Below are 90,616 nucleotides of genomic sequence, written 5' to 3' on the forward strand. Positions count from 1 at the left end.
GGAGCCATTTTTGACCTGATGGAAAAATTTGCGGAATATGGTTTCAACAAATCCCATTCTGCCGCCTACGCTCTGGTTTCCTATCAGACAGCTTATCTCATTGCACGCTGGGCGGGGCAATGCGCAGTCCCATGCGCTGACATTCGGTAATCATCGCCACGACCTTGTCGGTATGGTCCATATCCGCAGTCAGTACTGCCGCCATGAAAAACTGGGGATAATGGGCCTTGAGATAAGCTGTCTGATAGGAAACCAGAGCGTAGGCGGCAGAATGGGATTTGTTGAAACCATATTCCGCAAATTTTTCCATCAGGTCAAAAATGGCTCCTGCCTGATCGGGTTGCAGGCCATTTTTATGGGCGCCCTCCAGAAAAATACTGCGTTGTTTGGCCATTTCTTCGGGTTTTTTCTTGCCCATGGCGCGGCGCAGCAAATCGGCACCCCCCAGGGAATAGCCCGCCAGAACCTGCGCCGATTGCATGACCTGCTCCTGATAAACAATGACGCCGTAGGTTTCCTTGAGGATGGGTTCGAGATTGGCGTGCAAATAACTGACCTGGGCCTTGCCATGCTTGCGGGCAATAAAGTCGTCCACCATGCCCGACTGCAAAGGACCAGGACGAAACAGGGCGACCAGGGCGACAATATCCTCAAAAGTATCGGGTTGCAGCCGCCGCACCAGATCACGCATGCCCGATGATTCCAGCTGAAACACGGCCACGGTTTCCGTGGATTTCAGCAGAGCAAAAGTCTCTGGATCATCAAGTGGGAGTTGCTGAATATCGAGAGGCGCAACGCCCTCCGTGATGGCAGCGGCATTAATCAGTTTCACCGCCATGTCAATAATGGTCAGAGTGCGCAAACCCAAAAAGTCGAATTTTACCAGACCCATTTTTTCGACATCATCCTTGTCCAGCTGGGTCACATTACCACCGCCACCGGAACTGTCCGTAAATAGCGGCAAACGATCCGCCAGCGGCTCTGGAGAAATGACAACCCCCCCCGCATGGGTGGAAGCATGGCGAGGCAATCCCTCCAGACGTAAGGCAATATCCAGAAGATCACGCACATCGTCTTCTTCGGTCTGGCGGCGCCGCAACTCTTCGGACTCTTCCAGGGCTTTGGCCAGGGTCATGCCCAAATCACCGGGCACCAGCTTGGCGAGCTGATCCACAAACCCGTAGGGCAGTCCCAGCACCCGGCCAACGTCCCGGACTACCGCCCGCGCCTTCATGGTTCCAAAGGTAATGATCTGACCAACCCGTTCGCGGCCATATTTTTCAGCGACATACTGAATGACCCGGTCGCGCTGATCCATACAGAAATCCACGTCAAAATCGGGCATGGAAACCCGTTCAGGATTCAGAAAGCGTTCAAAAAGCAGGCCATTGCTGATCGGATCGAGGTCGGTAATCCCCAGGGCATAGGCCACCAGAGAACCGGCGCCCGAACCACGTCCGGGTCCGACTGGAACCCCGTTATTCTTGGCCCATTGGATAAAATCCGCCACAATCAGAAAATAACCGGGGAAACCCATTTGCTGGATCACCCCCACTTCACGCAGCAGGCGTTCATGGTAAGGCAAGCTGCCTTCAGCCCGAATCCCCAAGGCATTCAGACGCGCCTGCAACCCTTTCTGAGCCGCTTCATGCAGATATTCATCCACAGACTGACCCTCAGGAATGGGATAATCCGGCAAGGCGTATTGGCCCAGCACCAACTCCAGATTACAGCGTTTGGCAATTTCTACCGTGTTGTCACAAGCTTCGGGTAAATCCGCAAAAAGTGTCCGCATTTCCTCTGGATCCGGTAAACGGTGTTCGGCGGTAAATCGTCGCGGCCGACGTGGATCATCCAGGGTCAGCCCTGCAGAAATGCATTGACGGGCATCAAAAGCGGCAAAATCGGCGGCATCCAGAAAATGGGCATTATTGGTAGCCACCACCGGCAAATCCAGCTTTTCGGCCAGCCCGAGGGTTGCTTGCAGCAGACTTTCCTGATCTTTTTCGCCATTCCGTTGCAGTTCCAGATAAAAGCGTTCGGGAAACCAGTCTGCATAGCGTTTTGCCAACAGTTCAGCCTGCGCATGATCGCGGCGCAGCAAAGCCCGACCGATTTCACCCTGCCCCGCTGCGGAAAGGGCAATTAATCCATCACTGGCCTGCTGCAACCATTCGGCGGCAATTTGCGGGCGGCCCTGCTGATGTCCCTCCAGATAGGCGCGACTCAACAGACGGCTGAGATTGGCGTAACCGGTTTTGTTCATGCACAACAAGATCAGGCTGGCGGGGCGGTCTGCATCGCCCTCATCGTGGACCCAGATTTCACTCCCGATCAGTGGTTTCACGCCCTGACTGCGGGCGGCGTTATAAAACTTCACCAGAGCAAAAAGATTACCGTGATCCGTAATCGCCACTGCCGGCATATTTTTTTCGGCACAGCGCTTGGCCAGCGCCTTGACCGGAATAATGCCATCCTCCAGCGAATATTCGGAATGCACATGAAGATGGACAAAAGTCGGTTCACTCACTGCTTTGCCTCCCAGGCTTGATCCACCGGACCAAAACCACGTCGATGCAGCGGACAAGGTCCATATCGCTGTAATGCCTGCATATGGACTGCGGTTCCATAACCCATGTGCCGGGCCAAGCCATAATGCGGATAATAAGCATCCAATACCTGCATGGTCTGATCTCTCGCCACCTTGGCGAGAATACTGGCCGCTGCAATAGCATCTACCCGACCATCACCGCCCACCAGAGTCTCAACCTGCCAGCACGGCGGTGACTGGTTACCATCCACAGCTATACGCTCAGGACGCACTGGCAGAGCAGCAATAGCCCGGGACATGGCTAGTAAAGAGGCCTGTAAAATATTGTAGCGCTCAATTTCCCACACTGCCGCCCAGCTCAACGACCAGGCCCGCGCCTCCTGCCGAATTCTGACAGCCCATTGCAGGCGGGCCTTGGCGGTCATTTTCTTGGAGTCGTTCAGGCCGTACAGAGGTTCACGCAAAATCACCGCCGCCGCAATGACCGGACCGGCCAGTGGACCACGACCGGCTTCATCCACACCCGCGCACGAGGGGCCCCAGTGTTCCAAAACCGGAGATCTTCTGGCTGTACTCATTCTCAATTATTCATGCCACTGGCCATTTTTGGATTTACCAGTCATAAAAGCATTTTCCGCAAAACCTGTTGCAACGCCTCTGCGGAATCCCCCTGCAACAAGTCACGTATCTGCTTCAGGCGCTGAACTTGTTTATGACCGGCATCGGTAAACAAGGGTAACAGAGCTGCAGCGACTTGTCCGGGTTTAAAGGCATCCTGCAAAAACTCCGGATAAACAGACTCCTTGAGTAAAATATTGGGCATGGCCACAAAAGGGGTTTTAACCAGGCGCCGCGCAAAAGCGTAGGTCAGCGCATTCAGGGCATAAACCACTACCGCCGGACGTTCCATCAGTGCGGTTTCCAGGGTCGCCGTTCCGGAAGCCACCAGTACCACATTGGCGGCTGACAGTACCGTGCGGGTTTGGGCAATAACCACCAGAGCATCACAGGGGCCTGCTCCATGTTCCCACTGACGCTTCCAGGCCGACGCCAGTTCATCACGAGCCAGAGCCACGACAATTTTCAACCGGGGCATCTGCTCGCGCAGCAAACTTGCGGTTTGCGCATAACGGCGGGAAAGTTTTTCCAGCTCACCACGCCGGCTGCCGGGCAGCAAGGCGAGCACCTGATCCTCCGCCGCGAGCCCCAGAGCCGCCCGAGCAGTCAAACGATCGGGTGCAGCAGTAGTCTGTGCCAGCAAAGGATGGGCCAGAACCTGCACCGGAACACCGGCTTCGGCATAAATGGGCACTTCGAAGGGAAAAAGCACCAGCATTTGATCAACAATCTGCTTGATTTGATGAATGCGCTGCCCGCGCCAGGCCCAAATCTGCGGCCCCACCACATAAAGAACGCGAATGCCCAGTGCCTTGGCAGCTTTGGCAATGCGCATATTGAATGCTGGGTGATCAATCAGAATGACACAAGTGGGCCTTTCTTTTTTCAGATGCGATACAACCTGATGATACAGTCGGCGTAGCGCCCCATAATGGCGCAGAACCTCAACCAGACCGATGATGGCAAGTGGTTCCCCGTCGGCAATATTTTCAACGCCGGCGGCCTGCAAACGTGAACCCACTACTCCTGACCAATGTAAATCCAGACCAGCAGCAGTCGCATTTTCCATGATTTCCAGTCCGAGATTTTCTCCGGAACGCTCTACAGCAAGGATAAACACCTTGCCCAACGCTTTAATCCTTCAGCGTGCGGCGAATCACCTCTGCCACCCGGGCAACCTGCGCCTCTTGCAGCTCGGGAAACATGGGCAAGGACAAAACCCGCTCGGCCAGATTGTCCGCTACCGGACAATGGCCTTGAGGCTGATCACCAAACATTTTCTGGCGATGGCCGGGAATGGGGTAGTAAATGGCGCTGGCAATCTGCTCAGCCTGCAAGGCGGCTTTTACCGCATCCCGACCTTCCAGCTGAATCGTATATTGGTGGTATACATGCTGATAAGCTTCTGGTGCATGGGGTAACTGCAGATCCAGGCCCGCCAGATGCTCGGCATACCAGGCAGCCGCCTGCTGACGACCCGCATTAAAAGTAGAAAGATGCGGAAATTCCGTGCGCAAAATCAATGCCTGCATTTCATCCAGACGACTGTTATAACCCAACACATCATGATGATAAGTCTGCCATGAACCATGATTGCGCAAGCCCCGTAATTGTTTTTCCAGTTCCGGATCATTGGTCACCACCATGCCGCCATCACCAGCACCGCCAAGATTTTTGCTGGGGAAAAAGGAAAAACAGCCGATATCACCAAAGCTTCCCACCGCACGCCCATGAATACTGGCCCCGATAGCCTGGGCACAATCTTCAATGACCTTCAGATGATACTGTTGCGCCAAAGACATGATAGCGGGCATATCGGCAGGCAGGCCATAAAGATGCACTGGAATAATGGCTTTTGTGCGGTCGGTGATGGCCGCTTCAACAAGTGACGCGGTCAGCACATAATTTTGCGGGTCCACGTCTACAAAGACCGGCTTTGCCCCCACGTAAAGGACCGCTTCTGCCGTAGCAATAAAGGTGAAGGTAGGCACAATGACTTCATCCCCCGGCCCAATCCCCAAAGCACGCAGAGCCAGCAACAATGCATCTGTTCCCGACGCACAGCCTACCCCATGGGCTACGCCACAAAGTTGGGCCACATCCTGTTCCAGAGCACGACCGTGTTCACCGAGAATAAAACCCGCCTGATCCAGAATTTTTCCCAATCCGGCAAGAATTTCTTCACGCAGTGGCTGAAAATGCGCGCGCAAATCGACCATGGGAATGGCTGTACTATAACTCATGTATTGATATCCTGTTTAGAAATTCATTCACTGGGTCTGGCCCATCCCTCATCGGGAAAGAAAACCATCCACCGCCTTGCGTACTTGCAGTGCTGCCGCCAATACCCGGCGACCCGCCATACCATCACAAAATACCGGAGATTGACGCAGCACCGCACCCAGAAAATCTTCAATTTCTGCGGCCAGGGCATCGGTTTTAGCCAAATTGACGGCTTCATCCCGAACACCGGGAATACCTGGCACGGCGCCTTCTCCGCGATGGTAAATGTGCAGGGTATTCTGGATAAAATCCACAGAAGCGTAACGGTCCTGCCAGAAAATCCGCAAGCGCCGGGCCGGTTCGCGAACCACCCGGGAGGCCGCAAGGTTCGCCACGGTACCGTTACTGAGAGTAATCCAGGCATTGGCCATGTCGGCCTTGTCGGTCACCGCAGCAACGCCTACCGCGCGCACATCAACAGGTTCGGCCTCGGTCAACAATAAAGTCAGATCAAGATCATGAATCATGAGATCCATGATGACATCAATATCCAGAGAACGGGGCTTGAACGGTGCCAGACGCTCTGCCTCCAGGTAACGCGGGGCGCCATAACCCGCCTGACGCAAATAGCGAATGGCTGGATGCACTCTTTTGATATGCCCCACAGCCAGAACCAGTTGACGTTCCTGAGCCAGGGCAATCAGGGCGTCTGCTTCCGGAATATCCAGCGTGAACGGCTTTTCAACCAGGCAATGCACTCCCGCACGCAGTGCTTCTTCAGCAACCTCATGATGGGTTGAAGTTGGGGTCGCTATGGATATGGCTTCTACTGAAGCCAGCAGCTCAGGAATACTGGCAAAAGCCCGACAGCCCAGTTCCCGGGCCACTTCAGCAGCACGATCGGGATTGGCGTCATAAATGCCTTGCAGATCGGACACATTGGCATATTTCTGGGCATGAAAACGACCCAGATGACCCACACCGATCACGGCTGTTTTGAGATTTTTCATGGTCGGGTAATTCCGCGCTTGCTGTTCTGGATGAAGTCCAGCAAATGGGCGATTTCCGGGGCATCAAGACCGCGCTGGCGCACCTCTTCCATAGCATCATCCAGTCGTTGCCCGGAACGGAACAAAATCCTGTAAGCGCGTTTGATTTGCAAAATGGTCTCGCGGGAAATGCCACGCCGAGCCAGACCACGCACATTAATACCATGAAGACTGGCATGGTTCCCGGCAGCCATCATATAAGGTGGAATATCCAAAGGTGCCATGGTACCCCCACCCAAAATGGCATGTGAACCTATGCGTGCAAATTGATGTACGGCAGAAAGGCCACCCAGAATGGCATGATCTTCAATGCAGACATGTCCGGCCAGAGTCGCCGCATTGGCCATCACCACCTGATCGCCGATGCGGCAGTCATGCGCCACATGACAATAGGCCATGAGCAGATTATGGCTACCAATCCGCGTAACACCGCCCCCCTTTACCGTGCCGCGATTCACCGTCACAAATTCCCGCAAGGTATTGTGCGAACCAATTTCCAGTGCCGTAGGCTCGCCCTGGTAACCTAGATCCTGAGGAGCTGTCCCCACTGAAGCAAACTGAAAAATATGATTATGGCTGCCTATCCTGGTCGGACCTTCCAGTACCGCATGCGCACCGATCTGACAATGAGCGCCCAGCTCGACGTGAGCACCAATCACTGCGTAAGGACCAATTTTACAATCGGCACCCACAATAGCACCTGAATCAACAATGGCCGTAGGGTGAATATCCCTAGTCATGGAGCGGTTTCCCGAAGTGTCGCCATCAACAGGGCCGAAGCCACCTCATGACCATCCACCAATGCCTGGGTTTCCATTTGCCACATTCCCGAGCGACGCCGGCTGACGTTAGCCAGCAGTTCCAGGCGATCGCCTGGAGTGACCGGTTTGCGGAAGCGGGCTTTATCAATACCGGCAAAATACACAGCAGCATTTTCACCATATTTATCTTCCGAAACAAAAGCCAGTAGAGCAGCAGCCTGGGCCAGGGCTTCAATAATCAAAACCCCTGGCATGACGGGCATAGCCGGAAAATGTCCCTGAAAAAAGGGCTCATTTATAGTGACATTTTTGATCGCACGCAATGATTTCCCTACTTCCACATGCAGCACACGGTCCACCAGCAAAAAAGGATAGCGATGCGGTAATCGCTTCATAATATCCTGAATATTCAGTTCACTCTCCATGAAATGGCTCTCCGTCAGTTGATGCTTGGTGCGCAGAATTTTTTTCCAGATTTTTTACCCGCCGAAATAAGGTATCTAGCCCGTCAAAGCGGGCAACAATGCGCCGCCATCGCGTAATTTCATGGGCAGGGACCACTCCCGAATAAACCCCCGGGCTGCGTAACGAATGGGTAATAGCACTTTGTCCGGCAATCACGCAGTTATCCGCTATTTCAACATGGCCGGTAATGCCAACCTGCCCGCCAATCCGGCAATGGCTGCCAATACGGGTACTGCCTGCTATTCCCGTTTGGCCGGCAATAACGGTATGCGCGCCTATTTGTACATTATGGCCGATTTGTACCAGATTATCGATCTTGACCCCGTCGGCAAGGATCGTATCGTTCAGAACACCACGATCAATACAGGTATTGGCACCTATCTCCACATCATTGCCAATCAGTACCCCGCCTATCTGGGGAATTTTCAGATATTTTCCGTTTTCTTCCGCAAACCCAAAACCATCGGCACCAATGACCGCACCCGCGTGGACAACACACCGTTCGCCAATGCGGCAACCAGAGTAGATTTTCGCACCCGGATAAACATGGGTGCCCGCCCCTATCTGAACGTCAGCGCCCACAAATACCCCTGCCTCAAGCCAAACTCGGGCCGCGATCTGTGCCCCCGCCTCCACCTTGACGAAAGCATCCATGCGTACCTCAGGATGGATCTGTACATTCCGATCCAGTTGAGCGCTGTGATGAATACCCGGTTCAGATCGGGCCACAGGAAACAGGTACTGCATGGTTTTAGCAAAAGCCGCATAGGGGTTTTTGACAACAATGCAGTGCCCAGAAAAATCATCAGCAAATTCAGAACTGAGGATAACAGCACCAGCCTTACTGGACTGCAAACAGCTGCGCAGGCTGCTCGCCTGGAAAAAAGTAATATCCCCAGCCTCGGCAGTATCCAGAGGTGCCATGCCGGTAATCAGATATTCCGCATCACCGCGTACTTCTCCAGCAATGTGTTGTGCCAGATCCTGAAGACGATGTACGCTGGCTGCCCTCATTATTTTTTACCTGTGGACTTTGCCGCACTCATCGTGCTGTTCATCGCTGCCACCACCTGCCCGGTTAAATCAATGGCACCACTGACATATAACACCGACTTGTCATTGAGAATGACCGTATAATGCCCGGCACGGCCAATTTGACTGACCACTTTGACCAGTTGGGTCTGAATATTCTTGAGGATCTGATTGCGTTGATAGTTGAGCGTATCCTGAGCCTGGCGCTGAAATTGCTGAAGACTGAGAATCATGCTTTGCAATTGAGCTTCGCGATCCTGTCGCTGGGCATTACTCAAATGTGGAAAATCTTTTTCCAGCGATTTCTGAAAAGCATCTATCTGTTGGCGCTTTGCTTCTATTTCCTTTTGCTTCGCCTCCACCTGCTTATTGAGGTTCGCCGCGCCAACCTGCGCTTCCGGAAGCTCGCGCAGGGCTTTATCAAGATCGACAAAGCCAATTTTCATGGGATCCGCCAAGGCTATCCCGGCAAACAGCAACAAACCCAGACCCAGAAGTAACTGACGCATCATACCCATCTCACCGGGGCATCAGAAGTTATTACCCACAGTGAACTGCAGGGGTTGGGTAAGATCTCCCGGCTTTTTGTCCAGAGGAATTGCCAGAGACAAACGCAGAGGCCCGAGAGGACTGATCCACAGAAAGCCTACGCCAGCTGTTGTCCGCATCTCACCCAGACTGGGGAAATAACTCGTACTGTTCGCACCGCCGAGATAAGACTGCACCCCATAAACCCAACCGCTGGCGGCAAACAGAGACATCCGGAAATTATGGTTATCTTCCAGACCTGGTAACGGAAAGTACAAACTGGCGTTAAACAATAATTCTCGTGTGCCTCCGACGGGATAACCATCAATTTGTTCGCCCAGGGAATATGTCTGGTAACCCGGCAAGGTCGTGGGGCCACCCAAATAGTAGTTATTAAAGAAAGGAACTGGTTTGCCACCATAACCGTTTATGAAACCATATCGCCCGCTGAGCCCGCCGGTTAACCAGGAGGTAATGGGATGATAATAGTCAGCCTTGACTTCGGCCTTATACCACTTCAGTTTTCCCGGAGGAACAGCCGCTTTCAGATCCAGGCTGCCATAAAACCCCTTGGTCGGAAATATGGGCGAGTTGCGGCTGTCATAAACGAGGCTATTACCTACAGTGACAGCGCTGGCCGTATTCCCGAAAGTATTTACGTAAGAATTATAAATTTGCGTGCTGTCTGAAGTCAGATTAATAGTTGTATTACTGTAGCCCAAGGACATATAGTCATAGACATACTGCATGATGGGTATGCCCAGCGTACCCGTAGCGCCGTAGTCAATTTCCTGATACGGCGCAACAGCAAGGCTGGAAAGATTGGTATCATTCCGATAAAGATTAACACCCAGACTGATACCATCCGGAGTAAAATAAGGATCAGTATAAGATAGGTTGAATGCTGTGCCCAAACCGCCCACGTTGGCCGAAAAAGAGAGCGCATTTCCAGTACCCATGAAATTGTTCTGGCTGATGGAACCATTGAACAAAATACCCTGCGCATTGGAGTAACCCACACCCAGGCTAAAACTGCCAGTTGGCCGCTCACTGACATGCACATCCAGATTCATCTGATCAGGATGACCGGGAACCGGAACCGTTTTAGTTTCGATTTTATCGTAAAAACCGGTCTGCTGGAGCCGCTCCTTGGAACGCCTGATCTGCGCACCATTATAAAGAGATCCTTCCATCTGCCTGAACTGACGCCGGACTACATAGTCACGACTGCGATCATTGCCGGTAATTTCAATGCGGCGAATGTATACTTTGCGCCCTGGGTCCACTTCAAAATTCAGTGCTACCTCGCGGGTTTTTTCATCTACCGTCGGCACCGGTGTGGTATTGGCAAAAGCATAGCCCAGATCACCCAGCTTGTTGGCAATGGCACTGTTGGTGTCGTTGATTTTTGCCCGGGAAAACACTTCGCCGGGATGGATTTCAACCAGTTTTTCCAGCTCTGGCTTGGGAATCACCAGATTCCCCGTCAAATTCACCGACTTCACATGATAAACCGGTCCTTCATGCACATTGACCGTAATATAGACAAAACGACGATCTGGTGTGACCTGTACCTGATTGGATTCAATATCAAAATTCAGATAGCCGCGATCCAGATAGAAATTGTGCAGGGCTTCCAGGCCCTTCATCAATTTTTCCTGAGAGTAACGATCATTTTTAGTAAAAAATGAAAAGGCGTCAGGGGCACCAATATCGAAAAGTCCACGCAGACGGCTTTCACTGAAAGCGTGATTACCGACTATGGTCACCTGCTTGATAGTAGCCTGTTCTCCCTCATTGGCATCCAGATAAATAGCTACGCGGTTACGTGGGAGTTTATCCACCTTGGCATGAATTTTCGCATTGTAATAACCCATGCCCTCATACTGCTGCTGAAGCCCATGTACGACCTCGTCAAGCAGGGACTGATTGAAAATATGGCGGTCCACCAGACCGATGCCTTTCAGGGTTCCTTCCACTTCTTTTTTGGAAAAGGCCTTGATGCCGTGCGTCTTGATGCTGGCAATGATCGGACGTTCCTGGACGACCACCAGCAAATTGTCATCCGAGCGGGCGATAGTTACGTCCTTGAAAAAACCAGTAGAGTACAGATCTTTAATCGCCTGCTGCGCTTTCTGGTCATCTACTTCTTCCCCGATATGGATGGGCAGGTAGTTATAGACCGTTCCAGGAGCAATGTGCTGCAATCCTCTTATCTCTATGTTTTTCACAGTGAAGGGTGTAAATGCCCAGGCTGGAGCCGTCCAAACGGCCGCCAAACAGGCAATACCCGAGGCAAGAACCAGAGGCGAAGGTGAAGTCAGGCTGAATTTTTTCACGGAGTCATCAATCTCGTAATATCGTTGTAGAAAGCGAAGGACATCAGCATCAGAAGCAGCACTATACCGATCTGTTGGGCTTTTTGCACCACCGCCGGCGAAAGCGGCTTACCCCGTACCATTTCCAGGGCGTAAAACACCAGATGACCACCATCGAGTATGGGAATAGGGAGCAAATTCAGGACCCCCAAACTGATGCTAACCAAAGCCAGAAAGGACAGAAAGGGCGCCACGCCCGCCTGAGCCGACTGCCCCGCATATTCGGCAATGCTAATAGGCCCGCTGATATTATTCGGCGAAACAAAACCCTGCACCATCCGAACCATCATCTCCACCGTCATCCAGGACATCTGCCAGGTACTGTGCGCACCATAGATCAATCCCTCAAGTGGCCCCCGCTGGCGTATAACGATGAGATCCTTGGGCAGGGGCGCCATGACAATACCGATCCTGCCAATCGCTTTACCCGCCTTGTCGAGAAACATTTGTGGTTTGATCTGAATGGTTTTACTGATCCCCGCAGCCGTCCGGTAAGTCATCTCCACCGTTTTGTCTGGATGCGATTCAATGTGACGGGCCAGACTCTCCCAGCTCGGGACAGGATGATGATCAATGCCGGTAATACGATCACCGGCAACCAGTCCTGCCTGAGCGGCCGGACTTTTGGCTTCGACCGCTCCCACAGTTGCTGGCAGGTAAGGCTCCATTCCGATGATCTTGCCAACAAAGTCCGGCCCCACCGAATCTGCCTTCAGGCTTTGCAAAGGCAGAGTATGTGTTGACAACCTGCCCTGCTCGGTAGTCTCAAGGTGTGCGGGCACCCGGGCAATGGCCGCCGACAACAAACCCATACGCATTTCTTCCCAGGTATATACCTGCTGCCCGTTCAGGGAGGTAATGCGTTGACCCGGCTGCAAATGGGCCTGAGCGGCCAGAGAATGATCATTCACCAGACCAACAATGGGAGCCAGCCCGGGAATGCCAATCCAGGCAACTCCGGCATAAGCAATGATGGCGAAAAGGAGATTGGCAGCAGGGCCAGCCAGGGCAATGAGAAAGCGTTTGCCGGGAGCCAGCCGCTCAAAAGCCCGGGAACGCTCTTCAGGCATTACTTCTTCACCGGCCTGTTCACCGAGCATTTTGACGTAACCACCCAAAGGTAACGCAGCGATGACATATTCGGTGCGATCCTTGCCCCAGCGCCGACTGATCAAAGCAGGACCAAAGCCGATGCTGAATTTCAGCACCTTCACGCCCATGAATTTGGCGACCCAGAAATGTCCGGATTCATGAATCAGCACCAGAATGCCAATTGCGAGAATAAAAGCGCCTATGGTTTCGAGTATGTGCACAGTAGCCCGAAATCAGGCCAAAGCAGATTCAGCGTAACGGCGCAGATGCTTGCCAGCTATCACTCTGGCCTGCTGATCAATCGCCAGAACGGCTTCCAGTTCATCCGGTGCGGCAGGTTGCAAATCGGCCAGGGTACTTTCCACAACAGCAGCAATCCGGGCAAAAGGTAAAGCCTCGTCCAGAAAAGCCTGAACAGCTACTTCATTGGCAGCATTGAGGACAGTAGCTGCAGCACCACCCGCTTTAAGGGCAGAAAAAGCCAAAGCCAGACAAGGGAAGCGTTGCAGGTCAGGGGCTTCAAATTGCAAATCTGCGGTCTTGGCCAGATCCAGTGAGGACACCCCACTTTCGATGCGCTCCGGGTAAGCCAGGGCATGAGCAATGGGCGTACGCATGTCCGGATTGCCCAGCTGGGCCAACACCGACCCGTCTACGTACTCTACCATGGAATGGATAATACTTTGGGGGTGGATGAGTACATCAATTTGTTCTGCCGGAAGATTAAACAACCAATGGGCTTCAATCACTTCGAGCCCCTTGTTCATCATCGTCGCCGAATCTACAGAAATTTTCCGGCCCATCACCCAGTTAGGGTGCGCACAGGCCTGATCTGGAGTCACTCCCGCGAGACGCTCCAAAGGCCAGGTCCGGAAAGGACCGCCAGAAGCCGTCAAGAGGATGCGGCGCACCCCTCGGCCATCGGCAAAGCACTGGAAAACGGCATTATGCTCACTATCAATAGGCAGCAGGGTCACCTGACACGCCCGCACCCGGTCCATAAACAGCTTGCCCGCCATCACCAGACATTCCTTGTTGGCCAGATATACCTTTTTGCCGGCTTCCACCGCAGCCAGAGTAGGCAAAAGACCAGCTGCTCCGACTATTGCGGCCATTACCTCGTCAACACCGTCCATACGGGCAACGGCTGCCAATGCCTCGGGACCACTTTCCACATTTATTTGTTTTAGACCGGCATCACGTAACAGCACCCGGAGTTCTTGCGCTGCTTCGGGTGCTGCCATGACGATCTGCTCAGGTTGATGGATTTTGCAGAGTGCCAGCATCTCCGCAACACGATGATTACCCGTTAAGGCCACCACCCGGAATACATCGGAATGGCGTGAAAGCACGTCCAGGGTGCTTTTCCCAATGGAGCCCGTGGCTCCGAGTATGCAGATGCCTCTTGTCATTTCCACCAACCCAGATAGTAAATCCCGGCTACAAAAACCGGGATACCCGCGCTGATACTGTCCAGACGGTCAAGCAAACCACCGTGCCCCGGCAGTAATTGACCGCTATCCTTACGATCTGCGCGGCGTTTGAGATAACTTTCTGCCAGGTCACCAATGACTGCAAATATTGCTGTCACCACTCCCAGCAAAGCCCCTGAGCATAATACGAGAGGGTGAGCCCCCAGCCAGATCCATGCACCCAGTGTGCCCACAATGGCGCTGGCAAGCAAGCCACCCAGGAGGCCTTCCCAGGTTTTGCCCGGACTGACCCGTGGGATCAGCCGCCGCCGGCCCCATAGTTTCCCAAAAGTCATGGCACCTACATCTCCTGCGCTGATTATCAAAATCACCCACAAAAGTTGATGGGGGGACTGACGCTGAAGTTGCAAGGCAAACCAGAAAGCTGGCAAAAAAGCTGGCAAAAGCATAAAACCCGTAAACGGACGCTGCCAAATTGAAGCTCTATCTAGCATGCTGGGTGACACAGCAAGCATCAGCACCGCCCATAATAACCATGCGGCTACCGAAATATCTGCCAACATGGGGCCGATCAGATTATTCAACCAGAGCGGCAACAGCAAAAGAACCGCCAGTACCAGCCCCAGCAGTAAGGCAAATGGCCTGGAGAACAGGCTGAGACGACCCCATTCCTGTCCGGCAAACAGGGCGAGCAGCATTAAAAAAACCAGAAAAACCGGAGAGGAAGCCTGAAAAATCAGGACAAAAACCAGCAGCAACAAAAAGGCGGCGGTGATCAGTCGCTGACGGAGCAATCGCCCTCCAGAACCTGATCACCAGTACGTCCAAAACGTCTTTGCCGATGTGCAAAAGAATGTAGTGCATGTTCCAGGGAAGCGCGATCGAAATCCGGCCAGAGCGTATCAGTAAAATAGAATTCTGTGTACGCCAGTTGCCAGATCAGAAAATTACTGATGCGTTCTTCCCCACCCGTACGAATCAACAAATCCGGCTCGGGGCCATCGGCAAGACTTAAATGCCGGGCAATATCCTGCTCGTCAAGTTCTTGCAGATTCAAATCTGCAGACTGAAGCGCAGCAATTGCCGCGCGTGTAGCCTGGGCAATATCCCAACGTCCACCGTAATTCACTGCGAGGTTGAGTTGCAAACGGGTATTATTTTGGGTGAGACTTTCTGCTTCTTCAATGAGCTGAAGAATATCCCGCTCCAACGCGCTGCGATCACCGATAATTCGTAAACGCACCCCGTTTTCATGCAACTTGCGGGCTTCCCGCTTCAGGAGCAAGCGGAACAGATTCATGAGCAGACGCACCTCCAAAGGAGGCCGCCGCCAATTTTCAGTGCTAAACGCAAAGAGAGTAAGATGGGGAATATTCAAGTCTACACACGACTGAACCATCTCCCGGACGACTTCCGCTCCTCGTCGATGACCGGCTACACGGGGTAAATGTTGCCGATACGCCCAGCGGCCATTGCCATCCATAATGACTGCGACATGCTGCGGAAGCGAACGCGCTCCTGATCCAGATGCTGCCATCATCCTGCTCAGACCTCCATGAGGTCAGCTTCTTTGGCCTCCACCACGGCATCGACTTCATCCACAAAGCGATCAGTCAGCTTCTGAAAAGCCTCTTCTGCCTGACGTTCTTCGTCTTCGGAAATGACTTTTTGCTTATGGAGGTCCTTGACCTGAGAAATACTGTCACGACGGATATTACGAATGGCTACTCGGGCACCTTCGCCTTCCTGTCTGACCACTTTCACCATTTCCTTGCGCCGCTCTTCTGAAAGTGCCGGCAGAGGTACACGAATATTGTCCGAACCAGCCACCGGATTAAGTCCCAGCCCGGCATCGCGAATGGCTTTATCAATTTTTGGGATCAGATTTTTTTCCCAGGGTGTCACCACCAAAGAGCGGGCATCGGCTACGGAAACCGAGGCCACCTGGGCCAATGGAGTGGGAGCATTGTAATAATCAATCATCACATGATCCAGCAAGCCAGCACTGGCGCGACCGGTACGCAGACGCGTCAACTCCCCCTTAAGGGATTCGATGCTTTTTTTCATCCGGGTTTCGGCGTCTTTTTTGATTTCCTGAATACTCATGGAACCTCTCTACGCACCGAGGTGCCTTCTTCTTCACCCAGCATTACCCGCATCAATGCGCCGGATTTGTTGATGGAAAAAACGATGATGGGCATGTCATTATCACGACAGAGGGTAATTGCTGTCGCATCCATCACCTGAAGATTCTGCTCCAGAACCTGATTGTAAGACAGTTCACGGTAACGCATAGCCTCGGGGTGAGTGACTGGATCATCCGTATATACGCCATCCACCTTGGTTCCTTTCAGAACCAGCTCGGCATTGATTTCTACAGCCCGCAAACTGGCGGCTGTATCCGTGGTAAAAAAAGGATTACCTGTGCCAGCACCAAAAATCACTACCCGACCTTTTTCCAGATGACGAATGGCACGCCTACGGATATAGGGTTCAGCGACCTGCTCTATATGCAGGGCAGAAAGTACCCGCGTCGGCAGGCCTAAATGCTCCAGGGCATCCTGAACCGCAAGAGCATTCATTACTGTCGCCAGCATTCCCATATAATCAGCAGTAGCACGGTCCATACCCTCGGCTGCCTTGGCCATCCCCCGGAAAATATTGCCACCACCAATGACAATGGCGACCTGCACACCAGACGAGACCACATCCTTGATTTCACGAGCCATACGGCGTACGACCTCGCGGTCGACGCCATACTGCCCATCCCCCATCAATGCCTCCCCACTGAGTTTCAGGAGAACACGTGAGTACCGGGGAGCGGTCATTCAGGACCCCCGGACTTGCGCCATTACTTCGCTGGCGAAGTCTGCCGTGGGTGCTTTTTCGATACCTTCACCCACCTCAAAACGGATGAATTCGACGACTTCCACTCCCGAAAAACCCTTGACCAACTGCCCTACGCTTTTATCCGGATCTTTCACAAAAGGCTGCCCGGTCAGCGCAATTTCGTTGACCAGCTTGTTAAGCCGGCCGGATATCATTTTTTCGACGATATCAGCAGGCTTTCCACTATCAGCGGCCTGTGCGACCAGAATATCCTTTTCCCGGGCCAGACGTTCTGCAGAGACCTGATCAGGACGAACCACTTCCGGCCGGGCTGCAGCCACATGCATGGCCACATCCTTACCGAGTTCTTCTGTAGCCGCCTGACCTTCCAGCGCCACTATCACCCCGATGCGGCTGCCATGTATATAGGCTCCAACCACGCCTTCCTTAACCTGCAAGTGCTGCAAACGCCGCAAACTGATGTTTTCACCCAGCTTGCTGACCAGGGTCTTGCGCCGCTCTTCAATGGACGCATCCGCCACCAGCGCCTCTATTTGTTTCAGACCCTGTTGCAGAGCCTGCCCGGCACAATCCTTGGCCAAGGCCAGAAAATCCTCATTCTTGGCCACAAAATCGGTCTCGCAGTTCACTTCCAGCACCACGCCCTGCTTCTGGTCTGCACTCAGCGCAGTAACAATGACGCCCTCCGCCGCTACCCGGCTGGCCTTCTTGTCGGCCTTGGCCAGACCACGGGTGCGCAGCAGATCAATGGCCGCTTCCATATCTCCGTCCGCTTCCGTCAGAACGGTTTTGCATTCCATCATGCCAGCGCCGGTGCGCTCACGCAGTTCTTTAACCTGTTGTGCACTGATAGCCATGTAAACTCCTTGGTTATGTGGTGAATGCGTTAATCGGCGTCAATTTCAATGGTTTCTTCGTCCACTTCGACGAATTCATCCAGCAAATCCGCTGCACCACCCTGCCGACCGGCCAAAATGGCATCGGCCACCAGCGAAGCATAAAGTCGGATAGCACGGGTAGCATCGTCATTACCCGGAATAGGATAATCAATCAGCAATGGATCACAATTACTATCGACCACACCAATAACCGGAATGCCCAACTTGCGCGCTTCCAGCACCGCAATATTTTCATGACCCACATCAATCACAAAAATAGCATCGGGCAGACCATTCATTTCCTTGATGCCACCAAGACTGCGCTCCAGTTTGTCACGCTCACGCGACAGAGTCAGACCTTCTTTTTTGGTCAGCTTTTCGAGAGTGCCATCGGCTGTCATCTGGTCCAACTCGTCCAGACGACGAATAGACTGACGAATGGTTTTAAAGTTGGTCAGGGTCCCACCAAGCCAGCGTTGATTGACAAAAAAAGCGCCACAACGACGGGCTTCCTGCTCTACAGCTTCACGCGCCTGGCGTTTGGTTCCCACAAAAAGAACCCGACCGTGTTTGCGCGACACCTGCTCAATAAAAGCCAGCGCGCTACGCAGCATGGGTAAAGTATGTTCAAGATTGATAATGTGAATGCGGTTGCGCTCACCAAACAGGTAAGGGGCCATTTTGGGATGCCAGTAACGGGCTTGATGACCAAAGTGCACGCCGGCTTCCAGCAGGGCACGCATGCTTACATTGCTGCTCATAGAGATTTCTCCAGTTTTCATAGGGTTAAGATCCACCACGCGGCCGAGAATTCCATCCTTGCGGACACCCGGAAATCCTCTCAGGCTACGTGTGCGTATTAGGGCAAAGCCCAGCGCGTTTTACCACAGGTTACCCCACTAGAGCAAGACTGGAACGCGCACTGGGGCCAGGTCGGCTGCAAGCAGTCGTGCTAAGTACCGGTTTTGGATTTATTCCCACGATGCCAAAACCAGTAAAGCAAAGCACCCACAAACAGCAGCAGCAACAAAATGATTTGCACTTGACGTACACCATTCAGCAGGCCTTGCAATGAAGCCCCGAGAACATAACCGATACCGGCGATGACGCCGGCCCAGACAGCAGCAGCCAGTGGATTCATGACTAGATAGCGCCGGGGTGGATAATGATGCACACCCAGGAGTATCGGGGTAATGGTTCGGGTCCCATAAATAAAGCGAAACAGCAGCGTCACCCAATCGCCGAAGCGCCTAATCAATCCCTCTGCCTGAGCAACATGGCGCTTGAGAAAATTGGGAAGCCAGTCGAGAATCCGTTCTCCATAGCGCGAACCTACCTGATACAGAACCTGATCATTAATCGTGCTACCCAGCCAGGAAACGGCAATGACCACGGGTAAATCCAGCACGCCGGCATGGGCAAGGGCCCCGGCAACAATGACTACCGCCTCACCTTCCAGCAGGGTCCCGATAAACAGTATCCAGTACCCATACTGGCGGAGAAATTCCTTGATAACGCTCAGAGTAACCGGTTGCAGATGCAGCCAGTGCAACAACGGATTCAGAAATTCGATGGGAACGCCCTCTTACCAATGGAGATGAAAATCAGGAGCCGTATTTTCCTGTTCCTGCTCAAGATCCGCAAAAAGCAGGGGCATTTTATCCTTGTAATGATCAGGCAGTGACAGATGCAGGACTTTGTCCTCCACTTGCAAGGCGGGTGCAGTACCCGAAATTTGTGCGCCGCGATGGAAAACAATAGCAAGTCGCAGTAGCACAGCCAAACGCTGAACAGCGAGCAAATCTTCAGCCGCAATACCCAAGGTAGAATAGAACTGCAGATGCGGAAGCCGTTTGCGCTGGGTGCGCAGCAATGCTGCCACAACGCCCTGCTCCCTGCGGGAAAATCCCGCCAAATCGGCATTGCGCCAGATATATTCGCCATGCTTGTGAAAGCCGGAATGGGCAATATCCAGCCCAATATCATGGGTTAACGCCGCCCACTGCAGCCATTGCCGATGAGCACCATGCAAAGACCAGTTGGCCATCGCTGCCGTAAAAAACTGATCCGCCCAGGCTGCCACCCCACGATTGCGCCTGGTTTGACTGTGAAAGCGTTCCTGGAGACTGTGAATACTGAGTTCGCGGGTATCTTCCTGGTGAATCCGGCCGAGCAGGTCATAAATGGCACCTTCCCGCAACGCCCCCTCTGAAAAACGCATTTCCTGAATATTCAAGGCTTCGAACAAGGCGTAAAGAATCATGAATCCACCCGCAAATACAGCGGCACGATCCGACTTCAAACCTTTCAGACGGGACAAGGCCCGCACCGATCCCAACTGCAGGATTTGCTCCCGCAACCAGTACATCCCGTTGCGGGTAATACGACTACCCTGACCATTCTCGACCAGAATCCGGTTTATGGCTTTGACTGTCCCTGAAGAACCTACTGCCTGATCCCAGCCATGGCCGGTAAATTCATCCAGCATTGGCTCTACCGCCATGCGCACTTTTTTTTCAAGCCGTTCGCAGGACTCAGTGGTGATCAGATCATCCGGGAAAAAGGCGCGGCTGGAACCTACGCATCCAAAGTGAAGGCTCTCACGATTATTCGGTACAAATCCCTGACCCACAATAAGTTCGGTACTGCCACCCCCAATATCAATCACCAGGCGGCGTTCATCCGCATCTACCGCCAGGCTGTGGGCGACCCCCAGATAGACCAGTCGCGCTTCTTCCCGACCGGCAACAATTTCCAGAGGAAAACCCAGAGTGGATTCAATAGCCTGCACAAACCCCTCGGCGGCACTCGCCTGGCGCAACGTGTTGGTACCAATAATGCGGACCCGCTCAGGACGAATACCACGAAGGCGCTGACCAAAACGTGCCAGACAATCCAGTGCACGCTTCTCGACGGCCGGATCCAGAGTGGCATCCTCGCGCAAACCTTCGGCAAGACGCACGCCTTCTCGCAGGCGGTCGAGCAAGCGAATTTCTGAACCCAGCTCTTCCGCCACTACCATATGAAAAGAATTGGAACCCAGATCCACTGCTGCCAAATAATTTTCCAATACTGCAGTGGTCACGGGTTCCGACATGATTATTTCCCCTGGAGGCTTTGCTCTACCTGATCCAGGGGAAGATGCCGGACATTTTTGCCCTTGGCAAGATAAATCACATACTCACAAATATTGCGGGCATGGTCGCCAATACGCTCTATGGCTTTAGCAATAAACAGGGCATCAATGGCTGGAGTGATGGTGCGTGGATCTTCCATCATGTAGGTAATCAGACGACGCAGGGCAGACCGGTACTCCTGATTGAGAATCTCGTCCCCCTTGGCAATGGCAATGGCCTGTTCAGCGTCTGCCCGAGCCAGGGCATCCATGGCGCGCCGCAGCATATTCAGCGCATAGTCTGCCATGACGCCCACATCACGTAAAAAGGCCGGGTTGGAATTACGCGTCCCATGCCCCATGGCCAACACCATATCCGCAATCTTGCTGGCCTTGTCACCCATGCGCTCGAGATCGGCAATACTTTTGATGAGCGTCATGACCAGACGTAAGTCCGAGGCCGCCGGCTGGCGCATTGCGAGGATATTGATACATTCCTCTTCAATCCGTACTTCATAACCATTGACTTCATGATCCCGGGCTACCACTTCGCGGGCCAGGTCATTGTCACCAGTCTGCAGCGCGCGAATGGCATTGCTGATTTGTTCTTCAACCACCCCACCCATCGCCAGAACCAGCTCATGAACTTCGTTCAAATCATCATTGAAGCGCTGGGAAATATGCTGATCTTTATCCATGTTCAGTTCTCCTTAACCATAACGACCCGTGATGTAATCTTCCGTCTGCTTCTTGGCCGGATTGGTAAACAATTGGTTGGTCTGACCAAATTCTACCATTTCACCAATATACATAAAGGCGGTGTAATCAGACACGCGCGCGGCCTGTTGCATATTGTGGGTCACAATGAGAATGGTGAACTGATTGCGCAATTCGCTGACCAGTTCCTCAATTTTCAGGGTAGCTATCGGGTCGAGAGCAGAAGTCGGTTCGTCCAGCAAAATCACTTCGGGTTTTACCGCAACGGCGCGGGCAATACACAAACGTTGCTGTTGTCCTCCGGAAAGACCCAAACCACTGGTCTTGAGTTTATCTTTGACCTCATCCCAGAGAGCGGCCTGACGCAGGGCTTCTTCCACGCGCTCATCCATTTCCACCTTGCGAAGTTTTTCATAGAGCTTGATGCCAAAGGCGATATTATCGTATATCGACATCGGGAAAGGCGTCGGCTTTTGAAACACCATGCCAATTTTGGCACGCAACATATTGACGTCCATATTGGGGGAAAGAATATTTTCGCCATCCAGCAACACCTCACCGGTAGCGCGTTGCCCGGGATAAAGTGAATACATGCGGTTAAATACCCGTAGCAAGGTCGACTTGCCACAACCCGAAGGGCCGATAAACGCGGTGACCTGTTTCTCCGGCATCTCCAGATTGATATCCTTGAGGGATTTATTGCTGCCATAGTAAAAATCCAGGTGGCGAACAGCAATTTTGGTATTATGAAGTTCCGACATTAACGCGGGCTCCTTTCTTTAATAAGAAAACGTGATCCAAGGCTCAAAACCAACACGGCTAGGGTCGCCATTAACGCACCCGCCGGGGCAAGATTTTGCCACTCATGATAAGGCCTCATGGCAAACTTAAATATTTTCGGCAGCACACTGAGCCGACGTGTCTTGTATGCATTTTTAATTTTCATATTGGTGCGCAACCTTCCGGTATGAAGCCTACAGCATAGACAACCTACAATAGCAGAGTTTTATTACCGTTTTATGACACATTTTCACCGATGACAGCACTACGCGCTAGAGACAAGGGAAACAGTGCGGTAAATACCGCTCCCTGACCAATTTCGCTATGTACTTCCAAATGTCCCTGATAGCGTTCTACTGCATGGCGAACAATGGCAAGTCCCAGACCCGTACCTCCCATCCTCCGGGATCTTCCCTTATCCACCCGATAAAAACGTTCCGTAATTCTTTGCAGATGTTCGGTAGCAATCCCATCTCCGGTATCCTGCACCGTCAGCCTGAGACCATCGGGACCACGGCCCCAGCTTATGCTGATGCTGCGCCCGGCGGGGGTGTACTTGATAGCATTTTCTAGGAGATTACGGACGATACTGGTCAAGTCTACCTGCTCCGCAAAAATACCCAGAGTCTCGTCCAGGTGCTTGTGAATTTTCAGTCTTTTTTCGGATATATTGGGCTTGAGCGTGTCCAGCACGCCCTCGATCAATGCACTGAAAATGATCGTATCACAGCGCTCTGGTTCGGCTTCGGCCGCCTCCATACGCGCCAGAGAGAGCAAATCCTCCACCAGGGATTGCATCCGCAGGGTTTGCTGCTCCATCAAATGCAACTGGCTGCCTACTTCTTCGTCTTCGGCCAGCGGACCATCCAGCAGGTTTTCCAGGAAGCCCCGCACAACAGTCAACGGACTGCGCAGCTCGTGGGAGACGTTGGCCACAAAATCCTGGCGTACCTGCTCCAGTTGGCGAATACGGGTCACATCCCGAAAAATCACCAAGGCTCCGGCATCAGCCAAAGGATAACGCACGCCCTCCAAAAACAACTGGGCATCTGATGGAGCAGCCAGTTGCAAACTTGAAGGGCCCTCACCGCTTAAAAATGCCCGCAGATTGGGGGTACGCAACCAGAAGGCCAGGGGTTTGCCAACATCATCCGGCCATTGCAGTTGCAAGAGGCGAATACCTGAAGGATTCACCCAGACCAACTGACCGCGCTCATCCATGAGCACTACCACGTCTGGCATTGCCTGGAGCGCATCGCGCAGCTGAAGAATCTGGGCACTTAACTGACGTTGTCGGGCCTCCTGGTCCCGCCGCCAGTGATAACCGTCGGCAAACGTTTCCTCCCAGAGCCCTCCAGCGAGGGGGGGAAGATGAGTATCGGGATTACGGAACCAGGCACTGAAACTTTGGGATTGTTGCCGATGCCAGGCAACCCAGATCGCCAGAATCAAGGCGATGATCACGGGAGGTAAATAAGACCAGGCACGTAAACTGTCTGCGGCCAGAAAAAGGGGTATCAGGGCCCATACGGCGAGCGGATAAAACCAGGCGCGTAAGGTTTTCACAAAAATAAAAATATATTCTTCAAAAATTTAGGCGATGCCATGTTCATACGTCACCGACCACTGCACTACATCTGTAACCTTCACCACGAACCGTCTCAATCAAGGGCGCGTGACCGTATTCGTCAAGAACCCGCCGTAAACGGCGGATATGGACATCGACCGTGCGTTCTTCGATAAAACTTTGTCGGCCCCAAATCTGATCCAGCAACATATCGCGAGAAAAAACCCGATCTGGATTGGTCACAAACAGGCGCAGCAAACGGAATTCTGTGGGTCCCAGATGCAACTGGACATCTTTGACATAAACCCGATGCGCGCGCAGGTCTACATGCAACTCACCCAGCTTCACCACACCGGCAGAATTATTACCATAACTGCGGCGCAACAAGGCATTGACGCGGGCTACCAGCTCACGTGGTGAAAAGGGCTTGGCCAGATAATCATCTGCCCCCGATTCCAGGCCATGCACCCTATCCCCTTCCTCACCCCGGGCAGTCAGAAGAATGATCGGCAGTTTTTGGGTTTCTTCACAACGCCGCAAGGCCCGACACCAGGCGAGACCATTTTCACCCGGTAGCATCCAGTCCAGAATAACAAGCTGAGGTGCCCAACTCTGTAGTGCCGGCTCAGCGGATTCCACACTGCTTTCACAACGCACCTCAAAACCCTGACGCTTCAGGGCAACCCGCAACAATTCCTGAATACCCTCTTCATCCTCAACAACCAGAATGCGTGCAGATGAAATCTTCTCTTCTTCCATGTCTGCCTTTTCTCGGATTGACGCCCCTTCACGCAGCATTGTGACTGATCAGCGGGGGGTCTGCCAAGCCAAAAACCAGACAAATAATGTCCAGCAAAAATTATAAGCGGATTTTATCGATCCCGAAACCGATTCCCGCCACCAGTCGAACGTGAAGGCGCCCGGCGCTGAGCGCCGGGAGCGGTCTGACGACGCGTATGCGGCGCATGCGGCTGGCTGGAAAAGCTTTGCTTGGGCTCGAAACCCACAATGATTTCCTTGGTAAAAGAACGTTTCAAAAGCTTTTCCACGTCCGATAACTGTTTACGTTCATCGACGCTGACCAGAGAAACCGCATGACCATTATTACCGGCGCGGCCGGTACGCCCAATACGGTGCACATAGTCCTCCGGCACATGCGGCAGTTCATAGTTCACCACATGAGGTAATTCATTGATATCAATGCCTCGTGCTGCAATGTCCGTAGCCACCAACACCCGCACCTTACCTTCCTTGAATTCAGCCAGCGCACGGGTACGGGCACCCTGGCTTTTATCACCGTGAATGGCCATGGCCTGCATGCCCCCCTGGGAGAGATGTTTCGCCAGTCGATCCGCACCATGCTTGGTACGCGTAAACACCAGCACCTGATGCCATTGCTGTTCACCAATAAGATGGGTCAGGAGTTCTCTTTTACGATCCTGATCTACCGCCAAAAAACGCTGGGAAACCGTATCGGCAGTGGCGTTACGACTGGCCACTTCGACACTGACCGGATTATTCAGGAGGCCGTCTGCCAGTGTTCTGATTTCCGGAGAAAAAGTTGCAGAAAACAACAAGTTCTGACGTTTTTTAGGCAACACTGCCAGAATCCGGCGAATATCCCGGATAAACCCCATATCCAGCATACGATCCGCTTCATCCAGGACCAGAATTTCAACATGCGACAAATCCACACTGCGTTGCTGAATATGATCCAGAAGGCGCCCTGGCGTCGCCACCAGCACATCCACACTGCGTCGCAGCTTCTGCATTTGGGGATTGATTTTGACGCCACCGATCAGAATCAGGGAGCGCAAAGACAAATTCTTTCCGTAAAGCTGCACGCTTTCTTCTACCTGGGCAGCCAGTTCCCGGGTAGGGACCAACACCAGGGCGCGCACGCTGGAAGGACCATGAAACGCAGTTTCCGACGTGGCGGCCAGTTTGTGGAGAATCGGCATGGCAAAAGCAGCCGTTTTGCCCGTTCCGGTTTGCGCACCAGCCAGCAAATCCACGCCTGACATGACCACCGGTATGGCTTGTTCCTGAATAGGTGTGGGGGTGGTATAACCGCGTTCCGCTGCAGCACGCCAAATGGGCTCGGAAAGACCGAGAGATGCAAAATCAGACGACATGGGATTTACTCCAAAAAAACACCGGCCTCGCCGCTAGGGCGTCAGTCTGGGCAGACGCTTCTCAAGGTGGGGACCAATGCAAAGGGCCATCATATAGACTGTATCATGTTGGCGAACGGACTTTATCAGAATATAAACATAAATACGAGAATAAAATGAGTTAATCGGCAAATTTCGCCGTCAAACCTTCAATCTTATCCACCGTTTCCGGATTCAGCTTCTTCAGAACATCCAACGCAGCAAGATTTTCTTGTAATTGTTCAGGACGAGATGCTCCAAGAATAACTGTACTGACTCTGGGATTATGAGCCACCCAGGCTAAAGCCAATTGTGCGACACTACAATCCAATGAGTGCGCAATTTCCTGCAATTGAGCTACAGCATGATTTTTTTGCTGATCCAGTAATTCTTCCTGTAAAAATGCCATATTTTGCATGGCACCACGACTACCATCAGGAATTCCTTCAACATATTTACCCGTCAAAAGTCCTGAGGCCAGCGGACTCCAGGTGGTCAAACCAAGACCTATGTCGTTGTACAATCTGGCATATTCCTTTTCTACACGCTGACGATGGAACAAATGGTACTGTGGCTGCTCCATCACCGGTTTATGCAAATGATGACGCTCGGCAACTTCCCAGGCAGCACGAATTTCATCAGCACTCCACTCACTGGTTCCCCAGTAAAGTGCCTTGCCCTGTTCGATAATGTTATGCATCGCCCAAACCGTTTCCTCAACAGGGGTATGAGGATCAGCGCGATGACAGAATATAAGATCCAGATAATCCAGTTTCAGACGCTGCAGACTGCCATCAATAGCCTGCATTAAATATTTCCGGTTGAGCGTATTTTGACTGTTGATCCTGGACTGTTTTCCACCAACCGGCTTCAACCCCCAAAAAAACTTACTGGAAATCACAAAATCAAGACGATTCCAGGCTAGTTCTTTCAAAGCCTTACCCATTAACAGCTCACTTTCACCGTTGGCATATACTTCTGCGTTATCGAAAAAATTGACCCCGGCATCCCAGGCCATAGCCATCATTTCGCGAACGCCTGAAGCATCTACCTGGTTATGGAAGGTGACCCAGGAGCCCAAAGAAAACAGACTAACCTGTAAACCGCTGCGGCCGAGATGACGATAAATCATCGAATTGCTTTTTGAATCTGCAGACATCTATTGACTCTCCTTATCAATCAAACACCATGGGCGCTACTGATCCAGCCACCACCAATCAGACGCTCGCCCTGATAACACACCGCCGCCTGACCGGGAGTAATGGCCCGTTGTGCTTCATGAAAGCGGATTTCGGCACGACCATCTTCCTTCAGGAGCAACAGCCCCGGCTCCGGGCGCGAGCGATACCGCAACTTGACGGTCACAGGGTGTTCATCAGAAGCAGAGAGGGGCGTCAGCCAGTTGCAGTCCTGCAAATAGGCCTGAGGCTGATACAACTCATTTTCACTACCGACTCGCACCTGATTACGAACCGGGTCCAGGGCCAGCACGTAGCGCGGCTGGCCATTGCCGCCACCCAGACCTTTGCGCTGTCCTACGGTAAAATTCAGGGTTCCGGAATGATGCCCGATGACTTGACCGCTGCTATCGACCATCTCCCCTTCCTGCTCCATATCAAGGCCGGCATAATCCGCCAGGAAACGCCGATAGTCCCCGTCCGGAACAAAGCAGATATCCTGAGAGTCCTGTTTGGCTGCCACCGGCAAACCGTGCCGCCGGGCGATGGCCCGAACCGCGTCCTTATTCATTTCACCCACCGGAAAACACAACTGTGGCAGCAGACCAGCATTCAGAGCAAACAGAAAATAGGACTGATCTTTGGCTGCGTCCTCACCCCGCAGCAAAGACATCCCGGAAGGGGTTTCCTGAAGACGGGCATAATGACCCGTACCGAGAATCGTCGCACCCAGCTTTTTCCCTTCTTCCAACAGGGCATCGAACTTGAGAAACTGATTGCAGCGGGCACAGGGATTGGGCGTTCGCCCCGCCTGATATTCTGCCACAAACACGTCCACAACCTGCTGGCGAAAAGCTTCGCGGTAATCCAGAACCTGATAAGGGATTTTGAGCCGGACACAGACTTCGGCTGCGTCTTCAATATCTTTCTCGTCGCAACAACGACTTTTCGGCCAGAGACGCATGGTAACGCCGATCAGGTCATAGCCCTGTTCCTGCATGAGAATCGCAGCTACCGCTGAATCCACACCGCCGGAAAGTGCCACCAATGCCTTGGGCGCCGCCATGTTAATCTGTCCTTAGTCCCGCTCTGCCAGCCAGGCCATCTGGATGGCTTCGAGAACCCCTTCGCTGGACTTTTCAGGATCGTCATCAAAATCTGCAAGCTCCACAATCCAGCGATGCAAATCCGTGAACCGGAGTAACTGCACATCTGCATCGGGGTGTGCTTCATCCAGTGCGAAAACAATGTCCATGGTATCGCCCCAATGCATCAGTGCCGCTCCTTTTCCAGATTGATGGTGTACTTGGGTATTTCAATGACGAGAGGGGTTTCCGCTACTTTGGCCTGACAACTCAGGCGCGAAGTGGGCTCCAGACCCCAGGCCTTGTCAAGAAGATCCTCCTCTTTTTCTTCGGCTGCTTCGAGGCTGTCAAAACCTTTACGCAAAATGACATGACAGGTCGTACAGGCACAGGACATTTCACAGGCATGTTCAATCGCTATATGGTTGCGCATGGCCGCAGCAATGATGGTTTCCCCCGGCTCCGCCTCAAACTCCGCCCCTTCGGGGCAAAGTTCAGCATTGGGTAGTACTTGTATTTTAGTCATTCACTCTCCCAGATCATCTATGGAACGGCCGGCAATAGCCCGCCGCAAGGCACTATCCATGCGTCGCTGCACCAGAGGTTCGGCTGCAGCTTCCACAGCCTCGGCGGCTTTACTGATGGCATCTGCATCACTGCCTGCCAGACACTGCTCTAAATGCTGACTGGCGGCATCCAATCGGGCTTTTTCGTCCGCTTGCAGCAAGGCAGCATCTGTCGATAAGGCACCTTGCAAGGCTTCGCGCACCCGTTCCCCTTCTACCCGTGCTTCAGAAAGACGCCGATGCGCTATGTCTTCAGCCCCATGCGCAAAAGAATCCTGGAGCATGCGGGCAATTTCTTCGTCATTGAGGCCAAAACTGGGTTTGACCAGCACCTCAGAACGCACACCTGTACTCGTTTCTTCTGCAGATACCGTTAACAGTCCATCAGCATCCACTTGAAAAGTCACGCGGATGCGGGCAGCTCCGGCTACCATTGGGGGAATCCCGCGCAAGCTGAAACGCGCCAGAGAACGACAATCCTGCACCAGGTCCCGCTCCCCCTGGAGCACATGAATACTCATAGCCGTCTGGCCGTCCTTGAAAGTCGTGAACTCCTGGGCCTTGGCAGCGGGGATAGGGGTATTCCGGGAAATAATTTTTTCCACCAGCCCGCCCATGGTCTCCAGACCCAAAGAAAGGGGCAGAACATCCATCAACAGTAAATCTTCGCGCTGATTGCCCACCAACGCATCGGCCTGAATGGCCGCACCCAAAGCCACCACCTGATCAGGATCAATATCAGTCAATACGGGCTGCTGAAAAAATTCGGCCACCAGACGACGCAGGGCCGGAACCCGGGTTGCCCCTCCTACCAGCACCACCCCATCCACATCCGCCACTTTCAGACCTGCATCACGCAGGGCGCGCCGGCAGGCTGGAAGGGTGCGCTGTAAAACAGGCTGAATGAGGGTTTCAAGCTGCTTTCGCGTCAATTGGATGACGCGGGGAGCACCCTGCCCGGAGTCCAGAGTTAGCTGAACCTGCTCCTGATCTGTTAAGGCTTCCTTGGCCTGCCGCGCCTGTTGCAGAACTTGACGACGCCAGAGTGGATCATCCAGATGGATACCACTCTCCGCCATCAACCATTCAGCGATGACATGGTCCATGTCATCGCCACCCAGGGCCGTATCGCCGGCAGTTGCCAGCACTTCAAACACTCCCGCCTGCAGGCGTAAAATGGAGATATCAAAAGTGCCGCCGCCGAGGTCATAAATGGCAAAAAGACCTTCACTTTTTTTATCCAGTCCATACGCCACTGCCGCTGCCGTTGGCTCGGCCAGCAGGCGCAAAACATTCAAGCCAGCAAGACGGGCAGCATCTTTGGTCGCCTGCCGCTGCGCCTCATCAAAATAGGCGGGCACGGTAATCACGACACCCTCGGGCTCAGACCCCAACGTTTCCTCTGCGAGATTTTTCAGAACCTTAAGAATTTCTGCAGAAACCTCAACGGGAGACTTTTCACCCGCACGCGTACGCAGGCGAATCATGCCTTCAGCGGGCACCAGATCGTAGGGTAAGTGCCCGGCCAAAAGCTGGACGTCTTCATGACCACGACCCATAAAACGCTTGACCGAAGCAATAGTGTTATGGGGATCCTGTCCCGCTGCCGCCTGTGCCGGATAACCCACAACCACCTTGTCGTCTTCGCAGTAACGCACCACCGAGGGTAACAAATATTGCCCGTCATGGTTGCGCATGACCGTCGGCAGCGCAGACATCACGGAAGCTACCAGAGAATGGGTAGTTCCCAGATCAATCCCGATAGCCAGCCGCCGCTGATGCGGATCAGCAGTCATGCCCGGTTCTGCAATTTGCATTAAAGCCATGCTATAGCACCTTGTTTATTCATGATAAAAAAGCTCTGGGTATGGTTCCTGCAAAGCAACTACGCCAGGCTTTATCTTAAAAGTTCGTGTGATGCATCCAAAAAACTACAGGTTTTGCAAGGACTCTTCGCCACGCTCAATTTCACCCAGGAGTTTGTCCAGAAACTGTAACTCACGCAGCACAGATCCAGCCTCGTCAACCTGTTCGCAGGGCAGATTTTTCAAGAGGATGTGAAGCTTATTTACCGCTTTGGATGAAGCGTCTTCCACTTCTCCACGCAATTGATCCAACCCGTTCTGGTCCCTGGCTGCAAGCAGATCTTCCAGACGCTCACGATACACCATCTGGGTCATCAGCAGTGACGGATCAGCCACCTTGACCTGTTCACCCAGGGCATCAATTCCCTGACGTTGCAACAAATAGTCCGCACGCTTCAGGGGATCACGCAGTACCGCCAGCGCTTCATTCAGCCGGGTACTCCACTCCAGGGAAAAGCGCCGGGTTGCCGCTTCTGCCCGGGCAAAGCGGTCGGGATGCAGGACTTTCTGCAACTGCAATACCTGACTCCGTAATGCCTGCAGATTCAGATCATAGCTTTCCGGCAACCCGACCACATCGAACAGGGACAACTCCGCACGAAAGGGCTGAATAGCTCCACAAGAATGACAAAGTGCGGGGGGAGCATTGAGCTCCACCCCGCACTGAATGCATACATCTGCCATCAGGTCGTGAAGCTCTCGCCGCAGCCGCAGGAGTCCTTCACATTGGGGTTGTTGAAGCGAAACCCTTCATTCAGGCCTTCACGGGTAAAATCCAGCTCCGTCCCGTCCAGATAAATAAGGCTTTTCGGATCCACGAACAGACTCACGTCGTCATGGGGAAAAACCATATCCTCGGGGTTGGGCGTATCGACAAATTCCATTACATAGGACAGCCCGGAACAACCGCTGGTTTTGACCCCGATACGGATTCCCAAGCCCTTGCCACGCTTGGCAATACTCTTGCGTACCTGCTGGACCGCGCTTTCCGATAAAGTCAAAGCCATGACCGTATCCTTAATGTGCCACCTGGGCGGCAGCCACTTCAGTTTGACTGGCCTGCCCGGCACCTTGCTTGCTGCGATAGTCTTCCACAGCCGCCTTGATGGCATCTTCCGCCAACACGGAGCAATGGATTTTGACGGGCGGCAGTTCCAGCTCTTCGGCAATATGACTGTTTTTGATCGTCATGGCCTCGTCCAGAGTTTTACCCTTGACCCACTCGGTAACCAGTGAGCTGGAGGCAATGGCCGAACCGCAACCATAGGTCTTGAACTTGGCATCTTCGATAATGCCCTGCTCGTTCACCTTGATCTGCAGACGCATGACGTCTCCACATGCGGGCGCGCCTACCATGCCGGTGCCAACCCCACTATCATCCTTGTCCATCGCCCCGACATTCCGGGGATTTTCATAATGATCAATCACTTTTTCGCTGTATGCCATGACTATTCTCCTTGCTTGAGGGCCTTAATGTGCGGCCCACTGAATACTGTTAAGATCTATGCCTTCCAGATGCATTTCCCAAAGCGGTGACAACTCCCGCAATTTGCCCACTTTGCCAGCTATCAACTCGATGGTGGCATCAATTTCTGCCTCGGTCGTAAAGCGCCCAATACCGAAACGAATGGAACTATGGGCTAATTCGTCGGATTTACCCAATGCCCGAAGCACGTAAGACGGCTCCAGACTGGCTGAAGTACAGGCTGAACCGCTGGAAACCGCAATTTCCTTCAGGGCCATGATCAAAGATTCGCCTTCGACAAAGGCAAAACTGATGTTCAGGTTATGCGGAACCCGATGTTCCATGCTGCCATTAATATAGGTTTCCTCAATACGATCCTGGATGCCTTTGAGCAGACGATCGCGCAATTTACCAATTCTTTGGGCATCAGCATCCATCAACTGAACGGCCAGTTCCGCAGCTGCTCCCATACCGACAATCTGGTGCGTGGGCAAAGTACCTGAACGCATACCCCGTTCGTGACCACCACCATGCACCTGAGCTTCCACGCGCACCCGGGGCTTACGCCGGACATATAGTGCACCGATGCCTTTAGGGCCATAAATCTTGTGTCCGGACAGGCTCATCATGTCCGCCTGAATGGCTTCTACATCTACTGGTATCTTACCCAGCGCCTGCACCGCATCCACATGAAAAAGGACCTTGTGCGTCCGCAAAATCCGGCCAATTTCTTCCATGGGCTGGATGACGCCGATTTCATTATTTACGAACAGCACCGAGGCGATGATGGTGTCCGGACGAATGGCGGCTTCGAAAGCCTTCAGATCGACCAGACCATCTTCCTGAACCTCCAGATAAGTGACCTCAAAACCTTCCCGCTCCAACTGACGGCAGGTGTCCAGAGTTGCCTTATGCTCGGTGCGCAGGGTGATAATGTGCTTGCCTTTACCGGAATAAAAATGCGCCGCACCTTTCAAGGCCAGATTAGTGGCCTCTGTTGCGCCGGAGGTCCAGACAATTTCCCGGGGATCCGCATGAAGCGCATCCGCCACCTGCTGACGGGCTTTTTCGACGGCTTTTTCTGCTGTCCAGCCATAAGCATGGGAACGGCTCGCTGCATTGCCAAAATCATGGGTCAAATAAGGCAGCATCTGTTCCAACACCTGTGGGTCTACCGGCGTAGTCGCCTGATAATCCAGATAAATGGGACGATCCGGGTTAATCAGCAAGGGTTTCTTGCTTTCCAGGTCGATAATTTGGGGTTGATTCATTTTCTGCACCTCACGGTATCAAGCGGTATCATGTGTTGCCGCATGCAACGCATGGCGATTTTGCATACGAATCGGCACACCCTGCGCCGATTCTTTTTGTAAATGTCGGGCAACCAGATCACCCAAGGTGATATTCCCGAGAAAACTGGCGATGCGCTCGCCCAATTCTTCCCACAAATCATGAGTCAGGCATTGCTGGCCATCACCCTTGCAGCAGTTTTGCGGTTCGCCACCGCACTGGGTTGTACTGATGGACTCATTAACCGCCTCGACAATCCTGGTCAGGGGAATTTCTGAATCCGGTACAGCCAGCCGATAACCTCCACCTGGCCCACGTACACTTTCAATCAGTCCGAAGCGCCGCATACGTCCAAACAACTGCTCCAGATAAGCCACAGATATTTGCTGACGTTGGCAAACATCCGCCACCGTCACCACGCCATCACTCTGGTGCAGGGCCAAATCCAGCATGGCTGTTACGGCATAGCGGCCTTTCGTCGTCAATTTCATATCAGGTAACCTCTGCTGCACATCCTACTATCTGTACTAATTTAGTCAAGTATTCTGTTTTGGAGTTCCCTGTTCGGCAGAATCCTGCTCTGCTTCCAGAGAACAAGCGATTTCCTCGACCGGCATCAAGGCTTCACGCGGTTGTAATTGTTGTAATCCGGATCTGATCTGGGTGATCTCGGCATCCTGGCGATGCATGTGTTCAAGCATGCATTCTATCGCTCGCGCTACCGGGTCAGGCATCTGCCCAGTCAGTCCATAGGCTTCAAAATTATCCGGGTGTTGTTCCCCTTTATTTACGACCCGGCCGGGAATACCCACCACTGTCGCCCCTGCCGGAACCGATTTGACCACGACCGCATTGGAACCAACCCGAGCCTGATCGCCAACCATAATGGGTCCCAGCACTTTGGCCCCCGCGCCGACAATCACGCCATTACCCAATGTGGGATGACGCTTGCCCGGTTGCCAGGACGTTCCACCCAGTGTGACACCATGATAAAGCGTACAATCGTCACCAATTTCTGCCGTCTCACCGATCACTACACCCATGCCATGATCAATAAAAAAGCGCTGCCCAATGCAGGCACCAGGATGAATTTCAATGCCCGTCCAAAAACGGGAAAAAGCCGCAAGACTGCGGGCCAGCAAGCGCCAGCGCCGTTTCCATAGCCCATGGGCAAGACGGTGCATAAACAGGGCATGCACACCGGGATAGGTCAGCAAAACCTCAAGACGATTGCGGGCGGCAGGATCACGGGCAAATACGGCATCCAGGTCAGCACGCCAATGACCAGCCATTCGTTATGTTCCTCCAGGTTTTACGGGCCCTTGTCAGACCGCATTAAAGACTATCCCGATCCTTTTTGTCTACTATTCGTCGCCCAGCGCTGTATTTCGGTAAGTATGCCACGCAGAATGTTGACTTCATTAACCGTAGGCCGGGCCCGGTCATAGAGACGACGCAATCGACGCATCATCCGGATGGCACGAATTTCCTGTAAAAAACCACTTTGCCGCAAAACCTGCTCCAGATGATCATAAAAACCTTCCATGTCCTCCATAGGCGCTGTCAGTTCTACGCTGGTTACATCGGGATCAGGGTGCGGCTCCAGATTTGCCTGAAGAGTCGCCATGTGCAGTTCGTAAGCCAGAACCTGCACCGCCTGACCCAGATTCAGGGAATGATATAATTCCGCCGTGGGAATATTCACCAGAACCTGACAGTGATCCAGCTCCTCATTGCTGAGCCCCGTGCGCTCACGGCCAAAAACCAGCGCACAATTTCCGTCAGCAAGTTCCGCAACCATTTCCACAGCCGCCTCGCGGGCATCCAATACGGGCCACTGAATGCGGCGATCCCGGGCACTGGTTCCATAGACCTTGTGGCAGCCCTTCAAGGCTGCAGCCAGATCTGCTGTGACTTGCGCCTGTTCAAGAATATCCTCGGCACCTGATGCCAGTGCTGTCGCTTCAGGATGAGGAAAAAAACGTGGATTCACCAGGACCAGATGTTGCAGTCCCATCACTTTCATGGCGCGGGCAGTAGCGCCAATATTGCCCGGATGGCTGGTTTCCACCAGAACCACCCGCAGCCTCTCCAGAAATTTTGTACTCAAGCTAGCTTGCTCCTGATCACGCGCTGTTTAGTTTGATGCGCAGCGCTATTCGTGCGCTCATTGCCGTTCTCCCTTATACTGTGTCCAATTTGTTTTGCCAAAGGGTTCCCATGCAGCATCCCATACTTGTTACCGCTATCCGGGCCGCCCGTAAAGCCGGCGATATCATCAATCGCAGTTTTGCCCGGGTCAATGAAATCACCATCACCAGCAAAGCGCACAATGATTTTGTGACCGACGTGGATCAACGCGCTGAGGCAGCCATTGTCGAAATCATCCGCCGCGCCTACCCGGATCATGGCATTCTGGCCGAAGAAGGCAACCGGATTCCCGACAAGGATTTTGAATGGATTATCGATCCTCTCGACGGCACCACCAATTTCATTCATGGCATGCCACAGCTCTGTGTTTCCATTGGCATTAAACATTTTGACCGGCTGGAACATGCAGTTATTTACAATCCCATCCACGATGAGCTGTTTACCGCTACGCGCGGCGGCGGCGCCCATCTCAATGATCGCCGCCTGCGCATTGCCCAACGCAAAGATCTGGATGGTGCCCTTCTGGGTACAGGGTTTCCTTTTCGGGATTTTTCCTATCTGGATACCTATCTCGCCACCTTCAAGGCCTTCATGCTGAAAACTGCAGGCATTCGGCGCCCGGGTTCTGCTGCTCTGGATCTGGCGTATGTGGCTGCCGGCCGTTATGACGGATTCTGGGAATTCAACCTCAAACCCTGGGATCTGGCAGCGGGAGCACTGCTGGTTCAGGAGGCCGGTGGGGTCGCCACCGACTTTACGGGGGACCAGGGATTTCTGGAAAATGGCAACATCGTGGCGGGCAATCTGCGTATACATGCGCAGATGCTCCACATCATCAGCCAGGAAATCAACAAGCCCAAGGCCTGAAACCCGCAGCCCGGGCGCGGCGTTTTACTGTCCTGCCAGTGACTTTGATCCGGCCCAGTGCCGGGCAAACTGGCGGGCTACCCGCCCGCTGCGGGAGCCACGCTGCAGTGCCCAGCGCAAGGCTTCCTCCTGCCATTGTTCAGGATCCGCCGGCATATTCAGACGCCGCAAATGGATGGCACAAATATCCAGATACATGGTCTGATCAAAGGGATAAAAACCCAGCCACAATCCGAAGCGCTCAGATAAACTGATTTTTTCCTCCGCTGTTTCGCCCGCAATAATCTCATCACCATGACGGTGATATTCTTCATTGTCGGAAAAATGCCGGGGCATGAGATGGCGCCTGTTACTGGTGGCATACAAAAGCACATTATCGGGCCGCGCCTCCACACCGCCATCGAGCAGTGATTTGAGGGCCTTGTAGCCAGGATCGTCAGAACCAAAAGACAAATCATCACAAAACAGGGCAAAGTGATAACGTTGTTCGGGATCAGCAGCCTGCAGGGCGGCCAGTATTTCCGGCAAATCGAGAATGCCATCCGCGTCTATTTCAATCAGACGCAAGCCCTGATCCGCATAACGACGTAGCAAGGCTTTGACCAGGGAAGACTTTCCCGTTCCCCTTCCGCCCCAGAGCAGGGCGTCATTGGCCGGGAATCCGGCCACAAACTGCCGGGTATTCAGTTCCAGGGCCACCTTGGTTTCGTCAATACCCAACAACTCATCCATATCCGGCAAATCCACCCGGCTGACGGCCTCCAGACGCCCACCCAGTGGCAAATGTCGCCAACGCGCAGCCTTGATGCTGGCGAAATCCGGCAAGGGATGATCACTGCTATCCCCCAGCAGCGCTGCTAAACTTTGAAGCAAATGCTGACGTTCCACTGTCCATGAACTCCTTTCTGTGATTAGATAGCCAGGTTCCACTCTATATTACTGCGTCCCGTCATGAAACTGCTTACCGACTTTCTGCCCATTATCCTCTTTTTTGTAGCGTATAAGATTCATGGTATTTATACGGCTACAGAAGTGCTGATTGTTGCCGCCATTGTGCTCATGGCCTGGCAGTGGTGGCGCCGTGGTCGTATTGAGACAATGACCTGGGTCTCTACGCTGTTGATTCTGATTTTCGGTGGCCTGACTCTCTATTTTCATAATGACACCTTCATCAAGGTCAAACCCAGCATCCTCTATCTGCTTTTTGCCGGAGTCCTGTTGTTTACCCATTGGCGGGAACAGCCTCTGCTCGAGCGCCTGATGGGTAGTCAACTGCCGGCTACCCTACCGCAGTCTTTCTGGAAACGCCTCAATATCTACTGGATCACGTTTTTTATTTTTGGCGCGGTCCTGAATCTGGTGGTGGCCTACAGTTTTTCGACGGGTATCTGGGTAGACTTCAAGCTTTTCGGTATGCTCGGCATTACCATCATTTTTGTGCTGTTCCAGGCCGTGGTCATTTCCCGGGCACTTCCCCAGGAAATTAAAGACAGTGACTCGTGAACGCCGATGCCGGAAACACCGATACCGCTCATTCATTGACAGGACAAGCTTATGTATTACTGCATCATTGGCACCGATAATCCGAATTCCCTGAGCAAGCGCCAAAACGCCCGGGGTGATCATCTGGCGCGCCTGCATCAGTTGCAATCCGAAGGGCGACTGCTGACGGCGGGCCCTTTCCCGGCTGCTGATACGGAAGAACCCGGCGAAGCGGGATTTACTGGCAGTCTGATTATCGCCCGTTTTAATTCTCTGGAAGAAGCGCATGCCTGGGCGGCCGCCGAACCCTATCTCAGTGCTGGCGTCTACGCAGATGTCAGTGTTCGCCCCTATAAAGGAGTGTTTTTACCATGAACCAGCAAGTGCTTGAACAACTCATTGAAGATGCCCTTCATCCCGAATTTCTGGAAATCAAGGATCGTAGTAAGGCCCACAGTTCCCACGAGCAGTCCGACGGTGGCGGTCACTACGAGTTGCGTATTGTCTGCCATCAGTTCGAAGGTATGGCGCCCCTCGCCCGTCACCGGCTGGTCAACGCGGCAACAGAGTCAGTACGGGAAAAAATTCATGCCCTGGCCGTCAAGGCTTATACCCCCGAAGAATTTGCCGCGCTGAACAAACCCAGAACCCGGCGCCCGACCATCTCGCTGAATACCCAGTAACGTACGGGCAGCCATCATTGCTGACTGACAATAATTGCTTTGCGCTGGATATTGCAGGGACAAAACATGCCTGCTGATAGTTTCGTCCGCAGTTTTCGCGAATCTTCTCCCTATATCCACCGCTTCCGGGGGCAGACTTTCGTCATCAACTTCGGTGGTAATGCCATTGCCGATGGCAGTATTCGCGGTCTGGCCCATGACATTGCTCTGCTCAACAGCCTGGGGATTAACGTGGTGCTGGTTCATGGCGCCGGACCGCAAATTGATGCGGCTCTGCAGGTTCATGGCTTACAAACGCAACGCGTCAATGGTAAGCGCATTACCAGCCCTGAAGCCATGCAGGTACTGCGGGAAGCGGTAGGCGGCGCACGCCTGGTGGTGGAAGCAGCTTTGTCTGAAGGACAAATGGGCTCACCCATGGCACATGCCGGACTTCAGGTGGTCAGCGGTAATTTCATCATTGCCCAGCCTTTGGGTATTCTCGACGGGGTGGATTACCAAAGTACCGGGCAAGTACGGCGGGTGGCCAATGAGGCCATGGAACGGCATCTGGCTGCTGATGAAATTGTCCTGCTTTCACCCATCGGTGTTTCTCCTACTGGAACCCTGTTCAATATCCGTGCTGAAGAAGTAGCCGTAGCTGCAGCCATTGCTTTGGGTGCGGCAAAACTGGTTTTTTACATGGACGAGGACGGCATTCTGGATGGAGATGGAGAACTTCTGCGGCAACTGACCTCTTCGGAAATTCCGGGCTTGCTGGACCGTCAAAATATTTCGGCCGATGCCCGCGAGCATCTGCTGAGTGCCGGAGCAGCCTGTGCCCGGGGCGTAGAACGTGTTCATCTGATTTCCCGGCATGTGGATGGTGCCCTGCTCCGCGAACTGTTTACCCGTGATGGCCTGGGCACGCTGATATCCAGGGATTCCTTTGAACATATGCGGATGGCCACGGTCGCCGACATTCCCGGCATTCTCGCTTTGATCCGGCCTCTGGAAGAAAAAGGGATTCTGGTCAAACGCAGTCGTGAGCGCCTGGAAATGGAAGCAGATCATTTTGTGGTGATGGAACGGGACGGCAAGATTATTGGCTGCGCGGCCGTGTATCCTTATCCCGATCAGGGCATGGCGGAGGTCGCCTGTCTGGCGGTGGACAGCCGTTATCGTCGCCAGGGACGCGGTGAGCGGCTGATGGCGTTTTGTGAGAACTGGGCCAGAGAACGGCAATTGTCACAGATTTTTGTGTTGAGCACCCAAACTACCCACTGGTTTCTGGAGCGTAAATTCCGCCAGGGAAGCCTGGAGGAACTTCCTGTTCCACGACAGCAACTCTATAATTTTCAACGTCGTAGTCAGGTTTTTTTTCAGATTCTCTGAGAAAACTGATTTAAGGCGTGGTCTCCTCCAGAACTTCTGGTTCGACTGCTTCCTCCGCTTCCCGAGTCTCTGCAAAATGCAGTTCTTCGCCGCGATCCAGGCTGTGTCGTTCGGGTTGTTTGCTCATGCCGCCACTACGTCCATCATAGCGATTGACCACCGTACAGCGTCGGGCAATAAATCCACCTTTTTCAGTTTCACTGGGCTCAATGTCAAATTCCAGAATAATATCCCGACTGGGGAGTTCGTCCGTATCCAGCTCGCGGGGCAAGTCGGAAATATGCACAAAAGCCGATTCGTAGGGAGAGTCCTCATGACGCGTATCGGTCACCCAGAGTCGGGCGGAGATATTGGTCAGAAAACGGATAAAACCAAAACCGCGCTCGGCTTCCCAACGAATACAAATACCACGAATACGCGAGCCCATTTCTCCCCATGGGACGCGCACATCGCCCCGGGTCGGGAGCAAACCAGGCACCAGATAACCTGAATAAAAAGCATCAGCCTCGTGCTGCAATTCTCTGGAAACATTGCGAAATGCCAACACTTCCACGCGGCAACCCTTGTTTTGCAGCGCCCTGACTACCTGTAGAAAATCACCATCTCCGGTCACCAGCAACAGCTGATCCAGTCGTTCGGACTGAAGCATGACATCCACCGCCAGATCCAGGTCGGCATTAGCTTTTGAAACCCGATTACCCTCATCATCCACAAACCAGCGCACGGGCTTTTCAATGATTTTCCAACCCAGATCACGAACCGCCTGTTGGTAACTGCGGATACCTTCCCGGTACTCACGGTCACTTTTCATGCGTTCCCCATCCACGGCCATATAGGTATTCAGGCGCAGCAGGCGCGCCTGATCTTCACGCGCAGCGAAACGCCGCAATACGTCATAACGCATGGAATAGCCACCGTTATAGCGCACATTTTCCGCATCTACATAAACACCAATATGTAATTCACCAGTACTCATGAATAATCAGGACTCCAGAATGGCACCATTGGCCGCATTGGTAACCAGCTTGCGATAGCGCCGCAACCAGGAAGACGATAAAGGTTTCTCAACGGGCACCCAATGCTTGCGCCGCTCGGCAAGCTCTTCATCACTCAAATCGACATGAATTTTACCATTGTCCAGGTCCAGCGAGATGATATCACCGGCTTTCAGCAAACCAATCGGCCCGCCTTCAGCCGCTTCAGGAGAAATATGACCAATACAGGCACCACGAGTGGCCCCGCTGAAACGACCATCAGTAATCAGGGCCACGCTTTCACCCAGTCCCATGCCCATGATATTGGCGGTTGGCGTCAGCATTTCCGGCATGCCGGGACCACCTTTGGGTCCTTCATAGCGGATAACCACCACATCGCCCGCCTGCACCTCGCCCGCCAGGATCCCTTCGGCAGCACTATCCATACTTTCAAAAATCTTGGCAGGGCCTGAAAAACGGCGCATTTCCGGAATAACCGCACCAATTTTGACAATGCCGCCCTCGGGTGCGAGATTACCGAAAACCACCCGCAGCCCCCCCGTTGGAGAAATAGGATTATCAGCCAAGCGAATGATTTTACTGTCCTTGACGCTCGCTTCCGAAACAATTTCACGAAGACTCTGACCGCTGACCGTCGGCTTGTCCAGATGCAGTACATCGGGATTACGCTTGTGTACTTCATGGAGGATGGCGGGAATACCCCCTGCCCGGCCAATATCCTCAATATGCACGGTGGATAGTGCCGGGGAGACCTTTGCCAAATAAGCTACTTTCTGCGCCAGGTCATTGAGGCGGGAAAGCGGATACTGGATGCCTGCCTCGCGGGCAATAGCAAGGGTATGCAAAACCGTATTGGTAGAACCGCCCATGGCCATATCCAGAATAAAAGCATTATCGATGGCGTCAAAGTCCACCAGCTGACGCATGGTCGGTCCGCCCGCCATGGCTAAAGCGACTACCCGGTCAGCCGCCTGACGCACCAGATCTCGCCGTCCTGCCGCCGTCGCCAGAATCGTACCATTACCCGGCAACGCAATACCCAACACTTCCATCAGACAGTTCATGCTGTTGGCCGTAAACATGCCGGAGCAGGAACCGCAGGTCGGACAGGCCTTATCTTCAATTTCCTTGAGGCGGATTTCGGTAATCTGCCCGCGTTTGAACTGGCCCACAGCTTCAAATGCCGTCACCAAATCAATGGAAGTCCCATCGGAAAGTTTTCCGGCCTCCATCGGGCCACCGGACACGAACACTGTCGGCACATCGCAGCGCAGCGCGCCCATGATCATGCCCGGTACAATTTTGTCACAGTTGGGAATACAGATCAGAGCATCCAGATGATGCGCCTGCACCACGGTTTCAATGGAGTCCGCAATCAACTCCCGGCTCGGCAATGAATAACGCATGCCATCATGCCCCATAATGATGCCATCATCCACGCCTATAGTATTGAATTCAAAAGGAATACCGCCTGCCGCCCGAATATTTTCCTTGACGATGCGCCCGAACTCCTGCAAATGCACATGGCCGGGAATGATATCAATATAGGAGTTCGCCACACCGATGAAGGGCTTATCCATGTCACTGTCCGTGACCCCGCAAGCCTTCAGGAGGGAACGATGAGGGGTCCGTTCAAAACCTTTTTTGATCATATCTGAGCGCATGTAAACCTCGTGCTGTATTCAGGAGGCCGACGTTTTAACGTGGCCGGAAAGCGGAGCGGCAGCCGGAAAGCATAGTGGCCGACCGTCTGGTTGGTCTGAGGAGTATAGAACCAAGCGCCCGACAGGCCAAGCTGTCCCACCTCAGAAATTCAGGTTTCAGCAGACGGTGGGGGTTGCAACCATTCCCGCCAGATGGCGAGCAGGACGGCGAGGATGACCGGCCCCAGAAATAATCCAAGCAGACCAAATGTCAGAATGCCTCCCAGCACCCCAAACAGGACGAGCAGAAAAGGAATATGCACTGCGCTGGAAATCACCAGTGGCCGGATCAGATTATCAATCCAGCTCACCACCAGAGCCCCCCAAAGTGCCAGCCCCACACCCGCAGCGATTTGTCCATGGACCAGCAGCCAGATACTGGCAGCCCCCCACACCAAGGGCGTACCAAATGGTAAAAAAGAAAATAACAGCGTTATTACGGCAAGCAACACCGGGGCAGGTAATCCTGCTGCCCAATAGCCCAATCCCGCAAGGGCACCCTGAGCCAGGGCCGTCGCCAGAATTCCGTAAATGACAGCGCGAATGGTGTTGGCCACGGTTTGCAGATAGTTATCCCCCCGCTGACCCAGAACCTGATGGACCATACGCCGCAGCTGATCAAGCAGTTCCAGTCCGTAACGGTAAAAGAAAAACGCCGTAATGAGGACCAACACCAGCAGGGCGGCAAAGCGACCAATCCCGCCTGCCAGCATTCCGATACGCCCCGCCCAGGCGGACAAATCTGGAGACAAAGCCCCCGGCCGAAACTGCGCTTTCCAGGAAGACGGTATTTGTTCAAGCAGGTTCTTTATCAAGCCGTTATGAGTCCATTGAGTGCTTATCAGTATATGGGCATCCTGCTGACTGAGTTCTGTCAGCACATGATGCAACTCTGTGCCCAGAGTCATGCTAAGAAACAGAACAGGGACAATGAAAATCTGCGCCAGCATGAATGTCGCCCCGCAAGCGGCCAGCAGAGGTGGCCAGTGACGGCGCATGGGCTTTGCCAAAGGCCAGGTTGCGTAAACCAGAATAGCGGCCCAGACAATGGCGGGCAGAAAAGGTGCGAGGATTTCCCAGACTAATGCAAAAAAAAACAATCGCTGCGAGAAGTTGCCCTAAGGCCAGTCGCAATTCGCGAACTGTCAGATCCGCGAGGCGCATGTTTACTTAGAGCCGGGAGACGCCGCTTTTGCGCGCGGCTGCACTCACTGCACCTGCCACCCACTGCCGCAGGCGCGGGTCGAGGGGCTTGGGAATAAAATATTCAGGCCCAAAGCTCAGTCCGCCAGCCCCTGAAAAACCATAGGCTTGTTGAACTTCTTCAGGAACGGGCTCCCGGGCCAATCGCGCCAGCGCATCGACAGCGGCCAGCAGCATTTCCTGATTAATCTGCCGTGCGCGACAATCCAGGGCACCCCGAAATAAAAAGGGAAAACCCAGGACATTATTCACCTGATTGGGCATATCCGAACGCCCGGTCGCCATGATGGCATCTGGACGAAAGCGTTTTACGGCAACGGGATCAATTTCCGGGTCAGGGTTCGCCAGGGCAAATATCACCGGCTTTGCAGCCAGTCCGGACAAAGCCGCTTCGGGAATGGCACCGCGTACTGAAACGCCGATGACCGCATCGGCATCCGCCAGCATATCCATCAGGGTCCAATGCGCAGGTGCCGTAGCAAAGGGCTGGTGCCAGTGCGTCAGGTCGCTGCGGCCTGCATGCAGCACGCCATGCACATCACTCAAATACAACGCCTCAACACCAAGAGCGCGCAGCATCTTTGCAATGGCCAGACCCGCCGCACCGGCTCCAACAATGGCCACTTTAACGCCCTTAAAGACCTTACCCTGCAATTCCAGTGCATTTTGCAAAGCAGCGGCGACAATAACGGCAGTGCCATGCTGATCATCGTGAAAAACCGGAATGTCCAACATTTTTTGCAGGGCTTCTTCCACCTGAAAACACATGGGCGCCGCAATATCTTCCAGGTTGATGCCGCCAAAACCCGGAGCAATCGCCGCCACAACGTCAATCAGATGTTCCGCATCGCGGGCCTGTACTTCAATATCAAAGGCATTGATGTCCGCAAAATGCTTGAAAAGCAAAGCCTTGCCTTCCATGACCGGCTTACCCGCCAGTGTCCCGACATTACCCAGTCCAAGCACCGCCGAACCATTGCTGACCACGGCAACCAGATTACCTTTGCACGTGTAGTCATATGCTTTTTCCGGGTCAGCAGCAATTTCCCGTACCGGTGCCGCAACCCCAGGGGTATAGGCAAGAGATAAATCATCCTGACTTTTACAGGGCTTGCTAGGTATGACTGAAAGTTTACCGGCAGGACTTTGGGCGTGGTAATCCAGCGCCCGCCGTCGCAATTCTGCCTGGGCTTCAGCCTGTTCCATGGATACTTACTGACCGCCGCCGTAACGCTTGCGGAACTTCTCAACCTGACCCGCAGCAGAAACATTGCGCTGCTTGCCGGTATAGAAAGGATGGCATTCGGAACAAAGATCAATGTGAAGATCACGATTGGCCGTAGAACGGGTTTTAAACACATTTCCACAACTGCAGGTCACAGTGATTTCTTCGTACTTGGGATGGATTTCGGATTTCATAGTTGAGCTACTCTCGGGCCTGAATACAAAGTGGCGAATTATAGGGATAGAGGGGGCAAACGTCCAGCCAATCCTCAGCGATTCATGGAATCAAAAAATTCCGCATTGTTTTTGGTGGCTCGCACCTTGTCGAGCAGAAACTCCATGGACTCCAAAGAATCCATAGGTGCCAGCAATTTGCGCAATACCCACATTTTGCTGAGCAAATCGGCAGGTACCAGCAATTCTTCCCGACGGGTTCCGGATTTGTTGAGATTGATGGCCGGATAAGTGCGCTTCTCGGCCAGACGGCGATCCAGATGGACTTCCATATTACCGGTGCCCTTGAACTCCTCAAAAATCACTTCGTCCATTTTCGAGCCGGTTTCCACCAAAGCCGTAGCGATAATAGTCAGACTACCACCCTCTTCAATATTTCGGGCGGCGCCAAAAAAGCGTTTGGGCTTCTGCAGGGCATTGGCATCCACACCACCTGTCAACACCTTGCCGGAAGATGGAACAACCGTATTGAAGGCTCTGGCCAAGCGTGTAATTGAATCGAGCAGAATTACCACATCGTGCTTGTGCTCTACCAGCCGCTTGGCTTTTTCAAGAACAATTTCAGCAACCTGGGTATGCCGGGTTGCGGGTTCATCAAAAGTTGAAGAAACCACCTCGCCTTTCACCGAGCGTTGCATATCGGTCACTTCTTCCGGGCGTTCATCAATCAGCAGCACAATCAAATAGCATTCAGGATGATTGGCAGTAATGGCGTGAGCAATTTGCTGGAGTAATACGGTTTTACCGGTTTTGGGCGGCGCCACAATCAAACCACGCTGCCCCTTACCAATGGGCGAAACCAGGTCAATAATGCGTGGTGCCACTTCACCGTAAGCCACAGCATCATATTCCAGACGCAAAGGTTCATCGGGAAACAAGGGAGTCAAATCATCAAAATTGACCTTGTTGCGGGTCGCTTCAGGCGATTCAAAATTAATGCTCTCCACTTTAAGGAGGGCAAAATAGCGCTCCCCTTCCTTGGGAGGACGAATTTGCCCGGACACCGTATCACCCGTCTGCAGGTGAAAACGCCGAATTTGCGAAGGAGAAACATAAATATCATCGGGTCCGGCCATGTATGAGCCGGAAGCTGCACGCAGAAAACCAAAGCCATCCTGCAAAATTTCCAGCACGCCCTCACCATAAATAGCATCGCCATTACGGGCATGCGCCTTCAGGATATTGAAAATAATTTCCTGCTTTTTCTGGCGAGCGGTACCGTCCAACCCCATTTCCTGACAGATAACGGCCAACTCAGCAGCAGTTTTCCTTTTTAAATCTGTCAGGTTCATGGCTGTAGCGCCAGGATTTGGCGTCAGCAGAATCTCTTCTTCTTCAAGAAGAATATCTTCGTTGGGAAAAGACTTGGGTGTACGGGGTGATTTACGGCGAGGACGTGGTGTATTCAAAGTTGGCTATCCAGAAATGCCGTCAGTTGGGCTTTACTCAAGGCTCCGACTTTCGTTGCTTCCAGCTTTCCATTTTTGAACAGCAACAAGGTGGGAATACCACGAATACCATACTGAGGGGGGGTGTTGGGATTTTCGTCGATATTGAATTTGGCAATTTGTAATTTGTCAGCATATTCAACGGCAACTTCTTCAAGAATGGGTGCAATCATTTTGCAAGGGCCGCACCACTCAGCCCAAAAATCAACCAGAACCGGCTTGGAACATTGCAGCACATCGGTTTCAAAACTGTCATCAGACACATACGTAATAGCATCGCTCATGGGAGATAGCTCCTCTGTCTCAGATTGTTACAGCGCTTTGGGTGGAGGTCATTTAGTGTGTTTCATATGGGATAATCCCAAACTCTAGGCACCGGACGGCGCTGGCAGGTTTGATCTTCTTTCAAATTGAAGGTGTGTGAAAGGATAGCACGATATAAACGGTATGCAAGTAGCAAGTTTCTGGACATCTGCATTACAAAGGATTGTAATCAACGATACTGCAGTAGAATCAAGTTATGGTCAAGCCATAGTCATGAATTGCCATCAAAATTCATTTCCCGATTACCGACACTTTCCCGCAGACCAGCAAAAAAGGAGCACCATCATGTTTGGATTCCATACTGTCAGACACCCATGCAGGATATGGGAGCGCATGGCATTCGTATGGGGGGTTTAACGGGTCTGGGTGGTGCCGCTTTGGGCATGATCGCCGGGCAGATGGCCGACGATGGTGAAGATGCCTTCGAGAAAAGGCTGAAGGTGCAGGTCGCTGTCTGCCCACAGTGTAGTGATCTGTCATTCAAGTATCATGGTGGGCTTTCTGTGATTTTACTTCCAGCACCACCATGCCACTACCAAGATGGCAGCGCTACTCAATGTTATAGCACCACTGATCAAAAGAAGTTTGAGTAATGCCCGTGCTTCGGCATAATGCGAATCTTCGCTCATAATATATCTGCTGCTTTCCAGGTTGAACCCATTGGCACGATTGGTAGAAAAACGGTAACTTCCCGTCCTCTTAGTGGACAATTCTTTGCGGTTTCCGTTCAATGAAGAATTCGGCACTGGGGCTTTGATTTGCCTGTTTGCCAGTTGCAGCACCATATCAATGCGCCGAACACCCAAAGTAAGACGAAAAGAAAGACGCGGCCAAGCTGGAAAAATTAAAGCCCCTAAAAATCAGGGGCTTATTAGCAATGTGTGGCGGAGAGAGAGGGATTCGAACCCTCGATGGAGTGTTTAGCCCCATACTCCCTTAGCAGGGGAGCGCCTTCAGCCGCTCGGCCATCTCTCCGGTAGGCGGATGATACCCTGTTGTCTGGTCTGAGGTCAAAGTCTAGTCTACCGACAAACGAATTTTCCCGGATTTTGAGCGTCTGACAATTATTCCACAGCTTGTGGTAACTTATTAGTCCCTGACAATGGAGAAATTTCCAGTGACCGCACTTCTGGTCTTGAAGGATTTAGCCAAACGACTCCCCGGCAATAATGACAAATGGTTGTTCCGGGAAGCTAATTTGGAGGTGAGTGCGGGAGATTTTGTGGCCATCATGGGAGAAAGCGGCGTCGGTAAAAGCACCCTTCTGCACATTATCGCCGGCCTGGAACGACCGGATGGCGGACAAATGCATTTTCGGAATCAGGCACTCAACGCCATGGATGATGACAGCCGTACCCTACTCCGCCGCCGTCATATGGGTTTTGTGTTTCAGGCCTTTCACCTGATTCCGCAATTGAATGTTACCGAAAACATCGCCCTGCCCTGGCGTCTAAACGGTCTGCCACGCAAGGACCTTCCCCAGCGTATTCAGCATCTTGCCGAACAGTTGGGCATTGACGGAAAGCTGCAGGCCTGGCCCAGGGAGCTTTCTGGCGGCGAAATGCAAAGAGTCGCCGTTGCCCGGGCGATTGTGCATCGTCCTTCCCTGATTCTGGCTGATGAACCAACGGGCAGCCTGGATGCAGAATCTGCCGAATCGGTCATGAATTTGCTCTACACCGCACTGGAAGCGGAGGGACCGGCTGTACTGCTGGTCACCCATTCCGAGGCTGCAGCCAACCAGGCGCAGCGCAAACTGCACTTTGATGCCCAGGGATTCCACGCCCTGTGATGATGCGAATTCCTTGGCGGGCTGCAGTCTGGCGCCCCCTGCGACAACGTCCGGGTGCTACCGTTCTGGCCATGATCGGCATTGCCTTGGGGGTGGCTTTGGGGTTGGCCATTGCGCTCATCAATGTGCAGGCGGTCAGTGATTTTTCGGCGGGACTTCGCCATATGGCGGGTCAGGCAGATCTGACCCTCAGCGCTCCGGGTCCAGGTTTTAATAACGCCTGGTATGCACGCCTGAGCATGGCGCCAAATGTAGCGATAGCGGCGCCCGAAATCCATTTGCAGGCGATCCTCATTCAACCCGCACACCAACAACCCCTTCAGATTCTGGGAATCGATGCCTTTCAGGCCGCCAGGATGGGGCAACCCCTGATCCCCCTGAATCTGCGCAGCCCGCTGGCCCTGCTGGACCCGCTGAATATTGCCCTGAGTTCCCCGGCTATGCAGAAGTTGAATGTTCACACAGGCGATTTCATTACTGTCAATGCGGACGGAATACCGCGCCGCCTCAAGGTGATCGGCACCCTTCCTGATGTTCCGGGCGTAGGAGTAATGGGTGTCATGGATATTGCTGCGGTGCAATGGTTATGGGGCCGTGGAAATGAAATCAATCAGGTCGATTTGCGCCTGCAACCCGGAATCAGCAATCAGGCTTTTGAAAAGCAGTGGCGGCCACTACTGCCCCCCGGAGCGCTTCTCGAAAGTCCCGCCCAGCAGGGTCGGGTAGCGGCTGATGCTTCAAGAGCCTATCGCGTCAATCTGCTGGTACTCTCTCTGGTGGCGTTATTTACCGGGGCGTTTCTGGTGTATGCCACACTCGCCATGGGGGTCGTGCGCCAGCGCCAGCAACTGGCACTTTTGCGGGTATTGGGTTTGCGTCGGCGCGAAATCATTATGGCAGTCATGCTGCAGGGCGTGGTGCTCGGCGTGCCCGGTGCGCTGCTAGGATTACCACTGGGGGTTATGACTGCCGGATTGGCTCTGATGCATCTCGGCGGAGACCTGGGCGCAGGATATTTCAGCAGCGCTGCCCTGCAATTACATTGGCATCCATTACTCATGAGTATATTTTTTGGGGCGGGGATGGGTGCCGCACTGATAGGGGCCTTTTTACCCGCCTGGGAAACCAGTCGTGCCATTCCGGCCCAGGCTCTGCGTGCCGGTGCAGAAGAACAAAGTCATCTTCATCGCCAACATCCACGCATCGGCTTTCTGCTGTTGATTATGGCGCTGGCAGGGGCCATGGCCCCTGCCATTCATGGCATTCCCTATCCGGCTTATGGCGCTATTGCCTGTCTGCTGTTTGCCCTGCTCTTCCTGCTGGCTCCATTGCTGCGCCTTATCGTCCAGTTAATCCCCTTACCTGAAAGCAGTCTCTGGCGCTTGGCCCTGCTGCAATTACGGGGCGCTCCGGGGCGTGCTGCGCAAAGCCTGGCCGCCGTCGTGGTAGCCTTCAGTCTGGTGGTAGCCATGGCCATTATGGTCGGCTCGTTTCGTGATTCAGTGGCCAACTGGCTGAGTGACATCCTGCGGGCTGATTTGTATGTGCAGGCGGGAAGCAATCAGGACGCATTACTCCCTTCCGGAACCGCTCAATCCCTGTGCACGCTTCCAGATGTTCGCCATTGTTCACCGCTGCGCCGGATTCCATTGAATTTATTACCGGGTCATCCTCCCATCATGTTGCTGGCGCGCGGTATGGACCTGCAAGATCCCGGCCGTGAACTGCAAATAATCCGGTCAGTTCCTCTCCATACACTGAACGCACCGCCCATATGGATTTCGGATATTCTGGCCGGTATCAGTGCCTGGCATCCTGGCCAGGACATCCGGATTCCTCTGGGCGGACAACTGCAGACCGTCAGCATTGCCGGTATTTATCGCGACTACGCCTATCAGCAAGGATCCATTTCCATCCCCCTGCAGGAATATCAACACTGGTCCCATGATAAAGGCATCAACGGCGTGGCACTCTGGTTACGACCGCATGTGTCAGTCTCAGCCGCAATCGCACAGTTGCATCAAAGCATCGCGAAAAGTCGGCAACTGCTGATTGCCACACCCCGGGAAATTCGCCACCGTAGTCTGCTGATTTTTAATCAGAGTTTTGCTGCAACTTATGCACTGGAGGCCGTAGCCATGATTATTGGCCTGCTGGGAGTAAGCAGTGGTTTTGGTGCACAGACCCTGATGCGCCGCAACGAATTTGCCATGCTCCGGCATCTGGGGCTGCGCCATCGTGACCTGCTGGCCCTGCTTTTTGCCGAGGGCAGCATGCTTTCATTCGCCGGTATTATCATCGGTGGCAGCCTGGGCATTGCCATCAGCGTGATTTTGATTGCGGTGGTCAATCCGCAATCTTTTCACTGGCACATGGGGTTTCAGCCTCCCTGGTTATTATTGGGAATAATCAGCGTGATTTTATGGATAGCAAGTACCGCTACCATGATCCTTGCGGGACATCGCGCCCTGCGCAACAGCCCGGCGGTGTTACGTGATGACTAAGCGACGGTTCCCTACAACATGCCGGGGCCTGGTCAGCTTATGGGGGCTTTGGGTCGTGATCCTGCTGATCGCTTTACGCAGTACTTCAGTAGCTGCAGCGATCCTGCCACCCCGTGTACTCCCCCTGCAAAGCCCGCCCCATGTTGCGGTGTCTGCACAAAATCCTCTGCATTTTCCCAATGCCTACGGCAGTCACCCTGATTTTCCGATCGAATGGTGGTATATCACCGGCTGGCTCAAGAATGCTTCAGGACATCCTTTGGGTTTTCAGTTGACCTTTTTTCGCGTACGCCCCGCCAAGGTCTGGGCAAACCCCAGTGCATTCAATGCGCGTCAGCTGATATTTGCCGAAGCCGCCATCAGCGATCCAGCCGTCAGGCACTTACTGACTGCACAACGTATCGCCCGCTCCGGTCTGGGCTTGGCGGGCGCAGATCAAAACCATACCCAGGTCTGGATTCGTCACTGGTTTCTGCAACAAACCTCATCCGGCTATCAAGCAGTCATTCAAGGTAAAAACATGGGCTATCGGCTTCATTTTCAGATAACCCAAGCGCCCCTGCTGGAAGGCCCCAAAGGCATCAGCCAAAAGGGTCCTGACCCTAAAAATGCCAGTTATTACTACAGTATTCCGCATCTGCAGGTCAGTGGTGACGTAAGCATCAAAGGACATAGTCAGGCGGTTCAGGGCGAGGCCTGGCTCGATCATGAATGGTCTGCCGCATACTTACCGAAAGCTGCCGTAGGCTGGGACTGGCTTGGACTGAACCTGCACAATGGCGCTTCGCTCATGCTGTTCATGATGCGCCGTGCTGATGGTACTCCGCTTTGGCTGTCGGCCACCGAACGCAGCGCAGATGGACGGGTGCACTATTTCCATGCGGGGCAGATTCATATGCAGGCCACGGGCTGGTGGAAATCCAGCCGGACGGGCATCCGTTATCCAGTACGTTGGCAGATTCAGGTCGGGAAACAGAAATTTTCCATTGTGCCCCTGATGGACAACCAGGAATTTGATGCCAGCCACAGCAGCGGCACCATTTACTGGGAAGGGGCCGTGCGCGCCATCAGCCTGGGAAAAACACTGGGTCATGGCTATCTGGAAATGACCGGCTACGGTGGTCGCCTGGCCCTCGGAGCCTCCTCTGAGTCTGAAGGACGCCAGACTGCGCCGAAACAACAGTGACATCCGGATTGAGGCTGAGAATTGCAGCAGGCCTGGGGGCTTTTTGCTCCAACGTCCCTTGCCTGTTGTTCTACGGCTCATCCTGCTGTCAGGAGAGAACTCGCCCTGCAGGCTCAGACAGCTCTCCTGACGGGCGCAGGATTTCACCAAGAACAACAACGGCGCGGGCCAAAGTCGCTGCAAAGCCCCCAGGCCTGCTGCAATTCTCAGCTTGGATACTTAACGACTTGACCTAACAGTTTTTTGTGTACACAATTTCGCCTGTCAATTCCAATATTGAGGACACATAATATGGAAGTTTCCATTCGTGAGTTCAGGGCACATCTTGCGCAGTACCTCTCTGAAGCACAGCAGGGACAGACCCTTGATATTACCTCTCATCACAAACCGGTAGCCCGAGTTATCGGGATTCCGTCTGTGACGAATAGTGGCATCACCCGTCTTCTGGCCAGCGGTATGGCCCAATGGCAAGGCGGCAAACCCTTGGGTGCAAGCATTTGTCTTTCATCCACTGCACGCAGCGTGTCAGAAATAATACTGGAAGATCGCGGTTGATTTTATTTTGTGACACCTCCGCATTGGTCAAGCTTTACCTGACGGAAGCGCACAGTGATGCTGTCAAAACCTTGCTTGCACAGGCCGACGTAGTTGCTGGCTGTCGTATTGCCTGGGCTGAAGCCTGCGCGGCCCTTTCCAGACGCGGACGGGAATCACCCACAGACATGCCCCTTATTGAGCAAGCCAAGCAGTATCTGGCCAAAGACTGGCCGCATTACCTGATCATCGAAGTGACTCAACACATTGTTGAACAGGCCGGTGATTATGCCGACGCTTTTGCCCTGCGCGGATATGACAGCGTACAACTGGCAGCCGCACATCAAGCCCAACAGATTTCCGGAATGTCCGTCATGTTTGCCTGTTTTGATTTGCGCCTCAACAAGGCCGCACAGTTGCTGGGTATGGAAGTACCCTTCCTGCAAAAAAGTGGCCGATAATGCCTTCCGTTGCTACACTGAAAGCATGCCAAATTCCATTCCGCATCTACTCCTGCAAGAACAATTTCTGAACCGTTTTAATGGGCGCACCCTCATCGTCCATCGCGGTTTTCCTGATCAATATTTCAAGGAACTGCTGGAACAGCCTGGCGGCGGCGGGCATTTCCGGATAGATGTGCGGATTCCTCCCGGCACGCCGCCGACACCCATTGAATGGGTTGTTCATCAACACGTCATCCCTCTGGATTTACCCATGCCGCTGCTGGTCAAGGTCGATCCGGACCGTCTGTATTTGCGCCATTTGCTGCATGGTGAGCATGTCGGGCATCCCAGCGAGATTCTCTGGATGCTAGATGCCATCCGTGAGCGTTATCACATGCGTCTGGAGCGCCAGCAGGGTTATTACCAGCCCGTGCCGGGGATGCCTGTAGAAGAAAATGACATTGACTATGACTTCAACAATGACTGACTCTCTGGATGATGCCGCCCTAATGCGTTACTCCCGACAGATTCTTCTGCCGGAAATTGACCTCGAAGGACAGAAACGTCTCCAGCTAAGCCGGGTACTGATCATCGGCATGGGTGGACTGGGTTGTCCGGCATCACAATATCTGGCTGCAGCAGGAATAGGACAACTGACCCTTTGCGATGGGGACGTTGTAGAAATCAGTAATCTGCAACGTCAGATTCTTTATACCGAAGCGGACCTGGGACGGCCCAAGGCCAGCGCCGCCCGTGAGCGACTGCTGGCCATGAATCCCCATATCCGGGTGAGTGCCTGGACCGAAAACGCCAGCAGTGAATCGCTGGGCAGCGCCCTGGAAACCCATGATCTGGTTCTGGATTGCAGCGACAATTTTCACAGCCGCCACGCCATCAACCGCGCCTGCCGCGAGGCTCGCGTACCGCTGGTCAGTGCTGCCGCCATTCGCTGGGAGGGGCAGCTCAGTGTGTTTGATTTCCGCGACCAAGACACAGCCTGCTATGCCTGCCTGTATCCAGAACAAGGCGAAGAAAGTAGCGAAGACACCTGCTCCCGCAACGGGGTGCTGGGGCCTCTGCTGGGTATTCTCGGCAGCATGCAGGCCGTTGAGGCTATTCGTCTGCTCAGCGGTCACAACTCCCCGCTGAGCGGACAACTCCTGCTGGTCGACGCCCGCCACTGGCAATGGCGTCAGGTACAACTGCGCCGCGACCCAGCCTGTGGGGTTTGCGGCGGGGTCTGCGCATGAACTCTTTGATTTTACCCCGCACTCTGGCCAACGCCCTGCTCGGTGATCTGCAGTCCGGCGCGGGACAAGGGCTGGTCGGCGCTTTGCAAGAACGCCCCTGCTCCGTTTACCCGGTCAGTGCCGAACAACGCGGCATGGCGCTGGATCTGCTGACCAGCCGGGGCGAAACGCTTTTTGCCTGCTATGCGGCGGCTCCGCAGGAACCTTACAGCACTTTGCCCGAAAAGCCCCTGAGCCCCTTTGATCCACCCTACCAAATCCGTCTGGCAACCGACATCCTTGGGGTGATCGTACTACGCGCCTATGCCCGGACAGCCGGACAAGGCTGGCAGGAAAAAATCATCGAGCTGGAAAATGACTGAAGACCATGGATTTTCGGTCATGTCCTTCAATATTCAGGTGGGTATTGGCTCTCATCGTGCCCGGCACATGCTGCTCCATGGCTGGAAATATGTAATGCCGCACGGCCAGAGCCTGCGCAATCTGGAACGCATTGCCGAAATTCTTTCGGAAGCGGATATTGTCGGCCTGAATGAAGTAGATGCCGGGTCATTTCGCAGCCAGTATGTCAATCAGGCCGGTTTTTTGGCAGAACGGGCGCACTTTCCTTACTGGGCGCAGCAACGCACCCGTGATTTTGGCGAGCTGGCCCAGCACAGTAACAGCATACTCTCGCGCTGGCCCATTGCCCGCAGTGAACCGCACACTCTGCCGAGCTTCATGAAAGGTCGGGGCATGCTGGAAACCAGCACCGAAATCAATGGTAGGCCTCTGACTGTCGTCATCACCCATCTGGGCCTCAGTCGTCACGCCCGTTTCAGTCAAATCCGCGATCTCGCGCAACGTCTGCGCCAGCGCCGCCATCTCATTCTCATGGGCGACCTCAACTGCACCGCCCGCTCTCCAGAAATCCGCCTGCTCCTGGCCGAAAGCGGGCTACAGGCGCCGCCCTGGAACCCGCCTACCTTTCCGAGCTGGTCTCCGCGCTTTTCCTTTGACCACATTTTCTGTAGCCCGGACCTGGAATTCACCGAAATTGAAAGTATTGGCGAACCCCTGTCCGATCATCTGGCTCTCAAGGCGCGATTGCGCTGGAACTCGAAGCCAGAGGAAAATGTAAAGACCCGGTCACCGTAAACGGAATCCGGCTGTCAAAAGGTCCTGTTACCAGATAACCCTTGACGGCATAGGGCAGGCCCTTCTGACTGTCGACACTGCCCAGTTCACCCAACACAGAGAGCAAATTACCCGTAACCGGGATGGAAACCACGCTACTTCCATACGCCGGAACCTGTACGGGCTTATTCAGCAGGCCATAAGCCACCTGCCGGTTTTGCACCAACAAACGCGCCTCCCCGGCCTTAGCGCGCAAGGCACTGCTGTTGGGATTACTGATTTTCAGGTCCAGGGTAAAAGTCTGCGACACAAAACCTACCGACTGGGGATGAATGCCTTCCAGTTGCACCTGCGGCGAATGGGCCGGAAAAGCGCTGCAAGCCGTCAACGGCAAAGCGGCCATCATCAGCAAAGGCCAACGCCAAAAACTTTGGGAGAAGCCAGCACTTCGTGTAACAATACTCATCAGTCCACTCCAGCAGATCCAAGCGACTGAGTATAACCCAAGGAATATCCGATAAAAGCCCATATCGCGCATGACCGACCATAATCCCCAAGAGCCTCGCTGGCAGCTTCAGGAGCAGACCATTACCCTGAGCGGTCGCTGGACCTTACGCCGCCTGGGCGGCAGTTTTGCCCGACAGCAAAAAATGCTGAGCAACATTCACGCCGATCTGCTCTGGGATTTACGCAATCTGGAAGCTCTGGACAGTGCCGGTGCGCTACTGCTCTGGCAGGTCTGGGGAAACCGTTTCCCCGAAAAAATACAGTTGAACGATCTGCATCGGGCCATATTCACCCGACTGGCCGATTTACAACCTTTGACGCATCCCCCGCGCCGTCCCTTTCAGATTCTGGACGCTCTCGGTGCTTTTCTTGTCGAAACCGGCGGTGATCTTTGGGGGATTTTTTTGTTGATGGGTGCGCTACTGCTGGAATTCGGGCGCGGCCTGCGGCATCCCCGCAGCTTTCCCTGGCGGGAAATATCCGCCACCATTGTCAGCACCGGCCCAAGTTCCCTGCCTATTTTGACGCTCATCGGTTTTTTGATCGGAGTGGTAATTTCCTTTCAGTCGGCTTCCACTCTGGCCCAATATGGAGCCAACATCTACATCGTCAATATTGCCGGTCTGAGTATTTTGCGGGAGTTTGGCCCGTTGATCACGGCGATCATTCTTTCCGGCCGTTCGGGTTCGGCGTTTACCGCCCAGATCGGGGCCATGCGCGTTACCGAAGAACTCGATGCCCTGCGCACCTTTGGTATCCCCCCCATCCGCCGTCTGGTGCTACCCAAAGTCATCGCCCTGGCTCTGGTGGTTCCATTGCTGGTGTTGTGGACGGACATGGTGGGGATTCTCGGCGCCATGCTGGTCGCCAAGGCCAACCTGGGCATCAGCTATCACTTTTTCATTCAGGAAATGCCCGTTGCCGTTCCCAGTTTCAATTTATGGCTGGGTATTATCAAAGGCGCCGTTTTCGGCATACTGATTGCCTGGATTGCCGGTTTTCATGGCCTGAAAGTCAAGCCCAACACCACCAGCCTGAGTCGGGAAACCACCAATTCCGTGGTGTTCTCCATCACCCTGGTGATTCTCATTGACGCCATCCTCGCGCTGGTATTTGCCAATACGGGGATTAGCTGATGGAACGGCCTGATGCCATCATCATGGAAAATATTGGTACCCGCTTCGGAGACTACTGGATTCACCGCAATCTGGACCTAACAGTCCACTGCGGTGAAATCCTCGCCATTGTCGGTGGTAGTGGCACCGGCAAAACCACCCTGTTGCGGGCCATGATGGGCCTGGTCCCCATTGCCGATGGCAAGCTGACCATACTCGGCAAAAATCCGCAAACCCTGACCCTGCGCGAACAAATTGCCCTGCGCCAGCGCTGGGGCGTACTTTTCCAGCAAGGTGCCCTGTTCAGCGCCCTGACCGTTTTCGAAAATATTGCCTTTCCCCTGCGCGAATGGGGACACCTGACCCGCAGCGAAATCAATGATCTGGTGGCCCTGAAATTACAGATGGTCGGGCTTCAGCCCAAAGATGCGTGGAAGCTGCCTGCCGAGCTTTCGGGCGGCATGATCAAGCGCGTGGCCCTGGCGCGGGCGCTGGCCATGGAAGCGGAAATTCTCTTTCTGGACGAGCCCACCTCGGGACTGGATCCGATTGCCGCCTCGGATTTTGATGCACTGCTGCGGCAGGTACATGCGGATATCGGCTTTACCGTGGTGATGGTCAGTCATGATCTGGACAGTCTCGCGGCCACGGCCAGCCGGGTGGCGGTACTGGCCGACCACAAGGTACTGACCGTGGGTCCCCTCAATGCAGTGCAGGCCGTGGATCATCCCTATATTCAGGCATTTTTTCATGGGGAGCGCGGTGAAAGGCTGCTCAACAGCCTCCGCGCCACCGGCAAGCTGCCTACTCTCCCCAGCGACGACCAATCTGGTTGGGCACGCCAATCTGATCCAGCACCCGCGCGACCATAAAATCCACCAAATCTTCAATGCGCTGGGGACGATGGTAAAAACCCGGACTGGCCGGCAAAATCCGCACCCCCATGCGCGCCAGACTCAGCATATTTTCCAGATGAATGGTCGAAACCGGACTTTCCCGGGGCACCAGCACCAACTTGCGGCCTTCCTTGAGCATGACGTCTGCCGCGCGTTCGGTCAGATTATCGGACAAACCATGGGCAATAGCCGCGAGAGTGCCTCCCGAGCAAGGGCAAATCACCATGGCGCGAGGCGCATTGGAACCCGAAGCGACGGGGGAATACCAGTCATGCGGGGCATAAACAGACAACAGACCAGGCTCGGTCCCAAAATGGATATTGAGAAAGCGGGTGACACCCTCGGGCTTTTCCGGCAAATCCAGCCCCAGCTCTTCCTTGCAGACCACCCGCGCCGCGTCGGAAATCAGCAGATAAACCTGAATCCCGGCGGTGAGCAGGACCTCCACGAGACGCATACCGTAAGCTGCCCCCGAAGCACCCGTCATCGCCACACAAATACGGTCCTGCGGACTCTGTTCTGCCATTATTTTTCTCCTGTTGTGACGGTATTTCTGCGCGCCAGTTCCGCCAACAAGCGCCCATGAATGCCCGCAAAAGCCCCGTTACTCATCACCAGAACCTGATCTCCGGCCTGTAATTCGTCAAGAATCTGCTGCAGCAGCTCATCTATGTCCGGGGAAACTTGCGCCGTTCCCGCCAGGGCAGCGCGAACATCCCAGCCTATATCGGCGGGGGCAAAAACAAAAGCACGATCAGCCCCCTGCAGGCTGGCAGCCAAAGTCTGCTGATGTATTCCCAGCTTCATGGTATTGGAACGCGGCTCCAGTACGACAATCAAGCGACCGGAAGCGCCCATCTGCCCGCGCAAGGCGGCAATGGTCGCTGCAATGGCGGTGGGATGATGGGCAAAATCATCATACACCGACACCCCGGCAGCGCTGCCCCGCAATTCCAGACGCCGACGCACCCCCCGAAAACTGCGCAAGGCGGCTATGCCCACGTCCAGGGGGACTCCAGCATGCCGCGCAGCCAGCAAGGCTGCCAGGGCATTTTCGGCATTAAACACCCCCGCCGTATCCCACTCAGCCTGCCCACGCAGCTGCCCCTGCTCCACAATACTGAAGCGCCGGCCATCGGGACTATCCAGTTGCACCTGCCAATCGCCATCGCCAGAAAAACGCTGCACCGGCGTCCAGCAGCCCTTATCCAGCACCTGCTGCAAAGCGGGTGCCGCCGCGTTGACGATCACCGCACCCATACCAGGCACTATCCGCAGCAAATGATGGAACTGGGTGATGATGGCCGCGAGATCCGGAAAAATATCGGCATGATCATATTCCAGATTATTCAGTATCAGCGTACGCGGATGATAATGCACAAATTTGGAACGCTTATCGAAAAAGGCTGTATCGTACTCGTCGGCTTCAATCACAAAAAACGGACTATCGGTAAGCCGCGCCGAAATCCCGAAATTCAGCGCTTCGCCGCCAATCAAAAAGCCCGGATTAAGTCCCGCTTCCTGCAATATCCAGGTCAATATGGAAGTTGTGGTGGTTTTTCCGTGTGTGCCCGCCACTGCAAGTACCCAGCGACTGGCCAGAATCTCCCGCGACAGCCAGGCAGGGCCGGATTCATAGGGAATCTGCCGATCCAGCACCGCCTCTACACAAGGATTTCCCCGGGACAGGGCATTACCAATAATGACCAGATCAGGCGCGGGGTTAAGCTGTGCGGGGTCATACCCTTCATGCACCACAACCCCCTCGCGGGCCAGCAGGTCACTCATGGGTGGATAAGTATGAGTATCAGAACCCGTTACCTGATGTCCGGCGGCACGCGCCAACAAGGCCACTCCACCCATGAAAGTCCCGCAAATACCGAGGACGTGAATATGCATGCGGAATTAGTGCATGGTACTGCGGGATGGCGCGCCCAGACGCTGATCGAGCATCTGATTGGCCAGTTCAAAAAGTGCGGAGAATTTCTCCAGCAACTCCTGATAACGGGTCATCAAATCTTCTTCTTCGGCCAACACCGGATGATCGTCCAGAGAACGGGCGAGCATGTCACGGGCCATGCCCAAACGCTCCACCACCTCAAAATACGCCCAACCATCGGGAGGCTGGGCACTGGCTGCGGCCATTTCCTGCTGGTAATACCAAACCAGAGCACCCCGGGTAACAGCCCGGGCAGCGGTGGGTTCTTCCACTTCCGTCAACTGCCACTCGTGACTGGTGGGTTCCTGCCAGTCCATATACACATGCCAGCGCTGGCCGTTTTCGTCGGACATAAACTCCAGACGCACCCCCACCCCCTGGTCGCCAAGGCGGGCAATCAGGCGCTCTGCCTCTTCCCAATCATCGGCATAATCCGGAATGGGACTGCCGGGGACAGAACCCATGACCAGCAGCTCCACCTGCTCCAGATAATGGTCGTCCAGCGCGGCGCTACGGGCGATTTCCAGCGCGTCATTGCTACTCAAAGAAGGTTCCTTCCAACGGACTGCTGGCGCTGGCATAGAGCTTGCGCGGCATCCGGCCAGCCAAAAATGCCTTGCGCCCGGCATCCACACCCAGACGCATGGCTTCCGCCATCAATATCGGATCCTTGGCAGCGGCAATGGCCGTATTCAGGAGTACCCCATCACAACCCAGTTCCATGGCTACCGCCACATCCGAAGCCGTACCCACCCCTGCATCCACCAGAATCGGCACCGTCGCCTGTTCAAGAATAATGCGCAGATTGTACGGATTACGGATCCCCAACCCCGAACCAATGGGCGCAGCCAGCGGCATCACCGCCACACAGCCCATTTCCGCAAAGGCCTTGCAGGCTACCGGATCATCCATGCTGTACACCATCACCTCAAAACCATCGGCAACCAGGGTTTTGGCCGCTTCATAGGTTTGCCGCATATCTGGATATAGGGTCTGAGGATCGCCGATGACTTCCAGCTTGACCAGTTTCCAGTCGCCCAGTTCACGGGCCAGACGACAGGTGCGCACCGCGTCTTCAGCAGTATAACAGCCCGCCGTATTGGGAAGAATGGTAAATTGATCCGGAGGCAAAGCCTCCAGCAAATTGGGGGCGTCGCGATCCTGGCCAAGATTCACCCGACGCAGCGCCACGGTAATGATTTCCGCGCCCGCCGCATCCACGGCCGCCCGGGTTTCCGCAAAATCCTTGTACTTGCCCGTACCGACCAATAATCTGGACTGATACGCACGCCCCGCGATCACCAGGGGATCTTTATGTATGGTCATTATCTCACCTCAAAATAGGGATTGATGCCGCAGCGCCAACCATTAACCGCCGCCCACCGCCTGAATAATTTCCAGACGATCACCCGCAGCAACCATAACCTCGCCATGGGTGCTGCGCGGCACAATTTCGCCATTGCGCTCTACCGCCACCCGCCGCTCCGCCCAACCCAAATCGGCCAGTAGCTCCAGCACCGTCATTTGCTCCGGCACCTCACGGGGCACACCATTTACCTGTATCAGCATGCCTGCGATGCTAGAACCTCCCCGCAGGGGCGTCAATCCCGCAACTCTTGCAAAAGATCCGCACTCCGTTTACGCCATCGCGGCATTTCTGCGCGAAATGCCGCAAGTCTTTCGAACGGGAGCGCGCTCGTGCCATTCTCCACACTCTCAACGCGCGCCACAGGACGCCCATGACGCGTAATGATAACCGTCTCACCATTTTCGACCTGATGAAGAATTTCACTCAGATGCGTTTTTTTATGCGCCAGCGTATAAGTTCCCATCATTTTCTCCCAAGATGGCTATATTTATGGCCAAAATAAAGGACCTAAACATCAAGATCAACAATTTTGGGGGTGATGCCTTGTATATAAACCAAAGCCCGCCTAGGATAACGAGATTATGCCCACCATCGATCACATAGACGCAGCGCGGGTAGTGATCTACCTCAACGATCATCGTCCTGCTCATGTGCACGTGGTAAAAGGGGATGGTAAGGCAGTATTCATATTGCATTGCCCGAAAGGGCCACCGGAGCTACGGGAGAGCACTGGCTTTTCCAGGACGGAGATACGTCACATACTGGAAGAAAGCATATCCCGATTGGCATTATTCTGTGGAGAGTGGGAGAGGTACCATGGACCAGATAGACAAAATTCTTGAGCGCGACTGGGACGCTGCAAATCAGCGTGGACAGGAGACGCTTGCTGCTGGCCCACTGGCGGAGTCCGCCTACTATGACCAACCTACGGGAAAGGTCGTGATAGAGCTGAACAACGGTGTTGGTCTACACATCCCACCAGCATTGATTCAAGGCATAGAGAATGCCACCCCCGCAGATATGGCAGAGATCGTCATTCAGGGACGTGGCCTTGGACTACACTTCCCGCGATTGGACGCTGATCTGTACGTCCCTGCATTGGCGCGGGGCGTTCTCGGTACATCGGCATGGATGCGCAGCCTTGGGCAGAAGGGAGGCGTATCAAAAAGCCCCGCCAAGGCAGCGGCAGCCCGAAGAAACGGACGGCTTGGCGGGCGACCACCATCCACAGAAAAGAAGGCTGTATCGTAATGTCTCATGTTAGGCAGAGAGAGGCCCACAAGACACAAGGACGCATTCTGTCTAACAAGATGAGCGTTGATGAATATCTAGCCGGCGAGCAGGACGGTGAGTTCCGGCACGAATATATTGATGGCATGGTCTATGCCATGGCCGGTGCCAGTCGCCGTCACGCGCTGATCGTCACCTCCCTCACCCTCTTGTTGGGTCCCAAAGCACGGCAGCAAGGCTGCCAACTTTTCGCCAATGACATGAAAGTGCGTATCCAGCAGGCCGGAGAGGAGAGCTTTTATTACCCTGACCTGATACTCGGCTGTGATCCCAACGATCGGGAAACTTACTTCAGTACCCGCCCCTGCCTGATTATCGAAGTGCTTTCTGAAAGCACCGAACGCATCGACAGGCGCGAAAAACTTTATGCCTATACCGGCGGACTGCCCAGCCTGCACGAATACCTGCTGCTCGCTCAGGACTGTCGTCAGGCTGATCTATATCGCCGCAGGTCAGAAGGCTGGCAGCATGAAAAGCTTGTCGAAGGCAGTATCCATCTGCAATGTCTGGATATGGAGGTGACCATCGATGATATCTACCAGGATGCCGAGCGTACGTAACAGCCCCATGCCTCGCCCAACGCCTTGACAGCATTCAGTCCCGCCCCCTACTCTCATCACTATGACCGCCGCTCCACGCCCTGCGCGCTATGAAGATCTTTTTGACCTGCCTGAAAACATGGTGGGCGAGATCATTGCTTGCCAAATGCACACACAACCCCGACCGGCACCTGCTCATGCCCTTGCCACATCAAACCTTGGGGTTGAACTTGGACAACCTTTCGGACGTGGGCGCGGTGGCCCCGGCGGCTGGTGGATTCTGGATGAGCCAGAACTACATTTGAATGCAGACATTCTCGTACCCGACCTCGCTGGCTGGCGCCGCGAACGCATGCCAGTGCTACCTAAAACCGCCTGGTTTGAAATGGCCCCGGACTGGGTTTGTGAAGTGCTCTCCCCCGCCACGGCGCGTACAGATCGCATTCTCAAACTCCCCCGCTATGCCGCTGCTGGCATCGCCCATTGCTGGTTAATTGATCCCGAAGTCCGCACTCTGGAAGCTTTCGCCAATCAGGACGGTCATTGGCTGCTGCTCGGAACCTGGGGCGGCGATGATAAAGCCAGCATTGATCCGTTTGCGGCGGTTCCCTTGTCGCTGGATGGTCTTTGGGTGGATTGAAGATATGCGCCTCAGCCCCCTGCAAATCGCCCAGATCCGCCAGAGCGCTGCCGAAAGCTTCGGCCCCGAAGCCCGTGTCTGGCTCTTCGGTTCGCGCGTGGATGACCGCAAGCGGGGCGGCGACATTGATCTGCTCGTTCAGACGCGCGCGCTGTCGTCTGACGTTGCATTGCGGTGCAAAATATGCATGCTTGGCCTGCTAGAATCCCGCCTTGGCGAGCAAAAAATCGACCTTGTCATCGAACAGCCTAACGATGATAGCCCCATTGTGCGCGTCGCCCACGAAACCGGGCTTGCTTTGTGAAACAGACGCCAGAACGACTCGCCTTGGCTCATGCCTATTCGACATGCCTTGGTCACGCGGAAGCCCTGCAGGAGGCGCTCGTTGATCTCCATCAGCGGGATCTGCACGAACTCGAGTGGAATAAGCTTGCCAAGGAAGATCGCCGTCTGCTCGATCAGTTCGCCTACCGATATACGCGCATTCAAGACGATATGGGTACACGACTGATGCCTGCCATTCTGTGCGCATTGGAGGAGGATATCGCCGCCATGCCTGTCGTGGATCGCCTCAATCGTCTGGAACAACTGGGCTGGCTACCCTCTGCGGCGGAGTGGTCGGAACTTCGCCGTATCCGCAACGCATTTGCCCATGACTACCCGGAAACGCCAGCGGAACGCCACGCGCAGTGGCGCTTGGCTATAGCTGCCGCTGAACAGGTATTTGACCATACTGGATGGATTTGCCACCCGTATGCACACAGTGCTGCCGGGCTGAACCCTATGCGCCTCAGCCCGGAACAAATCGCCCAACTCTGCCAGAATGCTGCGGAAAACCTCGGCCAGGAAACAGGCAGCCCATGTGGCCATATATTATGACCACCGTATGGTTTGAAATGGCCCCGGACTGGGTTTGCGAAGTACTCTCCCCCACCACGGCGCGCACAGATCGCATTCTCAAACTTCCCCGCTATGCCGCCGCTGGAATCGCCCACTGCTGGTTAATTGACCCCGAAGTCCGCACTCTGGAAGCTTTCGCCAATCAGGACGGTCATTGGCTGCTGCTCGGCACCTGGGGCGGCCATGATGAAGCCAGCATTGATCCTTTTGCGGCGGTGCCTTTGTCGCTGGCCGGGCTATGGGTGGGTTGATGAGTATCGGGGGGCGCAGAAAAAATAGCCAGAGGTAATGCTCAGTTAACTGTACGCACAATCGATCGAAGGTTTGTGCGATATTGTTACCCCCTGTTTTTACTGGTTTCCAACATTACAAATGTTTACTGGTAGAGTGTAAGCTATTGGCAATAGGAAACTGCGTTGTAGTCAACCTTTACTGCACCGAAATACATTTTTTACTTTTTCTCAAGGAATCTTATCCATGATATTCTCTGAAGCTGTTTTGCTCAAAAAAGACCAATAATGATTAAGAAGGTCAAGCCTATTTTTGTTACTCAGCCCCATCTCCCTCCGCTGGAAGAAGTCATTCCATATCTTGAGCAAATCTGGGTCAGCCACCAGTTGACAAACGGCGGCCCCTTCCATGTTCAACTGGAACAAGCCCTCTGTGATTACCTTGGGGTGGCGCACCTATCCCTGTTCGCCAACGGCACACTCGCCCTGGTCACTGCGCTTCAAGCATTGCGCATTACGGGGGAAGTTATCACCACGCCCTACAGCTTCGTCGCCACCGCGCACTCATTGCTCTGGAACGGCATCAAACCCGTATTTGTGGATATTGACCCGGTCTCACTCAATCTTGATCCAGACCAGATCGAAGCGGCCATCACCCCGCAAACTACCGCCATTTTGCCCGTACATGTCTATGGCCGCCCCTGCGACACCACGCGCATTCAGCAAATCGCCGACATCTACGGCCTCAAAGTGATTTACGATGCCGCGCATGCCTTCGCCGTCGAAGACGAAGGCGGCAGCATCCTGCGTCACGGCGATCTATCCATTCTCAGCTTCCACGCCACCAAGGTATTCACCACCTTCGAGGGTGGCGCCATCATCAGCCCAGACGAAAAAACCAAAAAACGCATCGACTATCTGAAAAACTTCGGTTTCGCCGATGAAGTCACCGTGGTCGCCCCCGGCATCAACGGCAAAATGAACGAGTTTCAGGCGGTGGTGGGTTTGGCGCAGCTAAAGCATATCGACCATGCACTGGAAGCCCGTCGCGCTATCGATGCACGGTACCGCGAGCAACTGCAAGGCATCCCCGGTATAAGCTGCCTGCCCCCGCCAGATTCAAAACGACATAATTATTCCTATTTCCCGATACTTGTAGACACGGAGTATCGGGTGAGTCGAGATGATTTGTACAACAAGTTAAGAGAAGAAGGGATTTACGCTCGCCGATATTTTTATCCATTGATCTCTGAATTTCCGATGTATCGCGGAATAACCTCTGCCCGGCGAGAGAATCTTACAGTCGCAATGCATGCCTCAGCGCAGGTACTCTGTTTACCTATTTATCCAGATCTGTCCATGGAATTAGTCGACAGAACTTGTAATTTTATCATTGAGCTGCAGCAATGAATAGCTGCAGCTCAACCAATCTCTATGAAGAGGGATCTGCATGAAACTGGCTATCGTGCAACCATATTCCCTGCTCTACATTGGTAAAGATCTGCTTGTAGTAACCGCCGACGCCCTCATCATTTACGACAAACTTAATGGTTATTATGTACGTCGATGTTATTACCCACTGATTTCCGATTTTCCAATGTATAGTGGACTAATATAAGTGGGAAGGGCCAACCTGTCCATGGCAGCAAAAATTTACCAAGAAGTTGTGTGATCGCCTATCTACACATAACTTCAACAAAATACAGTAAGATGCCAAACAATCTTATTAGAGATTCATTGATTAAAGGAGCTGAAAATGCTTAGTCGAGTAGAGGTAGAGGCAATAGGTTTTGCTGAACTCGGTGAAAATATTCAACTTTCTGAACATGCGAGATTTTATGGGGTTAATAGAATCTCGATTGGCAATCACGTCCGTATTGATGATTATTGTATATTGTCAGCTGGCTCAGGTGGGATTCGGATTGGAAACCATGTGCATATCGCTGTATTCAGCTCCTTGATCGGACAGGGCGAGATAATTCTATCTGACTTTTCCAATATATCTTCCCGTGTTTCGATTTATAGCAGTAGCGATGATTATTCAGGTGCAAGCCTTACAAACCCTACCATTCCAAGTGCGTTTAAAAACGTTGTTCATGATAAGGTAAGAGTAGGTAGACATGCCATTATTGGCAGCGGTAGCGTTATTCTACCCGGTGTTAATATAGATGATGGCGCTGCAGTTGGTGCCCTTTCTCTGATAAAACATGATTGCAGCCCATTTACTATTTACGCAGGTTGTCCTGCCAGAATCATCAAAAAACGCAGCCGTGCCCTGCTAGAATTTGAAAAAAACTTTCCTGATTAGCACGATGTTTAAGCTGTATTTTCATACAGCAATCTATCCTGATATAATCCACTGATTCTTATGACAGTGAGGTGTCCCATAGCGATGAACCGCCTGCAGTTTCAGAAAGGATTATCTCACCCCGATTTTCTGCAGCGTTTTGGCACTGAGGAGCAATGCGCAACCGCTTTGGAGTCGACGCGTTGGCCAGACGGGTCTCATTGCCCCCCGTATGACGGTACCCGGCATTCTGTTCTGAAATGCGGCTCGTGCAAGACCTTTCAGTGCAGCCATTGTTGCCATCAGACTTCCTTGATTGCTGGAACCCCTTTTCAAGGAACGCGTTTGCCTTTGACCCTTTGGTTTCTGGCCATTTGCCTGATCAGTCAGGCGAACACCGGGTTGTCCGCATTGGCGCTGAGTCGCCTGCTCGGCGTGAGCTACCCTACGGCCTGGCGCATACACCACAAGCTCATGCAGTCCATGCTGGAACGTGAAGCACTCTACACATTCCAAGGCTCCGTACAAGCTGATGACGCCTATTTGGGCGGGGAACGATCCGGTGGCCAGCCGAGGCACAGCTCCGAAAACAAGGTGCCTTTTGTCGTAGCGGTATCTGTCGCTGCACAGGGGCACCCTATCTTCGCACACTTGACGGCCAGTAAGGGATTTACCGGTCCTGCCATAGAAAACTGGGCGCGCACGACGCTGGATACCGAATGCCAGGTCATCACGGATGGCCTACCTTCCGCCGTCACCACTGGACCGTGGCCCGAGCACTGGTTCCGATCAGCGGAACCAGTGTGCTAATCATGAACTATTTAAGACCCCTAGGACGACATGAAGCAGCCTAATCTGAACGTAACATGCTGGGCTATCACGGATGATCTTATCCAGTTTCTTCTCGCGGAATATGCGGAACTGAAGTCAAGGGTAACTTGGGCAGCATCAAGAACGAGATGGTCCATCATCAGAGCTTCGAGAGACGAGCGTGGGCGGAATCCGCTGTTGGCGAATATATTGAAATCTAGTACAGACTCCAACGCCAGCATTCACGGACTGGTTATCGGGCAACAGCTATGTTCGTACAAACGTTCACAGGGACTGTCGCTTGAATTGGATCTATCCACTATTGCCAGCACACCTCAAAACCCAGCGCACTGGTCAGGCCGCACACGCAATCGGACACCAACCGGTGCAGTAGATCTGAACTCGCAGCGACAGGATAAATACGCGATAACTACCCTAAAAAACGCTAGGGCACCGGGTACAGCTATAGGAACACCGATTCACCTCCCGCTACCCCCTCACATACAAGCAACTTACGTCGGTCTTTACCTATCCAAAGATAGCTCTACAACCGCCGAGCATTTGAAATGCCAAGCGCTAGGTGTACCAATGGGGTCACAGCTGACCATAGCAATTACTACGGAAAGTTTTGAAGCTATCAAGGAAGGATTTGAGTGAGCAGGTCGTCTTACCGAAGTATCCTGCGTTCTTCCTCGATCATGGGTGGGTCACAGATCATTAACATTGCTACTCGCCTTGTAAAAATGAAGGTCGTTGCGGTTCTGCTGGGGCCAGCGGGTATTGGCTTTATCGGGCTCTACCAAAACCTCATTCAGACGGCTTCATCCGTCGCTTCTTTGGGATTGAATAGTGCTGGCACACGTCAGATCGCAAAAGCGCAGGCCGAAGGAGGAGATACTGCTGTCAGCCGTACTCGCCAAGCCCTGCTCTGGGGAACGAGTATCTTGGCTTTGATCGGCTCTGTGATCTTCTGGTTGGCAAGCGACTGGATCGCACGTCACATCCTAGCAGATGAGCACCGCGCAAATGATGTGGCATGGCTATCGATTGGTGTTGCGCTAACTGTTGCAGTCGGATCGCAGGAGGCATTACTGGTCGGTCTGCGCCAAATAGGCGATATCGCCCGAATTAATGTTGGAGCTGGCGTCCTCGGCACCATACTTGGGATCCCTGTCCTCTGGCTTTGGGGTATTCATGGTTTAGTAGCGATGGTTTTAATTGTGCCAGCGGTGACCTTTCTGTTCGGCCATTTTTATGTTAAGCGTTTGGTTGCACACGCAGCCCCTCCGTTTCGTCTGTCTGAAATAGCGCATGAATGGCGCGAGCTGTTTACTTTGGGTTCTGCCCTCATGGTAAGTGGGCTTGTCATGACTTCAGGACTGCTGTTAGTGCGAACGCTGGTCCAGCAGGACTTGGGTGTCGTAGCCTTGGGACAGTTTCAGGCTTCATGGATCATCGGAATGACTTACCTTGGCTTTGTGCTGGGTGCAATGGGGACAGACTATTACCCTCGTTTGACTGCCGTAATTCATGACGCGAACGCAGCGAACCGACTTATCAACGAACAGACCGAAGTGGCGCTACTGCTCTGTGCGCCGATCTTGTTGGCGATGCTGGGTCTTGCGCCTTGGGTAATCTATCTTCTCTATTCAGCCGATTTTGCACCAGCCGCTGAGATCTTGCGATGGCAGCTTTTAGGAGACATATTCAAAGTGATGAGCTGGCCGCTTGGTTACGTGATTCTCGCCAAAGGTGCAGGGAAGACTTTTGTTACCACCGAAACAATTTATATCGGCGTTTTCGTGCTTGCATCACTGATCGGCCTACCGTTGTTCGGTGTCACAGCAACGGGTATAGCCTATGTTATGTTCAACGCTGTCGGACTTCCTATCGTGTGGATACTTGCTCGACGCAGCATCGGTTTCCGCTGGATTCGCGCAGTTAAGGTGCAGGCACTTGCGGTGTTCTTAGCGGCAGTGGCAGTTGACATAGTTGCACGATGGTCAGAGCCAATGGGTGCCATACTCGGCACAGTTCTGGCGACTGTATCAGGTATCTGGGCATTGATGCGTTTATCGACGATGGCTGGCCTACCCGGCGACCAGATTGGCCGCATCGGGTATATTGGGTCACGTTTCAAAGATAAGGTGAAGGAATGGATGGACAAAATACTATGAGCATCTATGGTAATAAAAACTTGCCCGAGGGCACGCCTGTTCGGCCCTTAGTCACTTTTGCCTTGTTCGCCTACAACCAAGAAAAGTATATCCGCGAGGCGGTGGTGGGTGCACTTTCACAGACATATTCACCACTCGAGATCATCCTCTCAGACGATTGCTCAAGCGATCGGACCTTCGAGATCATGGATGAAATGGCGCGCGCTTATGATGGGCCACACCTCGTTCGAGTAGTCAAAACAGACAGAAATCTCGGTGGGATTAAGCACTACTTGCTGCGAGGCACCCAAGCAATGGGCGAAATTGTTATTGAGGCCGATGGTGATGACATATCAAAACCAGACCGTTGCGCGGCACATGTCCCATTTTACGAGGATCCGAGCGTAATGGCAGTAACTGGGGCCTATGATCTTATTGATGAAGACGGTAACATTCTAATGATCGGTGTAAAAAGCTCTTCGTTTGTCGAGGAATTCCGAAGACAACGAGCTCTCTTTAAAAAAACTCGATTTCCTTATGTACTCATTCATGGCGCTACCACATCTTATCGCAAGAAAGCTTATTCCTTTCCAATGCCACCTTTGGAAGAAATTGATTTTCCAGTAGATATTTTTCTTAGCTTTCTGATCCATGCAAATGGTTATCGCGTTGGGATAATGCCCTCTTCTTTCGTGATGTATCGTATGAACACTGGTTCTTTAACTAATTTTGGAGGAAAATTTATTAATTCGCAGGACGTTGAAATAAAAAATCGTCGTAATGCAATTTGGGACATTCAAAAAGTTGGGTTACTAGAGTGGCTCGCAACTGAATTGGGTGATGACTCTTTTCTCAATCGGGATGAACTTGCTAAGAACAAATTGAGATCAGAAACGATCAGAGACTGGACGAACTACAACCTGCTAACTAGGTTCAAATCGCTCGTAAAGAGCGTTATTATCGGAGACCGTGCAATGACGAAGTGGAAATTTGTACGCTTACTCGGAAGGTTTCCCTTATATCAACCGAAAAGTTTCACTTTCATATTCCGAGGGCGTTAGAAACATATTAAAAAACTATATGATGAGGTCGACCCCACCATCACCTATTGCAATAGAAAACAGACTATTCGTCAAATTAAGCGGATAAGGTTAGAATGCAGTGAAGCCGCTGTACCCGAATGAGTGAGGTATCAGATGGCCCAACAAGAACTGTTTTATCGGATATTAGGATTTGTACCACCATTGTGGGTAAACGATGTAGCCTTCCATGTAGAGGAGAAAAGCCAGAATCTGCAAATCAACTTTCCCAAAGTACAGTCGTGGTGCTTGCCCCGCCTGTGGTAGTGTCCAAAACACTGACCTCAATGAAACTAGCAACCGGCGCAGTCACGATGGCATCCCACTCTTTGATGATCTAGAGACTTTGTAATGACGATGATTCATAAAATTTCATTATGTATTGTTATAGTATCATACGGCGATCGCGCTGCTTTACTCTATAAGGTACTAAAAAGTCTAAATTACGACAACTCTAACCGTATTGTGGTTGTTAACAATGGTGCTGCGTGGTCACTTAAAAAAGAACTTACTTCCGCATATGGCAATTGGGTTGATATCGTGGAGCTTGGAAACAACACTGGCTCATCCCAAGGGTTTGCTGCAGGTATAAAACGTGCTATAGAACTTGGTGCTGAGTATATTTGTCTGCTAGACGATGACAATTGTCCGAAAATCAACACATTTGAAAAATTATTGAACGCCTTTATAGAAGCAGTTCACGTCGTCCCGCGTGACAAATTATCTGTCCTGGCTTTTCGCCCAGAACATCAAGCTGATGTGGCAATGGGTGTACCATTGAAGCGTATTAATCCCCACCCCAATAGCTTTCAATGGTTTCATATAGCAGATATACCCTACAAAATATGGCGGAGAACCCCTTGGGGAAAGCCTCGACTTTATGGAACATTACCAACAATAGTACCATTAGAAATGGCACCTTATAGCGGTCTTTTGTTTCACCGTGATCTCATCAAGGCAAATGGTCTTCCTAACCCTGATTTTATTCTTTATGCAGATGATATCGACTTCACGCATCGTATCATTGAAAGGGGGGGGAAGATTTTGCTTGTAACAGATGCTATAATTGAAGATTTAGAATCATCATGGAATGTCAAAAGCCATTATAGCAATAGCTTTGTCGGCCTACTAAAAGGAGATGGTGACTTTCGCGCTTACTATACAATGCGAAATACTTCTTATTTTTTTTCAAGAAAAATAAAAACAAATAATTTTGTTTTTCATATAAATCTTTATATATATTTAATTATACTTTTTATATATGCTATAAAATTAAGAAAACTTCACCGCTTTAGACTAATCAAGAAGGCAATCGATGAAGGTCTTTCAGGCCATCTTGGACTAAACGAGAGATTCCCCCTATGAAAATTTTATTCTTACACAATTTGGCTGAACCAGCGAAAGGTGGTGGCGGGGAAGTCATAGTCTGGGAACAAATGCGCGCTCTCAAAGATAAGGGGCATGAGTGCATTCTACTCACCACATCAGAAAAACCAGGCCTTGAACGGATAGAGAAAGAGGGAATCACGATCTGGCAAGCGGGGATTAAAAATATTTATTGGCCATTTCATAAAAAAAGACCATCTACGCCGCTTCGCCTGGTATGGCACACTCTTGATATTTACAATCCATGGATGCAGGATTTTTTACGCAAAATAGTTGCTGTTGAAAAGCCTGATATAACCTCCATACATGCACTCCAAGGTTGGTCTTCTGCAAGCTGGAAAATGTTATCTCGTTTGGGTGTACCCTCTGTCCAGATTTTGCATGGTTATGAATCCATTTGTGTCAACTCTTCAATGTACAAAAATGGTCATAACTGCACTGCTCAGTGCGCTCGCTGCCACACCTTTCGTCTTCCACATCGTAAGTTGAGTCAGCATCTGCAAGCTGTGGTCGGTGTCAGCAGATATATCCTAGAAAAGCATCTTTCTTTGGGGTACTTCAAGAATGTACCAATTCAAAGAGTGATTCATAATGCACGGTCACCTAAATCACTTAATATCGATATAGCTCAATCACCCACTCCACATCAAGGAACACGCTTCGGCTTTATAGGCAGGTTGCATCCGACTAAAGGTATTTCGCTTCTGATCGAGGCTTTTCTCGCAGTAGACTTGTCTGATACTGAACTCTTAATTGCCGGATCGGGAAAAGAGCAATATGAAGTGCAATTACATTCACAAGTACATAGTGCGCGTATTCAATTGCTCGGGCGCGTCACACCCCGTGATTTCTATCCACAGGTGGATGTAGTAGTAGTGCCGTCGCTTTGGAATGACAACTTGCCAGGGGTCGTGTTCGAAGCACTCGCCTTCGGCAAACCGGTAATCGCTTCACGCCGTGGTGGTATTCCAGAAATGATCCGTCATGGCGAAAACGGGTTGCTGTTTGAGCCTGACTCACCTGGAGAACTGGAATCTGCACTCATAGCCATGCATGACGATAATCTGCGTGCGAAACTAACTGCCAAGGCGCGGCCTAGTAGTTTGCCATTTACGGATATCGATCGCTGGGTAAGTACCTATGAAGCGCTGTATCAGGAAGTTATTGCAGCCAACAAACGCGGCTAAGGCTAGCTTTTCAATTTCGGCCAAAAACACATTATAAAGTCAGAACGCACAATAAAAACTATCGATATATATATTATTTTTGCATAATAAATACAACAAATTATCAAATAATTTATCGTTTTATCAGACCAATTAGCCATCAAATAAAACTCTCACTCCCCCAGGGTCGCATGATTCTCTGTTTTCGGATAAAGCGGTTTATAAAAAATAATATTTGCCGTACAAGGAAGAATTTTCTGTAAAAATGGAAAGAATTTTAATACTGCGTAATATACTTTCTCAAATCTCCCCCTTCTTATTGTTGATGGATAATATTCACACTTAAATTCTAGACCATATTTTTTAGATAAAGAATCGAGTTCAGATACGATAAGCACATCCTCAGGAACTTCAGGACGCTTCCTATTGACCCTCCAATAGGCTAGCTTATAGAGATATCTTGGCGTAGTTGGCTCATAATAGTAGATTGCGCGGCCACCTTTCTTAAGAATTCTTGATAATTCTTCAATGGTTTTCCTATGTTCTAGAAAATGATGAGCGGCAGCAAATGTGAACAAAAAATCAATAGATTCGTCTTTTTCATTGGTTGAATAGCTTTTGCATGAATATGATCTATCAATATTTACATCAAAAAGCTTTTCCCATTTCGGCAGTTCTGACACAGCATATTTACTTATATCTGTTGTTGTTATCGTTATTCCGTCATACATTCTTTTGTAAACACACGCTCCCCATCCTTGACCACCACCGAGTTCCAAGACATTTCCACCATCACAAATTGGGGCATGCGTTTTTATGCAATCAATAAGTATTTCCGCTTCGGCCACTTTATTAATGATATTGTTTAGTGACAACTTTTCTAGCTCACAAGATTCATTTTTAGATTTTTTCCAAAATTCAATTTCAATTTCATTTTTATCTTTTATACCCACTTAGTAGATCCTTTTTTAAAATCACATAAACCGCTCAGCCCGATAAGGCTCCGGATCCGTAAACGGCGTTTCGTCCCCCATCATTTCTGCCAGCAGGCGTCCGGTTGTGGGGCCGAGGGTCAGGCCCTGGTGACAGTGGCCAAAGGCGTACCAGAGGCCTTTCTGGCCGGGGGCTGGGCCGATAATGGGAAGCATATCGGGGGTGCAGGGGCGTGAACCCAGCCAGGCTTCCGGGTCCAGGCGTTCACCGAGGCTGGGCAGGAGTCGCCGGGCCTGGGCTTCGGCGCGAGTCAGGGGGATAGACGAACGTGGCGCGTCGCGGTCGGCGAATTCTGCGCCGGTCGTCAGGCGAATACCCCTTTGCATGGGGGCCAGTACATAACCCTGATCGGCGTCCAGAACCGGGTGGCAGAGCGATGTGGCGGGCTGGCGGTAATGCATGTGGTAGCCGCGCTTCACGAAAAGCGGCGGATGAAAACCCAGTGCGCGGGTAATATCCGGTGACCAGGCTCCCAGGGCAATCACCAGTTCGGCAGCTTCTATGGGACCGTGTGCACTTTGTACGCGCCAACCCGTTTGTTCTTTTTGCACTTTTTCAGCATTACCCGTGCGAAACTCGCCGCCCAGTTGGATAAAGTAATTCAAATAGGCGCGAGTCAGGGCGTGGGGGTCGGTGACGGCCAGCGGTTGGGTCCAGTGAATACCACCCGCAAGACCGGGACGCAAAGTCGTTTCCATCTGCGCCACTTGTGCCGTATTCAGTGCCTCATAAGTGACTCCAAAGTGCTCAGCCTTGTAGGCGGCCTCCTGCAGGGCATGATCCAGGGATTCTGCATGGGCATGAACCTGCAGCCAGCCACCGGCACGAAACAGGTTTGTCGCTCCGGCCAGACCGGCCAGGGCCAGATGATCATCCAGGCAATGGGTGATCAGGGCGGCATAGTGGCGGGCAATGGCCCGGTGCCGTTCTTCCTGGGAGTTGTACCAGTATTGCATAAAGGGAATAGCCAGACGGGGCAGCATGGTGCCGCGATAATAGGCTTCCGTCGAGCGATTGCGGGCGTAACTCAGCATCTGCGCCAGGGCACGCGGAAAGGGGTGCGGCATGACCGCCTCGCGCTGAATCAGGCCGGCGTTGCCAAATGATGTCCCCTCCCCCGGACCCTGGCGGTCGAGCAGCAGGGTTTGCCGACCGCGTAGTTGCAACTGCAGGGCAATAGATACACCGACAATGCCGGCTCCCAGGACGATGACAGCGTGTTGATTGGCCATCAGTATGCCTCCACCCGTCCACGAGGAGGGCAACCAAGCTCCATAACTTCCACGTTCTCTGCCATGACGGTCCCCCCTGAATGGCTTTAAAGCAAGATTCTGCCCCAATCACCCGCATTATGCTAATACAGCCTCCAGACGAAGCGAATGCGCAGCAGGCCGCACTTCTTTTTTTCGTCCATGACCCGGCAATGGTTTTTCCTCGACAATGACCAACCCGGAATCCGCCAGCACGTCTATATCCCGCTTCACAGCACTACGATCACGCCCGAGACGTTCCGCAATCTCGGTAATGGAAAGCGGTCTTTCCAAAACCACTTGCATTAGAGCAAGTCGGGCTGTAGTCAGCAGATGCAGCAAGTCTGAGGGGTCTTCAAAACTGATGATTTTTTCTTCGGAAATGGGTTGTCCGGCATCTGCTGTACGGGCAATTTTCTTGCCGCGTTCAAAGAACGTTTTTTCATGGGCTACCTGCAGTAACATTTTATTGCCTCCTTAAGGCCATCCAATCCTCTTCAAAACGTGCTTCGATATCCTCAAAACTGATAAAATCTATCGGGTGCATATCCCCCAAATAATGACGATGGTGGTATCCGTGCTGGTTGTCATATCCCACAACGCGACCGTTATCCACGGCGCATATCGCATGATTGATATACGCCAGGTTGTACCGTGTTACTTCGCCCCTTTCATCCACCCACACTTCCCGGCGCAGCTGCCCGTTCCCTCGCTTTCTGGAAATATGATGAACCTCATCAACCAGTTTCTTGTCAGCCATGATTAAATATATCACTTCTGATACCAAACAAGCCACTTATCTTCGCGATCACCTCACATTTTATTTTGGTGGCTTGAGCAACTTGACAGAAGGCAGTGGCTCGGCCATGGTTGCGGGAAATTGTGAGGACACCCATGCTGCATTTTCCTGATATCAATACCGTTGGTTTTCCCCTGGGCCCAATTACCATTCACTGGTATGGATTGCTTGAAATCATCAGCTTTGTCATTGCGACCCTGTGGTTGATCCGGCGTGGCAAAATGTCGCACTGGAACTGGCGCAAGGAGCAGGTCGTCGATCTGGAATTTTATGTGGCAGTCGGGGCCATACTGGGCGGTCGGGTAGGCTACATTATCTGGTATAACCTGCCCTATTATCTCAGTGAACCCATCAAAATGCTGTATATATGGGATGGTGGCATGTCCTTTCATGGCGGATTGCTTGGCGTGGTGCTGGCCTGCTGGGCGTTTGCCAAGTCTCATCAAGATCACAGTTTTCTGCCTACCCTCGATTTTATTGCGCCGGCCGTACCCATTGGGTTGGGGCTGGGGCGTTTGGCGAATTTCATCAACGATCAGTTGTTTGGCCGGGTCAGTCACCTGCCCTGGGCCATGGTGTTTCCTGCCGGTGGACCGCAACCGCGCCAGCCTTCGCAAATTTACGAATTTCTGCTGGAGGGGGTGTTGTTGTTTCTGATTCTGGCTATTTACAGCCGCAAACCCCGTCCAGCCGGGTCTATTGGCGGGATGTTCGTCCTGTTCTACGGGATTTTCCGTTTTGTGGCTGAGTTTGCCCGCCAACCCGATATTCAGTTGGGTTTTGTGTTTGGCCCGTTCACTATGGGACAGGTCTTGTCCGTACCGATGATTATTCTTGGCCCGGTGATTATCTGGTGGGCGTATAAGGGAGGCTTTGCCGAGTCACCGCCGGCAACAAAACCTGCAGCCTCCAGCAAAACCGTCAGCGAACACTGATTTTCCATATTTTCGGGGGCTACTGAGCAGTGGCTGATGAACTCAATGCACCGCAATTGGAGGCCGTCCACCACGTTCATGGCCCTCTGCTGGTTCTGGCTGGCGCGGGTTCCGGCAAAACCCGGGTCATCACCCGTAAAATTGTGCACCTGATTCGTGATCAACAGGTGGCCCCCAAACATATTTGTGCGGTGACTTTTACCAACAAGGCCGCCCGCGAAATGAAAAGCCGGGTCAGCCAATCCCTGCAGGGCCATAACAGCCGGGGCCTGATGGTATCCACCTTCCATCGTCTGGGCCTGGATATTTTACGCAAGGACATTGAACGCCTGGGTTATCGCAACAATTTCAGTGTCATTGATCCGGGAGACAGTCTCAGCATGGTGCGCAACCTGCTGCGCGATGCCAATGGTCCCAGTGATCTGGCAGAGGCCATTCAGGCGCGCATTTCGCGCTTTAAAAATGACGGATTTCTGCCTCAGGAGGCGCAGGGGAAAGATCGTTTGGGGGAAGAAGCAGCGGTCATCTACAAACCCTATCAACGTGCCCTGAGTGCCTGTAATGCGGTGGATCTGGATGATCTGATTCTGCTCCCTACCCGCCTGCTGCAGGAAAACGAGGAAGCCCGCACAGCCTGGCAGGATCGTATCCGTTATTTACTGGTAGACGAGTATCAGGACAGTAATGGTGCCCAGTATCGCCTGATCCGCAATTTGCTGGGACTGCGCCACAATCTGACCGCTGTAGGGGATGATGATCAGAGTATTTATTCCTGGCGAGGGGCTGCAGCCGACAATTTGCATCGTCTGGCCCAGGATTATCCGGCCCTGAAAGTCATCAAGCTGGAGCAGAATTATCGTTCTACCGGCCGTATTCTCCAGTCCGCCAACGCGGTGATTGCGCAAAATCCCCATCTTTTTGAAAAGCGTCTGTGGAGCAATCTGGGCGATGGTCATCCCATCCGGGTGTTGAACTGCGCCGATGAAAGTGATGAAGCCGAACAGGTGGTCAACGCCATTCTCCGCGACCGTTTTCAGCGCCAGGGAGAGTATCGGGATTATGCGATTCTTTATCGCAGTAACCATCAGTCCCGACCTTTTGAGGCGGCTTTGCGCAATGCTCGCATTCCTTACCAGATTTCCGGCGGGTTGTCATTTTTTGAGCGCAGCGAAATCAAGGATTTTCTGGCTTATTTGCGTTTGCTGAGCAATCCCGATGATGATCCGGCCTTTTTGCGCGCGGTCAACACCCCGCGTCGCGGCATTGGCAGCAGCACTCTCGAAAAGCTGGGCGAGTTTGCCAAGGCCCAGAATTTATCTCTGTTTGCTGCGGTTTGGGAAGATGGGCTGGAACTGCCGGAAAAAGGCCGCAACGCCCTGCGCAGTTTTGCCGGATGGGTCAACCTGAAAGCCGATGAAGTCGAGAAGGCGGAGCTGATGCCGGCCCTGCAAAGCCTGCCCGATGACATTGGCTATTTGCCCTATCTGCATAATGAAGGGGATGAAAAAGATGCAGCCCGGCGCTGGGAGAATATTCAGGAACTACTGGCCTGGATGCAGCGCCTGCAAGAGCAGGAAGATGGCCCGCAAAGCCTGGTGGAAATTCTCAACCGGCTGATGCTGTTTAATGTGCTGGAGCGGGAAGAGGACGATGACCGGGATGTGCTGCGCCTTTCGACCCTGCATGCTGCCAAGGGGCTCGAGTTTCCCCAGGTGTTTCTGGTGGGCGCGGAAGAGGAATTACTGCCGCATCGTAACAGTGAAACCCCGGAACAAATCGCCGAAGAGCGGCGCCTGTTTTATGTGGGAATGACTCGCGCCCGTTTCCGCCTGACCCTCAGCCGCTGCCGCAAACGGCGGCGCTATGGTCAGGACGTCAATCCCAAGGCCTCCCGCTTCTTGCAGGAAATCCCCAAGGAACATCTGGACTGGCAGGGTGCAGACAGCGAGGCAGAGACCATGGACCCCGCCGTGGCTTTTGCCCGCCTGCGGGAAATGCTGGGTAAAAACTGAATGCCGGGTAAAAACTGATCTGATTCTGCATCTGTCAGCAGTGCTTCATGGATGCTTTGCAGCAACCCGACCGCAATACGCCAGACATCAAAATCATCTTGCACACATGGAGGCAACCATATAAGCAACCCTGACCGCATCGCAGGGACAAAAAGCATTCAAGACACCCGCCAGATTATGCTCACACAAAAAGGGACCATCCACAGACAGCCCCTTTTAGTGACAACAGCGCGCTGCAATCAGTGTGCGGCGACGCTACCCATCGCCTTGACGCGTGCAGAAAGACGGCTCTTGGTACGTGCAGCAGCGTTAGGGTGAACGATTCCCTTACCGGCAGTCTTGTCGATGACCGATTCTGCGGCATGCAGGGCCACGCGGGCTTCTTCCTGGTTACCAGCGTGGACGGCCTTGAGCACCTTCTTCACGTAGGTACGCAGGCGTGAACGCATGCTGGCATTGCGCAAGCGGTGGTTTTCGTTTTGTAACACGCGCTTGCGCGCCTGAGCTGTATTCGCCAAGTTTTACTCTCCGTGTCTTTGCGTAGCTGATTACTGCTGAAATTTGAAGCTGAGGATTTTGACCCTTTCCTGCAGCATTGTCAACGGATTATCTGCAGATGCCGGGGTGGCAGGCGCAGCGTAGTCGCGACTGGGAAGACCTTGGCATTCGCTGTTCAGGTGTAATAAGGTAACACCTATTACTGATAGCAGGAGGTAAACTATGCCAGCCACTGCAGCAAAAACCGTATCTGTGAAACTGGATAACGATACACGCGATCGCATCCGGCATCTTGCCGATGTCCGACACCGCACAACGCATTGGATAATGCGACAGGCCATTGAGGAATATGTAGAGCGCGAGGAAAAGCGTGAGGCGTTCCGGCAGGGTACGCTCAAGGCATGGGAGGAATATCAGGAAACCGGCCTGCACGTCACTGGAGACGAAGTAATCGCCTGGCTGGAAACGTGGGGCGACGACAATGAGCAGACTGCACCGGCATGCCACAAGTAAAGTTCGCGCCCGCTGCCTTGCGAGACTTGGAGCGGTTGCGTGAATTTTTGCGTCCGAAGAACCCGGCAGCCGCTAAACGGGCTGCTGCAGCCATCGTGCAATCCCTGCAAGTTCTTGGACATCAGCCGCATATTGGGCGCACGGTTGAGGGTTTGTCGGAAGAATTCAGGGAATGGCTGATCGAGTTTGGCGACAGCGGATATGCGGCCCGCTATCGCTATGACGGTGCTGCGCTGGTGACGATCCTGGCCATTTGGCACCAGAAGGAGGCCGGGCTTTAACTTTTGTCAAAAACGCTGAATCATTCTGCCGTCATTACCTGCACATGCCGGGGTTGCACGCAGACCTTGAGGAAGTTTCCCACGGTGACCTGTGCGTCTTCGGCCTGCTGGCGGGATAGCAGCATTTCCAGTGAGGCGGGTCCTTCCAGATAAAGGCGCATGCTCAGACCTTCCTTTCGGCAAGCCTTGACCTGCACCGACAAGGGATTGGGACAACAATGCGCTGCCCCATCCTCTTGCAGGTAGATGTCTTCTGCGCGCATGGCCAGTTGCACGGGCATTCCTACCGACAGAGCTGGTTGCCACCCGGCCTGCATCTGCCATCCGGAGCCCGCTACCTGTAGGCGGGAGTTGTGCTCAGAACCGGCAATCTGACCTGAGAGAAAATTACGGAAACCCAGCAATCGGGCTGAAGCAACATGACGCGGCCGTGCAAACACTTCGCCGGGGGCGCCTTCCTGGACAATGCGGCCATCGCGCAAAATAGCCATATGGTCCGCCAGCATCGCCAGATGCGGATCGTGACTGACCGCCAGTACAGGAATCCCGAATTCGTGAACCTCCCTTACCAGTTCATCCAGCACCTCGTCCCGGGTCGCCATATCCAGCGCTGAAGTGGGCTCATCCAGCAATAATAACTGCGGTTTTCGTGCCAGCGCCCGCGCCAGAGCCACCCGCTGTTTCTGGCCACCGGAAAGTTCAGACGGAAAACGATTCGCCAAATCTTCAAGACCAACCCGTTGGAGCAAGGCCAGGGCATCCATATGGCGATGGGCAGAGCGCGACAGGGGAAATGCGACATTTTCCCAGGCCCGCAAGTGCGGAAATAGTGCATAGCCCTGAGGCAAATAAGCAATGGGTCGTTGCTCTACGGCCAGATCTCCGTAAGGATTGACCTGGGCCGGGAGCAAACCGGCAATGGCCTTCAGCAGCGATGATTTACCTACACCGGAGACGCCCAACAGTACGGTGAAGCCGTGTACCTGCAAGCTGATATCCAGGGCAAGAGGCTGCTGCATCTGGCAATGAATGTGCAGGGCGGGAGCCGATGGCTTCAAAACATGGCCTGCGTCTGCCGCCGGGCGCGCAAACCAATCCAGAGCGGCAAGGGGACAGCCACCAGAAAAAATATCCACAGCAAGGGGTAAACTGCACTGAGACCAATATCTTGCAAATTGACCCACAATTTGACCGGGATTCCCTCAGGGAAATAAGCCACAATCAACACAATGCCAAACTCACCCATGGCCCGTACCCAGGCCAGGGCCACCCCGGCTGACAAACCAATGCGCGCCAACGGTAAGGTGACCCGCCAAAAAGTCTGAAACCGGTTGCGCCCCAATGTCCGGCTGATTTGCTCCAGTTCGCGGGGAACACCTTCAAAAGCTGCCCGCGCTGCGATGATATAATAAGGCATGGCCCCATAAATCTGGGCGAGGATAAACGCCGGAGCCGTATTGGTGAGATAGATGCCGGCGTGGCTGAATAGACTCCCTACCGGTGAATAGGGACCATAAAAACTGCTCAGCAAAATACCCAGAGCCAGGGGCGGCGTCAGCAGGGGCAACATCAGCAGGGCATCCAAAAACCACTTGCCACGGCCCTGCCCGCGCGCCAGCCACCAGGCCAGCGGCGTTCCGGCCAGCACGGAAATAATCAGGGCCAACGCGCTGTAAAGTAAGGAAGTCCGGATTGCACCAAGATCGCCATCGGCAAAATGAAAATCAGGCCAGTCCGTCGCAAATAGCAGCGCTGCAAAGGGGGCCAGCAAAAAGACAAATACCAGGCCAGCCAAAGCAGGCCCCATCCAGCGAAAACGGTCAAAACCCGTTGTCATCCGATAGGCTGGAAAGCCTGGGCCATGATCCGCGCTTTGCAATACCCCTCCCCATAAAAGGTGTGTCAGGGAAATCCTTACGTTATTCCCAGATAAACATATCCGCAAGGTTATAGCGCTGCGGCACTAACCAGTCAAGCCTGCAGCAACAGCCCGGCGCAGCAACGGTCTACAGAGCAAGCTCAGGCCAAGGTCGAATAGTACATACATTATACCGGCTTCTTTATGCTATGCTTATGGAACAAATAGCGTTAACTATCCATTAAAGAGTCAGACATAATGCACTGGACCATCCTCCTCAAATCCGACCCCGAAGCAAAGGGTAATCCTGTTCTGCACGGCCTGCGCATGGCGGCGTCGGCTGTGGCGGATGGGGTTGAGGTGAGCGTTTTTCTTGCTCAGGAAGCCTGCCCCCTGGCTTTTCTGGATGAGCAAACCGGGGCAAAACAGTTGGTTCATCAGGATCTTATTCATGAACTTCAGGAACTGGGTGCGAAGATATATGTGGTCGGCCTGGAATGGCTGCATCAGTCTGAAAAAACCCTGCTCAACTCCAGCATTGAGGTTGCCAGCATGAAAACACTGGTCCGCTAGATGAAAATCTCCGATCAGGTCATCACCCTTTAAAACCATGGGTGCTACTTACGCTTTAGGAGATCTGCAGGGTTGTTGTGCCCCTTTCAACGAACTACTGCAAAAAGTCGACTTTGATGTGCAGCATGACCACCTCTGGTTGGCAGGTGACCTGCTGAATCGTGGTCCCGATAGTCGTCCATTACTGAAAAAGCTTTTCAACTGGCAGGATCGCCTCCACATTGTGCTGGGTAATCATGATTTATATGCGCTTTCGCGCTGGGCGGGTATTGTTCCTGCCAAAAAAAGTGACACCCTTGCGGTACTGCTCGCTGACAAAAATGCCGGTGACTGGCTGGAATGGCTAAGGCAGCAACCCCTGCTCCATCATGACGAAGCGCTGGGCTGGACGATGGTCCATGCCGCCATCCATCCCGACTGGGACATTTCCAGCGCTGCAGAGCATGCTTTGCAGGTGCAGGAGGCACTATGCGGCCCGCACTGGAAACGCTTTTTGAAATCATTGTGGGCTGCGCCCGCTCCGGATCGCTGGGAAGGTTGCCGCAACGAAGTAGACGCTCAGCGTTTTCGGGTGGCGGTATTTACCCGCGCCCGTTATGCCACCGCAGATGGTCTTTTCAACTGGCCCAGCACCCTACCCAAAGACCTTGCGCATATGTATGCGCCGTGGCATCGATGGTTTTTTGAACGGCAGAGCAGTGGTTCTATTATCTGCGGGCATTGGGCGACTCAGGGTCTGCTGGTGCATGAACGCTTGCTGGCCCTGGACAGCGGCTGCGTCTGGGGTCGGCAGTTGAGCGCAGCTCGCATTGATCTCGCCGAGCCACTGATTCAGCAGATCAATTGCCCCGCCTATGCTCAACCCGGCAACTAAGGAATAACATCAGCTCAGCAGACATGCCCACCATTACGCCCTCTCTCGAAATCCTGCGCCACACTTTCGGCTATGAACAGTTTCGAGCCCCTCAAGAGGAAGTCATCGCCACACTCATGAGCGGCCAGGACGCACTGGTGTTGATGCCTACCGGGGGCGGCAAGTCATTGTGTTATCAGATTCCTGCGATCGCCCGTCCTGGTGCTGGTGTAGTCATATCACCACTCATCGCGCTGATGGAAGATCAGGTGAATGCCTTGCGGCAGGCGGGGGTTGCAGCGGCGGCTCTTAATTCCAGCATTCAGCCCCGGGAAATCCGCGAAACCGAAGAAGCCCTGCGCAGCGGCCAACTGGATTTACTATACATTGCCCCCGAACGTCTGCTGCAGGATCGTACCCTGCGCCTGCTGCAACAATGTCAGGTCAATCTTTTCGCGATTGATGAGGCCCATTGCGTATCACAGTGGGGACATGATTTTCGCCCGGAATATTTGCAACTGAAGGTTCTTCACGAACGCTTCCCGGCCATACCGCGCATTGCCCTGACCGCCACCGCCGACCCCAAAACCCGTCTGGAAATCATCGAACGACTGGGACTGCAACGCGCACGCATTTTTACCCGGTCTTTTGATCGTCCCAATATCCGCTACCACATCCACAGCAGCAGCCAGGGTGCGCGCAACGCCCTGCTGCATTTTATTCGCGACCACCATGATGGTGAAGCAGGCATTGTTTACTGCCTTTCCCGTAAACGCGTCGAAGAAATAGCTACATGGCTTCAGGCTGAAGGATTGGACGCCCTGCCCTATCACGCTGGTCTTTCTGCAGATGAACGGCGTCGCCATCAACAGCGTTTTCAACGCGATGAGGGTGTCATTATTGTAGCAACTATTGCTTTTGGTATGGGTATCGACAAGCCCAATGTGCGTTTTGTGGCCCATCTCAATTTGCCCAAAAGTATCGAAGCCTATTATCAGGAAACCGGTCGGGCGGGGCGTGACGGTTTGCCGGCTGAAGCCTGGATGCATTATGGCCTGCAGGATGTGGTGCAACTGCGGCAGATGATCCAGCAATCTGAAGCCGACCAGCAACGCAAGCAAATGGAAGGCCAAAAACTGGATGCCATGCTCGCTCTTTGTGAAACGACGCAATGCCGGCGCCAGACCCTGCTCAGCTATTTTGGCGAAACCCTCGCCCAGCCCTGCGGAAATTGTGACAACTGCCTGACCCCTCCGGCCACCTGGGATGCCACCGTCGCTGCACAAAAAGCCCTCTCTGCGGTACACCGCACGGGTCAGCGTTTTGGAGTTCAGTATCTGGTCGATGTCTTGCTTGCCCGCGATGATCCCCGTATTCAGCAATGGGGCCATCATCAACTCCGGGTCTATGGCATTGGCAAGGAATTATCTGCCAACGCCTGGCGCGCCTTGTTCCGCCATCTGTTACTCCGGGGCCTGGTTGAAGTAGATAGCGAAGGACATGGTGGCTTGCGTCTGAGTCCGCTGAGTCGTCCCATTTTGCGCGGCGAACAAACCCTCACCCTGCGCCAGCACGACAACGCCCAGCCCCGAAAAAAAGAGAAGGTCCAGGAAATTCCCTCCAGCGACAAAGCACTATGGGAAGATTTACGTCAGCATCGCCGCGCCCTGGCACAAACCCAGGGAGTACCTCCCTACGTGATCTTTCATGATGCGACGCTGATGGAAATGCTGCGCCTGCGCCCGCTGAGCCTGGCCAGTCTCGCCACGGTGCCCGGCGTTGGTGAACGCAAACTCGCCGCTTATGGGGAATCGTTTCTGGCCATATTACTGAATCACGCAGGCCGGTCCTGATGGATCAAAACTTGCCCTGCAACAGGTCAGGTCGCATCATAGGACCAAACTTGAGGAAACCCGAATGAACGAAAAAAGCTTTGCCGTCGCCGTTGAAAACACTCTGACAGAATTGCTGACCCGCATTGAGGAACGCACTGCGGATGTGGAATGTGATCTGGTGGACAGCGTGCTCACCCTGCTCCTGCCCGATGGCAGCCAGATTATCATCAATCGTCAGGAGGCCGTTCAGCAAATCTGGCTGGCCTGCAGTGATGGTCCCGCCCGCTTTTCGGCCAAAGATGATCAATGGCTGGACAGCCAGACGGGAGAAAACCTGACGACCGCCCTGGGCCGGCTACTCAGCCATCGTTTACATGACCACATCGTCCTGGACTGAAATAATGGCCTACTGGTTAATGAAAACTGAACCTGAAGCCTTTTCTCTGGATGATCTCAAGGCGCGCGGCCAGGAACCCTGGGACGGTATCCGTAATTACCAGGCACGGAATTTTATGCGCAGCATGCAGCTGGGGGATGGCATTTTTATTTATCATTCCCGGGTCGCGGTGCCGGGTATTGTCGGGATGGCCGAAGTCGTCAGCAGCGCCCGACCCGACCCCACCCAGTTTGATCCGCACAGTCATTATTACGATTCCGGCTCAAGCCTTGATAAACCCCGCTGGGATCTTGTGGACGTTGCCTATCGGCGTAGTTTTAGGCAATGCATTTCCCTGGATAGCCTGCGCAACATGCCGGAATTTGCGGATAGCCCCCTGGTACGCAAAGGCAACCGCCTGTCCATTCTGCCCATCACCCAAAGCCAATGGCAGCATGTGCTGAGCCTTGTTGAAGATGGTCGCCGATGAGCGATTCTGCCCGCGAAATCCACCTGTATCACCGTTGGTCATCGACTGCCGGGCAGATGCTGCGGATGGTGTTGAGCGCCAAAAAACTGCACTGGCAAGATCATCCCTGTGCCCTGCGCGACCAGGAAACCGCTTTTGATCTGGACTATGCGGACTTGCCGGTACTGGTCCATGCCAATGGCAAGAAACAGCAGGCGACGCTGTCCGAATTGGCGGAACTGGATCGGCTCTATCCCGAAAGTCTACCTATGCAGCAGAATATTGCCGAGCCGGAATGGGCGGCTTTTTGTCAGTGGCGCAACAGCCTGACACCGCTGCTGGAAAGACTGATCGCTCCGGTTTTGCCGGCTTATGATGAAATCAGTCATGATGAAGAAGACATGAATTTTTATCGGAACGAATGTGAACGCCGTTTCCAGCAATCCGTCGAGGCTTTGGCCAATGATCGCTACGGCGCGTACCAGCAACTTGAGAGTCGGGGTCGATTACGCGAATTGGGCAAAATCCTGGCTCGCCAGCGCTTTTACACAGGTGATTTGTCACTGGTGGATATTATCCTGACCGCCGACCTGCATTTACTCAGATTGCTGGATGGCGTGACCATTCCTTTGGATCTGCAATATTATTTTCAACGTGTCGCTGATGCCTGTAATATCTCGCTGAATGACGGCATGACCCAGTCCCTTTGATTTTCTGGAGTAAGTAATGACTTATCAAGAGTTGGTGGAATTTTTGAATCATCACCTGGGATATCCTCTGCTCGGTGAGCTGAGCCCCGCAGAAGCCTTACAGGCTGCCCAAAACAACACGCTGGAAGACCCCCTGACGGCGGAAGTGCTTATCGCCATTTACCAGGGAAACCAATGTCAGGCTTTGGGTGATCCGGTAGACCGTGCCCACAGTTTTGACGGACTGGCTCGCCTGCGGCTGCGCGCCCAGGCCGACGATGCCGACCCTTTCATTTTTCGCAAGGTGCTCAAGTTGTCCCAGGAACTGGATAACGCGTTTGATCAGGAACTCATCCGGCAGCGGCAGTAAGAGCTGCAATTTCCTGAATCAGGTGCCGCTCGCTAATCTTTTTTTTCAGCCGCCAGAATATCCAGATAACTTACCCAGTACCGGGGGCGGCTTTGTTTGTTACGTTTGGCAACATAAAGGGCTTCATCCGCATGGCGCAACAAACCGTCTGAATTGGCTGAATCTTCAGGATACAAGGTCAGACCGGCACTGCAGCCTACCGATACCTTAATTTCAGCCTCTAGCACGAAAGGCGTAACTACGGCTTTGTATATATTATCCATGACCGGCGGCAGATCATCCGCCTTATGCAAATCTTCCAGTAAAATAACAAATTCGTCCCCCCCGAGGCGTACCAGAAAATCGGTACTACGCGTTACGCTCTTCAAGGCCTCAGACACTTTGATCAGTAGTCGATCACCCGCTTCATGACCATAGCTGTCATTAATGGGTTTAAAATCATCCAAATCAATAATCAAAATAGCCAGCAGGGTATTATTGCGCTGCGCCCGCAATATGGCATGGGTGAAATAGGTATCCAAACCTCGCCGATTATTCAATCCTGTTAATGCGTCATGATTGGCTAACCAGCTTTGCCGATTTTGCTCATCCGCCAGTTGCTTTTTCAGGTCCATTTCATCCAGACCGCGACCCAGCAATGATGCAACTCTATGCAAGAGCTCGTTCACATCCGCACTGATGAGATGTTCGACCAGACAACATCTCACCACCAGAACACTCCACAACTTAGCGTTGCGAATAATCGGCAAGAGCGCAACCGGGAGCTCCGTACTATTTGCGCTGCCAGCTTCTGAGGGAAATAGCGCCTGTCCGGTTTTCCATACATGCAGCACCCTATCGCGCAGCAAATCGGCGGTAATTTGCTCCATCAAACTATTAGCATCCTCGGTTACCGACGAAACAAAAGCCAAGGTCTCCAGAGATAGATTCTCAGCAGGACGAGTCAGCCAGGCCGACTCAAACAAGGTGCTGCCTACCAGACGTCTGCATATTTCTTCTAACAAAGGTTGTTCTGCATTCATTTTAAGAACAGCATCGGCCTCATCCAGTAATGCCTGATACAGCAAATTGCGGCGGAGAATTTCTGCCTTGTTGCTGATCTGCTGATCGGCAACATGTAAAATCTCTGTGAGCTGATGCAGAAAAATCTGGAGATTATTACTGAAATATTCGGGATCCGTGCTACTGACAAATAAAACCGCATGCACACCTGAATCATCCCACAAAGGCCATCCACCGATCACCGCAACATTTTTCATTCCGGGTTCAGTATCTCCCCAGGTTTGCAAAGCTGAATTTAAACGCAGCTCATCCACAAAAGGACGTTCTTTTTCGCGGACACGCTCCATGACCGTATCTAGCCATCGCCGGCTTACACTGTCATTTTCCAAACCCATCCTGAGTAAAGTCTCAGGTATCTGCCCTCGAGAAGCCACTAATAAATTGGAAGTGTTCGTCTGTTTCTTATCGGGGTAGGCAACAATCCAGGCACTGAGGGCGTCAGCACGCGTAGTGAGCACGGAAAGGGCCAGGTTATAGGCCGCCGACAATTCCCTTACCTCAAGAATATCCTTAAGAAAATCGACAACCGCTAACTGATATCCTGAAATACGACTGACACTGACGGCATTCTTGCGCCTTTCCAGAAAAACAACAAAATCATCTGCTAGTCGAGTCCATAAAGTATGACTTAATGAAACGGTATTTATCGATTTTGGCAGAAAGAAGGTTCCTCGCTGTTTTAAGTGGGTAGCTTGAGATCCAGCTTACCCAGTACGAGGTAAGCCATGTTAATAAAATTCTTGTGGGTGCGATAGCCCCGTGCCCTGGATTTGGCGGACTGGAGCAGAC

General features: G+C 53.1%; 101 protein-coding genes, 1 tRNA gene and 1 pseudogene. 42 read left to right on the forward strand and 61 right to left on the reverse strand.

Going from position 1 to position 90,616, the window contains the following annotated elements:
• Positions 1 to 97 precede the first annotated feature (97 nt).
• From dnaE to H7F08_RS02740, 37 genes are all read right to left on the reverse strand, one after another.
• A complete protein-coding gene (gene dnaE / locus H7F08_RS02560; protein ID WP_319803958.1) occupies positions 98 to 2,530 on the reverse strand; it encodes a DNA polymerase III subunit alpha in 2,433 nt (810 codons plus the stop codon).
• Positions 2,527 to 3,129, reverse strand: coding sequence for a ribonuclease HII (locus H7F08_RS02565; RefSeq protein WP_193639760.1), 603 nt, complete (start codon positions 3,127 to 3,129; stop codon positions 2,527 to 2,529). Before H7F08_RS02565 ends, dnaE begins: the two co-directional genes overlap by 4 nt.
• 41 nt (positions 3,130 to 3,170) lie before the next feature.
• Positions 3,171 to 4,289: a lipid-A-disaccharide synthase gene (lpxB, locus tag H7F08_RS02570; RefSeq protein WP_319026050.1), complete on the reverse strand. Its 1,119-nt coding sequence runs from the start codon at positions 4,287 to 4,289 to the stop codon at positions 3,171 to 3,173.
• Positions 4,290 to 4,302: 13 nt separating this feature from the next.
• Entirely contained in the window at positions 4,303 to 5,412 is a 1,110-nt protein-coding gene (locus tag H7F08_RS02575; RefSeq protein ID WP_193639762.1) for a DegT/DnrJ/EryC1/StrS family aminotransferase, read from the reverse strand.
• Positions 5,413 to 5,460: 48 nt separating this feature from the next.
• Entirely contained in the window at positions 5,461 to 6,402 is a 942-nt protein-coding gene (locus H7F08_RS02580) for a Gfo/Idh/MocA family protein (RefSeq protein ID WP_193639763.1), read from the reverse strand.
• Positions 6,399 to 7,181 (reverse strand): acyl-ACP--UDP-N-acetylglucosamine O-acyltransferase, encoded by a 783-nt coding sequence (lpxA, locus tag H7F08_RS02585; RefSeq protein ID WP_024893488.1) that lies wholly within the window; start codon positions 7,179 to 7,181, stop codon positions 6,399 to 6,401. The genes H7F08_RS02580 and lpxA overlap by 4 nt, the downstream gene beginning before the upstream one ends.
• Complete coding sequence (gene fabZ / locus H7F08_RS02590; protein WP_024893489.1) at positions 7,178 to 7,627, reverse strand: 3-hydroxyacyl-ACP dehydratase FabZ; 450 nt, start codon at positions 7,625 to 7,627, stop codon at positions 7,178 to 7,180. Before fabZ ends, lpxA begins: the two co-directional genes overlap by 4 nt.
• Positions 7,617 to 8,681 carry a UDP-3-O-(3-hydroxymyristoyl)glucosamine N-acyltransferase gene (gene lpxD / locus H7F08_RS02595; protein ID WP_193639764.1) on the reverse strand — a complete coding sequence of 355 codons (1,065 nt, stop codon included), beginning with the start codon at positions 8,679 to 8,681 and terminating at the stop codon, positions 7,617 to 7,619. The genes fabZ and lpxD overlap by 11 nt, the downstream gene beginning before the upstream one ends.
• On the reverse strand, positions 8,681 to 9,211 hold the full coding sequence (locus H7F08_RS02600; protein WP_010638804.1) for an OmpH family outer membrane protein: 531 nt from the start codon (positions 9,209 to 9,211) through the stop codon (positions 8,681 to 8,683). The genes lpxD and H7F08_RS02600 overlap by 1 nt, the downstream gene beginning before the upstream one ends.
• A gap of 18 nt (positions 9,212 to 9,229) precedes the next feature.
• Positions 9,230 to 11,566, reverse strand: coding sequence for an outer membrane protein assembly factor BamA (gene bamA / locus H7F08_RS02605; RefSeq protein ID WP_193639765.1), 2,337 nt, complete (start codon positions 11,564 to 11,566; stop codon positions 9,230 to 9,232).
• Entirely contained in the window at positions 11,563 to 12,918 is a 1,356-nt protein-coding gene (gene rseP / locus H7F08_RS02610; protein ID WP_193639766.1) for an RIP metalloprotease RseP, read from the reverse strand. The genes bamA and rseP overlap by 4 nt, the downstream gene beginning before the upstream one ends.
• 12 nt (positions 12,919 to 12,930) lie before the next feature.
• Positions 12,931 to 14,109 (reverse strand): 1-deoxy-D-xylulose-5-phosphate reductoisomerase, encoded by a 1,179-nt coding sequence (gene ispC / locus H7F08_RS02615; protein WP_075322842.1) that lies wholly within the window; start codon positions 14,107 to 14,109, stop codon positions 12,931 to 12,933.
• Positions 14,106 to 14,924, reverse strand: a complete 819-nt coding sequence (locus tag H7F08_RS02620; RefSeq protein ID WP_010638795.1) for a phosphatidate cytidylyltransferase — start codon at positions 14,922 to 14,924, stop codon at positions 14,106 to 14,108. Before H7F08_RS02620 ends, ispC begins: the two co-directional genes overlap by 4 nt.
• On the reverse strand, positions 14,906 to 15,670 hold the full coding sequence (gene uppS / locus H7F08_RS02625; protein WP_010638793.1) for a polyprenyl diphosphate synthase: 765 nt from the start codon (positions 15,668 to 15,670) through the stop codon (positions 14,906 to 14,908). Before uppS ends, H7F08_RS02620 begins: the two co-directional genes overlap by 19 nt.
• A gap of 5 nt (positions 15,671 to 15,675) precedes the next feature.
• Complete coding sequence (frr, locus tag H7F08_RS02630) at positions 15,676 to 16,236, reverse strand: ribosome recycling factor (RefSeq protein WP_010638790.1); 561 nt, start codon at positions 16,234 to 16,236, stop codon at positions 15,676 to 15,678.
• A complete protein-coding gene (gene pyrH / locus H7F08_RS02635) occupies positions 16,233 to 16,958 on the reverse strand; it encodes a UMP kinase (RefSeq protein WP_010638788.1) in 726 nt (241 codons plus the stop codon). Before pyrH ends, frr begins: the two co-directional genes overlap by 4 nt.
• Complete coding sequence (tsf, locus tag H7F08_RS02640; protein ID WP_024893496.1) at positions 16,959 to 17,837, reverse strand: translation elongation factor Ts; 879 nt, start codon at positions 17,835 to 17,837, stop codon at positions 16,959 to 16,961.
• Positions 17,838 to 17,866: 29 nt separating this feature from the next.
• On the reverse strand, positions 17,867 to 18,619 hold the full coding sequence (gene rpsB / locus H7F08_RS02645) for a 30S ribosomal protein S2 (RefSeq protein ID WP_010638784.1): 753 nt from the start codon (positions 18,617 to 18,619) through the stop codon (positions 17,867 to 17,869).
• Positions 18,620 to 18,810: 191 nt separating this feature from the next.
• Complete coding sequence (locus H7F08_RS02650; RefSeq protein ID WP_010638782.1) at positions 18,811 to 19,410, reverse strand: DedA family protein; 600 nt, start codon at positions 19,408 to 19,410, stop codon at positions 18,811 to 18,813.
• Positions 19,411 to 19,443: 33 nt separating this feature from the next.
• The gene (locus H7F08_RS02655; protein WP_193639767.1) at positions 19,444 to 20,955 is read right to left on the reverse strand and encodes a Ppx/GppA phosphatase family protein; all 1,512 of its coding nucleotides are present in this window, start codon (positions 20,953 to 20,955) and stop codon (positions 19,444 to 19,446) included.
• A gap of 2 nt (positions 20,956 to 20,957) precedes the next feature.
• Positions 20,958 to 21,671, reverse strand: a complete 714-nt coding sequence (phoU, locus tag H7F08_RS02660; protein ID WP_010638778.1) for a phosphate signaling complex protein PhoU — start codon at positions 21,669 to 21,671, stop codon at positions 20,958 to 20,960.
• Between the two features lie 12 nt (positions 21,672 to 21,683).
• Positions 21,684 to 22,451: a phosphate ABC transporter ATP-binding protein PstB gene (gene pstB / locus H7F08_RS02665; protein ID WP_024893499.1), complete on the reverse strand. Its 768-nt coding sequence runs from the start codon at positions 22,449 to 22,451 to the stop codon at positions 21,684 to 21,686.
• A gap of 256 nt (positions 22,452 to 22,707) precedes the next feature.
• On the reverse strand, positions 22,708 to 24,036 hold the full coding sequence (gene phoR / locus H7F08_RS02670) for a phosphate regulon sensor histidine kinase PhoR (RefSeq protein ID WP_193639768.1): 1,329 nt from the start codon (positions 24,034 to 24,036) through the stop codon (positions 22,708 to 22,710).
• Positions 24,037 to 24,079: 43 nt separating this feature from the next.
• Complete coding sequence (gene phoB, locus H7F08_RS02675; protein WP_010638767.1) at positions 24,080 to 24,796, reverse strand: phosphate regulon transcriptional regulator PhoB; 717 nt, start codon at positions 24,794 to 24,796, stop codon at positions 24,080 to 24,082.
• A gap of 113 nt (positions 24,797 to 24,909) precedes the next feature.
• Positions 24,910 to 26,172, reverse strand: coding sequence for a DEAD/DEAH box helicase (locus tag H7F08_RS02680; protein WP_193639769.1), 1,263 nt, complete (start codon positions 26,170 to 26,172; stop codon positions 24,910 to 24,912).
• Positions 26,173 to 26,332: 160 nt separating this feature from the next.
• Positions 26,333 to 27,349, reverse strand: coding sequence for a potassium channel beta subunit family protein (locus H7F08_RS02685; RefSeq protein ID WP_226831243.1), 1,017 nt, complete (start codon positions 27,347 to 27,349; stop codon positions 26,333 to 26,335).
• 20 nt (positions 27,350 to 27,369) lie between these two features.
• Complete coding sequence (mnmA, locus tag H7F08_RS02690) at positions 27,370 to 28,434, reverse strand: tRNA 2-thiouridine(34) synthase MnmA (RefSeq protein WP_193639770.1); 1,065 nt, start codon at positions 28,432 to 28,434, stop codon at positions 27,370 to 27,372.
• A 12-nt stretch (positions 28,435 to 28,446) separates the two neighbouring features.
• Complete coding sequence (gene iscX, locus H7F08_RS02695; RefSeq protein WP_010638760.1) at positions 28,447 to 28,641, reverse strand: Fe-S cluster assembly protein IscX; 195 nt, start codon at positions 28,639 to 28,641, stop codon at positions 28,447 to 28,449.
• A complete protein-coding gene (gene fdx, locus H7F08_RS02700) occupies positions 28,641 to 28,979 on the reverse strand; it encodes an ISC system 2Fe-2S type ferredoxin (RefSeq protein WP_010638758.1) in 339 nt (112 codons plus the stop codon). Before fdx ends, iscX begins: the two co-directional genes overlap by 1 nt.
• Complete coding sequence (gene hscA, locus H7F08_RS02705; protein ID WP_193639771.1) at positions 28,980 to 30,845, reverse strand: Fe-S protein assembly chaperone HscA; 1,866 nt, start codon at positions 30,843 to 30,845, stop codon at positions 28,980 to 28,982. It lies immediately after the preceding gene.
• A 105-nt stretch (positions 30,846 to 30,950) separates the two neighbouring features.
• Positions 30,951 to 31,568, reverse strand: coding sequence for a Fe-S protein assembly co-chaperone HscB (gene hscB, locus H7F08_RS02710; RefSeq protein WP_193639772.1), 618 nt, complete (start codon positions 31,566 to 31,568; stop codon positions 30,951 to 30,953).
• On the reverse strand, positions 31,568 to 31,891 hold the full coding sequence (gene iscA, locus H7F08_RS02715) for an iron-sulfur cluster assembly protein IscA (protein ID WP_010638753.1): 324 nt from the start codon (positions 31,889 to 31,891) through the stop codon (positions 31,568 to 31,570). Before iscA ends, hscB begins: the two co-directional genes overlap by 1 nt.
• A 10-nt stretch (positions 31,892 to 31,901) precedes the next feature.
• Entirely contained in the window at positions 31,902 to 32,330 is a 429-nt protein-coding gene (iscU, locus tag H7F08_RS02720) for a Fe-S cluster assembly scaffold IscU (RefSeq protein ID WP_193639773.1), read from the reverse strand.
• 24 nt (positions 32,331 to 32,354) lie between these two features.
• Positions 32,355 to 33,620, reverse strand: coding sequence for an IscS subfamily cysteine desulfurase (locus H7F08_RS02725; protein WP_226831241.1), 1,266 nt, complete (start codon positions 33,618 to 33,620; stop codon positions 32,355 to 32,357).
• A gap of 18 nt (positions 33,621 to 33,638) precedes the next feature.
• Positions 33,639 to 34,130: an Rrf2 family transcriptional regulator gene (locus H7F08_RS02730; RefSeq protein ID WP_010638749.1), complete on the reverse strand. Its 492-nt coding sequence runs from the start codon at positions 34,128 to 34,130 to the stop codon at positions 33,639 to 33,641.
• A 45-nt stretch (positions 34,131 to 34,175) separates the two neighbouring features.
• A complete protein-coding gene (gene cysE, locus H7F08_RS02735) occupies positions 34,176 to 34,931 on the reverse strand; it encodes a serine O-acetyltransferase (RefSeq protein ID WP_193639774.1) in 756 nt (251 codons plus the stop codon).
• Positions 34,932 to 34,981: 50 nt separating this feature from the next.
• Positions 34,982 to 35,749, reverse strand: coding sequence for an RNA methyltransferase (locus tag H7F08_RS02740; RefSeq protein WP_193639775.1), 768 nt, complete (start codon positions 35,747 to 35,749; stop codon positions 34,982 to 34,984).
• 110 nt (positions 35,750 to 35,859) lie between these two features.
• On the opposite strand from H7F08_RS02740, the gene H7F08_RS02745 reads away from it, so the two are divergent.
• On the forward strand, positions 35,860 to 36,657 hold the full coding sequence (locus tag H7F08_RS02745; RefSeq protein ID WP_193639776.1) for an inositol monophosphatase family protein: 798 nt from the start codon (positions 35,860 to 35,862) through the stop codon (positions 36,655 to 36,657).
• Between the two features lie 24 nt (positions 36,658 to 36,681).
• Here the strand turns inward: H7F08_RS02745 and H7F08_RS02750 are convergent, their stop codons facing one another.
• The gene (locus H7F08_RS02750) at positions 36,682 to 37,545 is read right to left on the reverse strand and encodes an ATP-binding protein (RefSeq protein WP_193639777.1); all 864 of its coding nucleotides are present in this window, start codon (positions 37,543 to 37,545) and stop codon (positions 36,682 to 36,684) included.
• 63 nt (positions 37,546 to 37,608) lie between these two features.
• On the opposite strand from H7F08_RS02750, the gene H7F08_RS02755 reads away from it, so the two are divergent.
• From H7F08_RS02755 to argA, 4 genes are all read left to right on the forward strand, one after another.
• Entirely contained in the window at positions 37,609 to 38,160 is a 552-nt protein-coding gene (locus H7F08_RS02755) for a septation protein A (RefSeq protein ID WP_010638742.1), read from the forward strand.
• A gap of 51 nt (positions 38,161 to 38,211) precedes the next feature.
• Complete coding sequence (locus H7F08_RS02760) at positions 38,212 to 38,514, forward strand: YciI family protein (RefSeq protein ID WP_024893514.1); 303 nt, start codon at positions 38,212 to 38,214, stop codon at positions 38,512 to 38,514.
• Positions 38,511 to 38,822 (forward strand): BolA family protein, encoded by a 312-nt coding sequence (locus H7F08_RS02765; protein WP_193639778.1) that lies wholly within the window; start codon positions 38,511 to 38,513, stop codon positions 38,820 to 38,822. Before H7F08_RS02760 ends, H7F08_RS02765 begins: the two co-directional genes overlap by 4 nt.
• A gap of 66 nt (positions 38,823 to 38,888) precedes the next feature.
• Positions 38,889 to 40,196 (forward strand): amino-acid N-acetyltransferase, encoded by a 1,308-nt coding sequence (argA, locus tag H7F08_RS02770; protein ID WP_024893516.1) that lies wholly within the window; start codon positions 38,889 to 38,891, stop codon positions 40,194 to 40,196.
• Positions 40,197 to 40,206: 10 nt separating this feature from the next.
• On the opposite strand, the gene H7F08_RS02775 is transcribed toward argA, so the two are convergent.
• The 7 genes from H7F08_RS02775 to trxA all read right to left on the reverse strand — a co-directional run bounded on the left by H7F08_RS02775 (position 40,207) and on the right by trxA (position 47,287).
• Positions 40,207 to 41,172 carry an NYN domain-containing protein gene (locus H7F08_RS02775; RefSeq protein ID WP_075322856.1) on the reverse strand — a complete coding sequence of 322 codons (966 nt, stop codon included), beginning with the start codon at positions 41,170 to 41,172 and terminating at the stop codon, positions 40,207 to 40,209.
• A 6-nt stretch (positions 41,173 to 41,178) separates the two neighbouring features.
• Positions 41,179 to 42,855, reverse strand: coding sequence for a dihydroxy-acid dehydratase (gene ilvD / locus H7F08_RS02780; RefSeq protein WP_010638733.1), 1,677 nt, complete (start codon positions 42,853 to 42,855; stop codon positions 41,179 to 41,181).
• Positions 42,856 to 43,004: 149 nt separating this feature from the next.
• Entirely contained in the window at positions 43,005 to 43,994 is a 990-nt protein-coding gene (locus H7F08_RS02785) for an AI-2E family transporter (RefSeq protein ID WP_226831567.1), read from the reverse strand.
• 70 nt (positions 43,995 to 44,064) lie between these two features.
• Positions 44,065 to 45,303 (reverse strand): malic enzyme-like NAD(P)-binding protein, encoded by a 1,239-nt coding sequence (locus tag H7F08_RS02790; RefSeq protein WP_193639779.1) that lies wholly within the window; start codon positions 45,301 to 45,303, stop codon positions 44,065 to 44,067.
• Between the two features lie 6 nt (positions 45,304 to 45,309).
• The gene (rpmE, locus tag H7F08_RS02795; protein ID WP_010639220.1) at positions 45,310 to 45,516 is read right to left on the reverse strand and encodes a 50S ribosomal protein L31; all 207 of its coding nucleotides are present in this window, start codon (positions 45,514 to 45,516) and stop codon (positions 45,310 to 45,312) included.
• A 74-nt stretch (positions 45,517 to 45,590) separates the two neighbouring features.
• Entirely contained in the window at positions 45,591 to 46,847 is a 1,257-nt protein-coding gene (gene rho, locus H7F08_RS02800) for a transcription termination factor Rho (protein ID WP_010639222.1), read from the reverse strand.
• 113 nt (positions 46,848 to 46,960) lie between these two features.
• The gene (gene trxA / locus H7F08_RS02805) at positions 46,961 to 47,287 is read right to left on the reverse strand and encodes a thioredoxin TrxA (RefSeq protein WP_010639224.1); all 327 of its coding nucleotides are present in this window, start codon (positions 47,285 to 47,287) and stop codon (positions 46,961 to 46,963) included.
• A gap of 354 nt (positions 47,288 to 47,641) precedes the next feature.
• Between trxA and H7F08_RS02810 the strand changes: the two genes are divergently transcribed.
• Complete coding sequence (locus H7F08_RS02810) at positions 47,642 to 47,920, forward strand: hypothetical protein (RefSeq protein WP_226831565.1); 279 nt, start codon at positions 47,642 to 47,644, stop codon at positions 47,918 to 47,920.
• A gap of 289 nt (positions 47,921 to 48,209) precedes the next feature.
• Here the strand turns inward: H7F08_RS02810 and H7F08_RS02815 are convergent.
• Positions 48,210 to 48,302: transfer RNA gene (locus tag H7F08_RS02815), tRNA-Ser, on the reverse strand.
• 142 nt (positions 48,303 to 48,444) lie between these two features.
• On the opposite strand from H7F08_RS02815, the gene H7F08_RS02820 reads away from it, so the two are divergent.
• The 9 genes from H7F08_RS02820 to H7F08_RS02860 all read left to right on the forward strand — a co-directional run bounded on the left by H7F08_RS02820 (position 48,445) and on the right by H7F08_RS02860 (position 56,173).
• Positions 48,445 to 49,119 (forward strand): ABC transporter ATP-binding protein, encoded by a 675-nt coding sequence (locus H7F08_RS02820; protein WP_215866293.1) that lies wholly within the window; start codon positions 48,445 to 48,447, stop codon positions 49,117 to 49,119.
• Positions 49,119 to 51,623: an ABC transporter permease gene (locus H7F08_RS02825; RefSeq protein WP_193639781.1), complete on the forward strand. Its 2,505-nt coding sequence runs from the start codon at positions 49,119 to 49,121 to the stop codon at positions 51,621 to 51,623. Before H7F08_RS02820 ends, H7F08_RS02825 begins: the two co-directional genes overlap by 1 nt.
• On the forward strand, positions 51,616 to 52,809 hold the full coding sequence (locus H7F08_RS02830) for a lipocalin-like domain-containing protein (protein WP_226831563.1): 1,194 nt from the start codon (positions 51,616 to 51,618) through the stop codon (positions 52,807 to 52,809). Before H7F08_RS02825 ends, H7F08_RS02830 begins: the two co-directional genes overlap by 8 nt.
• A 291-nt stretch (positions 52,810 to 53,100) precedes the next feature.
• A complete protein-coding gene (locus H7F08_RS02835) occupies positions 53,101 to 53,364 on the forward strand; it encodes a type II toxin-antitoxin system Phd/YefM family antitoxin (protein ID WP_193639782.1) in 264 nt (87 codons plus the stop codon).
• Complete coding sequence (locus tag H7F08_RS02840; RefSeq protein WP_193639783.1) at positions 53,361 to 53,804, forward strand: type II toxin-antitoxin system VapC family toxin; 444 nt, start codon at positions 53,361 to 53,363, stop codon at positions 53,802 to 53,804. Before H7F08_RS02835 ends, H7F08_RS02840 begins: the two co-directional genes overlap by 4 nt.
• A gap of 25 nt (positions 53,805 to 53,829) precedes the next feature.
• On the forward strand, positions 53,830 to 54,273 hold the full coding sequence (locus tag H7F08_RS02845) for a hypothetical protein (protein ID WP_193639784.1): 444 nt from the start codon (positions 53,830 to 53,832) through the stop codon (positions 54,271 to 54,273).
• The gene (locus tag H7F08_RS02850) at positions 54,254 to 55,036 is read left to right on the forward strand and encodes a HesA/MoeB/ThiF family protein (RefSeq protein WP_227487793.1); all 783 of its coding nucleotides are present in this window, start codon (positions 54,254 to 54,256) and stop codon (positions 55,034 to 55,036) included. The genes H7F08_RS02845 and H7F08_RS02850 overlap by 20 nt, the downstream gene beginning before the upstream one ends.
• Positions 55,033 to 55,398 (forward strand): hypothetical protein, encoded by a 366-nt coding sequence (locus H7F08_RS02855; RefSeq protein ID WP_193639785.1) that lies wholly within the window; start codon positions 55,033 to 55,035, stop codon positions 55,396 to 55,398. Before H7F08_RS02850 ends, H7F08_RS02855 begins: the two co-directional genes overlap by 4 nt.
• The gene (locus H7F08_RS02860; protein ID WP_193639786.1) at positions 55,391 to 56,173 is read left to right on the forward strand and encodes an endonuclease/exonuclease/phosphatase family protein; all 783 of its coding nucleotides are present in this window, start codon (positions 55,391 to 55,393) and stop codon (positions 56,171 to 56,173) included. The genes H7F08_RS02855 and H7F08_RS02860 overlap by 8 nt, the downstream gene beginning before the upstream one ends.
• On the opposite strand, the gene H7F08_RS02865 is transcribed toward H7F08_RS02860, so the two are convergent.
• Positions 56,112 to 56,618 carry an LEA type 2 family protein gene (locus tag H7F08_RS02865; protein ID WP_193639787.1) on the reverse strand — a complete coding sequence of 169 codons (507 nt, stop codon included), beginning with the start codon at positions 56,616 to 56,618 and terminating at the stop codon, positions 56,112 to 56,114. The genes H7F08_RS02860 and H7F08_RS02865 overlap by 62 nt on opposite strands.
• A 70-nt stretch (positions 56,619 to 56,688) precedes the next feature.
• Between H7F08_RS02865 and H7F08_RS02870 the strand changes: the two genes are divergently transcribed.
• The gene (locus H7F08_RS02870; RefSeq protein ID WP_193639788.1) at positions 56,689 to 57,795 is read left to right on the forward strand and encodes an ABC transporter permease; all 1,107 of its coding nucleotides are present in this window, start codon (positions 56,689 to 56,691) and stop codon (positions 57,793 to 57,795) included.
• Complete coding sequence (locus H7F08_RS02875) at positions 57,795 to 58,646, forward strand: ABC transporter ATP-binding protein (RefSeq protein ID WP_193639789.1); 852 nt, start codon at positions 57,795 to 57,797, stop codon at positions 58,644 to 58,646. The genes H7F08_RS02870 and H7F08_RS02875 overlap by 1 nt, the downstream gene beginning before the upstream one ends.
• Here H7F08_RS02875 and H7F08_RS02880 read toward each other — a convergent pair.
• The 6 genes from H7F08_RS02880 to H7F08_RS02900 are packed head-to-tail and all read right to left on the reverse strand — an operon-like array spanning position 58,579 to position 62,444.
• A complete protein-coding gene (locus H7F08_RS02880; RefSeq protein WP_024893534.1) occupies positions 58,579 to 59,196 on the reverse strand; it encodes a flavin prenyltransferase UbiX in 618 nt (205 codons plus the stop codon). The two genes, H7F08_RS02875 and H7F08_RS02880, sit on opposite strands and share 68 nt — an antisense overlap.
• Positions 59,196 to 60,569 carry a UDP-N-acetylmuramate:L-alanyl-gamma-D-glutamyl-meso-diaminopimelate ligase gene (mpl, locus tag H7F08_RS02885; RefSeq protein ID WP_193639790.1) on the reverse strand — a complete coding sequence of 458 codons (1,374 nt, stop codon included), beginning with the start codon at positions 60,567 to 60,569 and terminating at the stop codon, positions 59,196 to 59,198. The genes H7F08_RS02880 and mpl overlap by 1 nt, the downstream gene beginning before the upstream one ends.
• 6 nt (positions 60,570 to 60,575) lie before the next feature.
• A complete protein-coding gene (locus H7F08_RS02890; protein WP_142086432.1) occupies positions 60,576 to 61,154 on the reverse strand; it encodes a hypothetical protein in 579 nt (192 codons plus the stop codon).
• Complete coding sequence (locus H7F08_RS02895; protein ID WP_031572141.1) at positions 61,147 to 61,929, reverse strand: thiazole synthase; 783 nt, start codon at positions 61,927 to 61,929, stop codon at positions 61,147 to 61,149. Before H7F08_RS02895 ends, H7F08_RS02890 begins: the two co-directional genes overlap by 8 nt.
• 48 nt (positions 61,930 to 61,977) lie before the next feature.
• A complete protein-coding gene (gene thiS / locus H7F08_RS15365) occupies positions 61,978 to 62,178 on the reverse strand; it encodes a sulfur carrier protein ThiS (protein ID WP_010638690.1) in 201 nt (66 codons plus the stop codon).
• Positions 62,179 to 62,210: 32 nt separating this feature from the next.
• Complete coding sequence (locus tag H7F08_RS02900) at positions 62,211 to 62,444, reverse strand: type II toxin-antitoxin system Phd/YefM family antitoxin (protein ID WP_077273114.1); 234 nt, start codon at positions 62,442 to 62,444, stop codon at positions 62,211 to 62,213.
• A gap of 115 nt (positions 62,445 to 62,559) precedes the next feature.
• Here H7F08_RS02900 and H7F08_RS15820 point away from each other — a divergent pair, with 115 nt between their 5' ends.
• The 14 genes and pseudogenes from H7F08_RS15820 to H7F08_RS02970 all read left to right on the forward strand — a co-directional run bounded on the left by H7F08_RS15820 (position 62,560) and on the right by H7F08_RS02970 (position 74,482).
• Positions 62,560 to 62,820: a DUF4160 domain-containing protein gene (locus H7F08_RS15820; RefSeq protein ID WP_010638686.1), complete on the forward strand. Its 261-nt coding sequence runs from the start codon at positions 62,560 to 62,562 to the stop codon at positions 62,818 to 62,820.
• Complete coding sequence (locus tag H7F08_RS02910) at positions 62,795 to 63,229, forward strand: DUF2442 domain-containing protein (protein ID WP_010638684.1); 435 nt, start codon at positions 62,795 to 62,797, stop codon at positions 63,227 to 63,229. Before H7F08_RS15820 ends, H7F08_RS02910 begins: the two co-directional genes overlap by 26 nt.
• A gap of 59 nt (positions 63,230 to 63,288) precedes the next feature.
• A complete protein-coding gene (locus H7F08_RS02915) occupies positions 63,289 to 63,828 on the forward strand; it encodes a Uma2 family endonuclease (protein WP_193639792.1) in 540 nt (179 codons plus the stop codon).
• 145 nt (positions 63,829 to 63,973) lie between these two features.
• Positions 63,974 to 64,447, forward strand: coding sequence for a Uma2 family endonuclease (locus H7F08_RS02920; RefSeq protein WP_226831122.1), 474 nt, complete (start codon positions 63,974 to 63,976; stop codon positions 64,445 to 64,447).
• A 4-nt stretch (positions 64,448 to 64,451) separates the two neighbouring features.
• Positions 64,452 to 64,751, forward strand: coding sequence for a nucleotidyltransferase domain-containing protein (locus H7F08_RS02925; RefSeq protein ID WP_193639794.1), 300 nt, complete (start codon positions 64,452 to 64,454; stop codon positions 64,749 to 64,751).
• Positions 64,748 to 65,326: a hypothetical protein gene (locus tag H7F08_RS02930; protein ID WP_193639795.1), complete on the forward strand. Its 579-nt coding sequence runs from the start codon at positions 64,748 to 64,750 to the stop codon at positions 65,324 to 65,326. Before H7F08_RS02925 ends, H7F08_RS02930 begins: the two co-directional genes overlap by 4 nt.
• Positions 65,323 to 65,598: a Uma2 family endonuclease gene (locus H7F08_RS02935; protein WP_227487794.1), complete on the forward strand. Its 276-nt coding sequence runs from the start codon at positions 65,323 to 65,325 to the stop codon at positions 65,596 to 65,598. Before H7F08_RS02930 ends, H7F08_RS02935 begins: the two co-directional genes overlap by 4 nt.
• Before the next feature lie 267 nt (positions 65,599 to 65,865).
• Positions 65,866 to 66,987, forward strand: coding sequence for a DegT/DnrJ/EryC1/StrS family aminotransferase (locus H7F08_RS02940; RefSeq protein WP_193639796.1), 1,122 nt, complete (start codon positions 65,866 to 65,868; stop codon positions 66,985 to 66,987).
• Between the two features lie 346 nt (positions 66,988 to 67,333).
• Positions 67,334 to 67,885 carry an acyltransferase gene (locus tag H7F08_RS02945; protein ID WP_193639797.1) on the forward strand — a complete coding sequence of 184 codons (552 nt, stop codon included), beginning with the start codon at positions 67,334 to 67,336 and terminating at the stop codon, positions 67,883 to 67,885.
• Between the two features lie 78 nt (positions 67,886 to 67,963).
• A pseudogene (locus H7F08_RS02950) lies at positions 67,964 to 68,608 on the forward strand (IS1595 family transposase); the annotation flags it as partial.
• A gap of 719 nt (positions 68,609 to 69,327) precedes the next feature.
• On the forward strand, positions 69,328 to 70,851 hold the full coding sequence (locus tag H7F08_RS02955) for an O-antigen translocase (RefSeq protein ID WP_193639798.1): 1,524 nt from the start codon (positions 69,328 to 69,330) through the stop codon (positions 70,849 to 70,851).
• A complete protein-coding gene (locus tag H7F08_RS02960; RefSeq protein WP_193639799.1) occupies positions 70,830 to 71,891 on the forward strand; it encodes a glycosyltransferase family 2 protein in 1,062 nt (353 codons plus the stop codon). The genes H7F08_RS02955 and H7F08_RS02960 overlap by 22 nt, the downstream gene beginning before the upstream one ends.
• A 369-nt stretch (positions 71,892 to 72,260) precedes the next feature.
• Positions 72,261 to 73,274 carry a glycosyltransferase gene (locus H7F08_RS02965; RefSeq protein ID WP_193639800.1) on the forward strand — a complete coding sequence of 338 codons (1,014 nt, stop codon included), beginning with the start codon at positions 72,261 to 72,263 and terminating at the stop codon, positions 73,272 to 73,274.
• The gene (locus H7F08_RS02970) at positions 73,271 to 74,482 is read left to right on the forward strand and encodes a glycosyltransferase family 4 protein (RefSeq protein ID WP_193639801.1); all 1,212 of its coding nucleotides are present in this window, start codon (positions 73,271 to 73,273) and stop codon (positions 74,480 to 74,482) included. Before H7F08_RS02965 ends, H7F08_RS02970 begins: the two co-directional genes overlap by 4 nt.
• Positions 74,483 to 74,634: 152 nt before the next feature.
• Here the strand turns inward: H7F08_RS02970 and H7F08_RS02975 are convergent, their stop codons facing one another.
• The 4 genes from H7F08_RS02975 to H7F08_RS02990 form a co-directional block, all read right to left on the reverse strand.
• Positions 74,635 to 75,414, reverse strand: coding sequence for a class I SAM-dependent methyltransferase (locus H7F08_RS02975; RefSeq protein WP_193639802.1), 780 nt, complete (start codon positions 75,412 to 75,414; stop codon positions 74,635 to 74,637).
• A gap of 21 nt (positions 75,415 to 75,435) precedes the next feature.
• Positions 75,436 to 76,686 carry an NAD(P)/FAD-dependent oxidoreductase gene (locus tag H7F08_RS02980; protein WP_193639803.1) on the reverse strand — a complete coding sequence of 417 codons (1,251 nt, stop codon included), beginning with the start codon at positions 76,684 to 76,686 and terminating at the stop codon, positions 75,436 to 75,438.
• A gap of 117 nt (positions 76,687 to 76,803) precedes the next feature.
• Positions 76,804 to 77,169, reverse strand: coding sequence for an HTH domain-containing protein (locus H7F08_RS02985; RefSeq protein ID WP_010638652.1), 366 nt, complete (start codon positions 77,167 to 77,169; stop codon positions 76,804 to 76,806).
• A 1-nt stretch (position 77,170) separates the two neighbouring features.
• On the reverse strand, positions 77,171 to 77,464 hold the full coding sequence (locus tag H7F08_RS02990) for a DUF6516 family protein (RefSeq protein WP_075322876.1): 294 nt from the start codon (positions 77,462 to 77,464) through the stop codon (positions 77,171 to 77,173).
• A 134-nt stretch (positions 77,465 to 77,598) separates the two neighbouring features.
• Here H7F08_RS02990 and lgt point away from each other — a divergent pair, with 134 nt between their 5' ends.
• Both lgt and H7F08_RS15715 read left to right on the forward strand, forming a co-directional pair.
• Complete coding sequence (gene lgt / locus H7F08_RS02995) at positions 77,599 to 78,438, forward strand: prolipoprotein diacylglyceryl transferase (RefSeq protein ID WP_193639804.1); 840 nt, start codon at positions 77,599 to 77,601, stop codon at positions 78,436 to 78,438.
• Positions 78,439 to 78,467: 29 nt separating this feature from the next.
• A complete protein-coding gene (locus tag H7F08_RS15715) occupies positions 78,468 to 80,450 on the forward strand; it encodes a UvrD-helicase domain-containing protein (protein WP_193639805.1) in 1,983 nt (660 codons plus the stop codon).
• 239 nt (positions 80,451 to 80,689) lie between these two features.
• On the opposite strand, the gene rpsT is transcribed toward H7F08_RS15715, so the two are convergent.
• Positions 80,690 to 80,968 (reverse strand): 30S ribosomal protein S20, encoded by a 279-nt coding sequence (rpsT, locus tag H7F08_RS03005; protein WP_010638638.1) that lies wholly within the window; start codon positions 80,966 to 80,968, stop codon positions 80,690 to 80,692.
• A gap of 202 nt (positions 80,969 to 81,170) precedes the next feature.
• Between rpsT and H7F08_RS03010 the strand changes: the two genes are divergently transcribed.
• Together H7F08_RS03010 and H7F08_RS03015 are read left to right on the forward strand one after the other, a co-directional pair.
• Positions 81,171 to 81,461 (forward strand): CopG family ribbon-helix-helix protein, encoded by a 291-nt coding sequence (locus H7F08_RS03010; protein ID WP_193639806.1) that lies wholly within the window; start codon positions 81,171 to 81,173, stop codon positions 81,459 to 81,461.
• Complete coding sequence (locus H7F08_RS03015; RefSeq protein ID WP_024894856.1) at positions 81,449 to 81,742, forward strand: type II toxin-antitoxin system RelE/ParE family toxin; 294 nt, start codon at positions 81,449 to 81,451, stop codon at positions 81,740 to 81,742. Before H7F08_RS03010 ends, H7F08_RS03015 begins: the two co-directional genes overlap by 13 nt.
• A 20-nt stretch (positions 81,743 to 81,762) precedes the next feature.
• On the opposite strand, the gene H7F08_RS03020 is transcribed toward H7F08_RS03015, so the two are convergent.
• Together H7F08_RS03020 and H7F08_RS03025 are read right to left on the reverse strand one after the other, a co-directional pair.
• A complete protein-coding gene (locus H7F08_RS03020) occupies positions 81,763 to 82,800 on the reverse strand; it encodes an ABC transporter ATP-binding protein (protein WP_226831118.1) in 1,038 nt (345 codons plus the stop codon).
• Positions 82,797 to 83,621 (reverse strand): ABC transporter permease, encoded by an 825-nt coding sequence (locus H7F08_RS03025; RefSeq protein WP_226831116.1) that lies wholly within the window; start codon positions 83,619 to 83,621, stop codon positions 82,797 to 82,799. The genes H7F08_RS03020 and H7F08_RS03025 overlap by 4 nt, the downstream gene beginning before the upstream one ends.
• A gap of 237 nt (positions 83,622 to 83,858) precedes the next feature.
• Here H7F08_RS03025 and H7F08_RS03030 point away from each other — a divergent pair, with 237 nt between their 5' ends.
• The 7 genes from H7F08_RS03030 (at position 83,859) to H7F08_RS03060 (ending at position 88,765) form a co-directional block, all read left to right on the forward strand.
• Positions 83,859 to 84,173, forward strand: a complete 315-nt coding sequence (locus H7F08_RS03030) for a DsrE family protein (protein ID WP_193639807.1) — start codon at positions 83,859 to 83,861, stop codon at positions 84,171 to 84,173.
• A gap of 37 nt (positions 84,174 to 84,210) precedes the next feature.
• A complete protein-coding gene (locus H7F08_RS03035) occupies positions 84,211 to 85,047 on the forward strand; it encodes a symmetrical bis(5'-nucleosyl)-tetraphosphatase (protein ID WP_193639808.1) in 837 nt (278 codons plus the stop codon).
• Between the two features lie 23 nt (positions 85,048 to 85,070).
• Positions 85,071 to 86,879 (forward strand): DNA helicase RecQ, encoded by a 1,809-nt coding sequence (gene recQ, locus H7F08_RS03040; RefSeq protein ID WP_193639809.1) that lies wholly within the window; start codon positions 85,071 to 85,073, stop codon positions 86,877 to 86,879.
• A gap of 64 nt (positions 86,880 to 86,943) precedes the next feature.
• Entirely contained in the window at positions 86,944 to 87,258 is a 315-nt protein-coding gene (cyaY, locus tag H7F08_RS03045) for an iron donor protein CyaY (protein WP_010643123.1), read from the forward strand.
• 19 nt (positions 87,259 to 87,277) lie between these two features.
• Positions 87,278 to 87,727, forward strand: a complete 450-nt coding sequence (locus tag H7F08_RS03050) for an EVE domain-containing protein (RefSeq protein ID WP_227487795.1) — start codon at positions 87,278 to 87,280, stop codon at positions 87,725 to 87,727.
• Positions 87,724 to 88,416: a glutathione S-transferase gene (locus tag H7F08_RS03055; protein ID WP_193639811.1), complete on the forward strand. Its 693-nt coding sequence runs from the start codon at positions 87,724 to 87,726 to the stop codon at positions 88,414 to 88,416. The genes H7F08_RS03050 and H7F08_RS03055 overlap by 4 nt, the downstream gene beginning before the upstream one ends.
• 16 nt (positions 88,417 to 88,432) lie before the next feature.
• A complete protein-coding gene (locus tag H7F08_RS03060) occupies positions 88,433 to 88,765 on the forward strand; it encodes a hypothetical protein (protein WP_193639812.1) in 333 nt (110 codons plus the stop codon).
• Positions 88,766 to 88,797: 32 nt separating this feature from the next.
• Here the strand turns inward: H7F08_RS03060 and H7F08_RS03065 are convergent, their stop codons facing one another.
• Positions 88,798 to 90,315, reverse strand: coding sequence for a sensor domain-containing diguanylate cyclase (locus H7F08_RS03065; protein WP_193639813.1), 1,518 nt, complete (start codon positions 90,313 to 90,315; stop codon positions 88,798 to 88,800).
• Between the last annotated feature and the right edge of the window lie 301 nt (positions 90,316 to 90,616).

Source organism: Acidithiobacillus sp. HP-11 (assembly GCF_015100075.1).
In the GTDB taxonomy this organism is placed as follows: Bacteria; Pseudomonadota; Gammaproteobacteria; order Acidithiobacillales; family Acidithiobacillaceae; genus Acidithiobacillus; species Acidithiobacillus thiooxidans.

What these genes read in the sequence shown, in the direction of transcription:
- H7F08_RS02565 (WP_193639760.1), bottom strand. Translation starts at nt 3,129, where the DNA reads ATGAGTACAGCCAGAAGATCTCCGGTTTTGGAACACTGGGGCCCCTCG.
- H7F08_RS02575 (WP_193639762.1), bottom strand. Translation starts at nt 5,412, where the DNA reads ATGAGTTATAGTACAGCCATTCCCATGGTCGATTTGCGCGCGCATTTT.
- H7F08_RS02580 (WP_193639763.1), bottom strand. Translation starts at nt 6,402, where the DNA reads ATGAAAAATCTCAAAACAGCCGTGATCGGTGTGGGTCATCTGGGTCGT.
- lpxA (WP_024893488.1), bottom strand. Translation starts at nt 7,181, where the DNA reads ATGACTAGGGATATTCACCCTACGGCCATTGTTGATTCAGGTGCTATT.
- fabZ (WP_024893489.1), bottom strand. Translation starts at nt 7,627, where the DNA reads ATGGAGAGTGAACTGAATATTCAGGATATTATGAAGCGATTACCGCAT.
- lpxD (WP_193639764.1), bottom strand. Translation starts at nt 8,681, where the DNA reads ATGAGGGCAGCCAGCGTACATCGTCTTCAGGATCTGGCACAACACATT.
- H7F08_RS02600 (WP_010638804.1), bottom strand. Translation starts at nt 9,211, where the DNA reads ATGATGCGTCAGTTACTTCTGGGTCTGGGTTTGTTGCTGTTTGCCGGG.
- ispC (WP_075322842.1), bottom strand. Translation starts at nt 14,109, where the DNA reads ATGACAAGAGGCATCTGCATACTCGGAGCCACGGGCTCCATTGGGAAA.
- uppS (WP_010638793.1), bottom strand. Translation starts at nt 15,670, where the DNA reads ATGATGGCAGCATCTGGATCAGGAGCGCGTTCGCTTCCGCAGCATGTC.
- frr (WP_010638790.1), bottom strand. Translation starts at nt 16,236, where the DNA reads ATGAGTATTCAGGAAATCAAAAAAGACGCCGAAACCCGGATGAAAAAA.
- pyrH (WP_010638788.1), bottom strand. Translation starts at nt 16,958, where the DNA reads ATGACCGCTCCCCGGTACTCACGTGTTCTCCTGAAACTCAGTGGGGAG.
- tsf (WP_024893496.1), bottom strand. Translation starts at nt 17,837, where the DNA reads ATGGCTATCAGTGCACAACAGGTTAAAGAACTGCGTGAGCGCACCGGC.
- rpsB (WP_010638784.1), bottom strand. Translation starts at nt 18,619, where the DNA reads ATGAGCAGCAATGTAAGCATGCGTGCCCTGCTGGAAGCCGGCGTGCAC.
- H7F08_RS02655 (WP_193639767.1), bottom strand. Translation starts at nt 20,955, where the DNA reads ATGTCGGAACCCGTGACCACTGCAGTATTGGAAAATTATTTGGCAGCA.
- phoU (WP_010638778.1), bottom strand. Translation starts at nt 21,671, where the DNA reads ATGGATAAAGATCAGCATATTTCCCAGCGCTTCAATGATGATTTGAAC.
- pstB (WP_024893499.1), bottom strand. Translation starts at nt 22,451, where the DNA reads ATGTCGGAACTTCATAATACCAAAATTGCTGTTCGCCACCTGGATTTT.
- phoB (WP_010638767.1), bottom strand. Translation starts at nt 24,796, where the DNA reads ATGGAAGAAGAGAAGATTTCATCTGCACGCATTCTGGTTGTTGAGGAT.
- H7F08_RS02680 (WP_193639769.1), bottom strand. Translation starts at nt 26,172, where the DNA reads ATGTCGTCTGATTTTGCATCTCTCGGTCTTTCCGAGCCCATTTGGCGT.
- H7F08_RS02685 (WP_226831243.1), bottom strand. Translation starts at nt 27,349, where the DNA reads ATGTCTGCAGATTCAAAAAGCAATTCGATGATTTATCGTCATCTCGGC.
- mnmA (WP_193639770.1), bottom strand. Translation starts at nt 28,434, where the DNA reads ATGGCGGCGCCCAAGGCATTGGTGGCACTTTCCGGCGGTGTGGATTCA.
- iscX (WP_010638760.1), bottom strand. Translation starts at nt 28,641, where the DNA reads ATGCATTGGGGCGATACCATGGACATTGTTTTCGCACTGGATGAAGCA.
- fdx (WP_010638758.1), bottom strand. Translation starts at nt 28,979, where the DNA reads ATGACTAAAATACAAGTACTACCCAATGCTGAACTTTGCCCCGAAGGG.
- hscA (WP_193639771.1), bottom strand. Translation starts at nt 30,845, where the DNA reads ATGGCTTTAATGCAAATTGCAGAACCGGGCATGACTGCTGATCCGCAT.
- hscB (WP_193639772.1), bottom strand. Translation starts at nt 31,568, where the DNA reads ATGGCAGATGTATGCATTCAGTGCGGGGTGGAGCTCAATGCTCCCCCC.
- iscA (WP_010638753.1), bottom strand. Translation starts at nt 31,891, where the DNA reads ATGGCTTTGACTTTATCGGAAAGCGCGGTCCAGCAGGTACGCAAGAGT.
- iscU (WP_193639773.1), bottom strand. Translation starts at nt 32,330, where the DNA reads ATGGCATACAGCGAAAAAGTGATTGATCATTATGAAAATCCCCGGAAT.
- H7F08_RS02725 (WP_226831241.1), bottom strand. Translation starts at nt 33,620, where the DNA reads ATGAATCAACCCCAAATTATCGACCTGGAAAGCAAGAAACCCTTGCTG.
- H7F08_RS02730 (WP_010638749.1), bottom strand. Translation starts at nt 34,130, where the DNA reads ATGAAATTGACGACGAAAGGCCGCTATGCCGTAACAGCCATGCTGGAT.
- cysE (WP_193639774.1), bottom strand. Translation starts at nt 34,931, where the DNA reads ATGGCTGGTCATTGGCGTGCTGACCTGGATGCCGTATTTGCCCGTGAT.
- H7F08_RS02745 (WP_193639776.1), top strand. Translation starts at nt 35,860, where the DNA reads ATGCAGCATCCCATACTTGTTACCGCTATCCGGGCCGCCCGTAAAGCC.
- H7F08_RS02755 (WP_010638742.1), top strand. Translation starts at nt 37,609, where the DNA reads ATGAAACTGCTTACCGACTTTCTGCCCATTATCCTCTTTTTTGTAGCG.
- H7F08_RS02760 (WP_024893514.1), top strand. Translation starts at nt 38,212, where the DNA reads ATGTATTACTGCATCATTGGCACCGATAATCCGAATTCCCTGAGCAAG.
- H7F08_RS02765 (WP_193639778.1), top strand. Translation starts at nt 38,511, where the DNA reads ATGAACCAGCAAGTGCTTGAACAACTCATTGAAGATGCCCTTCATCCC.
- argA (WP_024893516.1), top strand. Translation starts at nt 38,889, where the DNA reads ATGCCTGCTGATAGTTTCGTCCGCAGTTTTCGCGAATCTTCTCCCTAT.
- H7F08_RS02775 (WP_075322856.1), bottom strand. Translation starts at nt 41,172, where the DNA reads ATGAGTACTGGTGAATTACATATTGGTGTTTATGTAGATGCGGAAAAT.
- ilvD (WP_010638733.1), bottom strand. Translation starts at nt 42,855, where the DNA reads ATGCGCTCAGATATGATCAAAAAAGGTTTTGAACGGACCCCTCATCGT.
- H7F08_RS02790 (WP_193639779.1), bottom strand. Translation starts at nt 45,303, where the DNA reads ATGGAACAGGCTGAAGCCCAGGCAGAATTGCGACGGCGGGCGCTGGAT.
- rpmE (WP_010639220.1), bottom strand. Translation starts at nt 45,516, where the DNA reads ATGAAATCCGAAATCCATCCCAAGTACGAAGAAATCACTGTGACCTGC.
- rho (WP_010639222.1), bottom strand. Translation starts at nt 46,847, where the DNA reads ATGAACCTGACAGATTTAAAAAGGAAAACTGCTGCTGAGTTGGCCGTT.
- trxA (WP_010639224.1), bottom strand. Translation starts at nt 47,287, where the DNA reads ATGAGCGATGCTATTACGTATGTGTCTGATGACAGTTTTGAAACCGAT.
- H7F08_RS02810 (WP_226831565.1), top strand. Translation starts at nt 47,642, where the DNA reads ATGCAGGATATGGGAGCGCATGGCATTCGTATGGGGGGTTTAACGGGT.
- H7F08_RS02825 (WP_193639781.1), top strand. Translation starts at nt 49,119, where the DNA reads ATGATGCGAATTCCTTGGCGGGCTGCAGTCTGGCGCCCCCTGCGACAA.
- H7F08_RS02830 (WP_226831563.1), top strand. Translation starts at nt 51,616, where the DNA reads ATGACTAAGCGACGGTTCCCTACAACATGCCGGGGCCTGGTCAGCTTA.
- H7F08_RS02835 (WP_193639782.1), top strand. Translation starts at nt 53,101, where the DNA reads ATGGAAGTTTCCATTCGTGAGTTCAGGGCACATCTTGCGCAGTACCTC.
- H7F08_RS02845 (WP_193639784.1), top strand. Translation starts at nt 53,830, where the DNA reads ATGCCAAATTCCATTCCGCATCTACTCCTGCAAGAACAATTTCTGAAC.
- H7F08_RS02850 (WP_227487793.1), top strand. Translation starts at nt 54,254, where the DNA reads ATGACTTCAACAATGACTGACTCTCTGGATGATGCCGCCCTAATGCGT.
- H7F08_RS02855 (WP_193639785.1), top strand. Translation starts at nt 55,033, where the DNA reads ATGAACTCTTTGATTTTACCCCGCACTCTGGCCAACGCCCTGCTCGGT.
- H7F08_RS02860 (WP_193639786.1), top strand. Translation starts at nt 55,391, where the DNA reads ATGACTGAAGACCATGGATTTTCGGTCATGTCCTTCAATATTCAGGTG.
- H7F08_RS02865 (WP_193639787.1), bottom strand. Translation starts at nt 56,618, where the DNA reads ATGAGTATTGTTACACGAAGTGCTGGCTTCTCCCAAAGTTTTTGGCGT.
- H7F08_RS02870 (WP_193639788.1), top strand. Translation starts at nt 56,689, where the DNA reads ATGACCGACCATAATCCCCAAGAGCCTCGCTGGCAGCTTCAGGAGCAG.
- H7F08_RS02875 (WP_193639789.1), top strand. Translation starts at nt 57,795, where the DNA reads ATGGAACGGCCTGATGCCATCATCATGGAAAATATTGGTACCCGCTTC.
- H7F08_RS02880 (WP_024893534.1), bottom strand. Translation starts at nt 59,196, where the DNA reads ATGGCAGAACAGAGTCCGCAGGACCGTATTTGTGTGGCGATGACGGGT.
- mpl (WP_193639790.1), bottom strand. Translation starts at nt 60,569, where the DNA reads ATGCATATTCACGTCCTCGGTATTTGCGGGACTTTCATGGGTGGAGTG.
- thiS (WP_010638690.1), bottom strand. Translation starts at nt 62,178, where the DNA reads ATGCTGATACAGGTAAATGGTGTGCCCCGTGAGGTGCCGGAGCAAATG.
- H7F08_RS02900 (WP_077273114.1), bottom strand. Translation starts at nt 62,444, where the DNA reads ATGATGGGAACTTATACGCTGGCGCATAAAAAAACGCATCTGAGTGAA.
- H7F08_RS15820 (WP_010638686.1), top strand. Translation starts at nt 62,560, where the DNA reads ATGCCCACCATCGATCACATAGACGCAGCGCGGGTAGTGATCTACCTC.
- H7F08_RS02910 (WP_010638684.1), top strand. Translation starts at nt 62,795, where the DNA reads ATGGACCAGATAGACAAAATTCTTGAGCGCGACTGGGACGCTGCAAAT.
- H7F08_RS02915 (WP_193639792.1), top strand. Translation starts at nt 63,289, where the DNA reads ATGAGCGTTGATGAATATCTAGCCGGCGAGCAGGACGGTGAGTTCCGG.
- H7F08_RS02920 (WP_226831122.1), top strand. Translation starts at nt 63,974, where the DNA reads ATGCACACACAACCCCGACCGGCACCTGCTCATGCCCTTGCCACATCA.
- H7F08_RS02925 (WP_193639794.1), top strand. Translation starts at nt 64,452, where the DNA reads ATGCGCCTCAGCCCCCTGCAAATCGCCCAGATCCGCCAGAGCGCTGCC.
- H7F08_RS02935 (WP_227487794.1), top strand. Translation starts at nt 65,323, where the DNA reads ATGACCACCGTATGGTTTGAAATGGCCCCGGACTGGGTTTGCGAAGTA.
- H7F08_RS02940 (WP_193639796.1), top strand. Translation starts at nt 65,866, where the DNA reads ATGATTAAGAAGGTCAAGCCTATTTTTGTTACTCAGCCCCATCTCCCT.
- H7F08_RS02945 (WP_193639797.1), top strand. Translation starts at nt 67,334, where the DNA reads ATGCTTAGTCGAGTAGAGGTAGAGGCAATAGGTTTTGCTGAACTCGGT.
- H7F08_RS02960 (WP_193639799.1), top strand. Translation starts at nt 70,830, where the DNA reads ATGGATGGACAAAATACTATGAGCATCTATGGTAATAAAAACTTGCCC.
- H7F08_RS02965 (WP_193639800.1), top strand. Translation starts at nt 72,261, where the DNA reads ATGACGATGATTCATAAAATTTCATTATGTATTGTTATAGTATCATAC.
- H7F08_RS02970 (WP_193639801.1), top strand. Translation starts at nt 73,271, where the DNA reads ATGAAAATTTTATTCTTACACAATTTGGCTGAACCAGCGAAAGGTGGT.
- H7F08_RS02980 (WP_193639803.1), bottom strand. Translation starts at nt 76,686, where the DNA reads ATGGCCAATCAACACGCTGTCATCGTCCTGGGAGCCGGCATTGTCGGT.
- H7F08_RS02985 (WP_010638652.1), bottom strand. Translation starts at nt 77,169, where the DNA reads ATGTTACTGCAGGTAGCCCATGAAAAAACGTTCTTTGAACGCGGCAAG.
- H7F08_RS02990 (WP_075322876.1), bottom strand. Translation starts at nt 77,464, where the DNA reads ATGGCTGACAAGAAACTGGTTGATGAGGTTCATCATATTTCCAGAAAG.
- lgt (WP_193639804.1), top strand. Translation starts at nt 77,599, where the DNA reads ATGCTGCATTTTCCTGATATCAATACCGTTGGTTTTCCCCTGGGCCCA.
- H7F08_RS03010 (WP_193639806.1), top strand. Translation starts at nt 81,171, where the DNA reads ATGCCAGCCACTGCAGCAAAAACCGTATCTGTGAAACTGGATAACGAT.
- H7F08_RS03015 (WP_024894856.1), top strand. Translation starts at nt 81,449, where the DNA reads ATGCCACAAGTAAAGTTCGCGCCCGCTGCCTTGCGAGACTTGGAGCGG.
- H7F08_RS03030 (WP_193639807.1), top strand. Translation starts at nt 83,859, where the DNA reads ATGCACTGGACCATCCTCCTCAAATCCGACCCCGAAGCAAAGGGTAAT.
- H7F08_RS03035 (WP_193639808.1), top strand. Translation starts at nt 84,211, where the DNA reads ATGGGTGCTACTTACGCTTTAGGAGATCTGCAGGGTTGTTGTGCCCCT.
- recQ (WP_193639809.1), top strand. Translation starts at nt 85,071, where the DNA reads ATGCCCACCATTACGCCCTCTCTCGAAATCCTGCGCCACACTTTCGGC.
- cyaY (WP_010643123.1), top strand. Translation starts at nt 86,944, where the DNA reads ATGAACGAAAAAAGCTTTGCCGTCGCCGTTGAAAACACTCTGACAGAA.
- H7F08_RS03050 (WP_227487795.1), top strand. Translation starts at nt 87,278, where the DNA reads ATGAAAACTGAACCTGAAGCCTTTTCTCTGGATGATCTCAAGGCGCGC.
- H7F08_RS03055 (WP_193639811.1), top strand. Translation starts at nt 87,724, where the DNA reads ATGAGCGATTCTGCCCGCGAAATCCACCTGTATCACCGTTGGTCATCG.
- H7F08_RS03060 (WP_193639812.1), top strand. Translation starts at nt 88,433, where the DNA reads ATGACTTATCAAGAGTTGGTGGAATTTTTGAATCATCACCTGGGATAT.